This is a genomic window from Winogradskyella psychrotolerans (genome assembly GCF_018860565.1).
GTDB classification, from domain to species: Bacteria; Bacteroidota; Bacteroidia; order Flavobacteriales; family Flavobacteriaceae; genus Winogradskyella; species Winogradskyella damuponensis.
This window is the reverse complement of sequence record NZ_JAHKPS010000005.1, coordinates 1-102,051: the sequence shown is the minus strand read 5'-3', so window position 1 is coordinate 102,051 and position 102,051 is coordinate 1. Positions and strand designations below refer to the sequence as shown.

Here is a 102,051-nt window from a genome sequence, read left to right as displayed (position 1 = left end):
TATTTCAGGAAAGTTCATTGTGGTAATGAAGCACAACGTTATTGTATATGGTTTGTTGCGTGGTTAAGTACGTAATTTAGCAAATAAAAACCGAATAGAAAATCTGCGAGGATTTTCGTAAGTAGGCAAGAATTAGCAATAAATTATATACTGTGTTAGAAACAGGCTTTCCACGATTGTCTAATCATATTTTTTAATAAATCGATATAGTTCCAACCAATTTTTCTTGAAGCCAATAAAGTCAAACTATCTTGATTTTGTCTGTGAGGTCGTGATGGTCCAGTCATATTAGGTTTCATATTCAAATCGAACAAGAAATAATTCCCGTTTTCATCTGCTCTACAATCAATTCGTATTGGTGCTTTGATATTAAGCAATTCTCCCGCTTTTTCACATTGCCTACAGACATCAATAGTTTTTCGTGAACTTAGTTCGTCAATTCCTAGAACAGAACTATTCTCCGTTACAGCTACTAGTCCGTTATAAGGTGCAATTCCATTTTTATGATTGATTCTTTTAACCGCAGGTAGGCACCAAGGCTCTTTGTGTAAGACTTCTTGATTGTCAATTAAATAATTACCTGAAGGCATTACGGTTATAGTTATTTCTTGACCACTTAAATATTGCTCAAGATATACCATATTTCCATATTCATTATTCTTGAATATTTCGTTTAGTTTGTTATCTAATTCTTTTTGGTTTCTGACCAATGAAACACCTTGACTTCCTCTTCCTCTTAATGGTTTTAGGACTAATGGGAAATCAATATTTAATGAGTAATTAGTCAAATTTTCTATTGCAATTAAGGTTGTTTTAGGGATGGGAATTTTATTTTTTCTTAAAATCTCATTTGTAAAATATTTGTCGTCATAAATATCGACTTGGCTTGGTAATTGTCCAATTAATTCAATATCTCGATCAAAAAAGTTTACGATTTCGTGACTCTTGTATAAAACTGTATTTAACCAAAAAGTATTTGCTCCTTTGTCCAACGCATCTTGAATTCCTTTTTTAGTATCTGGAAATACCCAATCTAAATCAGTATTAATATTTGGATTATTTATTGGTGTAACTATTTGGATGCCGTTCGTTTTCAATTCGTAAGCAATGTCTGCTCCGCTGTCGGAATAACCTCCAAGTTTCATTGGTTTTTGAACACCATCTTTAATTGGTGGAAGTTTGGATTGATATAGAATTGCAATTGTTTTCACGATGTTTTTTTAGCTTGTTGCCAACTAGTTATATAACAATAAATATACACTTTATCCTTCATTGTTTTCGGGGTAAGGTATATTTTGTTCCAGATGATAAGCATCTATAAACCTTATTTTTATTCTTATATACCTTAAATAAAGGCTTTAACTAGACTTATGTTTTTTTTGTTATGAATAGGAATACTTTATTATAGGGTTTAACACATTTGTTACCCTATTTTGTATTAATGTCAAAATTCATTATAATTCTAAAAAGAAAGCCATTCTACAGTATTGTAAAATGGCTTTCAGACTTGGGGCAGGTTTCAACTAATTCCATCCACCACCTAAGGCTTGATAAATTTTTACATTAGCCAAGAATTGGTCTCTTTTCGTTTCTATAATTTCAATTTTAGAATCTAAGGCCTCTCTTTGTGTCAATAACACTTCTGTGTATTCTGCTCTAGCAGATTTGAAGAGTTGAATAGAAAGGTCAATAGCTTCTGTCATTGCCTGAACTTGCTGTTCCTTTAACTCATAATTTTCTTTTAAATTATTGATGTTAGAAAGCGTATTAGCGACTTCAATATAACCGTTTAAAATGGCTTTTTCATATTCAAAAACGGCTTGCAGTTGTCTACTATTGGCATTACTGTATTCCGCTTTAATAGCATTTCTATTGATTAATGGACTAACCACATCTCCAACTAGTGAGTATAAAAGTGATTCAGGTGTACTAGTAAGGTACTTTGTTTTAAAGGCTTGTAAGCCAATACCTGCTTTAATACCAATAGAAGGGTAGAAGTTAGCTTTGGCTATTTTAACATTTAATTTTGAAGCTTTTAATTCATATTCTGCTTGTTTAATATCAGGTCTATTGGCTAAAAGTTGCGCCGGGATACCGGCTTCAATTGCATCTATTGGACGATTGATAAAATCGTCTGCATCTCTGTCAATTTTTTGTGGATAACGGCCTAAAAGAAAATTAATCTTATTTTCAGTTTCTACAATTTGTTGACGAATTTCAAATTTATTACTTTGATTTTTAAAGACTTCGGCTTCAAAACGTCTTACGGCTAACTGAGTTGCTCTAGCTGCCTGTTTCTGTAATTTTACCATTTCTAAAGCATTTTCTTGAAGCTCTAAATTCTGCTCAATGATAGTTAACTGATTATCTAAAGCCAAAAGCTCGTAATACGAATTGGCTATTTCTGAAACAATAGAGGTGACCATAAAATTCTTCCCTTCAATAGTGCTCAGGTATTCTAAAACAGCCGCTTTTTTTCCATTGCGTAGTTTTTTCCAAACATCGAGTTCCCATGATACATCTAAGCCTACTGAAAAATCGGTTAAAGGTTCTGGGAATTCTTCGTTTTCACGAACATCTAGATGCTGTTCTACAGCTCCGTTTCTAGTGTATTCACCAACTTTTTCAACTTCTGCGCCTGCGTAAACATTTACAAAAGGTAAATATTCACCTTTTCTAACTTTTACTTCATTATTAGCCATAGCAATGTGCTGTAGCATAATATTAAGCTCTTGGTTATTGGCTAGCGCAGTATCAATCAATGCGACTAGCTTTGGGTCTGAAAAGAATGTTTTCCACTGTATGGTGGCACTATTTGCCGAATCTGTAGTTTTATCTTGGTAGTGCTTTGGTACTGCTACGTTTGCGTCTCTTACAGCCTTTTGCGTAGGTACACAAGCACATAGTAATAGTAAGGTGAGCACACCAATAAGCTGTGATTTTCTAATCGAATTTATCTTATTCATCGTTTTTATTTTTACGAAGTTTTTTCAATAGTTTTGTGAGTTTGCTGATTTTTTCAGCATTGGCTACACTTTGATTTTTAGTTTCACTAACGCGCATCATTTCTTCAGAAATAGGTTCACTAGCTTCATCTTTAATTAGACTTTTTCCGTCTGCCATTTTTGCAAAAACATAGTACAGTCCAGGAATAATTAAAACACCTCCAAGTGTACCGATAAGCATACCACCTAAAGCAGAGCCACCAATGGTTCTATTCCCAATAGCTCCAGCTCCAGAAGCAATAACTAACGGAATTAACCCGGCAATAAAGGCAAAGGATGTCATTAATATTGGTCTAAATCGCGCTCTAGATCCTTCTATAGCGGCTTCTAAAATAGTAGCACCTTGCCTGCGTTTTTGGACGGCAAATTCTACAATTAACACGGCATTTTTACCGAGTAACCCAACCAGCATAATGACTCCTATTTGTGCATAAACATCATTAGCTAATCCCATAGCTTTAAGTAAAATAAAGGAACCAAAAACACCCACTGGTAAGGATAGAATTACAGCAAAGGGTAAAAGGAAACTTTCGTATTGTGCAGCTAATACAAAGTAGACAAATATGAGTACGACTATAAAAATGTAAATAGATTCATTACCTCTTTGAGCCTCGTCAAAACTTAAGCCTTCCCAAGCAATATCATAACCCCTTGGTAATTGCGTGGCAGCAACTTCTTTAATCGCTTTAATGGCGTCATCACTAGTGAATCCTGCCGCAGGCAAGCCTCTAATGGATGCTGAATTGTAAAGGTTATAACGTGTAATTTCGTTAGGACCAAGTTTCTTTTCAATACTCATAAAAGCAGAATAAGGAACCATTTCGCCTTCTTCATTTTTTACAAATAATTTTTCGAGATCTGTAGGTAAGCGTCTGTATTCTGGTGCTGCTTGGGTGTACACTTTAAAGAAACGACCAAAACGAATGAAGCCTTGCTCATAAGTACTACCAATTAAAATGTTGAGGTTTTCCATGGCTGTGCCAATAGTCACTCCTTTTTGCATGGCAATTTTGTTATTGATTTTTAACTCATATTGCGGATAGTTGGCAGAGAAGAAGGTGAATAAACCTGTTAGTTCAGGGCGTTTAGATAAGGCCTCCATAAAGTCATTATTCACACGCTCAAAATGATGATAATCTGTAGAGTTTGTTTTGTCTAATAAACGCATCGCAAATCCACCTGAAGACCCAAAACCTGGCACTGCAGGAGGTTCAAAATATTCTATAATGGCTCCTAGATCTTTAGTTTCGGCCTCTAGTTCTTCCATAATTTCATGAACGGAGTGCTCACGTTCTGACCAAGGTTTTAGGTTAATTAAACAAGTACCTGCGTTAGATCCTCGACCTTCAGTCATAATTTCATAACCTGCTAAAGAGGATACGGATTCAACACCATCCATCTCCTCACAAATTTTCTGTAGATTTTTAGCTACTTCGTTGGTACGCTCTAAGGTTGCACCAGGAGGAGTTTGTATAATAGCGTAAATCATACCTTGGTCTTCATTTGGAATAAAGCCTGCAGGTAACACTTCATTGGTAAAGAAAATTCCGGTACAGAAGGCTGCTAAAATTCCGAAAGTAATCACGCGTCTGGCTACGATTTTATTTAAAATCTTTACATAGCCACCTGTGAGTTTTTCGAATCCTCCGTTAAACCAATCAATAAAGCGATCTAATGGAGAGGTTCGCTTTTTACCATGGTTATTTTTTAATAACATCGCACAAAGTACAGGAGTTAAAGTCAAGGCAACAATAGCAGAAATAACAATAGAACCTGCCATGGTAATAGAGAATTGTCGGTAGAATACACCAACAGGACCCGTCATAAAAGAAATAGGAATAAACACAGAAACCATTACTAAAGTTATCGCTACAATAGCACCACCAATTTCACCTAAAACTTCATAGGAGGCTTTGTAGGGAGTGAGATGTTCTTCGTGCATTTTTACATGGACGGCCTCTACGACGACAATGGCATTATCGACAACAATACCAATAGCAAGTACTAAGGCAAATAGTGTAATAAGGTTAATAGATAGCCCAAATAGTTGCATCACAAAAAAGGCTCCAATTAAAGAAACAGGAACAGCAATAATTGGAATTAAAGTTGAACGCCAATCTCCTAAAAATAAGAATACCACTATGGCAACTAAGATAAAAGCATCTCGCAGTGTATGAATAACTTGATCTATAGAAGCATCTAAGAAATTAGAAACGTCATAGCTGATTTGGAAATCAACTCCTGGCGGTAAATCTACTTCAAGCTCTGTTAATTTTTCTTTTACAGCGTCAATAACATCACTACCATTACTACCAAAAGTTTGTTTTAAGACAATAGAGGCTGATGGGTTTCCATCTAAATTGGAATAAATATCAAAAAATTCACTTCCAAGTTTTACGTCAGCAATATCAGCAAGGGTAACAATTTGGCCTTCTTTATTGGCTTTAACAATGATTTCTTCGTATTGTTCGGGTTCGTTGTAACGATTTTGGTAGGTGAGTACATATTCTAAGGATTGTGAGGTTTTGCCCGAACTTCGTCCCAAACGCCCAGGACGTGCCAAAATACTCTGGTCTTCCATAGCTTCTAAGACTTCTTCCGCAGAAATATTATAAGCACGCATACGATCTGGTTTTAACCATACACGCATAGCAAATTTTCGACTTCCTAAAATTTGAGCACTTGCAATACCTTTAATACGTTGTATCTCAGGGATTATTTTGGTGTAGGCATAATTGTAGAGAAACTTTTCGTCGTTAGCTTTATTCTCACTCGATAGGTTAACGTACATTAACATGCTGGGTTGTACGGGTGTAATAATAACTCCTTCACGTTGTACCAACTCTGGAAGTAACGGCATTACCTGATCGACTCTCGTTTTTACTCTAACAACGGCTTCATTGGGATCTGTACCAGGTTCAAAAATAACACGTAAGGTGCCTTCACCAGCACTTGTGGCATCAGAAGCGATATAACGCATATCTTGAACACCGTTAATTGCGGTTTCTAATGGGATTAATGTGGAATTTACCAAAACATCGGCACTTGAACCTGGATACGCAATAAAAATATTGACTGTGGTTGGTGCAATTTGCGGGAACTGAGATATAGGTAATTGCTTTATCGCTAAGCCACCTATAAATATAATGATCACCGAAATGACAATAGCCAAGACGGGTCTTTTAATAAATTTTTTAAACATGATGATGTGTGTAGATTAGTTAGAATTACTCTGCGTAAAGTTCTAGATTAGATAAAACGGTAACAGGATCTACAGTTTTTGTATGAATCTCTTCCTGATCTCTTACCATTTTTATACCTTCAAGTAGTATGGTTTCGTTTTCAGACACACCTTTTTCTACAATAAATAAGTGCGGTAATTCTGCACCAATAGTGATTTCTCTTTGGTGTACAACATGGTTTTTATCAACAACAAAAACATAGGTTTTGTCTAAGATTTCAAACGTGGCTTTTTGTGGTACAATAACAGCATCCTTGTAAGGAATTGTCATTAAAATGCTTCCTGTTTCACCATGTCTTAAAATTCCATCAGGATTAGGAAATGTTGCTCTAAACGCAATATTTCCGGTCTCGCTATCAAATTCACCTTCAATTGTTTCAACAATGCCTTTTTGATTAAAACGCTTATTGTTTGCCATTAAAAGCTCAACATTTGTGTTGTTCTTTTTAGCTTCACTGGTAATATAATCAAGGTATTCTGCTTCTGGCACATTAAAATACACCCACATTTGGCTGTTGTCAGATAGTGTTGTAAGTAGTTCTCCTTCATCTAAAAGGCTACCTTCTCTAGCTTCCAAATGGTTAATAATTCCATTAAAAGGAGCTTTTATACTGGTAAAACCTAAGTGAGTTTGTGCTAAAGAGACTTCGGCATTGGCTTTCTCTAAATTAGCTTTCGCCATGGCCAATTCATTAGGCGATACTACATTTCCATCGGCTAGTAATTGCGTGTTGGCGAGTTCTATTTGCGCAACTTTAGATTCGGCTTTAGCCTTGTTGAGTTCTGCTTGATAAATGTTAGGCATAATCTGAAATAAGGGTTGTCCTTTCTTTACGTGTTGCCCTTCATCTATAGAGATATGTTTTAAATAGCCCTTTTCTAAAGCTCTTAATTCGATATGTCTAATCGAGTGGATTTGACTCACATAATCTTTAATAAGCGTTGTGTCTTTTTTTATTGGAGTGGTTACGAGAAATGTTGATTCTTCGTGTTTTTCTTCTTTGTGTTTTTCACAGCTCGCTAGAAAAATAAGCATAAATAGGCCTGTGAAAATGGTTGTTTTTTTAATGGTGTTCACGTGTAAAATGATTTTATAAAATGATATAATTTATGGGTCAGACCCCTGGAAAAATGGGAATGACATTTTTAGAGTTGGGAACTCTACCTCCTTTAATAAGAAACAGACCAATAGCAATTGCGGGTCTGTTTTGAAGGAATTAAATTATAAAAACTTGGAATTGTACATGAAGCCTAAGACTAGATTCATGGATAACGTTTTGTGGACGATATATGTTTTTTTGAAGCAGTTTAGAAGACTGTTCAAACAATAGCGCATTAATAAAGGCTGTTTCTAAATAGTCTTTGTAATACTGTTTTTTAGTAGAAGCTTCTTCGTCTTCTACTTTATTGCTTTCAATGATTTCAACATTTCGTCTGTCGTCTGTACTCTTATGATGTGGAACAAAAGTTGCACCACTTGATTTCTTTGTGTAATTAAGAGAGACACTGCAATGGTGTGTAGTGAGTGTATTTATTGAATTAGCAACAGCTTCACTCGCATGTATCTTAGCGAATGTGCTTAGTAATAAAACAAATATTAAAGAAAGATATTTATTGAAAGTCTTTTTCATTTCAGGGCTCAAAACTATACCATAAGATTTACTTTACCAAAAAGTGACAGTTTAAATTTTAACATCATTATGATAAATATTTCTTAAAGAAATATAAATTTCAGTGTTCTGAATAAGATCTTTTGAATGTCTAATTGTTTCTACTTTAAATAAGGCACTTGGATTTAGTCTCATTGATTTTATCCTTTAGGCTTTTGTTTATTCGTAATTGTAATAAGTTGTTATATCATCATCCTCTAAATCCTTTACAACTAATTCTGTTTCTGAAATGCTTATAATTTCATCTGATAAAATTAAGCCATTATTTGTGCCTTCATCTGAAGGGAAATTTCGGTATAAAATATTGTTTTCTATAGACCAATTTCCATTTTCAGTATAGTGTTGGCAAGTATTTCCACCAGCCCAATATTTATATTCAATATCTCCATTACCTTTTAAATTATAGTAATTATTCTCACAAGAAACCCCTTGTTCAATATCAAAGTATTGTGTGCCTGTGTACCATTTTTTTGCAAATCTTTGGTCAAGTGAATTATTTTCGTCATCATTTGATGAGCAAGACTGAAAAGTGAAGCTAAAAACGATTGTTAGCACTAGAATTTTGAATATTATTTTCATTTTTTATTTGAAGTTGGTTTGATTTTTATGGGGATAATAATCTTGGCTGAATATGCCAAATGTAGTTTTAATTTGAAGTTGAATAAACGGATTCAAAAGTGTTGTTTTCGGTATTAAAAGTAACGGTTAATGTATTGTTGTCAATAGCACCTCCTGTTGAGGCTATTGATTCAGAATTAGTGACTTCGTAAGAAGAATTATTGTCTATGTTAGTTATTTTTACATAAGTGTCAGATAAATAATTACTTCCGCTATTTACTTTAAATGTTATACCAATTAAGTTCGAGATTTCAACTGTTTTTTCGTCTGCCAGTTCAGTGTAAGCTGCTGGGTTAATTAGTTGTGTTGTCTCACTTTGAGGTTGTCCATTTTCATCATTCCATAAAAATGTGATATCTAAATTTAAATCTGCATCTGAAAGTTGAGATGTGTATTCAATTTTATAAAATCCGGTATTTTCGTTGTCTTCTGAAGTTTTGTCATCATCACTACTACAACTTATTAAAATTATAGCAAAAAAAAGTAAAGTAAGTTTTTTCATAAATTTTGTTTATTCATATAACACAAATCGTACTTACATATGTACAGTTGGGCTTTAGAAGCGCCTAATTTAAGAAATAAAAGTAGCATAGCTAATAGATGGAGTAAAATTTAGAAGGAGTTTAGTAGGCCAGATAAATAAGGTATTAATAATTCTTGGTTTAATGCGAAACTACTTTTAGCCCAACAATTGAGATAATTAAGGTTGTGATAAAAAATAGGCGCCAAAATGTTGCTGGTTCTTTAAAAACCAAAATACCAACCAGAACAGTTCCTACAGCGCCAATACCTGTCCAAACGGCATACGCTGTTCCAATAGGTAAATGTTGCGTCACTTTTAAAAGAAGTCCCATACTTATGCCTAAACAAATAAGAAATCCGATATACCAATAGGTGGATTCAATTCCGGTAGCCTCTTTAGCTTTTCCTAGGCATGCGGCAAAGGCAACTTCAAATAGGCCTGCAATTATTAATAGTATCCAATTCATTTGTTGTTCAATTTTTGTATCAACAGTGAAGTTTTTATTTTGAAAATGCATTTAAAATTGCCATGGCTTTATCGGTGTCTTTTTTATCGACAAAAATATGGTCATGATAATAGGCTGCAACCACATTGCAACTAATACCATTTTCAGATAAAGCTTTAGAGAATGCGGCTGTTAAACCAACGGCTTCTAAAGAAGAATGTACGGTAAGTGTAATCCAAGATGCCACAAAAGCATAGTCTAAATTGAGTTGGTCTGCGACTTCTTTTTTAGTGACAAGGGTAATGCTTTCCTCTTCTTTAAAAGTCATTATAATTTGGTTCAAATTGATTTGTTCCAAATGTTCTGTTTTACAAAATACAAATTCGCCAACATTATGTTTTGGTTGCAATGATTTTAAAAGTGTCTCTAAATTTTTTTGTCCAGTCATTTATTTAGCACTTTTAGTTAGTCTTTGTAATTCATTTAAGGTGGCTTTTCCAACACTATGAGCTGATTGTGGGTTCTGACCTGTTACTAATCTTTGAGCTGTAACAACATGTTTTGTAAAAGGTGCAGATTTTTCAAAAATAGCACCACGTTCTTTTAATGTATCTTCAAGTAAAAAAGGAACCACATCTTCTAATTTTACTTTAATCTCTTCTTCATTGGTAAAGGCGTTTACTTTTTTGCCATCTACGAGATAGGATCCATTACTTAATTTAATGTTTACAAGACCTGCAGAGCCATGACAAACAGCACTAACAACGCCGTTGTTTTCATATATTTTAGCTGCAATCTCTGCTATTTCTGTGTTGTCTGCAAAATCCCACATAGCACCATGACCTCCAGCATAATGAATAGCTATATAATCATTGGGATTAATTTTATGAGGTTGTTTTGTGTGTTCAATTTTGTTGCGGTAGATGTCGTTATCCCAAAATTTCTTATTGATTGTATCTGTCATATCAAAGGCATCAACAGGTGCTTTTCCTCCTTTTGGACTTACAAAATCTATTTCGTAACCAGCAGTGTGTAATACGTCCCAAGGGTGTGAAACTTCTCCGAGATAGTAACCTGTTTTTTCACCTGTATTACCTTTTTCATTATGACTAGTAACCACAAACAATATCTTTTTTAAAGCTTTAGTTTCTGTTTTTACTGTTGATTTCTCTGTGTTGTTATTATTGTTGCAGCTCATAAAAAGAACCATAAACAAGAATAGAACAAGAGCTGTTTTAAATTTTATTGTATTTAACATATCTAAACTATTATTTTAAAATTAGGCTTTAAATTATTCCGATTTATTAAAAGGTGAAAAACAATTTTATAACCTTTAATAGCGAATAATGTTAGAGGACAAAATTCTTAAACATTTTAGAGAAACTATTTAACAAATGATAAAAACGACATTTATTTTATGTTTGCCCTAATTCTACTTAAGCTCACTTGAGTAATACCCAAATAAGAAGCAATATGAGAGAGTTGCACGCGTTGTATAATGCTAGGATGATTTTTGAGAAGTGCTAAATACCTTTCAGTTGCGGTATTAAATTGCAGAGAGATAAGTCGTTCTTCGGATTTAATGAGTTCTAATTCTGAAAATTTACGCCCCCAATTTGCAATTTGAATGTCTTCTAAAAAGAGTTTTTGAAGTTGTGCTATTTTTAACTCGTAGAGTTCGCAATCTTCTAATAGTTCTACATCTTCATACCCTTTTTGGTGATTCACATAACTTTGCATAGAAACAATAGGATCACCTTCTGTACCAAACCAAAATGTAATTTGATGATCCTCTGAATAGGCATACGCTCTTGCTATTCCTTTTTTGATAAAATAAATACTGGTTTCAATTTTATTGGCTTTAAATAAAATATGCCCTTTTGGAAATGTCGTTTCAGTTATTGACGCTTTAATTAAATTTTTGGATGGAGTGGTTAGTGGATATATGGTATCAATAATTTGGTTTATTTCCATTTATTTGTGGCTATTTCATTTTAGTTAAGAGTGGTAAGCGTTTTTAGCTTTTAATAATGTCTCTATATTCCTCAAAGAAGGCTTCAAACAAATCCATGTTTTTATTAAAAAACTCCATAACAGCTCTCCATGTATTTTTGTTATGGATGGATACCTTTTGTTCTAAAGGTAAATAAATTCTAGAAATTTCTTTTCCATTTTCGAGTATGTACTCTTCTTCAAAAATAACATCAGGTAGGAAATCGCTTTTTAAAATATTTTTTAAAGATTCTAGCGCTTGCCAGCAGTTAATTCGGTTTTCTAAATTGTCCTCTAAATCTAATGCGATCAAGGCCGATTTAGTATCGAAATGAAATTTAAATGAAACGCCTTTAATTTTGGTGTCGTATAAAAGCCATTTTCTTGGAAATGATTTTCCGAAACTGGTCCAAAATTCTTGTCGTAGTAGTCTTGATTCTTCTTTTGAAAACATTAAATAAAATAAGCTATTAAAATACCTAAACAAATAGCCACTAATTTAGATAAATTAAATTTATGACCTTCACTAGATTCAAATAAAATAGTTGTAGAAATATGTAAAAAGATACCAATTACAATGGCGTTAATGACATCTACATAGGTTGCCATAAAGGTTGAGTGGTTAGAAATAAAAGTCCCCAAAGGTGTCATTGTTGCAAAAAGGATCAAGAAACTCACTATCTGTAATTTGCTATAGTTAGATTGTAATAAAAAGGTTGTGACTAAAATAGCAATCGGAATTTTGTGAATTAGTACACCATACACCATATCGTTGTGTTGGTGAATAGGAAACCCTTCTAAAAAGCTATGAATACATAAACTAATAAAGAGTAACCAAGGAAAATCGGTGTCGTCTTTATGAACATGTAAATGGCCATGCTCTGCACCTTTAGAAGAGAATTCTAAAATAATTTGTAGCAAAATACCACACATTATATACAAACCTGTAAGCTTAGCATCAATATGATCATAGACTTCTGGTAACAAATCAAAAAGGGTTAATGCTAATAAAAAAGCTCCACTAAATGATAACAGTAATTTGGTGTAAATTGACTTTTGTTTTTTAGTTAATAAAGCAATAACAACACCTATAACGACGGCAAGTAATGGTAAAAAATAACTATTCATGTAGTTTACTTAAAAATCATGATTAAGCGTTCTGAGGTTTTAGAATGGTATTTTCGTAATTTATAATCCCCAAAAACATCTAATAAATGAACTCCTGCTTTTTCAAAAAGAGTTTCAAAATCTTCTAATGTAAATGCTTTTACGCGTTCTTGAAATTGAAACGCTTCTCCATCAGCATTGAAACTAATATCTTTAATGATATAACCATCTTTAACCGACCGTTTTTGCAGAAAATCAATTCCTTCAACTGTTTTTACATTTTCTTTTACTAGGTTTTCAATGATGTAGTTGGAGTTCATAAAATCTATGACACCAAATCCAAACGCATTCAATTCTGCTTTAATAGATTTTATGGTTTCTAGGTTGCAATTTTCATCTTCAAAATAACCAAAACTAGTAAAGAGGTTAAAAACGGCATCAAACGTATCTGGATATGGTTTACTCATATCGTGTACATTAAACTTTAGCGTTTCATTTTCAAATTGATTAGCGTAATTAATGCTTTGCTCAGATAAATCTACTCCTGTAACCTTATAGCCTAAAGAGTTGAGATACACTGAATGTCTACCTTTTCCGCAGGCTAAATCTAAAATTTTACCGTGTTCAGGAATGTTAAGATAGTTAGTGAGATTATCCATAAACCCTTGAGCTTCTGCATAATCTCTGTCTTTATATAAAATATGGTAGTAAGGTGTATCAAACCAAGATGCGTACCATTGTTTAGTTGATTTACTCATAACGTTAAATGTCCTACAAAAATACTGTATTTTTGCAATGAACTCATATTGACTTTTAGTTTTAAACCAAAAAGTTTGGCTTTTAGACTGTATTGAAGTTGTTTTTTCTTAACACAGCGTCACTACGTTTATAAAAAACGCAAAATTAGAATGTAAAATGGTAATTTTTACAAGTAAAAAGAAAAAGTTAATAAGAGTTTAAGCTATATGACGTAACACATGGAAGAAAATTACAAGATGCTAGCCAAAACCCTATTTGGCTTCGAAGATATTTTAGCAAAAGAACTCACACAACTTGGAGCCATGAAAGTGGAAAAAGGGGTGCGAAATGTGAGTTTTGAAGGTGATAAAGGCTTTATGTATAAAGCTAATCTTGGGTTGAGAACAGCTATAAAAATACTAAAACCTATTCATTCTTTTAGAGTCACAAGGGAGGAAGATCTTTACAAAAATGTAAAGAATATGAAATGGGAAACGTATTTGAAATCTACAGGTTCTTTGGCCGTTGATGCAACCGTTCATAACAGTGTGTTTACGCACTCGCAGTACACCGCGTTAAAAACTAAAGATGCTATTGTAGATCGTTTTAGAGATATTGATGGCACACGTCCAAATGTTGATTTACGTTTTCCGGATTTAAAAATTAATGTACATATAGACCGTCAGCGTTGTACAATTTCTTTAGATACTTCTGGAGAATCATTACACCGACGAGGTTATAAAACGGCAACGAATATTGCTCCAATAAATGAAGTTTTAGCAGCTGGCTTAATTATGATGAGTGGTTGGGATGGACAAACCGATTTTATGGATCCCATGTGTGGTAGTGGAACGATGCTTGCGGAAGCGGCCATGATTGCCTGCAATATTCCACCAAATCTAATGCGAAAAGAATTTGCTTTTGAACGTTGGGAAGATTGGGATGTAGAATTGTTTGAAAAAATTGAAGAATCTCTTTTAAAGAAAACACGCGATTTTCATCATAAAATAATGGGATACGACAAATCTCCTTCAGCAGTTGCAAAGGCGAAAGAGAATATAAAGAATGCACATTTAGATGAATTTGTACATATTCAGCATGAAGATTTCTTTAAAACCCAAAAATCTGGACATGAGAAATTACATATGGTATTTAATCCTCCGTATGGAGAGCGTTTAGAGAATTTGAATGTTGAAGAATTCTACGGAAATATTGGTTCAACATTAAAACATGGTTATCCAAATACCAATGCGTGGCTAATTACTTCTAATTTAGAAGCTTTAAAGTCGGTTGGATTACGACCATCTCGAAAAATAAAAGTTTTTAATGCTAAACTTGAAGCAAGGTTAGTGAAGTATGAAATGTATAAAGGTAGTAAGAAGGCTAAGAAACAAGATAACTAGTGTTCTAAGGCTTCTAATTGCAAATTATAATCATACTGCAAATCTTCGTGTAATACTTTAATCTTTTTCTTAATAGAAAGCACTTGGCGCTTATAAATATTACTTAATGTGGTATTTCTATGGATAGATGGTTGTAGTTCGTTCATTTTTTCGCAGAAATAGAGTAGAAGTTCTACCTCAGTAGTTTTCTTTAGAGAATAGCGACTATACACACGAATTTCTCTTAAGATTTTTCTAATCGTTTTCTTCATATAGAAGTAACTATCGGTATTAATGCCTTTAAAAAGTTCGTCTAAACTTGCTTTTACACTAGCGATATAACCATCTTCATCGTGAGATTCAAACAATAAATAGGTGAGTAGGGCTTTATTCTCTTTTTTAAATTTACCTAAGCGTAAACAAAGCTCTAAAAGCTCTTCTTGAGTAAGGTGTTTTAATTCCTTTTTTATGGTAACTATAGATTCAATTTTCATGATGTAAATTTAGAACTTTTAAAACAGAATCCTTGTAGGTCTGGCCAATAGGAATTGTATGTGTGTCTATCGTAATTTGATTGCCAGAAAGACGATTCATTTTATTCAAGTTAATGCAAAATGATTTATGAATACGCAGAAAATTATCAGGTAAGGAGCTCATAAATTTTGAGAATGTACTATGCGTAACAATTGTTTTTTCTCTAGTATGTACTTTAACGTAATCTCCAAAAGCTTCAATATATTGGATATCGGTATAAAAAACCTTGTGTAATACTTTGTTTTCTTTTAAGATCAGGAAATCATTGTCGGTAGTCATTTTCTTTTTAATAACCTTATTTATGGCCATTAAAAACCTTTCGTAAGCTATTGGTTTTAATAAGTAATCAATAGCATTAACTTCAAAACCATCTACAGCATATTGAGAGTAGGCCGTGGTAAAGATAACTTCAGGCGGATTCTTTAAAGATTTATAAAAGTCTAAACCCGTTTGCTTGGGCATATTAATATCCAAAAAGAGCAGATCTATAGTGCTATTTAGTTGTAAAAACTTAAAAGCTTCAGCGGTATTACTGCAGGTGGCTTTTAGGTCTAATACGGTAGTTTCATCTATAAAATATTTTAGAACACGTTGCGAAGAAGGTTCGTCGTCTACTATTATACAACTTATACGTGTTTTATTTTTCATTACTAATAGTTAATAGAACTTTAAAAACTTCGTTTTGTAATTTAGTTTGAAACTGATGCTTGTTTGGGTAGACTAAATTTAAGTTATTTTTTAAATTTTCTAAACCAACACCAGAATGTTTGTCTTCTAATTGATTGCTTGTGTCTAAATTAGTGTTTTCTATCGTAAATCTAAATTGGTGACCTTTTTGAGATAGTGCTATTTTTATAGGTGAGTTAATTTCTCCTGCTATAATTCCGTGTTTATAGCTGTTTTCTAGTAAAGGCAAAAGTAACATTGGGTATATTTTGAAATTTTCATCTTCAATATCAATATTTAACTGTGTAGAAACTGGTAATTCTATACGATGATTTTGAAATGAAATGTAGTTTTTCAGTAAAGCGATTTCGTCTTTTAAACTAACACGCTTAGTATCTGAATCGTAGATAACATAACGTAAAATATCTGAAAGCTGAACAATGGCCTCTGTTATACCATCTTTTTTTTCTAAAGCTAAAGCATAAATAACATTTAATGAATTAAATAGAAAATGTGGATTTAATTGGGCTCTTAAAGTTGAAAGTTGTGTTTCTATATGTTGATTTTTAATTTTAAGTAGTTGATTTTGGTTTTTGTTAAAGTAAAACCAATCTTCAGTAAGTTTAAGTAAGCTTGTGGCTACTAAAAAGATTATGAATACTAAATATATATTCTTGTGAGACACATAGGATATAAAAAAATAACTCGGAAATAGGACATCTAAAATAGGCTGTAAAAGCCATGAACTGAGAGTGGCAAAGACAACTAGGTTTATAATAAATGTAACACTGTAAATAAGGTATTTTTCTTGCTTGAGGTAATTGGGTATTAAAACGTAAAAATTAATTAAAACAGGTATTGCTAGTGCTGTTAAGAAAGTTAAAGTATAGGCAAAATCTACACGTATTGGTAGTTGGCCTTTTGAAAAAATAAACAGTAAGATTACAAATGCAAACAACCACAGTACACTATTAAAACGTAGTGGCCTATGGTAATTAGATTTTAATATGGTATTAAAGTTAAGGTTTTGCATTTGCTCTTGTTAGTGCTATTTGATCCGATTCTGTCCACTTATTTTCAATATCAGCGTTTAGATATTTTTTTAAAAAGCGATACAGTTCTTCAGAGGTCGCTGTAAGCAATAGTGTTTGTTCTGGACCAATACTTTCGTGCTTTAAACGTATTTTGTTTTCCTCGAAGATATCTTTTATACGTTCCTCACTAAGCCAAGAAAACATAACGTTTTTGTCCGTAGTAAAATCTAGTTTTGCTACAGAGTGTGTTTTTAGTAAGTGCTCTGCAGCTAAACTGTTTATTTCTTCGTCTTCAATGTTTATAGGTATAAAGTCTAAGAAATATTGGTTTTCAATTTTAAAAGGCATGGCTATAAAAACGGCTTCTTTTTCATTTTTGATGTAAGTAACGAGATAGCCATCTTTATAGGTGTTGTATGCTAATTTGTCGTCTTCAGAGAGTTTTATGCCTTCTTTTTGGTCTTCTTCAAATTTTGCTTGGAACGATTCTACGGTCCATTGTCCTTTTTTGTGATCTGTCCATTTACCTAATAAGTGTTGGTTATAGTGTAAACTGCTTGTAATGTAAAACGGTTGTAGCGATTTTACAATGCAAGAACTAAAAAGTAAAACACTTAAAATTAACAGTACTCCTTTTGTTTTCATAAGTTATAAATTTAAAAAGTTTTCTCTAAAGTCTTTAAATAATCAATTGTTTACAACAAAATTCGACAAACAATGTGCAACTCATGTCAAACAAATAGAAAAAAAAAGAGGGCAATTGCCCTCTCTTATATGGTTTGTAAAACCTAAGCTTTGATGTAAGTTTAGGTTTTTGAATTTTAGATAACTAAAAATTTAATTTGTGTATAAATTATCTCAATTTAGGATAATCAGCAGGACTTAACTCGTGCATTACATCATAAATAGCCTCAAAGATATCTTCTACAGATGGTTTTGAAAAATAATCGCCATCAGTACCATAAGCCGGTCGGTGTGGTTTTGCGGCTAGTGTCTTCGGTTTGCTGTCTAAATATTCGAAAGCATTTTGCTCATTTAATATTTGATCTAAAATATATGCCGAAGCACCACCTTTTACATCTTCGTCAATTACCATTACTCTATTCGTTTTGGCAATACTCTTTACAATATCATGGTTTAAATCGAATGGTAATAAAGATTGAACGTCAATAATTTCTGCATCAATACCAACTTCTTGTAGTTCTTTTGCGGCTTGTTCTACCAAACGTAACGTAGAGCCGTAAGATACTAAGGTAATATCTTCACCTTCTCTAATTGTTTCAACAACTCCTATTGGTGTTTTAAACTTGCCAATATTGTTAGGTAATTTTTCTTTTAATCTGTAGCCATTTAAACATTCAACGACTAAAGCAGGCTCATCACTATCTAGTAATGTATTATAAAAACCAGCGGCTTTAGTCATGTTTCTTGGTACCAAAACATGGATACCTCTAATAAGGTTTATAACACCTCCCATTTGTGAGCCAGAATGCCAAATACCTTCTAGTCTATGACCACGAGTTCTTACAATTAAAGGAGCTTTTTGGCGGCCTTTGGTTCTGTAATGTAAAGTAGCTAAATCATCGCTCATAATTTGAAGCGCATACATAATGTAATCTAAGTACTGAATTTCTGCAATAGGGCGTAAGCCACGCATTGCCATACCTATTCCTTGTCCTAATATTGTCGCTTCTCTAATGCCTGTATCAGAGACTCTTAGTTCTCCGTGTTTTTCTTGAAGTCCTTCTAGGCCTTGATTAACATCTCCAATATATCCTGCATCTTCTCCAAATATTAATGCTTCTGGGTAGTTGCTAAAAATCGCATCAAAATTTTCTCTTAAAACCACACGACCATCTACTTCTTCTGCATTAGCATCGTAGGTTGGAAGTATTTCAGATTGGTTTAAAGCATTAAGTTTGGATTCGCTATGTAAATGCGAACTGTATTTTTGTTGTACAGAATTGATATAATTGTTGATCCAGTTTTGAAGATTTGTTTTTGCAGGAGATGATTCTGCTACAACATAACGTAATGCTTTACGGGCTGCGGATAATAAATCTCTTCTTAACGGTTCGTCTATAGCTTCTAAATCGTTCTTTAGTTTCTTTATAAATACACCATTTGAACTTGTAGAAGCCAATTGGTCTAATAAACCAAGTACTTCTTTGCTTTCTGCATAAATAGGATTTATAAATGCAGACCAAGCGGCCTTTTTACCTTCTCTAACGGCTTTTTTAATCTCTCGTTCTAAGGCGGTTAACTCTTCGTCTGTAGCAATGTTATTAGCAATAATCCATTGACGCATTTGCACATTACAGTCGTATTCTGCTTCCCAAGCTAAACGTTCTTGGTTTTTGTAACGTTCATGAGAACCAGATGTAGAGTGCCCTTGTGGTTGTGTTAACTCTTGAACATGGATCATTACTGGAATATGTTCTTTTCTTGAAACTTTTGCAGCACGTTGGTACGTGTCCATTAACTCAGGATAATTCCAACCATTTACTCTAAAAATCTCGTATCCTTTTTCGTTTTCATTACGTTGAAAACCTTTTAGTATTTCAGAAATATTTTCTTTTGTAGTTTGGTGTCTTGCATGTACTGAAATGCCATAATTATCATCCCAAATGCTAATCACCATTGGTACTTGTAAAACACCTGCGGCATTTATAGTTTCAAAGAACAAGCCTTCACTTGTACTAGCGTTTCCAATGGTTCCCCAAGCAATTTCATTTCCTGATTTAGAAAAATTAGTCGCATCAATACCTTCAACTTGTCTGTATATTTTTGAGGCTTGTGCTAAGCCCAAAAGTCTAGGCATTTGTCCTGCTGTAGGAGAAATATCTGAACTTGAGTTTTTTTGTTCCGTTAGGTTTTTCCAATTGCCATTTTCATCTAAACTATGAGTGGCAAAATGGCCTCCCATTTGTCTACCTGCAGACATTGGTTCTTCTTTTAAATCTGTATTGGCATACAATCCAGCAAAGAATTGCTCAATAGTTAATTCGCCAATAGCCATCATAAAGGTTTGGTCTCTGTAATATCCAGATCTAAAATCTCCATTTTCGAAGGCTTTAGCCCAGGCAATTTGAGGAATTTCTTTTCCATCACCAAAGATGCCAAATTTAGCCTTACCAGTTAAAACTTCTCTACGACCAAGTAAACTACATTCTCTACTTGTTACGGCAAGTTTGTAATCGTTTAATACTTCTGCTTTAAAATCGTCAAAAGTTATTTCTGTTTTGGTGTTAGGTTTGGTCTTCATGAAGGTAAAAATTTATATAGCGAAAGTACAAAAATTAAAAATTTTATGCAACAGCATTTGACGTTATAATATTGCGATATTATTAGTAAAATATAAATATTGATAAGAATATTTTAAAATATTCAACAATTTTAACTTTTCAGTAAGAATTTGTTAATACCATTTTCGTCTAAACAGACCTAAAAGTACTTGAGGATCTATAGTGAACATAAAGCGGATACGTTCGTCGTAATTTTGTTCTGCGATTTCCCAACCCAAGTTAGAGTAAACTGGAAAATAGATTTCAAAATAGTCTTCTACAAGATTTAATCTAATACCAGAATCGTAAACAAATTTTGGAGAGTTGTATTTGTTTTTTACGAGGCCTGCATCACCATAGGCTTGAATATATCTCCAAATAGAGGTACTAAAATTAGCCGTTGTCATCCATTGGTTGGCAAATGGTGTCTCTAATTGCGATTTAAAACCACCTTCTGCAATTATAATTTGTTGGCTAAACAGACCAGAAGCTTCAGAGCGTCCTAAATAATTTAAATCAAATAGGTAATCTGTAGGTCTATCTAATGCGAAACTAAAATAGTTAGAGCTAGGATCAGAATTGTTTTCTAAAAAGAAACCTGCAAAAAATCTAAAGTTGATATTTCTATTGCTTTTTGTGAGTTGTCTAAATTCGTAATTAATTGAGAGTTTACTGAATTTGTCTGCTATTTGAAGATCGGTATTAAACTTAGAGTAATTAATAATGCCTGGATTAGATTGTGTATACCTCAAATTAAAGACTCCATAATCGGGTTCATCTAAAACAGCAATAGCATTCTCACCAAATTCTCGGTCAATACTTACATATCTGGCCATAATTTGGTCTATCTTATTGGATCTAAAATTAGAATCATCCCTAAATTGAAAAGTGATAATTGGACGAATTCTTGTAAAAAAAGCATCTTGACCTAAAGATTGGTAGCCTGCAGTAATACCATAAGTGATGTCAAAAAGATTTTTGTTCTCTATGTTATGAGTATAAAATATAGAGGTAGACCCTGTAAGTGCTCTAGATTTTGTAGCGTATTGAGGTGAGAAGCGATAATTTAATCGTTTTCTTAAAATAGTTTTATTATAAATCTTTGTGCCAAGTGTTAAACCATCATAAATGTTATTGAACTCAACTAAGGGCATAAAAAACACCTGATTGTAATTAGGGTCTTCAATATCTTTAAATAAGCGAAATTGTAATGGTTTATTATTTAAAAAATTACCTTTTAGAGTTTTATAATTATCGCGCTGATTGTATTCTGGAATAACATTGTCGTGATCTAATACAAATTTCTCAGTGCTGTCTTTAGGCAATGTGATGGTTTTAGTGTCTTTAATGTTTTCTACCCATAACTTACCTATAACAGAATCGTTTTTTAACTTAAACAACGATATAGGCATTGAGTTATCTCTCTTATTCTTTAAGGTTAATTTTATAGAGTCTTCAGTAGTTTTTATAGACTTAATTTTAAAATCAATTTTTTTTCTGGTATTAACGTAGTCTGTAAAAAACCAATCAATATCTTTTGATGTTTCAGCTGTAATGAAAGTTTCAAAATCGCTAATTGTAACTGGTTGTAGTTGGTTGTTTTTTAAAAACGATGTAATACTTTGAGATAAATCAATATCGTCAGTGAACTGATCTAAATAATTGAGGCCAATTCCGGCTTTGTATTTTCCTGCAATATTGGCATTAAATTTTGTTAAAGAGTCTTTTGAGGTTGTTAAGGGCTGATCTAGGTTTTTTCGTGCAATTTCCATAGAATACAGAAAGTACTGAAAGTTAAAATCTAAGTCCGAAGCATGAAAAGACTTAATACCCCAAAAATCGGCTAAAGTTCCTAATAGTTTTACATCAGGATAGTTGTCTTCAACATATTTAATTAAATAGTAGATTTGAAGCCCTTCACTTAACCAATGTTCTTTTCTTGGATTAAGTAATAGTGTATTGTTAATGTATTTTTTTAAAGCTGTTTTAACTAGTTTTAATTCATACTGAAAATCTTTAGGAAAAGGTCTAAAAAAAGCGGGTAATTGATTAAGACCATAGAGCGGGTTTTTTTGATAATCGATAGAAGATACTAATAATTGCTTATGAGGATATTCTCCAAGATGTTTAGTGAGGTACCGTGTAATCTTGTCTGTTAGTAATGCTTTGGCGTGATCTTGTAGTCCTTTTTCCTTAATGTTAGAAATTAAAATAAAGTCATCTGTTTGTACAAAGGTATATGGAGGAAACTTATGTAATGATAAATAGGTGTCAATACGATCTTTACCACTAAGTATGGTGGTTTGGGTTTTGTTATTCGTTTGGGTGGCATTAAAATCTAATTCTGAAGTGACCTTGTAATTCCTAGGATGTGTAATACTTAGTGTTATATCGGATTTAGGGATGAATAAATCGTCTAAGTTTTTATTGCTGTAATACTGCCATTCACCATTATAAACGGCAGGTGTGATATACCAATATTTTAAATCGAAATCTTTAGTTTTAGAAACACCATAGCCTGTAAAAGTAGCATCTGGTATTAAAAGCTGATAGTTAAGGTGTATCGTATAAGAATCATTAGGTTGTAAAGGGGTTTTAAGGACCACCTTAATGACATCTACATGATTTTTTAAGCGGTTATGTTCTAAGGAATTGTTCTTGTTGTCTCTAATAGCTGTTATTAAGGTAAAACCACGTTGCTCATTTTTTGCTAAGTGAAATTTTGTGCTAAACTCTTCTTCAAAGCGTTGGGCCAATGGTGTAGATTTACTAGAATAACTATGGTTCCAATCATTAAGATATATTTCTTTTAAAATAGTGTTAGATTCATTTTTATAAACAATAGTCTGAGATATCGTTATTGTTTTTGTTTCTACATCTACACTAGCATTAATATCCATAGCATTTTGAGCTGCAATACTGTAGCCAAATACTATTAATAAAGTCGTTATGATTAAGTTTTTGTTCAATTAGAAATAATAAATTTTATAGGGTTTGAATTACTGTTATCTATGTTTGCATAAAATAATCCGGTTTGTAAATCAGAAATATCGAAGTGTTGTTTAGCTTCTGAACTCATTTGGAATAGTTTTACTTTCTGACCTAAATTAGTATATATTACTAAACATTTATTGTATAACTCAATATTGGTGATATTAATTGTGAGACTATGATTTATAATTGTTGAGTCGAGGTTAAAACCAGGCGAAAATCTAAAATCTTCTACACTTAAAAAAGAAGCATCTGTTTCTAGTGATAAGGTAACAAGGAGGTGATCGCTAAAACTGTGTAATGCATTTCTTAATTCATACGAAAATTCAGAACCAGTGGTTTCACAATCTAATGAGTTTATAGATTTATTCCAGCAAGAAATTAATCCGTTATTACCATACGCCTGATAAGAACCTGGAACATACGTTATATTTGCTGTATTTATCATATTGTCTGAAGTTAGTATAAAATCAAAACGATCATCAAAACCACCTGTAGCTCCACCTAAACCAGTTTGTGTACGTGTAGATTGTGTAAATACATCAATATAATCGGTGTTATTGTGCCAACTACCAATGCGATTTACAGGATCTACAAATGTGATGGTATTACTTTCATTTAATAAGGTTTGAAACGCGGCTTCGCTAGAGGTATATAAATTTAAATCGCCGCCTAATAAGACATTAGTGTTAGCAGGTAAAGTCTCTAGATAACCTTCAAGATCTTCAATCATTTCGAAACGCTTTTGTGCATTATAGGCTCCGCTAGACGCTTTTAAATGACTAATAATAATATATATTTCTACAGGATCTGTAGTTTGATTTATTGTTTTTAATTGAATCCGATAGACATTAAAATCTCTTAGATAAGTGGGAACAATAATTTCTTCTTCAATAGTAAATTTTGAACTGTCGTAATATAAAAGATTCTGTAAATCATTTTGATTACCATCAGTATCATCAGAAGTGTTAGAAGTGAAGGTTGCCATTTCATAATTAGAGTTAATAGCAATCTTTGTTGTATTTAAGAGAACCATGGCTCCAGTGATATTGTTGAGCTCACAGACTAAAAATAAATCGGGTTGATAGTCAGATAAAATATAAGACAAATCATATATACGATTAGGAATCGTATTTTCTAAGGGATAATTTAATAAATTATAAAACATCACTTTAACTGTTTCTTGAGCAGAAACGGTTAAAGTGAATAAAGTAATTATAAAAAAACCTACGATTTTTTTTTTCATAGCAAAGAAGGGATTCTTCAAAAAAAAATAAGATTTTCTTAGAAATTAGGACTAAGGTCGTACTCTTTATAAAAGCTGTTTAATATTTCGATAACTTCATCTCCAGAGTCGACAAGGTGAATAAGGTCTAAATCTTTAGCACTGATATTTCCAGCGTCTAATAAGGTTGTTTTTACCCAATCCATTAAGCCGCCCCAAAAATCTTTTCCAACTAAAATAATAGGGAATGATTCAATTTTATGAGTTTGTATTAAGGTTATCGCTTCAAAAAGTTCGTCTAAAGTTCCAAATCCTCCTGGCATAACTACAAAGCCTTGTGAATATTTTACAAACATTACCTTACGTACAAAGAAGTAATCAAAGTCTAAGCTTTTATCATTGTCTATATAAGGATTGTCGTGTTGTTCAAAAGGTAATTCTATGTTTAAACCTACGGAAGTTCCACCAGCAATATGAGCACCTTTGTTACCCGCTTCCATAATACCTGGACCACCACCTGTAATAACTCCATAGCCTTGTTCTACAATCTTTTTAGCAACTTCTTCTGTGAGCTTATAGTATTTATGATCTGGCTTTGTTCTTGCAGACCCAAAAATTGAAACACATGGTCCTATTTTACTTAGTTTTTCATAACCATTAACAAACTCTCCCATGATTTTAAAAATTGCCCATGAGTCGTTTGTTTTTATTTCATTCCAGCCTTTATTTTTGTTTTCTGTTCGCATATTGTTTAAATAATTTATTATAGCATTATAAAAGCCATATAATTATATGGCTTTGTCTGATTTTTTGGAAGACCAAATTTAAGTTAAAATGAACGAATTATTTGGCTATTAACAAAAAAATAAGCGTATAAATGAAAAACTCATACGCTTAAAAGTTAAGATATTTAAGTAATTACAGTGGTTTTCGTCCTGAAATAATATTATACAATATAACTACTATAGCAATAACCAATAGTATATGGATAAGGCTGCTACTGCTCATTCCTGGAATAATATCGAGAAGTCCTAATAACCACACAACGATACAAATTACTGCTACAAGCCAAAGAATACTTTTCATAATTATAGATTTTAATTGTTAGTTAAATAAATTTATACAATTAAAATGCTAACGCTTGCAGTTTTAATCTAATGCGTTAAAAAAAATATGAAATACGTCAGAATTATGAAGAATTGTAAGAATTTACATTAGTTCTTTCTTCAAAAACGTTGCAGTGTAGCTCTTTTTATCTTTTATAATTTGCTCAGGTGTACCTTTGGCTACCACTTGTCCGCCAGCTTTTCCTCCTTCGTAGCCAATATCTATGATGTAATCTACTGTTTTTATCACATCTAAGTTGTGCTCAATAATTAAAACGGTATTGCCTTTATCTGCCAATTTATTAAGGACTTTCATTAAGACTCTAATGTCTTCAAAATGTAGGCCAGTGGTTGGTTCGTCTAAAATATAAAAGGTGTTTCCAGTGTCTCGTTTACTTAGTTCTGTAGCTAACTTAATACGTTGAGCTTCACCTCCGGAAAGTGTAGTGCTTTGTTGACCTAAGGTAATGTACCCCAAACCAACATCTTTAATGGTTTTAAGTTTTCTATGGATTTTAGGAATGTTTTCAAAAAAATCAACGGCTTCTTCAATCGTCATATTTAACACATCACTAATTGATTTTCCTTTGTAACGAATTTCCAATGTTTCTCTATTAAATCGTTTACCTTGGCATGTTTCACACTCGACATAGACGTCTGGTAGGAAATTCATTTCAATGACACGTAAACCACCACCTTGACATGTTTCGCAACGTCCGCCTTTAACATTAAAGCTAAAACGGCCTGGTTTGTATCCGCGAATCATCGCTTCGGGTATTTTAGCAAATAAACTTCTAATCTCATCAAAAGTCTTAGTGTAGGTTGCAGGATTACTTCTTGGAGTACGTCCAATTGGTGATTGGTTAATGTCAATGACTTTATCTAAATGTTCTAACCCTTTTATACTCTTATAAGGCATTGGTTTTTTTACTCCATTAAAGTAATGTGCATTTAGAATAGGGTAGAGGGTTTCGTTAATTAAGGTAGATTTTCCACTTCCTGACACTCCAGTAATACCAATCATTTTACCTAATGGTAGTTCTATGTCTACATTTTTTAAATTATTTCCGGTGCAGCCTTTTAATACCAATTTTTTACCATTGCCTTTTCTTCTGGTTTTTGGAATTTCAATTTCCTTTTCACCATTGAGATAAGCAGCGGTTAATGTGTTTTGTTTTAGTAATTCTTTTGGCGTGCCTTCACTTATAATTTTTCCACCATGTTTACCTGCAAAAGGACCAATGTCTATAACATGGTCTGCACGTTCTATCATATCCTTATCGTGTTCAACAACGATTACCGAATTTCCAACATCTCTAAGAGACACTAAAGAATTAATTAGTTTTTCGTTATCGCGTTGGTGTAAGCCAATACTTGGTTCATCTAAAATGTATAATACACCAACCAATTGCGAGCCAATTTGAGTGGCTAGTCTAATACGTTGTGCTTCTCCACCAGAAAGCGATTTTGAACTTCGGTTTAGTGATAAATAGGTAAGTCCGACATCTAATAAAAACTGAACTCTATTTCTAATTTCTTTTATGATTTCAGTTGAGATTTGTTGTTGTTTGCTTGATAAGCGTTCTGTTAAACCATCTAACCATTCGCCAAGTTCAACGACATCCATTTTTACTAATTCGGCAATGCTTTTACCATCAACTTTAAAATAAAGCGATTCTTTGCGTAAACGCGAACCTTCACAAACTGAACATTCTACTTTGTCCATGTATTCTTTTGCCCATCGTGTTAAGGATGTGGAATCTGAGTGGTATTGACTTTCAATAAAATTGGCAACACCTTCAAAATCTATTTTATAATCGCGTGTGACTCCTAAGAGTTTACTTTCTACTGTAAATTTATCTTTACCACCATGAAGTATAATTTTTTTAGCGTCTTCAGGGATGTCTTTCCAAGGGTCGCTTAATGAAAATTCAAAGCGTTGTGCTATAGTTTCAAATTGTTTGAAAATCCAGCTTTTCTTTTGAGGTCCATGTGGTGCTAAAGCTCCATTTTTAATGGATAAGGATTCGTCAGGAACTAGTTTATGATCGTTTACCACATATAATTCGCCAATACCATTACAGTTTTGGCAAGCTCCTTTTGGTGAGTTAAATGAAAAATTATTTGGTTCAGGGTTTGGATATGAAATACCAGAAGAAGGACACATTAAATTCCTACTAAAAAAGCGCGGTTCGTTGGTGTCTTGGTCAATAATCATTAATACATCTTCTCCATGATACATGGCTGTATTTATGGATTCCATCAAGCGTTTCTCGTTGTTTTCGTTATCGTCAATCTTTAGCCTATCAATAACAATTTCGATATCGTGGGTTTTGTAACGGTCTAGTTTCATACCCTTTTCAATATCTACAATGGCTCCATCTGTTCTTACTTTAACAAAACCTTGTTTGGCAATTTGCTCAAACAATTCGCGATAATGACCTTTACGAGAACGCACCACAGGCGATAATATATTAATACGTTTGCCTTTATACGATTCTAAAATAAGGTCTCTAATTTGCTCATCGTTATAGCTTACCATTTGTTCACCCGTTTCATAACTGTAAGCATCAGCAGCTCTAGCATAAAGTAAACGCAAAAAATCATAGATCTCTGTTATGGTGCCAACGGTAGAACGAGGTGATTTACTTGTGGTTTTTTGTTCAATAGCAATCACAGGAGATAGGCCATCAATTTTGTCTACATCAGGACGTTCTAAACTGCCTAGAAATTGACGTGCATAAGCAGAAAACGTTTCAATATAACGACGTTGTCCTTCTGCATATATGGTATCGAAAGCCAAAGATGATTTTCCACTACCAGACAAACCGGTTATGACCACTAGTTTATCTCTAGGGATAGTGACATCAATGTTCTTAAGGTTGTGAACTCGTGCACCTTTAACTTCAATAGAATCGTTGAATTGGCTCATAAATTATTTAAATCCTCCTGTTGTTTTTGCGAAGTTGCAAAGGTACAAATTATAGTTGTTAATTAAATGTAAAGGTTTAAGCTGTTAATAAGGTCGTGTGGTTTTGGTTATGGTAAAATTAGTGAACATTTAGAATCTACTTGGAGAGCAAAAAGAGTAGGTGAAGAAAATGTAGATATACTCAAGTCAGTTTGACTAGTGTCGTTGTTTTGACCTTAATCTTGTTGCCGTTTAATTAATCCGCATTTTGTACATTTACCATTACAAAACTAAAACCCAAAAACAATCATGAAAATCATAGGCATTGGTAAGAATTACGTCAACCAAACTTCAGAAATAAGTGCTAATAAAACTGGTGCGCAAACTATATTTACAAAGCCAGATTCTACTTTGGTTACAGGAAATAAAGATATTCCGTTTCCTAAAATTACAAATGAACTGGCTTATGAAGTAGAATTAGTTGCTAAAATAGGAACACAAGGTAAAGATATTACACTAGAAGATGCCACTTCTTACATTTCAGAAATAGCAGTTGGTATAGATTATACAGCAACAGATGTATTAGCGGCTAGCAGAGAAAATAAAGGACCTTGGGCTTTGGCTAAAGGGTTTGATGGTGCCTCTCCAATTTCAAGTTTTAAGTCTGTTTCCGAATTTTCCGATTTGAATGCTATTAATTTCGATTTGAAGATAAATGGAGAACAAAAACAAGTAGGGCATACCAGTCTAATGATTTATAGTTTTGCTGAAATTATTGCTTATGTATCCTCATTTATGACTTTAGAGGAAGGTGATCTTATTTTTACAGGAACACCAGCAATGGGGAAAGGTTTAAATCATAAAGGCGATCATGTGCAAGCGTCTATAGAAGGTGAGTTGCTATTAGATTTTAAATTGGTTTAATTGGGGATTGTTTTTGGAGCGAATCTGACTTTACACGTTTAATTTCCTGTTGCATTTTATTAATGGCATCTGCTGAATTTCCACTGCGAATAGCGTCTTTTTGCGTGGACAACCTGTTTAATTCTTCTTGAGAATAATTCGTTTCAGTAGTTGCTTCAGTATTAAGATCTTTTGATTTTTTACCAAGTTTTACATTAAAATCTTCGCTATTCCCTTCAATAACCACAGGAATGCCAATAATTCCTAATGGAGGTAAACCTATTCGCATTTTAAGGTTTAGGTCGCCATCAAAAGAGGTTTGGCCTTCTGCTCTTAGTCTAAAAGGGCTTACTTTAAACTTAAACGGTTCTATGTCTAGTATATTATTGTCTACAGTAGATATAATAGTGATTTCAGACACTTTTGGGTCATTTAAAGCACCAAAGCCAGATTTTTCGGATACTTTACCCATTAGCTTATAACCATCAAATTTAACACTATGTACTTTTAATGTGCCTTTGCCTTTAAGTGCGGGTAAAACGGGTAGCATTTCATCGTCTATGGTGCCTGTTAAACTGTAATCTATCGATACTATTCCAGAGGCTTGTGCAGCAGCAGGTGCTAATTCTTTAAATAAGGACATACTATTATATCCTTTTTCTATATTGAGTTGATTAGCTTTTAGATCCATAGAAAACAGTGCTTCTTTTGTGGTTAAAGCTTGATAGAACCCTTTGAGCTGTGCTGTACCATCAACCATTTCTAAAGTACTATTTTTTAAGAAAAGCCCTTGATTTTTTAACCCTAAATGGCCGGAGAATTCAGTGATATTTAAGCTGTTGTATTTTAGGCTGTCTATTTTAATTTGAATAGCTAAATCTAAGTTTTTAGGGATTTGCATTACACCTGTTACAACGGATTCTGTTGTATTTATATTGGCAGTACTGTTAGACTGCTGGATTAGTTGTTCTTCCTTTGGGAAAAATTCGGTAATATCAATTTTTGGTGATTTTAAATTTAGATCTCCCATTAATACTCCTTTAGATAATAGTGCATAATCTATATAATTCTGAAAATAGCCATCCATATCTACTTCAGAAGATTGGTGTTGAATAGCTAATTTAGAAAATGCCATTTTATCGTTTAGAAATAGAAATTGCCCTTCTTTAATCAAAACAGGATATTGAAGTATTGACGTTTTTATCTCAACATCTTTTAAATCTAATGTGCCGCTGTTACTATTCTCATTTTGTGAGTTATTAAGTTGTCCTTTTAAATTTAAATCGGCATTTAATTGACCATTTACGATTAAAAACGGTAATTCTACAACTTGATTTAGTGTTGTAAAGTCTATACGTCCTTTCGCTTTTATATCATATTCTGGTTGGTCAAAATTCTTAAAATAACCTTGACTTGTAAATGGGGTATCTAAAAAGCTAAAGTTTAGAGCATTTACTGTTAGTGAAGACTCTGCATATGATTGCCCTTCATTTAGGATTTTGGCATTAAGTTCAATATTTTTTATAGGCTCTGGATATCCGGATGTTAGCAAGTAACCATCAGTTAATTTAAAAACACCTTTGGTTTTGGGTAATTTAGATGTTTGTGGTTCATAAATTCCATCTACAGTAACATCTGCAGCTAATATGCCATTAAATTCTAAATCTGGTAAACTTAAAGTTTGATTAAGAATGTTGAGGTTAATATTAGATTGTATATTAGACTTTACATACATGGAATCTGTTCTGCCTTTTACAAACATTTGCCCCGTAGTAATTTCCTTATTGAGTGAAAAGTTAAGACTATCTAGGCTAAGGTTCATCCAGTTGTCTTTAAAATCTCCTTTAAAATTTGCATACAGGTTTTCTAGGGCTTGGTCTGCGTCCTTATGTTTTATATAACCGTCATAAATGTTAACTGTTAGGTCTGTACGATTTATTTTAGAAGTTTTAGGTACAGATCCCGTATAACCAGCAAGGTGTAGCTTTGCTGTCATATCTCCTTTAAGGCTTAAGTCTTTAGACCATTCTACATATTTTGGAGGTAATGCACTAATCACGTTTTTAAGAGTGCCGTTTTGTGTTTTAAAAAGTAAATTATAGGCAAAACCATTGTCAAAAACCTTTAAGTTACCGTTAAAATTTACTTCAAGATCATTTAACGAAATAGTGTTTTTATCTAAAGCAATAGATAGGTTTTTAGTATCGTAAATGGTAAACGATTTTGCTTTTAATTTTTTCCCTTTTAAGTATTCTGAGTTCTCAAAAACCACATCAACACTCGTGATGTCTAGTTTTGAACCTAATTTTAGTTCACCATCAATAATGCCGCCTTTTCCGTTGTAGTTAAGTCCATGAGAAAAAACACGAATACCCAAGTCGTTATCTGCATATTCAACTGTTGCATTTTCAATTTTAAGACGTTTAAGGTTTAGGTTTAAACCAGCAGAACTGCTATCATTTGCCACTGCTGTAGTGTCTGTTGCTCTTAAGATATCGTAGTTGTTGCGTTCAAATTTATCCTTAACCAGTTTTATATTACAATCGGTAAGATAGGTTTCATTAATTACGATTCTGTCTGAAAATAAGAGTTTAAATACATTGATACCAAATCCTAATTCTTTTGCGTTAATTAAAGTGTCTTTTTCAAAGGGTTTAGAACTTGATAAATTTACATTTTGAAACGAAAAGGTTAATGAAGGAAAATGTGTAAAGAACGAAATGTTAGAATCTTTAAATTGAAGTTCGGTTTCTAAATTTTGATTGATACCTTTTTTGATTTCTTCAGAAATGAGATCATTAAAAATGGAAGGTATAGCAAACAAACTAATGATAAGTAGTAAAAATAGGGCAGAAACCCACTTTAATAGTTTTCCAAACTTGTTTTTATTTGCCTTTTCCATTAGTGCTTATATTGCTAAAAATTATAAGCTGTCAAAAGTAGTATTTTTTTAAGTTTTAACTCGTTACAATGGGGAATTATAAGAGGTTTTCTCATTAAGAAATTGTAATATTTTTTTGTTTTAGCAGTTCAAATATTAAAAAAAAATAGTTTTATTTATGGCTTTTATTGCCTCAGCATAACATTATAAGTATTGATAACAAAGAGGCTTATAATACACTTACAAAATACCACTCATAAGGCTTACCAAGTTGAGTGCATCAGAAAGGCTTTGTTTTAGGTTTGATATTGTAAGGACGTTCCTTAATATATCAATAGCGTATTAGTCGTTTCTATCTATTTTGTTGTAGGCGCGAATTACTAAAACAGCCCAAACGATTACACAAATGGATACAAATAGCGAAAACGAAAAAATGATTTCATTGGCCTCCATTCAAAATCTGTTTTATAAAGATTACTAATCCAAGTATTGTTGGTGCCCAAAGCCCTACAAATATAGCATGAAGCTCATCTCCTCTTAAGAATAAATATTCGGCAACCACTATAATTAAAGCACATAAAGCTAGCATAAAGAGGTTTAAAGGCCCTATTTTTTTTATAAAACTCATCTTAGGTTCGTTATTTCGTTGCTTTAAATTTAATGAAAAAAATAGTCAATACCACTTCAAGTGGACTAAATATAAATGCATAAAACAAGCAGTCGTAATAGAACATCTACATCTTGAACTTAATGATGTTGGTATTATTGAATGTTATATGTCTTTTTTTTATCAGTATTAAGGCTTTAGCTATAGAGTGGGTTATGAATTAGATTAGTGGTGCGTTTTAGGGTGTTATTGCCTTTAGAATTTAACAAAAACTTCATTAAGTTTAACTCAATTATATCACATTGTTAAATTACTGCTAAATCTTTGATGTTTAGATGTTTTATGTCTCTAATTGTGATCCAAAAATGCTTTTAGTTTCGTATCTTTGATTATACCAAATGACCTGTTTTATGAAAGCACTACAAGACCTAAGAAATAGACTATTAAAGTCTAAGCCTAAACGGCTCAAAAACGATATAAATCGTAACGATATTGATGCGAGACGTGTGTTAACACGTTATTTCTCAAAGGACGATGACGACTTCTTATTTATATAATTAGTTCGGGTTATGGTAGGCCTCAAAATGCATCTAATTTAATGTGGCTCTAAGGCCATTTTGTTAGCTTATGTAAATCACCACTTTTTGATATGTAAGAGAGGTGAGAGTCATTGTTGAAGCTTCTAATTTTAACTCTAATTGAACGTGATATTTTATTAATAGTAAATCAGAAGATTAAAAAAAAAAGGAAAAAAGAAGCCGTACGCGCTTTCAGGTAAAAGAAAGTAGCAAAATTGGATAAAAGGCAAAGCATACCTAAAGTTATTAATAGACAATCATAAAAAAACCACTTCAATACGAGTGGTTTTTTGCTGTAAAGCGGTTATCTTTATACCAATAGAAAATACATGAAATACCAATGGATATAAAACTAGCAGTATTAATAGATGGAGATAACATTCCGTCTGCTTACATAAAAGAAATGATGGAAGAGGTGGCTAAATATGGCAATCCCACTATAAAACGTATTTATGGTGATTGGACCAAACCTAACTTAAACAAATGGAAAAACTTGTTGTTAGAAAATGCCATTACACCAATACAACAATATGGTTACACTACAGGTAAAAACGCTACAGATTCAGCTATGATTATTGACGCCATGGATATATTGTACTCTGAAAAGGTAGATGGCTTTTGTTTGGTTTCTAGCGATAGTGATTTTACACGCTTAGCAACGCGTTTGCGCGAAGCTGGTATGGCTGTTTATGGTATAGGTGAAAAGAAAACACCAAACCCATTTATTGTGGCTTGTGATAAGTTTATTTATATCGAGATTCTTAAAAATCAACGAGAAGAACGACCTTCAGAATCTAGTACAGCACCAACAGCCCCAAAAAATGACTACGATACTATCACACAAAAAGAGATTAATTTTATTGCGTCTACCATAGATGATGTTGCCGATGATGATGGCTGGGCGTTCTTAGGTGATGTAGGAAGTTTGCTGCAAAAGAAACAGCCTAACTTTGATTCTCGTAATTATGGGTTTCAGAAACTAACGCCTTTAATAAATTCAATTTCTGCATTTGAAATTGAACGCCGTGAAGATTCTAGAGGGCGTTCAAAGTTAATTTATGTAAAACTTAGTGAGGATAAATCTAAGCGAAAGAAGAAGTAGGCTGTGTTGTAAAATAGCCCTTATTAACCTATGGTCAATTGCAAAATAAAGATATAAAAAAACTTAGTCTAAATTACAGACTAAGTTTTTTTATATCCATTAATTAAGGGTGTCTTGTTATTTAGTTAAAACAAGTTCGCCAGAATTTATAGCTTTTGTGTAATTGGCTTTAACGGTATTTAAAAATCCAAAGAATTTTGAACCGTCTTTTTTCTTAAGTGTTACGGTTGTAGAACCGTTAGCTTCAGTTTCTATTTTATCAATAACAACGGTTTCATTATTTACTGACTTATAATTTGTTACAACACCTCGTTTTATCAAAATATTCGCTTTAGGAAAATCAACGTGATTAAAGCCTTGCGCTGTTGGCGTTTTTACGGTTAATATATCTCCTTCTTTTGGTGTGTTATTAGCAGAAGCTGTTAAAACGAAAGCGAAGCATAAAAGTGTAAAAATTACTTTTTTCATAGTGAATTGGTTTTAAATTGTGTTTGTAGTAAAAATAATAAGATTTTTTCATCGAATTTATAACTTTTAATAATTCTTAACATTTGTAAATACATTCTAAATTCAGATATTTTTTTTATTATTTTAGTTTTTTAATAACCCTAAAGCATATAAAAAACACGATGAAATTATTAGGAATAGGATCGAGAATAAACCACGCAGAATTTGGAAAAGGAGTTGTTACCAATGTCACTTCAAAACACTATTGGGTGACTTTTATTGATAACGGATTAGAAACTATAGATTTAGACTCTGAATTTGACGTCATAGAAGCTGCAGAAGACGATGTGGATACGGTTAGTTTTTATGAAGTTGAACGCAGTTTAAAATCCATATTAAAAAAATGGTCTGATGTGTCTGAAGTAGTTACAATTGCAGATAAGTGGAAAGGCGGAAAGCTAATTATGCAACCTGGAGATACAAACTTAAAGTCGAGTGAAATGCCTATAGATACATTCTTTCGTAAGATTACTATGGTTCGTGATCGCTTGCGTGTTATGGAACAGAAAATTAATTCAAGTAATCTTGAAGAACAAGAAAAGATAGATTTACAACAATATATCACAAGAAGTTATGGGAGCTTAACAAGTTTTAATGTGTTGTTTAAGTTAAAGAGTCAGCAGTTTGTAGGGCAGAGGAGTAAGTAGTTTTTTGGATTGCAGTATTGGGTTAGTGCTTTTTGAAGTTTAGTTCTTATTAGCGCTCTTCCAATTTCTATTTTATAAAAACAGTTTGGTGCTGCTTAAGATGAATTAAAAGCCCCTTTCAAAATGAAAGGGATTTTTTTTAAAATTTTATAGTATTTTATTTAGCGTGTCAATGTAACAGTACCGCTACAATTATTTCCTAATTCAACACAACCAGGTCCCGTTACTTCTTCTTGGTTACTTTCACTTGTTCCTGTAAATGTATCTGTTTCCAAATTATAAGTCAATTGAGAAGAATAATTAGCTATTTTAAAATCAACACCACCACAAGGTGGAGAGAAAAAATCTTGATATACTGCAGTTATAGTTAAAACATTATTCTCAAAAGTGAAATTATTAGTAATATAATTACCATTAGCATCATCTTCTTGAGTTACTGTATAATTGTCATTTAATGTAATAGGTCCAGTTCCATTATCTGAGGATGTATTCCCATTAGTAGAAACACAGTCAGAGTTTTCAGTGATTGTCCAAGTACTAAAAATATTAACATATGTCTCCACATATACATAGTCGCCATCGACTTCTTCTAAGACCATCTTGTTGGGTGATAATTCTAATACTGTAATTATTGACGATTCTCCTTCGGCAGTTTCAATAATTGTATTGTCGTTTATTTCATAATTACTAGTAGATTCATCAGCATTTTCACAGAAATCTCCATAATATTCTGTAGAAATTAACTGAGATGCATTAAACTGTACAATAATATTACAATCGTCAATACTAAAAGTATTTTCTCCATTTTCTGTTTCTCCAACTAAATACCAAGTGCCAATTAATAGCTCTGCATTTACTGGTTCAACTTCGCCTATTGTTGCAGACCCAAAAGCAACACAGCCATTGTTATCTACAACCATTAGGTAGTAATTGCCTTCTTCTGGGGCAATAATAGAATCACTTATTATACCTGTATCGGTTTCTCCTGTAGACCAATAAAAATCATAATCTTCAGTCTCTCCATTAACAATAGCAACCAAAAGATTGCCTGGATCTATACCAATAATAACTTCTAGGTTAGCATCATTACATTGATTTTCTATTAGTGTTGTATCAGGAGTATTTGGCGCATTAGGATTGGTAACATCAACAGGTGGTTCTGATGCGGAAGCAGCTCCAGCAAAAATAACAGCAGCCAGAACTCCTGCAAACGCAGTAGGAGCCGTAACTACTAATATTGCAGCGCCAGCAACTCCGGCACTAACACCTAGCCAACCACTTAGAGCAGTCCATTCTATGGTATTTGTACCTCTTAAAAGATTATAACCTGTAAAATCTTCTCCATCAACTTCGATAGTTGAAAAATTAACTACTGTATCTTCCATCGACGTCCAATCGCGATCATAAACAACATAGTTTACTAAACCGTCTTCAGGATATTCAAAACGGTGTATGATGTTATCTTTAATCCCATTAGTTTCAGAGTAAAGCAGTGAAACTCTTTGATTGGTATCTAAAATAATAAACTCTGTTTTGTTTGAATTTGCAATTCTGTAGGCGAAGCTTTTAACCTGCAAAGGGTTGCCAGATGCATCTGCATTTCCATAAACATAGGTCGTGGCATTATCACTATCGATATAGATTTCTGATAATAATTGACCTTCAGAATTAGGTGCATTTACATATTCTATAATGGAATTATTTGGGTTAACAGTATCTGTTGTCTCATCATCAGAACAAGAAAACACTACTGTAATTAAACAGAGTAATAAAAAAAAGCGGATAAAATTTTTCATGGTAAAATAGTTGATTAATAATGATTGAAAAATTAATGAATGATACTCAATTCAAAAATACCTAGTACTAGGTATTTTTGAATTGAGTAGATTATTAAAATAATCAACTAGAAGATGAGATGTGATGTAATGAGAAGCTGAGGTATTGCTTTGTTTTTTGGATAATAAAACAGTCTCTTTACTAATTTGTAAATCTGTAACTTAGCAACTAACTTACAAGCTAAGACCTTTCACATCACCCATTTCTATCCCAAGAAATAACAATTTATGGAATGTGGGTAATTCCGCTCCTGTTTCTGTAGTTACCCAATTTTCCCATGTGGCCTCTAAGCCATCAATAGGCAATATATCCACCCACATTTGAAAGCTTGTTGGTTTTCCATTAGCATCTAAATGCCATAAATATGAATCGCCTGGCGTAGAGCCTCCAGAAGTATAGGTTACTAAAAGGGCGTCTTTTTGGTCTTTTGTTTTTACCAATCTGCGTTCCGTGCCTTTATCAAATACTTTGTAGGGAGCAACCAACCAAAACGAATCGTTATTAAAATAGTTTTCAGCTTTAGTAATATAGTCTTGTTTCTCTATACCATTGTATTCTTGTTCTAAAACAAAAACTTTAGAATTATTAGGATTTTCAAAGTCTAAAAGCACTGTAAAATTGTCCCAGTATACTTCGCAGGTATGATTAGACTTATACCATTTGTAGTGTTGTTTACCTTTAAAGGTCCACTCTAAATAGTCGGTATTTAAATAGGCTGCTTCATCTAAGGCATCAAGCATTTTTGTGGCTAGTTGGTCTGCTTTAGCTCCTGGTTGCCCTTTTGGTAAGTCTTCATTGTATTTGAAATATATAAAGCCAAAAAGTAACAGTGAAGGTAAAGTGAAGAATACGATAACTCCACCTATTATTTTTAGTGCTTTTTTTAATTTGGATTGTTTTGCCATAATTGTAAGTCGTTTTAAACTTCAAGAATTAATACGGTTAGATAGTAATGCTTAAATCTGTTTTATGTTAAATTGCTTTTCAATCTCTATACGTTTGGTGTTACTAAATGTTTTAAGGTCTTCAAAGAATAAGGTGAAATCGGCTTCAAAAGCATCATAATGTACTTTAAGCTCTTTGGTTGCTAAGTTCATTTTAGAAAGCCCTTTTGTTCTGTGATTCATGCCATTTAAAACAGTTTGTATGCCTTCAATTGTGGCATAACTGAGTAACCAATTATCTTCAATCATAATTGGAGTGAGCTTTTTAAATCGCGGAGGTAAGAGTTCAATATGCGCTTTAAGACTTTTATAAAAATTATCAATATAATCTGCAAGCGGAATGTCTGAATAAGTGGTCCAGTTTTTGGCTAAAAAATGATCAAAAAAGATGTCTACAATAACGCCGCTGTAATGACCATAACCTTTATGTAAGCGTTTGGTGCATTGTCTAAAAAGAGGATGCGCGTCAGTAAAAGTATCAATATGGCGATGTAACTTAATGCCTGCTTGAATTTCTGTAGGGTATAATTTGTATTTATTACCTCTTACACCATCGCTAACAAAGTTTCCAATAGTAATGAGTTCGTTGTCTCCTGAAAGATAAATATGGGCGAGAAAATTCATGCATCGAATTTACAAATTCATAATAACAAAATAGTTAAAAACGGTATATCTATTTATATTTGCTAAAAATAGATGTATACATGACTTTAATAAAATCAATATCAGGAATTAGAGGGACTATAGGAGGACCAGTAGACGAAAACTTAACACCTATAGATACGGTTAAATTTGCAGCTGCTTACGGAACTTGGTTGAAGCAACAGCGTAATAAAGACAACTATGTCGTTGTTGTGGGTAGAGATGCTCGTATTTCTGGTGAAATGATTCAGAATTTGGTAATGAATACTTTAGTTGGTCTTGGAATTCATGTTATTGATTTAGGGTTGTCTACAACACCAACAGTAGAAATCGCTGTGCCATTAGAACATGCAGATGGTGGTATTATATTAACTGCAAGTCATAATCCTAAGCAATGGAACGCCTTAAAGCTTTTAAATGCTAAAGGTGAGTTTTTAAATGGAGCAGAAGGACAGAAAATATTAGAGATTGTAGATTCTAACACTATGAGTTTTGCTGAGGTTGATGATTTAGGGAAAATAACAATTAACGATGCGTATATTGATATTCACATCGATGAGGTCTTAGACCTTGACTTAGTGAATGTAAAAGCTATAAAAGAGGCTAATTTTAAAGTGGTTGTAGATGGTGTGAATTCTACAGGAGGTATTGCTATTCCTTTATTATTAGAACGTTTAGGTGTTGAGCCTGTAAAATTATATTGTGATCCAACAGGTCATTTTCCACATAATCCAGAACCATTAAAAGAACATTTAGGTGATTTAGCAAAAGCGGTTGTAAAAGAGCATGCAGATTTCGGAATCGTGGTAGATCCAGATGTTGATCGTTTAGCCTTTATGGATGAAACAGGAGAGATGTTTGGAGAAGAATACACTTTAGTAGCTTGTGCCGATTACGTATTGAGTAAAACGCCAGGAAACACAGTGAGTAATATGAGTTCTACACGTGCTTTACGTGATGTTACCGAAAAACATGGAGGAACTTATGAAGCGAGTGCAGTAGGAGAAGTAAACGTTGTTACTTTGATGAAGAAAAACAATGTAGTTATTGGTGGTGAAGGAAATGGCGGCATTATTTATCCAGATTCTCATTACGGACGTGACGCTTTGGTTGGTGTGGCATTATTTTTAAGTTTATTAGCTGAAAAGCAAATGAAAGTTAGTGAGCTTAGAGCTTCTTACCCAAACTATTTTATGAGTAAGAAGAAGATTCAATTAACTCCAGGATTGGATGTTGATGGCATTTTAAACGCTATGGAATCTAATTATAGCCATGAAAAATTAACGACTATTGATGGTGTAAAAATTGATTTCGCGGATAGTTGGGTACATTTACGTAAGAGTAACACAGAGCCAATTATTAGAATTTATACCGAAGCACCATCACAAGCAGCAGCAGATACTTTAGCAGATCGTTTTATTGAAGAAATAAAAGCGATTGCTAATATTTAATTCTAATATAAAGAAGCTGTAAATAACTAAGAGTCTCAAGTAAATAAAAGTATATTAAGACATGCGTTGATAGTCATTGTCTTAATTTGTAAAATGACAGAAGGATGATTTTAGAAACGAATTCTACAGAGGTAACTGAATTGGAAACCTATTTTAATCAATTTAGACAACATATCATTGGTCAGGATCAACGCTTTAAATCCCCTTATGGAGAACAAAGAATCATCTATACCGATTGGACAGCTTCAGGACGTTTATACAGACCTATAGAAGAGAAAATTAGTAATGAGTTTGGACCTTTTGTAGCCAATACACATACAGAGACTACAGTTTCTGGTACAGCAATGACCAAAGCGTATCATAAAGCTAAGCATATTATTAAGGATCACGTTAATGCTAATGATGATGATATTTTAATCTGCTCAGGAAACGGTATGACAGGTGTTATTAATAAGTTTCAGCGTATTTTAGGTTTAAAAGTTCCTGAGAATTTAAAGGAATTTACTTCTATTCCAGAGGAAATGCGCCCTGTTGTTTTTGTTTCGCATATGGAACATCATTCTAATCAAACGACCTGGTTAGAAACGATGGCTAAGGTTGAAGTTGTTCCGCCAGATGATGAAGGTTTATTTTGCTTAAAGAATTTAGAAACCTTATTACATAAATATAAAGATTGTACCATAAAAATTGCTTCTGTAGTAGGCGGTTCAAATGTTACAGGTATTCAGATTCCGCATCATGATGTTGCTAGGTTAATGCATAAACATGGTGGTGTTTGTTTTGTAGATTTTGCTTGTTCTGCGCCTTACGTAGATATGGATATGCACCCTAAAGATAAGGAGGCACAATTGGATGCTATTTTCTTTTCGCCTCACAAATTTTTAGGAGGCCCAGGAACTTCAGGTGTTTTGGTTTTTAATAAGAAACTGTATAAAAATATGGTGCCAGACTGTCCAGGAGGAGGTACTGTAAGTTGGACCAATCCTTGGGGCGAACACAAATATATAGATAATATAGAAGATAGAGAAGATGGTGGAACACCTGGTTTTCTTCAGGTTATAAAAACAGCTCTTTCTATAAAGTTAAAGGAACAAATGGGAGTGGATAAAATGTTGAAACGCGAGCACGAGTTGGTTGATATTATTTTTAAGCAGCTTGAAGGTATCTCCAATATCAACATTCTTGCAGGTCAGCATAAAGATAGACTAGGTGTTATTTCATTTTATATTGATGATTTGCATTTTAATTTAGCGGTGAAATTACTAAACGATAAATTTGGAATACAAACACGTGGTGGTTGCAGTTGTGCCGGTACTTATGGGCATTTCTTATTGCACGTAGATCAGCAAATGTCGCACGAGTTAACCAATGAGATTTCAATAGGAGAGCTAGTACGTAAGCCCGGTTGGATAAGGATGTCTATTCACCCAACAACAACGAATGCCGAAATTAATTATGTATGTGAGAGTATCATAGATTTAGCAAAACATCATGAAGTATGGGCTAAAGATTATGAATATTCTAAATGTAACAATGAGTTTGTACATAAAACTTTAGTTGGTAAGCCTTGTACGGCAACTAATGTAGATGCTTGGTTTGAGATGTAATAATTTGTGGTTTTGATATATGAACTAAGTGTGTTCATAATCTAAAATTGGCCGTAAGCTTGATCTTTGTTTTTAGAAGGAAATAGCCTAAAGAAATTTAGGAGGCACTTTGTCTCTATGTTTCCAACGTCTATGCGTCCAAAGGTAAAACTCTGGAGCTTCTAAAATTTGTTCTTCAACCAACTTAAAGAATAGGTCTGTAATTTCGTAATCCTTGTATGCTTTAGGAGTTTCTGTTATGGTTTTAAAAGTTGTTTCGTAATAGCCACGTTTAATGCGTTTTACACTAAAGAACACTACAGCCATATCTAATTTTTTGGCTAACATTTCTGCTCCAGTGTACATAGGAACTTTAATCCCCATAAATTCATTCCAATGAAAAGCTTTATTCACTTTAGGAGTTTGGTCAGATACAAAACCATTGATGGTTAATTCTCCTTTTTTCTTGCTTTCAAGGAGGACATTGTAGGTTTCTTTGGTCGTAATTAAATGCGAATTATACTTTGCTCTAATTCGTTTAACTAATTTGTCAAAATACTTATTGGCTAAACGTTTATAGACGGCATAACCTTTGTGTTTTACATGCTTTTGTAAAATAAAAATCCATTCCCAACTCCCATAATGTGCACACATTAAAATAATGCTTCGTTGTTTTTTCTCTAAATCATTGATTAATTCTACATTGGTAAATTTGAAGCGTTTGTTCATTTGAGCTTCAGTAATAGTCAATGATTTTATAGCTTCCACCATCATGTCACAAAAATGGTGATAGAATTTACTAGCTATAGATGAAATTTCTTTTTCTGATTTATCTGGGAAAACTAATCTTAAATTGTCTTTTACAACCGTTTTTCTATAGCCAAAAACGTTATACATAAAAAAGTAAATAACGTCAGAGAATCCATAAAGTAATCTAAATGGTAAAATTGAAATTAGCCAAAGAATAGGGTAAACTAAGATATAAGCAATAAGTTGCATTAATGTATGTTAGTATTAAAGCACAAATATATATTATATTTGATTTATAGTATTAGAGTTTATGGACAATTTAGGTATAAGTTTAGTTACCATTATAATTATTGCAGCCAACGTTATTATATCCTTTAAAGGATTTGATGATCGTGGCTTTTTTGAAAAATACAAGTTTAATGTTGGTAGTATAAAGCGCGGAGAACATGTTAGGATGTTGAGTTCTGGATTTTTACATGCAGATACCACGCATTTATTATTTAATATGTTTACGCTTTATTTTTTTGCAGATGCAGTGGTTGCAGGATTAGGCAATTTTCATTTTATTATTATTTACTTCGGCAGTTTAATTTTTGGAAATCTTCTATCATTGTATTTTCATCAAAATGAATATTGGTACAGTGCTATTGGTGCAAGTGGTGCTGTAACAGGGATTTTATATTCTGCTATTTTATTACAACCAGATATGAGTTTGTATATGTTTTTTATTCCAATCCCTATTCCAGGTTATGTGTTTGGTATAGGCTATTTATTATATTCCATTTATGGCATGAAAAATAAAATTGGTAACATTGGTCACGATGCCCATTTTGGTGGTGCTGTTGGTGGTTATGTAGTGACTTTACTCTTAATGCCAAGCTTATTTAAAACAAACTTAGGGTATGTTGGTTTATTAGCCATACCCATTATAATTCTGTTTGTACTCTATAAAACGGGTAAATTAAAATAGCAGAAGACCGTATTTTATTTTTGTAATAGTTCTTCTACCTTAAGTTTTAGAGCAGTACCTCTAAGGTTTTTAGCTGCTATTTTTCCGTCTTTATCTAAAACGTATGTTGCAGGAATAGAATTGATATTATACAGTTGTGCAACAGGATCATTAAAGTATTGTAAGTAAGATACCTGAGGCCAAGTTAATTTGTCTTTTTTAACAGCATCTAACCATGCTTTTTTAGGATCTTTTTGTCCACGAGACCCGTCTAAAGAGACCCCAATAATTTCTAATCCTTTACTATGGTATTCATTGTAAATTTTAACAACATTAGGATTTTCTCTTCGGCAAGGACCACACCAAGCTGCCCAAAAATCTATAATAGTTACTTTGCCTTTAAGATCGTTTAAAGCTACCATTTCGCCATCTGCATTAGGTGCTTCAAAATTAGGAGCAACTTTTCCAATTTCTAAAGTGGTAGTTTTTGTATAAGCCCTGTAAAGTTTTTCTAATCTTAACTTGGCAGCGACTCCGTCTCTAGATGTTTGTACTGTAGACGATAAATTATTAAAGGCCTCCATATATTTTTCGATATCTAGGTTAGGCTTTTTGAGTTCTTCGCCAATAATAAATAAACTAAAAAAATTGTCTTTATTACTATCAATAAAATCTAAGGTGTATTGTGTTTTTTTATTGTTTAAGACTTCTAATTGTTTTAAAATGGAATCTTGTTTTGCTGTGTTTTTTTGCAATCTTGCGTTTCGCATTGCAGTTCTTACAGGTAATATTTCCTTTTCAATATTGTTTAATCCCGTTTTATAGGTTTCAAATTTCTTTTGAGATTTAGAACCTGTTATTTCTGAGCTTAGTATTCTACCTTTATTAATATTAATGTTTATTTCACTGTTTTCTAACATAAAAGGTAGCTTTCCTGGAATACTATTTACGGTAATGTTATATAATGAAGGTGTTTGCATTTCGCCTTCAAAAGTGAATTGTTCATTTACAATCATTTGGGTTTTAACGCGTCTGTCCTTTCCTTTTTCATCTATACTATTTAGATGTACTCTAACACCATTATAAACCCCTTTTGCAGTTCCATTAATAATATAATTAGTTCTTTTAGGTTCTTCTTTACAACCCATTACTAGTAGGCTCGCAAATATGCATAGGAATAGATTTTTCATAATAATAAATTAGATGATAGTATTTTGAATAATTAACGTGTTACAAATATAAAAACAAAGTTGTAAAACTCGTAAAATAAGTAAAGTCTCTAATAAGTGAACGCTTTTAAGGAACGTTGGTCTAAAGAATCCCATAATTTACAATACTTTTGCAACAAAGACTTAGAATATGCATAACGATACCATTGTAGCTTTAGCAACACCCTCAGGAAGTGGTGCCATTGCAGTTATACGATTATCTGGACAGGACGCCATAAACATTGCTTCAAAATGTTTTAAATCTGTTTCTAATAAGGATTTAAACCAACAGGCGACACATACCATTCATTTAGGCCATATTATAGACGCACAGCGAACTATTGATGAGGTTTTGGTGTCTGTGTTTAAGGATCCTAATTCTTATACGGGTGAGAATGTGGTAGAGATATCGTGTCATGGGTCTTCTTATATTCAACAAGAAATTATTCAGTTGTTTTTACGCGAAGGTTGCAGGATGGCTACGGCTGGTGAATTTACCTTGCGTGCTTTTTTAAATGGTAAACTCGATTTGAGTCAGGCGGAAGCTGTTGCCGATTTAATTTCTAGTGATAATGAGGCGTCGCATCAGATTGCGATGCAGCAGATGCGTGGTGGTTTTTCTTCTGAAATAGCTAAGCTTCGTGAAGAGCTTTTGAATTTTGCTTCGTTAATAGAATTGGAATTGGACTTTGCTGAAGAAGATGTAGAGTTTGCAGACAGAACTCAGTTTAAGGCCTTAATAGAACGTATTAATTTTGTATTGAAACGTTTGATTGATTCTTTTGCTGTAGGTAATGTGATTAAAAATGGTATTCCTGTTGCCATTGTTGGGGAACCTAATGTAGGAAAGTCGACCTTATTGAATGCTTTATTAAATGAAGACCGTGCGATTGTTTCTGAAATCGCAGGTACCACAAGAGATACAATTGAAGATGAAATTTCTATTGGAGGTATAGGTTTTCGGTTTATAGATACGGCAGGTATTCGTGAGACTGAAGATGTGGTTGAAAGCATTGGAATAAAGAAAACCTTTGAAAAGATAGAGCAGGCCCAAGTGGTGATGTTTTTGGTGAGTAGTCCGCAGTTGGCTGTGGATAAAGAAGCTATTAAAACCATTACGATTGAGATTGAAAAGGTAAAAAATAAGTTTCCACAAAAGCAGTTATTGGTTATTTTAAATAAGATTGACCAGATTACAGATTCTGAATTGGCCACTATTAGAACGGCTTTAGATTCTAATGCCACTGAGGTTATTCCTATTTCGGCAAAGACTGGTTTTGGAGTGGAGCAATTGACGCAAACCCTTCTGGATTTAATTAATACGGGAGCGTTACGTAATAATGAAACCATTGTAACGAATTCACGTCATTACGATGCTTTATTGAAGGCTTTTGAAGAGGTTCAGAAGGTGAAAGACGGTTTAGAGACTGGCTTGTCTGGTGACTTGTTAGCCATTGATATTCGTCAGGCCTTGTATCACTTTGGAGAGATTACAGGGGAGATTACCAATGATGATTTGTTGGGTAATATCTTCGCAAACTTCTGTATCGGGAAGTAACTTACTTTCTTTTATTTGTTAATCCCTTGTTATTGTTGGCTTTATAGTGTTTTGTCTTCTTTTATTTGTTGTTTATTTGCTCTTTTTTGATTAAATTTGTTGTATATCTGTTGCCTGAAATATAGAATTGTTGCCCATTTCTGTTGGCTAAGATATTGGCGAAATGATGCACCATAACGCACCACGTTGCACCATTACGCTACATAACGCACCATTTATGAGCAGTAATTTATTCATTCCTAAAACTTGTAAGCATTGCGGTAATGCATTTACAGCACGTACAACAGTTACTAAATACTGTGGCGATACTTGTGCAAAAAGAGCTTATAAGGCACGCAAACGTCAAGAAAAAATTCAAGCTACTCTTACTGAAGATATGCAACAGCAAAAACAAGTTGTTGAAGTTCGCAATCCTAATGCTGTAAATAACAAAGATTTTTTAAGCGTAACAGAAGCCTCACAACTGATTGGCGTGAGTAGATGGACCATTCAAAGAATGATTCAACAAGGACGTTTAAAAGCAGTTCCTTTTGGTAGAAAGCGTATTGTGGCCAGATGGCAAATAGAAAACCTTTTTAATTAATTCCATTATGAAAGTAACATTAAGACAACGCAAGAAGAACGACAAAATAAGTCTGTATTTAGATTACTATCATAAAGGCAAACGTAAAACAGAATACTTACGCTTATACCTTACACCTAATCCTAAAACCAAAACTGAAAGAGAGGTTAATAAGAAAACCAAACAATTGGCTGAAACTATATGTGCACAGCGACAAATAGAAATTCAAAATGGTATTTATGGCTTTCAAGATATTGAAAAGCTAAAAGGTAGTTTTATTACTTATATCACAGCTTTAGCAGAAAAGAAAAATACAAGCTCTGGCAATTATGGTAATTGGAATAGTATGCTAAAACATTTAAAAAAGTTTTGTCCAACAGATGTTAGTTTTCAAGATATAGACAAATCGTTTGTTGAGCGTTTCAAAGAGTATTTAGATAAAGAAGCAATAGGTAGAGCAGGTAAGCAATTGTCTCAAAATTCAAAATATTCGTATTATGGTAAATTTTCAGCGGCATTAAAACAGGCGGTCAAGGATGGAATTTTAAAAGTAAATCCTGCAAATGGTGTAGAGTATTTTAAACAAGGAGAACCTCAACGAGAATTTTTAACGCTTGATGAATTACAAAAAGCAGTTAATACAGAATGTGAACTGCCTATCTTAAAGAATGCTTTTATTTTTTCAGCTTTAACCGGATTACGTTGGTCAGATATTGAAAAACTGATATGGTCAGAAATCCAGCACTCAAAAGAAATGGGATATTATATCCGATTTAGACAAAAGAAAACTAAAGGTGTTGAAACCTTACCAATATCAGACCAAGCAAGAAATCTATTAGGAGAAAAAGGTAATCCAGACGATAAAGTATTTGATGGCTTACATTATAGTGCCTGGTCTAATTTAAAATTACAACAATGGATGATGAAGGCAGGTATTACTAAAACTATTACGTTTCATTGTGCGCGTCATACCTACGCTACCTTACAATTAACTTTGGGTACAGACATATATACTGTATCAAAATTATTAGGTCATAAAGAGTTACGCACTACACAGATATATGCCAAAGTAATTGACGATAAAAAGAAAGAAGCTGCTAACCGTATTCAACTGGATTTATAATGAAAGGAAGTATATTTTCAAGTTTGGTTTCTATAACCAATGGCTTACATAGAGATAATAGACAGGAAAAGGATTTTAAATACTTATTGTCTGATTTTAAATTGAACCAAAAAGCTAATAACGCAGTTTTTAAAGTAAACTTTAAAAAGCCTTTAAATGCGAAAAAAGAATACTATCAAAAGCTAATAATTAATGAAACAGAAAATACAGTAGCATCATTTGTAAAGGAATTTCCGAAAAATGCAACTACACCAGAAAATAAATACAGCTATACCATTCTACTTAATAAATTTGATAAGTACTTAAATGACATTGCAACTTATATCAATAAAAGAGGTATAACAGCAGATTTCAACAATGATGACAATTATATCATAAACTACTTAAAAGTATCTGTAATAAGGTTGTATGCTGAACTACAAGAGCAATACGGTCAGTTTTCCGTAAACACAAAATTCTCAATTGCTGAAATTGCAGAAAAATACTTTAATGATGAAACTTTTGATGTTAGCTTAATAGAAAAGAACACCACTAAAAAAGTTGCTACCAAAAAAACATCAAAAACGAAAGCAACACCCAAGACTTCTTTTGGATATAAAAGTAATGACACCTCAACTTTGCTAACTGTACTTAAACAAGTAAATCTAAAAATCGATTTGTTAGATAACCGCACAACTGTTGAACAGTTGCACCAACTGTTATTAACAAAAGATTTTGCAAATACAGAATCGCAAATTTATCTTCAGTGCGAAACTACACAGTTTAGTTACCTTGTAACAAAACTAAAGCCATTTTTTAATGGTTTCAATCCTACGGCAATAGAACGTTCTGAAAAATTTGTTACTAAAACAGGTACGCTATTAAAAGCGAATAATCTTCACAAAAACAAAGTTCACAACCCAAAAGAAAAGGAAGAAATAGATAAAATCATCCAACAACTGCAATAAAAAACAGTAAGAATAGTAAGAAATCTTACTGTTGTCTTACCCTTGTTTTACACTCTTACTAAAAACGGGAAGCCAATTTTCAACCTTTGTCCTGTTCTTGAAAACCAAGAATGACATTTGGCCAGATGTCCTCATTTATTTAAAACAAAATAAACGATGGACACAAATATCATCGAAAAGTTAGACCGCATTGAAAAACTCTTGTTAGAGCAACAAGCAATGCAAAAGCAAGTATTAAACTTTAATGAAACTTGCAAGTATTTAGAATTATCCCAATCGCACTTGTATAAACTTACAAGTACGGGAACCATTCCACATTATAAACCGAATGGTAAAAAGATTTATTTCCAAAGAGAAGAGTTAGACCATTGGTTACTGCGTAACCGTATGGACTCAAGAGACGAAATCGAACAGCAAGCTGCCGATTACCTAATTAAGAAAGGAGCGGTGAAGTTATGACTGAAATAATCGATTTACTCTTAACGCTCTCGCAAGATGTTAAGCACTTAAAAGCACGTATCGAATTGTTACGACAATCGAGAGCAGAAGTATTAAAAGATACGTGGATAGACAATCAAGATGTATTGCAGACCTTACATATAAGTAAGCGAACGCTACAAACTTTAAGAACCAATGGCACTTTGCCTTACAGCAAAGTAAAAGGTAAATTTTACTATAAAGTTGCTGACATAGAGCAGTTGCTTCAAGACAACTACTACAACCATAATTTCAAGCGAGATGGAAATAAGTAGAGAAGCAATTTTAGACAAAACACATTATGGTTTAAAAATCTATGCCTATGTGTTGAGACAGTATTATCCTAATCAAACAGTCCTTTCTGTAAAAGGAAGGGACTGTGGGATAACTCGAAACCCTTTTAATGGTGGTAAAGAAACCTTACGGATTCATATTGATGGTATTATAGCAACACATAGAGATACAGAATTAGAAGCCTTTAAAGGTGATGTATTCGATTTTGCACAATATCATTTTAGAATAACCGATGAAGAAGATTTGTACCAGAAGATAAATCAAGAGCTACATCTAAATTTAGAAGTCAAGGAAAAAGACGAATTGGAATGGCTTAATGAACCAGACGATACGTGGTATGCCAACTGTAGCTTTTTTAAAGCACCTGTTCGCAATGTGTTTCCTTCGGAAACCTTGCGATTACATCAAGTATTTGCATTAATCACAAGTAATAAATACAAAAAGATTACTGAAGAATTAAGAGCAATTACCAATATAAAAGAAGCGCGTAAATTCAAAGCGAATCGCTTTGATTACGTAACACTTTCAGGAACATTTGAAAAACGAAGCGATAACAATTTGCTAAAGCATTCTAATTTATTAACCATTGATTTTGACCATTTAGAGAATCTACAAGAGTTAAGAACACAGCTCTTAAATGATGAATATTTTGAAACCGAAATGCTCTTTATTTCACCATCTGGTGATGGTTTAAAATGGATTATTAGAATAGATATTTCAGAAGTATCACATTCAGAATATTTCACAGCAGTAGCAAATTACATTAAACACAATTATAACATTGAGGTTGACCAGTCGGGTAAAGACGTTTCCAGAGCGTGTTTTTTACCATACGACCCAACGGCCTTTCTACATAAAAGACATCAAGCATTATGACTAAAATATTTAACCCAAAAGATTGGTTAGAAGTTCCTAAAGAGCCAACAAAACCAAAAAGCAACACAGCAACAACCAATGTTGTTGCAGTTGCTGATAACGACATTGAATCCTACATTTCAGCAATCGAGCAATCAGGTACAGACATAACAGGAAGTTATGCCACTTGGAGAGATTTAGGCTTTGCTTTAGCAGAAGAATACAGAGAAACAGGAAGAGATTATTTCCATCGTATAAGTAAAAATTATGCAGGTTACGATGCTAAAGAGTGTGATGCACAATTCGATAAATGCTTAAACGCAAAAGGACACGGAATTACAATTGCTACCTTTTATCACTATGCACATCAATCAGGTGTCAAACCGACTAAACTACAAAACAACAACGAAGTTGCAACAAAGGTTGCAACTGTAGTTGACACACCAAATGAATCTATGCCAACAATACCAGAAAAGGTATATGAGAATTTGCCACAGTTTTTACAACAAGTTGTAAACCCTGCTAATGGACAGGAAGAAAAAGACATTTTATTGTTAGGTGCATTAACAGCATTTAGTGCGTGTTTTCCTAAACTCTTCGGGATATATGACCAACGTAAAGTGTTTTGTAATTTATATCTATTTGTAACTGCACCTGCATCTGCAGGTAAAGGAAGGCTTAACCAAATTAAAAATTTGGTAGAGCCCGTTCACAAATTAAAAAGAGAACAAGCCAAAGTATTAAAGCAGCAATTTCAATCAGAAACCGCTACTTACAATATGAATAAAGGCAAAGATGAAAACTTAGAAAAACCGAGTAAACCGCCAGAGCGGATGCTGTTCATTCCTGCTAACAATAGTGTAACAGGCGTATATCAATTAATTTCTGATAATAAAGGCAGAGGGTTAATTTTTGAAACCGAAGGCGATACGTTAGCACAAGCCTTTAAAAGCGATTATGGTAATTATTCCGATGGTTTTCGTAAAGCCTTTCATCACGAAACTATAAGCTATTATCGCAGAACAGATAGAGAATATGTAGATATTGAAAAACCGTGTTTATCAACAGTATTATCAGGTACACCTAAACAAGTGGCGACTCTAATACCCAATGCAGAAAATGGCTTATTTAGTCGCTTTATGTTTTACTATATGAATATAAAACCAACTTGGAAAAACGTGTTTCAAAATAGCAATAAAGTAGGTTTAGATGATTACTATAACCAATTAGGTAGTGAGTTTTTAGAATTGTACAAAACGCTAAAAAACAATCCAGAGATTGAAATACGATTAACCACAACTCAACAACAGCAATTCAATACCTTTTTTGAATCCTTACAGACCAAATACATCAACCTACAACCTGAAGAGTACATCGCAACAATAAGGCGATTAGGCTTAATTGCGTTTAGGATAATGATGCTATTCACAGCTTTCCGCATTATGGAAGATGGTGATGTAAACGCAACTAAAGAATGTGAAGATATAGATTTTGAAAATGCACTAACTATTATTTCAATTTTAGTAAAACATAGTAGTAAAGTGTTTAACGACTTACCTATTGAGCAAAAAGCAACAAAACGTTTAAATAGAAAAGAACGCTTTTTAGAAAGTTTGCCAAAGCAATTTAGCAGGCAAGAGTATTTAGATTTAGCAACAAAGCAGAGCATCCCACACAAAACCGCAGAAGGCTATATTACCAAATTTGTAGAAGCAGGATTAATACACAGAGAAGCACACAATAACTATTCAAATCCTGCAAAGACGTAATTAAGGATTTTAAGGATTTAAGGAAATGATTAAACTGACTTCCTCAAATCCTTAATATCCTCATTACCTGTTAATAAGTGTTTATATCTTTTTATTTTCCTTTACTTACTTTTTCTTACATTAGACAAATATTGACAAGTCAAAATATCTCTAAAATGACATTTGGTAATTACATAAGGAAGTTAAGGGAAGAAAAGCAACTATTACTGCGTGAGGTTGCCTCTCAAATGAATATCGATACCGCCTTATTAAGTAAGATTGAACGTGGTACACGTATGGCCAGAAAGGAACAAGTAGAAGATTTAGCAAAGGCTTTAAACAAGAGTAAAAATGAGTTACTAAACTTTTGGATGGCTGATAAAATTGTCAATATGCTTAAAGATGAATCCAACATTACGGAAATCCTCAAAAAAGTAGAAGAAGAAATTAAGAACTTAACCAACAAAAAACAGCAGCTTTAAATGGCATTATTTCAAACATCAGTAATAAAAACATATCTGGCGCAACAAGATAATTCAGTAGTAGAGCGTGCCTATAAAAAATATACCAAGTATTTTCACAATGCTACCATTCAAGAGAATATTAAAAACTCTAAAGAAGAACAGTACCAGGCAAAGTTTCTGGATGAGCTGTTTGTCAATGTCTTGGGTTATACGCTAAATCCAAAGCCTGATTTTAATATCACTACCGAGTTTAAAAACCAAAAAGGCGCAGGTAAAGCAGATGGAGCTATTTTAAAGGAAGCTAAAGCAATTGGCGTAATTGAACTAAAGGGAACCAATACCAAAGATTTAGAAAGCATCCGTAAACAGGCGTTCGATTATAAAGCCAATCAAAAAGGCTGTGTGTATGTTATTACGTCCAATTTTGAGAAGTTGAGGTTTTACATCAACGATGCTACCGAGTTTTTAGAGTTTAATCTCTTTCAATTAGCGCCCGAAGAATTTGCTTTATTGTACCTATGCTTACAAAAAGACAACATTCTTAACAATCTACCGCTAACTATAAAAGAAGCATCTTTAGTAGAGGAAGACAAGATTACCAAACAGTTTTACAACGACTATTCCGTATTTAAACGCGAACTCTTTAGAGACCTCGTAAAACGAAATGCCAAACGCATTAAATCCGAAGCTGTCACATCGAGCACTACCGAAAAACTTAAAAATTTAAGTTTAGAAGGTACTGAAGCGAAGCTTTCCGAGATGTCTCAAGAAGCAGACGAACTAAAAGCACTCGAAAAAAACGTAAAACTATCCCTATTCAAAAAATCACAGAAACTCATAGACCGTTTTCTGTTTATTTTCTTTGCAGAAGATAGAGACCTATTGCCACCAAACTCAACCATCCAAATTTTGGACAAATGGAAAGCCGACATCGATTTTGGTGACGAACGCCCATTATACAACCTCTTTAAACAATACTTTCATTTTTTAGATGAAGGTAGAAAAGGCACAACTTCAAGAGCAGAAATATATGCCTATAATGGCGGATTGTTTAAACCGGATGCTATTTTAGATGGTCTTGAAATTGATGATGAATTGCTCTACAAACACACTTATAAACTCGCTAAATACGACTTTAGCTCTCAAGTAGATGTCAATATTTTAGGACACATCTTTGAAAATTCACTCAACGAGATTGAAAGCGTCAATGCCGAAATTGAAGGTGGCGAGTTCGATAAGCAAAAGAGTAAACGCAAAAAAGATGGCGTGTTCTACACACCAAAATACATTACCAAATACATTGTAGAAAATACCGTTGGTAAATTGTGCCAAGAGAAAAAAGACCAATTAGGTTTTAAAGAAGAAGCCTATTTCGAGATAAAAAAGGGAACACATCAAAACACCAAAAAACAACTATTAGAGGTTTTAGATAATTACAGAGCGTGGCTACTAAAAATAACCATTTGCGACCCTGCTTGTGGCTCTGGAGCATTTTTGAACCAAGCATTAGATTTTCTTATTAAAGAACACCGTTACATCGATGAGCTAAAAGCAAAAGTATTGGGTGGTGGCCTTATTTTAAGCGATATAGAAAACACCATTTTAGAAAACAATATTTACGGTGTGGACCTTAATGAAGAATCCGTAGAAATAGCCAAACTATCGCTTTGGTTACGTACAGCACAACCACGACGTAAACTCAACGATTTAAGCAACAATATTAAATGTGGTAACTCATTAATTGATAGCAAAACCGTAGCAGGAGATAAAGCCTTTAATTGGCAACAAGAATTTCCACAGATATTTGATAAAGGTGGTTTTGATGTAATTATTGGCAATCCGCCTTATGTAAGGCACGAGCTTATATCAGATTATAAGGAATTTTTATCTAAAAACTATTCCTCTTATCAAAGTACAGCAGACTTATATGTTTATTTTTTGGAAAAGGGAATGAAACTTTTAAGTCATAATGGACTACTTGGATATATTACCCCAAACAAATTTACAAATGTCACTTATGGTTTGAATATTAGAAAGATATTAGGTAATGATTATTCAATAGAAAAATTAATTGATTTTGGAGAATTACCTGTTTTTGCTGATGCAGCGACTTTTCCCTTCATTTCAATTATTAGAAACAGATTTGAAAAAGAGGATATTGATTTCGTAAAAATTAACACTTTAAAGAACCTTGATATTTCTACGTCAATTGAAAAAGATGGTATAAAAGTTAGTGCTAAATCCTTGTTTGGTAATGAATGGAATTTAATTTCCAAAAATGAAAACAAAGTACTATCAAAGATTTTATCAGTTGGAAAACCATTGAAAAAATATTTAGATGTCGAATTTTATCGAGGAATTTTGACAGGGTATAATGAGGCTTTCATAATTGATGAAACTATAAGAAAACAATTAATTGACGAAGACTATAATTCTATTGAAATTATAAAGCCATTTGTCGATGGTGATGATGTACGTTATTATCATTTGAGGACAAAAGGCAAATATATAATTTTCACAAGACGCGGAATAGATATTGAAAAATACCCTGCTATCAAGAAATACTTAAATCAATTTTATGATAGATTAAAACCTAAAGAGAGTAAATCAGACAAAATTGGTAGAAAAAAAGGTGATTATAAATGGTATGAAATTCAAGATTCAATTTCTTATTACAAGGAGTTCGATAAGCCAAAAATAATTTATCCAGAAATAGCAAAGGAATCCCGTTTTACCATCGATTTAAATAAAACATATTTAAATAAAACGATATTTTTCATACCCATTGAAGATTACTTTTTACTTGGAGTGTTAAATTCAAAATTAGTATGGTTTTTTCTTTGTAATACTTGCACTTCATTAGGTGACCCTAAAAATGGTGGAAGATTAAACATACAAAAAGTTTATCTTGAAAAAACACCAATTCCAACTGTTATAGAAGAAAGTAATAAAAATGAATTAGTGAGAAAATCAAAGCTGTTATTTGAAAATCAAAATGTTTTATATGATCAATCAAAAAGTTTTACTAACTATATAATGTCCTCTCAAAATATAGAAAAACTAACCCGAAAACTCGAAAGCTGGCACGAGTTAGACTTTGCAGACTTTATAAAAGAACTCAACAAAGCCATTAAAAAAGCAGGTGGCACACCGCTTACCAAAAAAGATGAGTTTGAGTGGTTAGAACTCTTTGAGGACAACAAGAAAAAAGCCCAAGAGTTACAAACCCAAATCACCCAAACAGAAAAAACCATTGATACTATGGTGTACGACCTCTATGGTCTTACACAAGAAGAACGAGACATTATAGAAAACAGTTAAGATATGGCAACAGAAGAAATGAAAGCAATGCGTTTGGAAGCATTCCTAAATAGAGCATATAATTTGGATAAAAGAATTAAAAGACCTTCAAAAGGTGAATACTATGCGCTTACAAGAGCAGAAGAAAAGGGTAATCCACAAAAAGAACTTAAAATTTTAAAAAGCAGAATAGAACAAGCTATTGAAGTGTTTTTTAAACAATCCATTGACTATAATACGGAAGAGAGTTTAAAAATTTTAGGCTCATTAAATGCACAATCCAATAACAGTAATGATATAAGTTTAGTTATTGAAAAAGGATTAAAAATAACAGAGCAATTCAAATAGATTTTATGTAAAACTGAAAATTACAATACCAATGCAAGAACACCTCAAAACCAACATACTCAACTTTAAATGGCCTAATAGTGCGCCTACCATTTATTTAACTTTAGAGGATATGGTAGGCAGTCATCCCATCCATAAATCTAAATTTTCAAGGCAGATTAAAGAGGTGTTTCCAGATGCAGACTTATCTAACACAGACCAAATATTTACAACATTTACAACAGAAATACCTAATGCACCAAGCATTAAGCTAAATTTAGTAGATGGTAGAGAATTAAGAATTTATAAGCAATTCCTTAAACATCAATTAAGAAGCTATTTTAAATCGAAAGACTATATAGTAGTAAAAAACTTTGTTGGTGATGTACAAGTGTGGATGCCTTCAAAAAAAGGGAATACAGCAGACTATAACCTCTACTATAAATTTTCATTTAAGATACAGTTTGCAAAACTCACAGACTTACCAGAGTTAATTGTATCATACGATGGTACTTCAAAAGTCCTTACAACGTCGGTTAAGGATATAGAGGATTCAGAGCTAATAAAGCGTTGTGTATATGGTCAAAAAACGTTCAATTACCAAATGGACCTCGATACAGAGGAAAAACAAGAATTTTACAATGCTATTCAGTTTGACCAAGCATACCCAATTTTTAATTTGTCATTAGCACGAGCATTAGATATACCTATTGAGGAACCTATAAGACCACTTAATAAATATCAAAAGTACGTAGCACTTATTAATAATTTTGCAACCAACTATCTGTTTAAAGAAGATTTTAAAGTCATATTTCCATTTAAAACTGATACGTTTATAGATGTGCCACTCAATCGTATCAACCATATCGACCCACAAGTAGGTTTATTGGAATTTGGTAAAGACCAATACGGTAACAAGAAAACCCATTTAGTGCCTAAAAAGGCAATGAATATCCTAAACCCTTATAGACGTCCAAACAATCAAAATATCAAGATATTTTTCATATGCCATACTTCTCATAAAGATTCGGTATTGTCTTTCTATCAAAATTTAAAGGAAGGTGTAAATACAGAAAAGAATTATTATAAAGGATTAGAAGCCTATGTGAACATTAAAGCATCATCATCCAAAGAACACTTCATTGAATTTACAAACGAAAACGACCCTTTACCAGACATCATCCAAAAGCTGGAAAACCTAAAATTTGACCACGACAATGTAAAGTATGCTGCTTTTTATTTAAGCCCATTCGATAAGTTTACACCAGATCCCGAAGACAGAGAAATTTATATTCAAATAAAGGAATTGTTTTTAAATGAAGGTATTATTACCCAAGTAGTGGATTATCATAAAATGATTGAAAATATTGAAAATCAATACAACTTTCAGTTTTCCTTACAAAATATGGCATTGGCAATACACGCTAAATTAGGTGGCGCACCTTGGAAGTTAGCAGTAACCGATAAAAAAGAATTAGTAATTGGAGTAGGAGCCTTTACCAATCAAGGCGAGAACAGACGTTACATAGCAAGTGCTTTTAGTTTTCAAAATAACGGTCTATTCAGAAATTTTGAATATTTCAATCAAAACCAAACCAAGTTATTAGCAGGAAGCATTTTAAAGGCTATTAGAGATTTTACTTCAGTAGCTCAAGCAGATAAAGTAGTCATTCATTTTTACAAAGAAATGAAATATGAAGAATTACAGCCTATTATTGAAGGAATGCATCAATTAGAATTAGGAGTACCATTATATATTCTTAATATCAACAAAACAGAATCTGAAGATATTATTGCTTACGACCTTAATTGGAACAAAAAGTTAATGCCTGTAAGTGGTACATACATACGTATTAGCGAAAATCAATTTTTGTTGTTTAATAATGCACGTTACCCTAATTCACAGCGGTATTCAGATACAGATGGTTATCCGTTCCCAATAAAAATTAAGGTAAGCAGTCCAGATGAAGATGCTTTTGAAGATGCAGATGTAGTGTTAGAATTATTAACACAAGTGTATCAGTTTAGCAGATTATATTGGAAATCGCTTCGACAACAAAATGTACCAATCACAATAAAATATCCAGAAATGGTAGCACAAATAGCACCACGTTTTAATAATGGCGTTCCAGACGATGCTAAAGATGCTCTATGGTTTTTGTAATTTTCCAATCAATTTATTTGCAACACCATTGCATTCAATAATTTGTATATTTGTATAAATTATATGAAAATATTTGTTTCCATATCAATGTCTATTTTATTCTTTTTTCAAGGGATAAGCATAGATATGGACTTTTGTGGTCCAATTAAAGAAATTTCAAATGTAATTACCCATTATCAAGACCATAAAGTTTATGGAGACTCTTTCTTTGAATATGTAGTTGAAGATTACATTGAGAGCGATGCTAAAAATGAAGAGCATCATCATAACCCAGATAAGGAGAATACACCAGTCCATTCCCATAATCAATGTTGTTACCCTTTGGTATTAATTATTGCGAACAATAATTTGGCTTTAACCAATCGATTAAAGTTTGAAGAGAAAAAACAATATAATTTACATAAAGTAAACTTCACTTCCAGATATTTGGAATCACTTTTCCAGCCACCTAAAGTATAATTCAGTTTTTTAATGGATAGCTATATCCAATTTTGAGCCTAAAGGGTTCATTTCATTTCGTGTAATTCTATTTTCTTATATCAGAATTGTATCGAATAGTTTAACTGAATTAATACATTTTCTATGATTAATAAAATCATTGATTTTTCAATCAATAACAAATTCATTATTGGTTTGCTTACGCTTACCATAATCGGAACAGGTATTTGGAGTATGACCAAAGTGCCAATAGATGCTGTTCCAGATATTACCAATAACCAAGTACAGGTTATAACACAATCCCCCAATTTAGGTACTGAAGATATTGAGCAAATTGTTACTTATCCAATTGAAGTGGCAATGAGCAATCTTCCTGATGTTCAGGAAATAAGGTCAATTTCTCGTTTTGGCTTATCTGTGGTTACTATTGTATTTGATGATGATATGGGAACATATCTACCTCGCCAATTAGTAGCCGAAAAACTAAACAAAGTCAAAGAGCAAATACCTACTGGATTTGGCGAACCTACAATGGGTCCTATTTCAACAGGTTTAGGAGAGATTTACCAATACACACTAAAAGTTGCACCAGAGTTTAAAGACAAATACAACATTGCAGATTTACGCTCAATGCAAGACTGGATTGTACAGCGTCAAATGGCAATGGTTCCTGGTGTGGTAGAAGTAAACGCTATTGGTGGAAAAATAAAACAATACGAAGTAGCGGTTGACCCAAACGATTTAAATGCTATTGGCCTTACCATTACAGATGTGTTTAATGCACTTGAAGCCAATAATCAAAATACAGGAGGTGCATATATTGAAAAGAACCATCAAGCCAATTTTATTCGTGGTGAAGGCTTGGTGAGAAGTTTAGAGGACATTAAAAAAATCACTGTCAAGAATATTAATAATATACCTGTCACTATTGGCGATATTGCTACGGTACAATTTGGCTCGGCAATTCGTTACGGTGCATTAACCCAAGATGGTGAAGGAGAAGTTGTAGGTGGATTGGTAATGATGCTAAAAGGAGCTAATTCCAATGATGTTATTGCCAATGTAAAAGAGCGAATGACTCAAATTGAAAAGTCGTTACCAGAAGGCGTAATTATTGAACCATTATTAGACCGAAGTAAATTAATTGGAGAAACAACTTCTACAGTTACAACGAATCTTATTGAAGGTGCATTAATCGTCATTTTTGTGTTGGTCTTTTTATTAGGTAATTGGCGAGGAGGTTTAATAGTTGCCTCTACTATTCCATTATCCTTATTATTTGCTTTTATTTTAATGAATGTTTTTGATGTTTGGGTAAACCTAATGAGTTTAGGAGCAATTGATTTCGGAATCATTGTAGATGGTGCTGTAATTATTGTTGAAAGCACTGTTTTTCTTATAGCATCACAAGTTTTGAAAAAGAAACAACTTACATCTAAAGAAAGAGATAAAGTGGCGTCTAATGCTTCAAAAAAGATGATGAATGCTGCCTTCTTCGGTCAGTTGATTATCCTTATCGTTTTTCTACCCATTTTAGCCTTACAAGGTATTGAAGGAAAGATGTTTAAACCAATGGCTTTGACCTTTATTTTTGCTATGATTGGTGCAATGGTACTTTGTTTAACCTATGTGCCAATGATGTCAGCTTTAATATTAAGAGCACCTAAAAACGATAAAAAATCTTATGGAGATAGATTTGTGCATTGGGTTGAAGATAAATACCAACCTTTATTGGTTAGAGCCTTGCGAAAAGGGAAATGGGTAATTGGTATTGCAGTTGTGTTGTTCGGAATAACCGTTTTTATGTTTTCAAGAATGGGTGGCGAGTTCATTCCGCAACTCGATGAAGGTGATATTGCATTTCACGCTATTTTAAAACCAGGTAGTTCACTTACAGAAACTATTGAAACTACTACCAAAATAGAACAAATAGTAAAAGCAAAATTTCCAGAAGTTGATAAAATTGTGAGTCGTATTGGTGTTGCCGAAATTCCAACCGACCCGATGCCTATGGATATTGCCGATGTTTTTGTAATTCTGAAACCTAAAAGTGAATGGACTACTATAGAATCAAAAGATGAATTGATTGAAGCAATGAAAGAAGCAGTTGAAATGGTTCCTGGTGTTAATTATGAGTTTACACAACCTATTGAAATGCGTTTTAACGAGTTATTAGAAGGTGTTCGTGAAGATATTGCTATAAAACTTTATGGTGAAGACATTGATATTCTATCTCAAAAAGCCGAAGAAATATCTAAAATTATCGCAGGTACTGAAGGTATTGGTGATATGAAAGCGGAAGCCACAATAGGTTTGCCACAAATGACAATCAATTACAACAGGAATAAATTGGCGCAATATGGTCTTCAAATAAATACGCTTAATCAAACCGTACAATCTGCATTTGCAGGTGGTACAGCAGGTGTAATTTTTGAAGGTGAAAAACGCTTCGATTTAGTAGTACGATTAAGCGATCAAAACCGTAAGGATATTTCAGATGTTCAAAACCTGTATATCAATTTACCTTCGGGTGCTCAAATTCCTTTACGTGAAATTGCAGATGTAAGCTATAAAGCAGGACCAATGCAAATCAGTAGAGATAATACCAATAGAAGAACCTATGTAGGTGTTAATGTTAGAGGACGTGATGTAAAATCGTTAGTAACTGAAATTAAATCAAAATTAGATGCACAATTAGAATTACCATCAGGTTATTTTATTCGTTATGGTGGTGCATTTGAAAATTTAGAACGTGCCAGCAACCGATTACAAACCGTTGTGCCTATTGCATTGTTACTCATATTTATACTAATATATTTTGCATTAAAATCTTTACCACAGACCTTAATGATTTACATAGCTATTCCAATGGCAACTATTGGTGGTGTTGTGGCGTTGTGGTTACGTGATATGCCATTTAGTATTTCGGCAGGTGTTGGTTTTATTGTGCTGTTTGGTGTTGCAGTTTTAAATGGTTTGGTAATGATAAGCGGACTCAACGAATTAAAAGAAGAAGGTGTAACCAATCTAAAGGATAGAATAGTTGAAGGTACTAAACGAAGAATCAGACCTATTATGCTAACTGCTTTTACAGATGTATTAGGCTTTCTACCAATGGCTATTTCATCATCAGCTGGTGCAGAAGTACAACGTCCATTGGCAACGGTTGTTATTGGTGGATTATTAACTTCAACTTTGCTTACCTTATTTGTTTTACCAATTTTATATCATTGGGTAGAAAACAAATCTTTTACGTTTAAGCCAAATAAAAAGTTAGTAACAGCAACAGCAGTTGTATTATTACTATTTGGCTTTTCACCACAAAGTAATGCACAAGAGTTGAATGATACAATTCCCGAAATTTCATTACAGGAAGCTGTTAAACTCGCAAAAAGTAATTATCCATTATTGAAGCAAAAGCAGTTGGAAATTACAAAACAAGAACAATTAAAATCGACTGCCTATGATTTCGGAACGACTCAAATTTTTACAGGTGGAGAAGAAATTGATAATGGAAATGGCATCTATACAACCATTGGTATTGGTCAATCAAATATCGATGTATTTGGCATTGGTTCTAAAAAGAAGCTACAAGAACAACGCATTCAATTGGCACAAAAAGCCTTTCAACTTTCCGAGTTGGAATTAGAATTGGAAGTTAAAAAAGCTTGGTCTAATTGCTATCAAATGAAACAAAACTATGATTTGTATAAGGAATTGGATTCCATTTATTCCAAATTCGAGCAAGCAGTAGCTTTAAATTATGAAGTCGAAGCTATTTCTAAATTAGAATATTCGGCAGCAAAAAATCAAGCGTTTCAAATTCAGAATAAAAAAGCGCAAGCCTATAGTAATTATCTTATTGCCTTACAGCAATTCAATTTGTGGTTGGTATCAGAAGAAATTTTTACAGTTTCAGATGAATTTGAGGTAGCGATAGATATTGATATGGAAACATTCAGTATTGAAAGTCATCCATTGTACAGTATGTCGCAGAACATTGTAGATGAAGCGGAAGCTAAATATAAAGCTGCAAAAGCAGATAATTTGCCAAAGTTCAATCTTCAAGGTGGTTTACAAAAAGTAAATGGCAATTCAGGATTTTACACCTATCAAGCAGGAATTTCAATTCCGTTTTTATCAGGTTCTAGCAAAGCACAAGTTAGAAGTGCCAGAATTGATAAAGAAATAGCGGAAACCAATGTAGCGTTCAAAAAACAGGAAGTACAATCAAGGTTTGTTCAGGCTAAAGAAAATTATATGAAATGGAAAACATCTTGGGAGTTTTACAAAGACCAAGTTTTACCATTAACAAAAGAGCAAAAAACAGGTGCATTACTGGCATATAGAGAAGGCGAAATTGATTATACTGCATTTACGCAGTTGATAAAAGAAGCAATTCAATCGGAACTGGAAGCACAGACTGCATTAGTAAACTATTTAGAAAGCACATTTCAATTACAATATTTTAATAAATAAGACAATGAAAAACAAAATATATAAAATCCTTACCGTAATGGTGTTAGCCATATTTGTTTCAGCTTGCGGAAATAAAGAAAATCATAACGAGAATGATGGTCATTCCCACGATGAGGAAGAAAAAACAGAAGTTAACGAAGAGCATCACGATGAAGACGAAGTAATGCTTTCACAACAGCAATTCGATGCATTGAAAATGAAAATAGATACGTTAGCATTACGTAATATGAGCGGCTATGTAGAAGCAAACGGAACGTTAGAAGTACCACCACAAAACGAAGCAGCTATTACTACTGTTGTTGGTGCAAATGTCGTTTCAATTGAAGTGATTGAAGGTGATAAGGTTAATAAAGGTCAAGTTGTGGCTTATCTATCGCACCCAAATATCATACAAGCGCAAACGGATTATTTAAACGCTTATAGCAATAGCGAGCTTGCAAAGAAAAATTATGAACGTCAACAAAAATTATACGATGCTGGTGTTGGTTCTGGTGCTAATTTCCAGAAAGCAGAAGCAGAATATCAAGCATCAAAAGCAATGGTTAATGGTTTAGAAGCGCAATTAAGAATACTCAACGTTAACACTACATCAGTTCGCAATGGAACAATTGCACAGCGCATAGCATTGCGAAGTCCAATAGAAGGTTTTGTGCAAAAAGTTGAAGTAAAAACAGGTCAATATGTAGAGCCACAAACCGAATTATTTGAAATTGTAAATACGCATCACGTTCACGCCGATTTAATGGTTTTTGAAAAAGATGTTTATAAAGTACAGAAAGGTCAGAAAGTTAACTTTACGGTACAATCCATACCAGATGCAGAGCTTATCGCAGAAATCTATTCCGTAAGCAAAACCTTTGAGGACAACCCAAAAGCAGTCCACGTTCACGCAGAAATAGAAAACAAAAAAGGTAACTTAATTCCTGGTATGTATATTCAAGGTAAAATTCAAGTAGATAATACCCAAACAAAAGCTTTACCAGAAAGTGCAATTATAAAAGAAGGCGAAAGATATTATGTGTTTTCAGTAGAAAAAGAAAATGACGATTGGAGCTTTAAACCTATCGAAGTTGTGTTAGGCACTAAAGATGGTGATTGGGTATCGGTTCAATTTACTGAAAACATAGAAAGTAATACAAAATTTGCTTATAACAATGCTTATTATCTTAACGCAGAAATGAAAAAAGGAGAAGCAGAACACGCACATTAATTATGGAAACAATAGAACAAGTATTAGAGTCAAAAAATATTCGTGTTACAGCAATGCGTTTGCTTATATATAAGTTTCTTGCAGAAAAAGAGGTCGCTGTTACTTTAAGTGATATTGAAAATGCTTTCTCAAAAGCAGACAGAACCACTTTATACAGAACTATTAAAACCTTTGAAGAAAAGGCTATTGTGCATCAAATAGACGATGGTACAGGGATTACAAAATATGCATTATGTGAAAAGGGATGTAATTGTGAAATTGAAACCGATTTGCACTTACATTTCCATTGTAATAATTGCAATGAAACCATTTGCTTAACAGAACATAAAATACCTCAAATAAAAGTGCCAGATGGTTTTGTGTCAGAGAATGTAAATTTGGTGGTAAAAGGTATTTGCGATAAGTGTAGTGTCTAATTATTGCACTTCCATTGCACTTATTATTAAAGTACATTTATCCAAAATTAGAGGATATGAAGTTTAATACTAAAATACCTAAACATCTAAAACAGGCGTATAACCAAGAATTAAAACAATACAGTTTCTGTTTAGAAAATAAACAATTTGGTGATGCTTGGTATCATTTAGAACGTAGTCATATAATAGGACAATCTTATCCTATAGAACATACCTATTCACATTGGCTTATGCTAAAGTTTGGATATAGACAAAAAGATACGAAAGAAGTAATAGGTCAAATAATTAGGTTGCTTGTGGGTGGCTGGAAATCATTTATTAATCACGTTCCACTTGGTAATACAGGTGGAGCAAACGTGCCATCATTAAAACGAATGCCTATTCCAAATGACATTGAAAAATTATTAGATATTAAATGAAAAAAAAGAAAGTCAATTTAAGAGATTTAAAACCAAATTCAGAAGAACAACATTCTCACGATGATGATCACGACCACGGCGATGGTAGTGCATTCAAAACATACATTCCTGCAATCTTAAGTTTTACAATGCTTATTGTGGGTATAGCGGTAGACTATTTTGATGCGATACCTCAATTTGAAGGATGGGTTCGAGTAGTTTGGTACACTTTAGCATATATTCCTGTTGGATTTCCAGTAATCAAAGAAGGATGGAAAAGCCTTGTAAAAGGCGATGTTTTTACCGAATTCTTTTTAATGTCTATTGCTACAATTGGTGCATTTGTCATTGGTGAATATCCAGAAGGTGTTGCTGTAATGCTATTCTATGCAGTAGGGGAATTATTTCAAAACGCAGCAGTCAACAGAGCAAAAGGAAATATAAAAGCATTATTAGATGTTAGACCTAAAGAAGCCAATGTATTTCGTGAGGGAGATTATAAGAGTGTTTCGCCAGAAGATGTAAACATTGGAGAGAAAATTCAAATTCGTGTTGGTGAAAAGATTCCATTGGATGGTATTTTATTATCTGAAAAAGCATCATTAAATACCGCAGCTTTAACAGGCGAGAGTAAACCAGATTCCATTCAAAAAGAAGCAAAGGTTTACGCAGGTAGTATTAATTTGGAAAGCGTTATTGAAGTTGAGGTAACCAATAAGTTTGAAGACAGTTCTATTGCGAGAATATTAGACTTGGTTCAAAATGCAACAGCACGTAAATCTAAAACAGAATTATTCATCAGACAGTTTGCTCGTATCTACACACCAATTGTAGTGTTTTTAGCTATTGGTGTTACTTTTATACCTTACTTTTTTGTAGATGATTATGTGTTTAGAGATTGGTTATACAGAGCATTAATTTTCTTGGTAATATCTTGTCCTTGTGCGTTAGTGATTTCAATTCCATTAGGATATTTCGGTGGATTGGGAGCAGCTTCAAAAAATGGAATATTGTTCAAAGGTGCTTCATTTTTAGATGCAATGACCAAGATGAATACATTGGTGATGGATAAAACAGGAACAGTTACCAAAGGTGTTTTCAAAATCAAAGAAGTAAAAGCAATTGATTGGAAAGAAACCGAATTTATGCAATACTTAATGGCGATGGAAGAACAATCCACGCATCCAATTGCTAAAGCCATTTTAGAGTACAAAGCAGAAGGAGAAGATTTTGAAGCTACTGAAGTGTCTGAAATTGCAGGTAAAGGTTTAAAAGGCGTTGTTAATGGTAAAACAGTTTTAGTAGGAAATAAAGCCTTAATGACTGTCAATAATATTGATGTTCCATCTGAAACGGAACCTATTGTAGAATCGATAGTATTAGTTGCAATCGATAATCAATTTGCAGGTTATGTAGTCATAGCAGATGAATTAAAGGAAGATGCAAAAGAAACTATTACAGCATTACACAAAGTAGGCATTAAAAATATTATGATGCTTTCCGGTGACAAAGATTCCATTACGCAACAAGTCGCAAAAGAATTGAATATTAAAAATGCTAAAGGTGGATTATTACCAGAAGATAAATTAAACGAAGTTGAAATTTTAAAGAAAAATCCAGCAAACAAAATAGCTTTTATAGGTGATGGTATTAATGACGCACCAGTTTTAGCAGCAAGTGATGTAGGGATCGCAATGGGTGGTTTAGGAAGTGATGTAGCTATTGAAACAGCAGATGTTATTATTCAAACAGACCAACCTTCAAAAGTGGTAAAGGCGATTAAAATAAGTCGTTCCACAAGAAAAATTGTTTGGCAAAATATTATTTTGGCATTTGGTGTCAAAGTAATTGTATTGATTTTAGGAGCAGGAGGTTTGGCAACAATGTGGGAAGCAGTTTTTGCAGATGTTGGTGTTGCACTTTTAGCAATATTAAATGCGGTTCGCTTGCAGAAAATGACTTGGGATTAAGCAGATTAGTCAATTAAACTTCTGTTAAACAAAATCAATAGTTGTTAAAATTTCGTAACTTCGCAATCAATATGAAGCAATTTTTCCATAAAATAATGTCTTTAACAATGGCTTTTGTAGTGTTATTCTCTACAATGTCATTTACTTTGAATATGCATTATTGTGGAGATACGTTAGTAGAAACTGCTATCTTTCAAAAAGCCAAAGGGTGCGGAATGGAAATGGAAAAGCCTTCAACCGAAGGATGTTCTATTACCAAGAAAAATTGTTGTGATGATGAACAATTAGCAATTGAAGGTCAAGACGAATTGCAATTGCAAGTTGACAAAATCTCATTTGAGCAACAGGTATTCATCGCTTCATTTGTTTACACTTACATTAACCTTTTTGAAGGTTTAGATAACAATGTATCTTCTTTTGAAGAATACGAACCACCACTCGTCATAAAGCAAATCTTCAAGATTGACGAGACTTATTTAATTTGATTTTTAAACAATAGACTCTTTTATCCTATGACAGCAATGTTGTAAGGATAATTTGCTGTATTCGGTGTTTTCTTAATACCGAATGAATTTTAAAATGATTGATAGTGAATTTGAATTATATTTTCTTTAGATGAAATAGAAAATATAAGCATAGCCAAAGTTACGGTTCTATTTTATATTGAAATATAAAGGAAATAGAACTGCGAAGCACATCACGAACACCTATTTATGCTATAGAATAGATGTGAGTAAACTAATTCAATCGATTATTTTGAAGTTTATCAGGTATTCTACCAATGTCTAACTGTTTAATAATCAAATTTTATGCTTAATAAAGCAATCAAATTTCTCATCGAGAATAAACTCGTTGCAGTACTACTTCTCGTCCTTTTCGTAGGATGGGGAACAGTAAATGCACCTTTTAATTGGGATACAGGATTTTTACCAAGTAACCCAGTTGCTGTAGATGCCATTCCAGATATAGGTGAAAACCAACAAATAGTATTTACTAAATGGGATGGTCGCTCACCACAAGATATAGAAGACCAAATCACCTATCCACTCACAACATCTTTACTCGGTATTCCAGGTGTAAAAACCATTCGTAGTTCCTCTATGTTCGGTTTTTCAAGTATCTATATCATTTTTGAAGAAAACATAGAATTTTACTGGAGTAGAAGTCGTATTCTCGAAAAACTTAATTCCTTACCAAGTGGTTTATTACCCGAAGGTGTTAATCCTGCTTTGGGTCCCGATGCCACAGGATTAGGACAAATATTTTGGTACACGCTTGAAGGACGTGACGACAACGGAAATGTAACTGGTGGTTGGGATTTGCAAGAGTTACGCAGTATTCAGGATTACTATGTAAAGTATGCGTTGTCCTCTGCAAGTGGTGTTTCAGAGGTTGCTTCTATTGGTGGCTATGTTCAGGAATATCAAGTGGACGTGAATCCAGAATTGATGCGTCAATACGACATTGGTTTAAACCAAGTTGTAAAAGCAGTTAAGGAAAGCAATAAAGACATTGGTGCACAAACATTGGAAATTAACCAAGCCGAATATTTAGTTCGTGGTTTGGGTTATGTGAAATCCATTTCAGACATCGAAAATGCAGTAGTCACTTCAGGAGATTATACTTCAATTAGGATAAAGGATATTGGTAAAGTTTCATTAGGTCCTGCAACAAGACGTGGATTATTAGATAAAGAAGGTGCAGAGGTTGTTGGTGCTGTTGTGGTGGCTCGTTATGGCGCAAACCCAATGGAAGTCATCAATAACGTAAAGGAAAAAATTAATGAATTAAGTGCAGGATTACCTTCAAAAGTATTATCGGATGGTAGAACCTCACAAGTAACCATAGTGCCTTTTTACGATAGAACAGAATTGATACAAGAAACATTAGGCACACTTAACGAAGCCTTAACTCTTGAAATATTGATTACCATTTTAGTAATAATTATTATGGTGTTTAATCTTCGAGCTTCCGTACTAATTTCTGGACTATTACCTGTTGCAGTTTTAATGGTATTTATTGCAATGAAACTCTTTGGTGTAGATGCCAACATTGTCGCATTATCTGGGATTGCAATTGCTATTGGTACAATGGTAGATGTTGGTGTTATCCTTTCAGAAAATATAATTCGACATTTAGACGAGAATCGTTCCCACGAAAGTGGGAATCTCATCCCAATTAACACAGTAGTCTATAACGCAACGGCTGAAGTGTCTGGCGCAATCGTGACCGCAGTTATGACAACTATTATCAGTTTCATTCCTGTATTTACAATGATTGGAGCGGAAGGAAAACTATTCAGACCATTAGCCTTCACAAAGACTTTTGCATTAACAGCTTCTATAATAGTAGCGTTGTTTTTAATTCCACCGTTTGCTGCATTTTTATTCAGAAAGAAAAACATCAAAAACACTTTTAAATATGTTTTAAATGGTGTTTTAATAGCGTTAGGTATCGCTGCAATTATCTATGGGTATTGGTTAGGGTTGATATTAATAGCTTTTGGAATTACCGCACTTCTCAATCTTCAAAATAAGATAACAGACAAGCAAGCTAACCTTATTAATATTATTATTTCAGCATCAGCAATAGTATTCTTGTTAGCAGAATATTGGAGACCATTAGGTGTTGATAAAAGCATTTTCTGGAATCTCATTTTCGTTAGTGTTATTTGCTTTGGTTTATTAGGTATTTTCTCATTATTCATCAAATATTACACACGTATTTTAAGGTGGTGTTTAGATAATAAATTGTTGTTTTTATCTGTACCAACGGCTATTGTAATTGCAGGTTTTTTCATTATGAAAAACACTGGTAAAGAGTTTATGCCATCATTAAATGAAGGCTCATTTTTGCTAATGCCAACCTCGATGCCTCATTCTGGCGTAGAAGAAAACAAACGTGTTTTACAGCAATTGGATATGGCTGTCGCCAGTATTCCAGAGATTGAAACCGTAGTTGGTAAGGCAGGAAGAACAGAATCAGCTTTAGACCCAGCACCTTTGTCGATGTATGAAAATATCATTCAGTACAAACCAGAATATATGCTGAATGAAAACAGAGAACGCCAACGTTATAAAGTGAATGATGATGGTGAATATGTGTTAAAAAACGGAATGTCATTGCGAGCGGAACAGAGTGAAGCGTGGCAATCTCTTAATGCAAAAGAACAACTCATTCCAGACGATGATGGCGAGTTCTACCGTAATTGGCGACCAGAAATACAATCACCAGACGATATTTGGAATGAAATCGTAAGAGTTACAAAGTTACCAGGTGTTACATCTGCACCAAAACTACAACCTATTGAAACCCGATTAGTGATGCTTCAAACAGGAATGCGAGCACCTATGGGAATTAAAGTAAAAGGTCAAGACTTAAAGCAGATTGAAGCGTTTGGTGTGCAATTAGAAAACATCATTAAGGAAGCTGAAGGTGTTAAAAAAGAAGCTGTTTTTGCAGACCGTATTGTTGGTAAACCCTATTTGTTAATTGATATTGATAGAGAGAAAATTGCACGTTATGGCATTTCGATACAAGATGTTCAAGATGTATTAAAAGTAGCAGTTGGTGGTGTGGTCTTAACCCAAACGGTAGAAGGTAGAGAGCGTTATGGTGTTCGTGTACGATACCCAAGAGAATTACGTGCAAACCCAACCGATTTAAAACAGATTTATGTGCCAGTTGAAAAAGGTAGTCCTGTGCCATTAAGCGAATTGGCAACTATAAGATACGAACAAGGTCCACAAGTCATTAAAAGTGAAGATACTTTTTTGGTAGGTTATGTCTTGTTTGATAAATTAGATGGCTTTGCAGAAATCAATGTCGTAGAAAATGCACAAGCCTTAATCCAAGAAAAGATAGATTCTGGTGAATTGATAGTTCCAAAAGGTATTAACTACCAATTTACAGGAACGTACGAAAATCAGTTAAGAGCAGAAAAAACTTTATCGGTTGTCGTTCCTTTAGCATTGGCAATAATTTTCTTGATTTTGTATTTCCAGTTTCGTTCAGTAGGGACATCATTAATGGTATTCACAGGTATTGCAGTAGCCTTTGCAGGAGGCTTTATTATGATATGGCTGTATGGTCAGGGATGGTTTTTAAACTTCAATTTCTTTGGCGAAAATCTACGTGACTTGTTCCAAATGCACCCAATTAATTTAAGTGTTGCTGTTTGGGTTGGGTTTATTGCACTATTCGGAATTGCAACCGATGACGGTGTGGTAATGGCAACCTATTTAACGCAAACTTTTGATAGAAATACACCAGAGAATAAAAAGGAAATTAGAGCATCCATAGTGGAAGCAGGAGAAAAACGAATCAGACCCTGTTTAATGACTACAGCTACAACCATTTTAGCATTATTACCAGTATTAACCTCTACAGGTCGAGGAAGCGATATAATGATACCTATGGCAATACCAAGTTTTGGTGGAATGCTTATAGCCTTAATAACCTTATTTGTAGTTCCAGTATTATATAGCTGGAAAGCCGAATTTCAACTTAAAAGAACTGTAAAATGAAACAGATAAAATCAGTCTTTATTCTTTGTTCGTTATTCTTTGTTCTCATTGGAAATGCACAACAATTAGAAATACTTATAGATGAAGCCTTAACAAACAATCCAGAAATTCAAAAGTTTGAATTACAATACAAAAGAGCTTCTGAAAAAGTAAACGAAGTCAATACCATTCCTAATACTGAATTTGGTGTAGGATATTTTGTAAGTGAACCAGAAACACGAACAGGAGCACAACGCTTTAAAGTATCTGCTAAACAAATGTTACCGTGGTTCGGAACCATTATATCAAGAGAAAACTATGTGAGTTCATTGGCAGATGCTAAATACGAGGACATTGTTATCGCAAAGCGAAAACTAATGGCTTCGGTATCACAATCCTATTATAATCTATACGCCAACAAAGCAAAGCAAAAGGTTTTAACTGAAAACATCAAACTATTAGAAACTTATGAGACGTTGGCATTAACTTCTGTTGAGGTTGGTAAAGCATCCGCAGTAGATGTGTTGCGATTGCAAATGCGTCAAAACGAAATGCAACAATTAAAAGATGTATTGCAACAACAATTTTTAGCAGAACAAACTAACTTCAATAATTTATTGAATAGAGATAATGATGTTAGCTTGAATGTGGTAGATAGTTTAATGATACCTTCAGATGACTTTGATATTAATTCTGAAAATTTAGCATTACATCCTGAATTGCTGAAATATGATAAACTTTATAAATCCATAGAGCAATCAGAATTATTAAATCAAAAAGAAAGCAGTCCAATGATTGGTTTTGGATTAGATTATATCAATGTTGCTGAAAGACCAAATATGGATTTCAGCGATAACGGAAAGGATATTGTAATGCCAATGGTTTCGGTATCTATCCCAATTTTCAATAAGAAATATAAATCACAGACCAAACAAAATGATTTGCAACAGCAGGAAATTACGGTCCAAAAACAGGAACGTTTAAATGCATTGGAAACGCTTTTAGACAAAGCAAATAATGAACGCATTTCTGCAAGAATAAGTTATGCTACTCAAACAAAAAACCTACAGCAAGCTAAAGATGCAGAAGATATTTTAATCAAAAGCTATGAAACAGGAACGATTGATTTTAATGATGTTTTGGATATTCAAGAACTACAACTAAAGTTTCAAATGAACCAAATAGAATCAATTAGAACTTATTATGTTCAATCAACGATTATTAATTATTTAACACAGCAATAATGAAACACACATATAAGATTGCGGGAATGACTTGCAATAACTGTAAGGCTTCCGTCGAGAAATATTTGAGTAAAATAGACCACGTATCAGAGGTGTCTGTTAATCTTGAAAAAGGTGAGGCAGAAGTGAAAATGAATAAACATATTTCAACTGATATACTACAAAAAGCATTACCAGAAAAGTATACTTTATCTGAAAAGAATGAGAAGAATGTGTTTGCATCTTCAAGTATGTCGGCAATGCCTATGGAAGAAGAAAAAAGCAAATTACAACAGCTAAAACCTTTATTGCTTATCATTTTTTATATAGCAACTGCAAGTGTATTATTACATTATAAAAATTGGAGATGGAACGCGTTTATGCTTGACTTTATGGGGTTATTTTACATCGTGTTTAGTTTTTTCAAGATGTTAGATTTAAAAGGCTTTCCTGAATCCTTCCGTATGTACGACCCTTTAGCTAAACGTGTCCCTTTTTATGGGAAAGTTTATCCTTTTATTGAAACAGCTTTAGGACTGATGTTTTTAATGCGGTTTGAAATCAATATAGCCTTAATAATTACACTAATAGTATTAGGGATAACAACTATTGGAGTAACAAAAACATTATTGGACAAAAAATCAATTCGATGTGCGTGTTTGGGTACTGCTTTAAAATTACCTATGACTGAAGCCACATTTATAGAGAATGCAATTATGATTGTTATGGCAAGTTTAATGTTAATCTTTTAAAATCAAAAATTATGGAAAATTCAAAAAAACACTCAAACAAAGGAAACTACAAAACCTTCTTTATAATGCTGGCTTGCTCATTTGTAGCAATGTACATCACAATGTATTTAAACACCTATTCCATAGACCACGTATGGTTTAGTTTAACACGATTCTATATGACGTGTTTAGGAATTTCAACAATGGCAGTAATAATGTGGTTTTTTATGCGAAAAATGTATAACGACAAAAAGAAGAATATCGCCATACTCGCAGGTAGTTTTATTCTGTTTGTAGGTGCATTAGGGTTGGTGAGAACACAAGCACCAATTATTGGTGATATCCTTTGGATGAAAGCAATGATACCACATCATTCTATCGCTATTTTAACAAGTGAAAGAGCAGATATTCAAGACCCAGAAGTTAAGAAATTAGCAGAAGACATTATAAAAGCACAACGTAAAGAAATAAAAGAAATGAAAGCAATGATAAAACGATTAGAGAATGAAAAATAATAAAATAGTCATATATATTGGCATACTCGTAGTAGGTGTGTTATTGGGTTGGTTGCTTTTTGGTGGCTCATCAAAAGAAGGAACAGACCATAATCACGATGCGGTTGCAGCAACCAATCAAATGTGGACGTGTTCTATGCATCCACAAATTATGCAACCAGAACCAGGCGATTGTCCTATTTGTGGTATGGATTTAATTCCTGCTGATGGTGGAAGTGATGGTTTATTAGCAGACCAATTCAAATTGACCGAAAATGCTATGGCTTTAGCTAATATTCAAACATCTATTGTTGGTAAAGGCAATGTTGAAGGCAATACTATCAAATTATCCGGTAAAATTGCTGAAAACGAAGAAGCCAATGCAGTACAGGTAAGTTATTTCGCTGGAAGAATTGAACGTTTGAATGTGAGTTTTACAGGCGAAGAAGTTCGTAAAGGTCAATTATTGGCAACCATTTATTCACCCGAATTGTATGCAGCACAACAAGAATTAATTACAGCAGCATCTTTAAAAGAATCACAACCTGCTTTATACAAAGCAGTCCGTAATAAACTGAAGTTATGGAAGCTCTCTGAAAATCAAATCAATCAGATTGAAGAAACAGGAAAAGTGAAAGAAAATTTTCCTGTTTATGCAACCTTTTCGGGTACTGTTACAGAAAAATTGGTAGAGCAAGGTGATTATATCAAACAAGGTCAACCCTTATTAAAAATCGCCAATCTCAACACAGTTTGGGGAAATTTTGATGTGTATGAAAATCAGATTGACCGCTTTAAAAAAGGACAGGAAGTGATGATAACAACCAATGCTTATCCTAATAAAGAGTTTAAAGGTAAAGTTGATTTCATTGACCCAGTTTTAAACACAAAAACAAGAACTGTAACCTTACGTGTTGTTTTAAGCAATAAGGACGATGTATTTAAACCTGGGATGTTTGTAACCGCAAATATTGAAGGCAGTACAGCTAAAAATGAAGACCTATTGACAATTCCTACATCTTCTGTGTTATGGACAGGTGAACGTTCTGTGGTGTACCTCAAAACAAATCCAGACCAACCTATTTTTGAAATGGTTGAAATTAAATTAGGCAATCAAATTGGTAATGAATATGAAGTTGTAGAAGGTATATTTGCTGGAAATGAAATAGTGACTAACGGAACATTTACGGTTGATGCAGCTGCACAATTACAAGGCAAAAAGTCTATGATGAATAAAGAAGGTGGTAAAGTAATGACGGGACACGAAGGTCATTTAGGTATGGATAACAATGCTTCTAACAAAGAAAGTGACCACACTAATATGAATGAGCGTTTGAAAGTGTCAGCGAAATTTCAAGAGCAGTTAAAAGCTGTTTTCAATGCGTATATCAATTTAAAAGATGCTTTAGTAAAAGAAGATTCAAAAAGTACTTCAGCAAACGCAACAACTTTATTAAATAAATTGAACAAAGTAGATATGAAATTGTTGTCAGATAATAAGGCGCATAACCATTGGATGTCATTAGAAGGCGAAATAAAATCTTCTGCAACCTCAATTTCTGAAACATCCGATATAAAATCACAAAGAGACCATTTTAAACATTTATCATCACATCTAATCAATGCTGTTCAACTATTTGGTATCAATGAAAAGGTCTATGTAGAATTTTGTCCAATGTCAGATAACAACAATGGTGCATATTGGTTGAGTAAAGAAGAAAAAGTAATCAATCCATACTTTGGCGAAGCAATGCTAACCTGTGGTGAAGTAAAACAAGTAATAGAATAAAAAATCAAGTAATAACAATTAAATTTGAAACAATGAATTTTTCAAAGAAAAATCACGAACACAAAAACAAAAATGTAATCGACGTGAGTAAAAAAGTAATTTTAAGTGTAGCTGTAATAGCAGCATTAGGTTTTACAAGTTGTAAAAACGAAACCAAAAAAGAAACAGAAACCACAACTACTGAAATGTCAAAAGATATGGCAATCACAGACCTGTCTTTTGGTGTAAGAGGAAATTGCGGAATGTGTAAAAACACTATCGAAGAAGCAGCTAACGGTGTTGAAGGCGTAGCAAGTGCTAATTGGGATGTCGATAAAAAGAAGATTGACGTGTCTTTTGATGATACAAAAACCGATGCAATGGCAATCCATAAAGCAATCGCAGCTTCAGGATATGATACCGAAAAAATTGCAGGTGATGAAGAAGCATATGATGGTTTACCAGGTTGCTGTAAATACGACCACGAAATGATGATGAATCAATCTGGTGAAGAAAAAAGTGATGACCATTCAAATCACGACCATTAAGCAATAATGAAAGAGTCTTTTTCGGAAGGCTCTTTTTTTATTCCCCACAACCCAAAACCCAGTTTTTTCGTACCTCAAAATCCTCTGTCTTTTGTGTTGTTCCGCACGCCAATACATAATTGGTTTTATGTCATAATACTTGTAGCCAGCGCTATAATAGCACATTTCTTTTTTTATTTAAAAGTATCCATTTTAATAAATTGGTACAATAAAAAAGCAAAGAGCTATTGCCAACGTTCAAAACAACTATTCCGCCACAAAACCAATCCCAAGCTATGTTACATAATAGAAGTTATAGGAGCAAAAATCCTTTCAGAGGTTGCCTACGGCGTGTTATTATATTTTCGTCGCTATAACTGCTATTATGTAAAATATCCACTCACCATCCGCACAAATCGGAACTAAAATTAAACTGTGGATATTCACGAGTACATTAATTTAAAATAAAAATGAAACGAGCTAAATATCCGCTATTCCAACGCTCACATCCGAACTTCTAACTACATTTTGAACAAACATTAAACAGTCGAACATTCAAAGGGTAACGTTAATTTATTATAATATTCGTTATCTCATTCATCTGCACAAAACCATCGTTAAGTCCAAGTATTCCTTACCTCAAGTCTTTGTTTGTTTCATTTCGTTAACAAATATTAAAGACCACTTTTCCCAACCACCCAAGTCAGCGGTTATAAAAAAATAGGTTTATAATATGTAGTATTACGCCATAGCACATTACTTTTTATCGTGCCTCAAAAAAGCAATAAGCTATTGTCTAAAAGTCCTGTATAAGTAGCTTGTTTAAATGCTGTTTTATCAAACAACTATTTAAAACGCTACCCATACAAACGCTTCATCCAACGCTCAAATACGAACTGAAACCTATTTTTTTAAGTGTTAATTCCCCAGAAAAGTTAAAAGTAAATTGAATCAAGTTTAAACCGATTTGAAATATTAAAATAAAAAAAAATGGCAAATATATGTGGCTACCTCTGCCAACCGCACAAGGCTATAAAGGTCAAGCCCTACGGGTTTTGAATAAAACTTTTTTCAATACCCTTTTTCTTTTGATTTAGACATTCAACTCAAAAAACTTTTATCCAAAAACCTTGACAGCCTTACCCACGCCACAACAACTATGGCTATCTTTTTTCTTTTCAAAAAAAATAATGGCGCGAAGCGTAGCGAAGCAATTTTAAATTGGATAGCTATGTCAACTTTTGAACTAAAAACACACCAAATCGGAAGAACCTACTCGAACCCTCATTTTTTCATTCTAAATAAAGGTCTAAACAGCGGAAAACCACTCTTAAAATCCTGTGCTAACTGTTTCGTTGTCACTACTACAACAGAAGAGGTAAAACACACACTTTTTCACTTATCTATGATGTTGCAAATAGGCGGTTTTTACGCTTACTATTTAAAAGGTAGTGTTATTCCGTTTATTTCAATAGATGATTGTAGGAACACTTTGAAAAACAGCTACAGCTCATTGTTTTATGATGCAATTCAGTTGCAAAAACATATTAATATTGTGTCAGCAATTAATAAAAAGGAAAAGGAGCTTCATAAAATCATTTCAAAAATGGCAGATTTGAAAGTATCATATATCCAAAGTTTATTTTCTAAAATGCAAAAAGAAGCAATCTAAAGCAACAAAATCCATATCAAAAGAATAGCATAAAACTTGCCATATATTTCAGCGGAAGGTACAACTTCGTGTTAAGTCCGTACCAAGTCCGAAGAAAATTATGTTTCATTTAAATTATTTATGTTATGGGTAAAATTGCTCAAGGTATTTTAGGAGGTCTTTCAGGTAAGGTTGGTAACGTTATCGGTGGAAGCTGGAAAGGAATTGATTACATTAGAATTAAACCTTCAAGTGTAGCCAATCCAAGAACTACAGGTCAGGTAAACCAAAGAAATAAGTTTACGGTGACTTTAGAATTTATTCAAGCTGTTAAACCTTTTATTCAAAAAGGATATAAGTTTTTAGCAGTTAAGAAAACAGCATTCAATGCTGCAATGTCTTACGTGTTAAATAACGCTATTGGTGGTATTGAGCCGAACTTCAATGTGGATTATGCTAACGCATTGGTAAGTAGAGGAGGTTTATCAACAGCATTAAACCCAACTACTGATCTTGCAACTGCTGGAGAAGTAACTTTTAACTGGGATGATAACTCTGCGGAAGGGAATGCGAACACTACTGACAAAGCAATGTTATTGGTTTACAATCCATCAAAAAAAGAATCTATTTCTTTAACTGATGGAGCAGACAGAACAGTTGGCAGTCAAATTGTTGCAATTCCGACAACCTATGCAGGAGACACAGTAGAGTTATTTATGGCATTTATTACTGCTGATGGTAGTCAAGTATCAAACAGTACTTATTTAGGCTCTGGAACAGCTAATTAATACTTGTTGTCTTTATTTTAAAACCGCTCAATTCGAGCGGTTTTTTTATGCTATATTTGTTTTTAAGACGATGAATTACTTGTTAATATTTATCGCTAATATTCCCTTATTTACTGTTTTTTGTATCCTATTTGTTGCCCAAATGTGGTAACACCAATGGATTCAGGGTTAGTTATATATTGTATTGGAAAATAGACGCTGTGCTTACCCTTTTGTTATGTTAGTGTTTAGATTTTAAATTATAAGGATTTAAAAAACAGTTGTATTTCTTCCTTAAAGACTTCTAAAGGAATGCGATGTGCTAGCTGGTTATGGATGTGTATTTTGTATTCTGGATGGTCTATGAGCGTCTCAGATAGAAACTTAAGGGTTTGTTTAGGGTTTACGACATCATCTTGTGTGCCTAAAACGATTTGCTTAAAACGGCTTGTGTTGTTTTTTATTTCGGGGATGGTTTGAGGAACTGATCTCAGGGCTAAGGCGGGATTAAATAGTAGGGCAGGGCATTGCATTATGTTTGAGACGTAATAGCCTGTAAAGCCGCCCATACTACTTCCTATGACGATATTAATTCCTTTTGCTTTAAAAGCTGTGCTTATACTCGCAATAGCGTGTGTGTCTGATTGGTAATCTATGGTTGGGGCAAACACCTCTCCATAAGGTTCTAGTAGCGCTTTTTTTTCGGGGCTCAAACTTCCATTTAAACCATGTATGTATAGGATTTTCATTGTGCTGTTGGGTCTTTAACTTTTAAATAACGCTGTATAAAGATACAACAATTAGCAGTTGTAAATGGCATGTGTTATTGGAATATTTCTAGGGTTATTGGCAGTAATTGTCACTGGTTTTATTGGTGTCATCCCTAAGTCTGTTTCTTTTGCCATGCTATAAGCTTGTTTTAAGCCTGTTATAAGCACGGCATAACCACGCTATAACCTGTATTGTGAAATTTTGTATACTTATGTTTTTTAGGTGTTTAGCTTAAAATTAGATGTTGTGGCACAACAGAGCGGCATTATCCCTTTAATAGGGACGTTGAACGGTATTAATTTTTATTATTTGAATGGTAAGCCGATTGCCCGAAAAGCGGGTGGTGGATTTACAAGAAAAGCAATAAAGAGCAAGGCTAGTATGCAGCATGTGCTTGAAAACGCTAGTGAGTTTGGGCATTGTTCTGCGGTTAATAAAGCGTTTAGATTGGCTTTAGGTCCATTTTATAGAGGACACAAGTTTACGCATTTTCATAGTCGTTTGATGGGCTTGTTTATGCGGTTGAAAGTTTTGTGTCCGACGCATAAACGTGGGGAACGCCGTGTTGTGAATGGGGTAGGGCATGCTTATGGTCCTCAATTGTTAACCGCGTTTAACTATACTCCAGCTTGTGTTGTACGGCAGGTTTTACCTTTTTCGATGAAGATTTCTAACGTTGGTATGGCTTTAACTATTACTGATTTTGATATGGCGGAGGTGGGCTTTGTGGCTGGTGCTACCCATATTGAGCTGACGTATGGTGTGTTGGATTTTGATTTTGATGGTTTGGATTATGTGCTACATTTGGCTCCTCCTTTGGTTTTGAATGGTTCTTCTACGGTTTCTACAGTGGTTTTAGAACCGGATTCTTTACCTAGTGGTCTTGGCACTCAGCTTTGTGTGCTTGGTGTGCGGTTTTATCAAGCGGTAGATGGGCTTTGTATGTTTTAAATGCTAAAGATAGTGGTGGGTATTGCAGTTTTGAAATGTATATAGGTAGTAGCAGTACCTTGTTTGTTTTTACCATAGTTCTTTGTTGGCTACAGTTTATATATTCATTTCCATTTCATATTGATTAACAGTATTCGATAATCCAATTGAACTGATGAAATTTATTTTCTCCTTTAATCTTGTATCAACATTTATTATTTTTATTGAGTTTGATACTTCTTTTATCCCTTTAAATAATCTATTCCAACAGCCATCACTTTCTTTTAAAATCTCAAATTGTGCTAAATATTCATTTTTGGTGTTTATAACAAAAAAAGACTCAATAAAATTATCCTTTGTAATTTGATAGTAATCGTAATCTCCGTTTTTAATTACTTCTAAGTTAAAATCCCAAGAATATAAATTTTGATTAGGTAATTTTCCCCAATCAAAAGTATTATAGTCAACTTTATTCATCTCAATTTTAGCATTTGAGATTAATTTAATTTCTCCACTGAAGCAATTAAATGTTTTACAAATTTCGAATCCAATACTTTGATAAGATTTTATTGCTTTAGTATTTTCAATGATTACCTCTAATGAACATTTTGTAACTCCATTTATTTTTAAATCTGGTATAGCAAAATCGTAAATCGATTTAACGATTCTTCTCCCTCTATATTCTGGAAGTACACCTGTTCCGGTATTAAAGGCTATTTTTTCTCCATTTCGTTTATCTATGGCGTTAATTATAAATCCAACTAATTTTTCGTCATCAAACATTCCATAGGACAAGGCATAATCAACTTTTGCTAATCTCCATCTATTTTTATAATAGTTTTTGTCTGTTGGTAGCTTAACATAATAATTTTCAAAAGACTTTAAAAAGCAATCAACAATTATATCAAATTCAATTTTCTCTAAATTTTTTACTATCAAAATTTTGTCAGTTATTCGTTCTTAAATTGCAGCCAACGTGATTGTGTCTGGTTAGTTGCGTGTTTAAGCACCTAATTTAGCAAACATTTACGAACCCGTTAAAATTCTGCAGGAATTTTAACAAGTAGGGAAGAAGACCGCAATTAAATATTCACGGTGTTGTGAGTAGTTGTTTTAATTCGTATATTTTTTTATTAATTCTTCTTCTATCTCAATAAGTTCGGTTCTCGTATTTCCAACAGGTTCGTTTTCCAATTTTTGTCTCAATTCAATAAATCTATTTGCAAAGTCATAAAACTTTTTGCTGGTAGTAAAACTCTCTAGCCATTTTCCGAAATCCATCAAATATTCTTGATTTATAGTATAATTAAAGTATTCAATTAGTTGTTCTAGCTGCCAATTTGAGGATTCAGATTTTTCGAATTGAAGAGATTCTTTTTGAAGAAATTTGTCGAAAATATAAGTATTAGATACAAAAGTTTGAATTGCTTTCTTTTCGGCTTGCTCAATTCTTTTCGTTTTAAAAAGAGTAATTGTCCATTCAAAAAGGAAGATTGGATGACCAATGTCTTCAGGGAAATTTTTTGTGAACCAATTGAAGTATCGTAAAGCACCAGTGAAATCCTCTAATTTTAAGTATAATTCGGGTGGTAAATATCTTAATCCTCTACCATCGTGATAAAATCCGCCCCAATGTTTTTTGTCAGCTTGAAGGTCTCGTTTAATTTTCTTGATTTTATTTTTTATTCTTTCTTTCTGTTTAGGCGTCATCAATTTTTTTTTAATTAGAGTCAAGGTTGTTCTGTATGATTTACTTCGACTGTTCGCTGCGCTTTGGTGTGGCGTGGTTAAGCGAGTAAGTTAACAAATAAAAACCGAATATAAATTCTGTAAGGATTTTTTTAAGAAGGCGAGCGTCAGTTAATTATACGTGTTGTTTTTACACTGGCTTTAGTTTAAAATATAAATTAATGAAAAAAAGGAAATAAAAACCCACAAAGTCAGCGCTAATACAATGGGTTTCATTCCTGTGGATTTCAAATCTTTTATAGATATGGTTGAGCCTACTAAAAACAATGTTATTATTAATAAACGTTTAGCCATTAATACAATTAAGCTAGTAGTTGTTTCAGGTAACATATGGTAGCTATTAATTAGTATTGCAATAACAAATAATACAATAAAGTAAGGGATTTTTATTCTTTCGCCTTTTGTTTTGAATAAAAACATTGAAAAAATGGATAAAGGGATGATCCACAAAGTTCTAGATAGTTTTACTGTTGTTGCAATTCTCAATGCTTCGTCTCCATAGCCTAGTGCAGCTCCAACCACAGAACTTGTATCGTGTATTGCAATTGCACACCATAAACCGAATTGTTCTTGTGTTAAACTTAAAAAATGTCCAATTGCAGGAAACAGGAATAAGGCAATAGAATTTAATAGAAAAACAATACCTAAAGCAATACTTATTGTTTTACTTTTAGCTTTAATAACTGGAGAAATTGCAGCAATAGCACTACCGCCACAAATTGCTGTTCCAGATGTGATTAAGTGACCTAGTTTTAAATCTAACTTTAGAAGTTTTGTTAATAGCAAACCTAGAGTGACAGTTAAAAGTATTGAATAAATGGTTAAACTCAATCCTTCTTTACTTGTTTCTAAAGTTTCTTTAATAAACATTCCAAACCCTAATCCAACAACCGAAATTTTTAAAAAATAATGAATTGCTTTATGACTGTATTCTTTAAACGGATTATTGAAAATAACGGTATATACAAAACCAAGTAACAAAGCCGTTGGGCTGTTTAATACACCTAAAAGCGCAAGGGTAATTATAAGGACGTAAACTGTTTTTGAAAATATATCTTTCATATCATTTAGTGTTATTTGATACAAAAGTAGATTGAATGAATAGCCTGTAAGCAAATTAATTTGCTATTTGAGATAACTAAAAGTTATGATTGAGTCGAATAAACTTTTCGAATTTTTCTAAAGAATTTGAAAGGTAACCTGTTCTTTTAACAAAATAAAACCATCTTTCAATACTCAAGCCTTTTATGTCTATTATCTTGAGGTTATTATGTATTAAATCATCATTAATAGCATTGATTGAAAGAAGTGCATAATCGTTAGAGTTGTATAAATAATTTTTAATAGCTTCGGTACTGTTCAATGTTACTACACAATTGAGTTTTGAGATGTTATTTTTAACTAAAAAACGGTCTATTATTTCTCTAGTTCCAGAGCCTTTTTCTCGTTCAATTATTGGGATTTTTTGTAGCGCTTTTATATCAATACTTCCTTTTTTAAATGAAGAATTATTAACATTGGTTACAAGAACAATTTCGTCTTTTATAAATTTTTTAAAGTGCATTTTTGGGTTAGAAAAATTCCCTTCTGTAATTCCAAAATCGATTTCCTCATTTAAAATTAAATTTTCAATATTTTCTGAATTATCACTAACTATATCAAATTTTGTTTTAGGGAATTGCATTCTAAACTTCGCAATTACTTTTGGGATGACATAATTGGATAACGTTGTACTTACCCCAAAATTTATAAACTCAGGAAAGGTTTCATTTTTATGTAGAAATTGCTCATCCATTTCAGAATAGATAGCTAATATTTTATTTACATATATAAGGAATGATTTTCCTTCTATTGTTATTTCAATAGAGTTCCTTTTTCTAACAAAAAATGTTGTTTTATATTCTTGTTCTAAATTCTTAATTGCTTTGGATATGGCCGGTTGTGAAATATATAATTGCTCGGCAGCTTTTGTAAAACTTAAATGTTTAGCAACAGTCTTGAATATATGTAACTTTGTTTTCATTAACTTGTGTAGAACGGTCTTGTATAAGAATAGTAGCGGTTTTATAAACGCTTATTTTTAAGTTAAATACAGACCTTTTTTATTTTTACTTACTTTGGTTTTAGTGATTAAACCGTTATTATTTTATACATTGTTGGCAATAGTACTATTTTATTTTAAGTGAGGTCTTATAAATTTTACTTAAGCCATTGTTACTTTCATTAATATATTTTCTAAATTCTGAAATAGTATCAAAATTTCTTGGATGTATATTATTTCTTTTGCTTGTAAAATATAAAATTTGGTTTTGCTCATCATAAAATGGGCAATATTCCATATACTTTGTGTTCACCGGAATTCCTAGATTTACAGCCTTTTTCCAGTTTCCTTTTGTATCCTTCTTCGAAATATATAAATCCCCACTTCCTTGACCATCTTTTTCTTTATATTTTGAATAGATTATGAAATCTTCTTTTTCTGAAATAAAGGCATTAAACTCATAGCCGGCACTGTTAATGTTTTCATCTAATAAAATAGGGTTTGAATAGCTGTCACCTTTCCATTCACAATAATAAATATCATCTTTTCCAAAACCGTCAGGCGATACCATTGTAAAATATATATTTCCATTTTTACTGACAGAAGGATAAAACTCATCTAATTCTGAATTAATTGGTTTACCAACGTTTTTAGGTTTTGACCACACCTTATCTTTGTTATCTCTTTCAACATACCAAATATCAAAATCCTTTTTTTTATTAATAGAATCATTTAAAGGTCTATTAGAGACAAAAAATAGTCGCTTATTATCAAATGATAAAAAAGGCTCTAAATACATATATGAATCACAAAAAGGTAATAATTCTGGTTTTGACCATCCCTTTTTTTTCTTTTTAATATAAGCAAGTTGTGAGATTTCTTGATTAGGGCTTTGTACAGTAAAGAATGCTTCATTCCCATCTTTTGAAATACAAAAATCTCTTACATTAATAAATTGATTTAGTGCTTTATCAAATTGAGTAATATCAGATTCATTCTGAGCAGATAATAAATTTGAAATAAGAATTAACGAAATTACTAATCTGATCTTTTTCATTATTGAAGTTCTTTTAAAGGTGCTATTTTCAGCGGTTTAGTGTATGACTTACTTCGTCTGTTCGCTGCGTTTTAGTGTGGCGTGTTTAAGCAACTAAGTTAACAAATAAAAACCGAATAGACAGGAGCAAAGCGAACTGGACTTAGCAATTCTCGTAAGTAGGCTTGCACTAGCCATTAATTTTATACGGTGTTGGCAAATCGTTTTTATTTTTTAAACCATTCTGTTGTTTGTGGTGGTGGAGGTGGTGGTGGAACGAGTTTGTATTCATCTGCCCACTTTTTCCGTTGAAACTTTGGTTTATTATAACTGTCCATTAATGATTGCCACCATTTTTTTAAATCTGAATTTTGGTCTAATATACTTCTCTGAGTGACTCTTAGTTCATTATTCGAGTTGTTATGCTCGATAATTAATTCAACAATATATAAGTAGTCATTCAGTCCCCAATCAGATTCTGTTTTAATCCATTTAGAGCTGTAAATCGTATACACATATTTATTTATGTCAGGATTAAAATAGATATCGGAACTTAACTTATATTCTCCACTCTTTGCTTTTTCGCTTTGGATTAATGAAATTAGAGTATTTAATTTAGCAGTTTGTCCAAAATCAGATTTTAGTTCTGAAAATTTATTTTGTTCAATTAGTTTTTTTGTTTTCTCACCAAGACTATAACTTGCTCTTATTTCTTTCAGCTTTGCATCTTGACAATTTCCAGTTAGAGAGATAAATAAAAGGATAAAGATTAATGTGTAGTTTCTCATTTTAAATGTTTGCCAACGTCTAGTTTAAGAATAGTAGCGGATTTTATGCACTAACTTTTCGGTTAAATACAGACCTTTTTTATATTTATTTACTTTTGTTTAAGCGATTAAACTGCTATTGTTTTTATACATTGCTAACCATCTGGCATTTCTTTCACGTTGTATTTGATTTCCTTAATCTTTAATTTTAACCAAGTCCATTTACCACTCTTCAATTTCCAACTTGCTTCGCATTCGATAGGTATTTTTATTTCATTTCGTTCTTCTGTTTTTGTCGCAATAACAGTCCATTCGGTTGGTTGTTCTGAATTTGAATCTTGATAACGCATTGCTACAAATCTTTTAAAGTTTCCTTCTTCATCAAAGTGGAATTCTCCTGTACCTTTTGTTCCGTTATAATCCATAGTTGCTTTGGCGGAATATTCGTCCAAAGTGTTCCACTTTATGTATGGACTTAAAGCCGCTGAAGGAAACCAAACTATTTCTGCTAAATACCTTTGTAAGGTTGCTTGGTCAACTTTACTGCTGTTTTTGGCATTTGCTACAGAAATGAGCGATAACAGCTTTATTATCATTTCTCCATTTCCACTCTCAAATTTATCTCGACCAACTACGCTAAAAATTGAATTCATTTTTGTATCAATGTTCCAATTAAATGCTGGCGGATTTGTCGTAAAATACTGTTCGGCTTTTCCATTGTTCCAATTTTCTTGGTCAGGACTTAATTTAAGTTGTAGTTCTTGAGTCAAATGCACATTAGAAATCGGACGTTTACTGATTGTTCCACTATTAATCATCCATTTTTGTACAATAGAAGGTAATTCCGAAATAGTCTCTTTGGTAATTACTTCTTCACTAACAGTCTGTGAGTTTTCAAACAGTTTTTTCCGTTCTTCAGTAATCTTATTTTTAAAGCTAAAATTTGAATAAGCTATTATTGCTGATACGAGAATTATTAGGTTTGCTATTGTACCAAATTTTGCGTCAGACCAATAAGTTAAAATTAAAATCTGTGAAGCAATTACAGCTAAAAATCCAATTAACCACCAATAATTGGACTGAAATATTAATAAAACGATTGCAAGTACAAAAAGAAGAAATGTCAATAGCCAAACTAATCCAAAAGTTTTAGGAATTGGTTGTGAAATAGTCGTAAATTCAGATATGCCAAATGCTTTAAGAAATCCGAATAAATGGATAATTCCGTGTATTCCAATTAATAAGATTAAAGCTATTCGCATCGTTTTTTTTTGCTTGTGGCTAACGTGATTGTGTATGGTTAGTGGCGTGTTTAAGTAACTAATTTAGCAAATAAAAACCGAATAGACACGAGCGAAGCGAACTGTGCGTAGCAAAAATCCGCGAGGATTTTCGTAAGTAGGCTAGAAACAGTTTTTATTATTCAGATTACAGTATGTCGTTTAAATCTTGTCTTCCGACAATTGCCATTATTTCAACAACGTCATTATTTATTTTATAGTAAATACTATCTATTCCGCAAACACATCTTCTGTAGTCTTTTTTTATATAATCAACTGACTCGAATGAAAAAGGCCTTTGGGAAATAATTTCAAAATATTTAAAGAATGATTCAAAATATTTATCCGCTTGAGTCATTCCAAATTTTTTAACTCCATAGTGATGGATTCGGATTAAGTCATTTTTAGCTTCGTTACTTAATCGATATTTAGCCATTCAGTAAAGTTTTTGATTGAGCTAAAATTTCATTTTTTGATTCGCTTGTAAATCCGCTATTTTCAGCTTTTTCCAATTTAGTTCGAACCCAATCAATTTCGATTTGTTGTTTTCTAGCTTGTCTAATTAAATCGTTTACTAATTCGCTTTTGCTTGAATATTCTTTTCCATTGACTTGTGCTTTCAGCCATTCGTCGTTAGGTTCTGTAAATGATATACTTTGTCTTGACATAATTCAATTATTTGGTGTAAATATACATCAATTTCGAATCATCTCCAAATTGTTGCCAACGGTTTGGCTATGAGCAGTAGCGTCCCGCAGGGCGCTATTGCTTATAGGTTTTGTTGGGCATAGTTATTTGTCAATTAATATTATTTCTTCACCAACTGTTTTCAATATTCTATTTCTACATTGTAATTTGAATTCTGAGTCTTCAGGATTTTCAAAAATGTATTTAACAGCTCTATATATTTCGTAAGTAGTAAGTAGTCCAAAACTTTTCTTCTTCGCAACAATATGAACCTTTTCTGTAAATGGTTCTTTTCTGTTTTCGGGATTTGTAAGACGATAATGATTACCAATTAGAATTCCTTGTGGATATTTACCTCTTAATTCAAAATCTTCATCTACTGCTCGATTGAGTTGGTCTAATTTAGAAATATGGACAGCATCATTGTCTTTTCCTTCTATTTCTGCGAGTCCTTTACCTTCTGGTGATTCAAAGACCACATCGTGTTCTAAGTCATCAAACTTTCTATTTTCTGCCTCAAAACCCATTTTTTGGAATGACTTTATAACAAGTTCTTCAAGTTCATTACCTTGTTCAAAAAGTAGCCCTTTAAATTGAGTTACTTCATTTTTCTCTTCTTCAATTTCAATTTTTTCCTTCTGTAATTCTTCAATTTTTTGTTGAATATCGTTTGCCTTAGAGTCAAGTTCAGCTTCACCAAGTAGTTTAAAATCTTTAACCCAAGGTGGTGGCGGTGTTTGAATGTTTTTTGTCAAAAATTGTTTTGCACAACTTCTTATTACACCAATCAGTTTGCTATTATTTCTGTCATACTCTATTGATGGTAATAATACAACAAGACCTTCAAATACTGGTAAAACAACTCCAATGCCCTTATTAGCCTTATTAAGAATAAAATACTCAGGTTTTTCCGAAGCATCTAGGTCAAAATAAGATGTATATGCGATTTCACTTTTAAATGCACCAAAAAATTGATTAAAGGGAGATTTACTTTTGTTCAGTTTTAATGAACCATTTATACTACTTGTACCAGATTTAAGTCGACCTAGAAAAAAGTCCTGTCTTAGTGGAAGAAAATCATAATTAGAAACAATATCATATTTGCTTTGATTTCCTATTTCTCCTTTAAAACCTGAAGTCGGATGAAGAAAGGATATTATAACTTTACCGTTTTCAAGAAGTGTTTCTACTTCGTTTCTTCTCGAACTAAAAGTGTTTCTAATTTGGTCAGATTCTGGCGAGTATAGGCGTCTAACATTATCATTACCTCTTTTGGCATTTTCCCATAAACTTGAAAATTCAGAAGGATCGAAAATTACAATATCCGCATCTAATAAAGTTTCACCTCCATCAATTGAGGTATTAATAATTCCATCTCCATTTAATGGATAATTTACTGTAATTATATTTATCATATTCTAATTATGCCCAACGTGTTTGTATATGGTTAGTTGCGTGGTTTAGCGCTTAGCTTTGCAAGTACACACCAAACTGAAAATCCGTGAGGATTTTCAGAAGTAGGCGAGAACAAGCAATTACTTATAGCCATTGTTGTGCGCAGTTATTTTGTTTTAATTTTTTCTGTTAGTGACTTAATTATATCAATAAGGTTTTCTGAAAATTTTGGGTCATAACTATCTGAATTTAGTTCGTAGAAAGAAGATGACTTGTCAATATTCCAATTTTGGAAGATTTCATTTATTTCATTGTATGACGAAATTTTGTCTCCGTAGGCTTTAATAAAAAACTCTCCAAAAGAAATAGCGTGTAGTCTGTCAGCATTTCTCAAAGCTTCGTGCATAAACGATTTTCCCAAAGTAAAAGTGTATTTAGAACAAGCCAATAATAAACCAATTATTATGACACTTTTTAGAAGTAGAGTAATAATCGTTATCCAGACAATGTTTGGCGTAACCTCAATAGTTTCTGTAACCTCTGAAATTGATTTTAGTCCATTAACTGCAAAGAATATACCTGCAACTAGTGTTATAAATCCGATACCGTAGCATAAGTAAGCGACAGCTTTATTTTGGTTCTCTCTCTTTTTTAAAGCGTCAGTGGCTATATTTATATAATCAGCTGCTTTTCGTTCTATAAATTCTCTTTTTTCTGAAGCTTTTTCCTCAACAGCTTCTTTTTTTCCGATGAAACTAGAAATAGAAGAATCTATTCTATTTATCGATTCCTCATAATTGTCATCTGAAAGTCGTATACAATACAAATCCTTAATAAAATCAGGGATTTCTATGTCTCCGTAAATTACTGGAATTAAAAACTTTTTGTTTTCATTTTCGTCAATAAATGCTCTAGTTGTGCCTATTTCACTAATAACATATTTCGAGTTTAAACTGTTTTTAGTAATTAATACAAGTAGTCCGTCAGAACTTTTTAATTCATTCAGTAGCTCTTTTCTCCAATCCACACCAACTTTCATAATGGTTTCGTCCATTATTATTGAATGTCCTCGGCTTTTTAAATCTTCACCAATTTTCTTGATTAGTTCAATGTCTTGATGTTGATAAGAAAGGTAAATTTTTGCCATATTTTTGTTTTAATTGCGCACAACGTGTTTGTATATGGTTTGTTGCGTGTTTTAAGCACCTAATTTAGCAAATAAAAACCGAATAGAAAATCCGCGAGGATTTTCGTAAGTAGGCTAGAACTAGCAATAAATTATATACGGTGTTGCCAGTAGTTATTTATTCACTTTTCTTCCATAAACCGATATTTTAATCGGAAAAATTTGAAGTTCAATTCCTTCTCCAAGGCTAAATGAAAATGTTTTAGTTTTCTTTAGTATTCCTTTTGAAGTATATGAATTTCCAGTTAAATTATTATAGGCTTGCACACCATTTGAATGAAAGGCACTTCCAGTCAAATTGTTGTAAGCTTGAATTCCGTTTGAATGAAAAGCACTTCCAGTCAGATTGTTATAAGCCTGAACTCCATTAGAATGAAAAGCACTTCCAGTCAAATTGTTGTAGGCTTGAACTCCATTAGAATGAAAAGCACTTCCAGTTAAATTGTTGTAAGCTTGAACTCCGTTTGGATGAAAAGCACTACCAGTTAAATCATTCCATTTATATACTCCGTTTGGGTGTTTTGAACTAGCCATATTTTTTACTTGAATTTAGTTATTATGTAAAAACCATTCATAAAGTAATGGTTTCATTGATTTTTCTTCTTTAGTTTCTTGTTCGTAATTTAAGACAAATTCTCTCGGAATTTCAATTCCATAATAGGTGTGTGGTAAACTATCGTTCTCCTCGTTAAAAGGATCTTCAGCATCCTCAATTCTGGCTAGGTCAATTATATTCCCATCTACAGTATTAAAACTATGTGTAATAATCGGATAAGGGAAAGTATTGCGAGTTACAAATCCTGTATAGTATGTAAAATTACAATCGGCAATTGTTGAAGCTTTTGCCGAATAGTGACATTGATAGTGAATATGTTCATATCCAAGGTCAGTAATTCGATTTAATATTTCATTACTTGGAACTACGTCATTATAAGATTCTATTGTATTAATTTCTTGTAAATTATCTCTAATCCATTGATTAAAAATATCCTTTTCAAGTCCATAGATTTCATTATAAAAAATTCCGCCTTCGTCAAGGCATAGTTCGTAAAAATCTACTTGGTTGACATTCATTGATTTTTAGGTTTTAATAGATTATGCTGGTTTTCTTTAATTACTGGCAACTTGTTATATCAACTCAATCATGTGCTATATCCTTTTTGTTTTTCCGGATAAAGTATGTTTTAACACGTGACTGTGAGGTTATAAAGTTATAACATATTTTAGATATTTCTATACGTGACTTTACGTAGTGTTATGAATATTACTTTTAATGCCCTAATTTATAAAAGAGAGCTAAATTGAGCATCTGTAAGGATTTTGCTAAGGCTAGTTTGCTGCGTTTGTATTGTTAGTAGGCGAGAATCAAGTCATAAATAATATGCGGTGATGGACATTGTTTTTTAACATCCATTATTGGAAATTATTTTGATGTCAGTTTTTGATTTTTTGATACTTTCAAATTTCCATAATTTTCCTCTCCAAAAAAGTTGTTTTATTCCTATGCTTTTTTCTATTATTAGACTGTCTGAGGATATTTGGTTTAAGTCAAGTTCTTTTTGATTTTGTGTAGCTTTTACATTTATGTCTTTCCCATTTCTACTTATAAATCTTCTACTTCCCATACAACTATTAGGATTTATAAAATTATTGAAATCAATTTTAATTGTGTCTCTTTTTTGGGTAAGGTAAATCACAATTCCATCTTCACAACATCCACATTTCATATTTCTGTTGTAGCTTTTAGTATTGCGAACATTATATGTGCTCACGATATATTCTTGAATAGAATCAGAATGTTTAAAAGTTAAAATATCTCCTTCATTATAGGGAAACCATTCAGAATAAGATTTGTTAAACTCAGGACATTTAATGATATCCTTATTCATATATGACTTTAAACAATAAAGCAGAATAAAAAGACAAATAAAAATTCCAATTAGCCAATATCTTTTTTTCATTAATTATTGAGTTTGAGTTCAACGGTTTTGGGTATTTATTTGTGTGGTTTTGCAACTAAGCTAGCAAATAAAAACTAAATAGAAAATCTGTGAGGATTTTCAGAAGTAGGCGAGCATTAGCAATAAATTATATACGGTATTGTACTTTACTTATTCAATTCAAAATTTATTAATTTTAAAATTGTATCAATTTCTTTGCTTAAAGGCCCATAGATTTATCTGGCGGTTATTTCTGATGCCGATTTAAATACGATTAGATGGTTTAATAGCTTTATCGAATTAAACAATGATTTATTTTTTACAGAATCTAAAGATGTTTCCCAATTAAAATCCGGACTTCCTAATTCTGTAATTATTTTTTTGAAACTACCTGATTTTAGGATTTGAGTTGTAATGTCTTTTCTAAATTGGTTAACTTCATTCTCCTGTTGCTCATTTCGTTCTATCCAACTTCCAAAACCAGCAAGATGATGTTTTAATTCGATATTTTGAATAAGTTTTAATTCTCCTGAACTTAACATTTCAGAAAGCACACCAGAACTTTGAACAAAGTTTATTTCTCTAGAAAGGGCTTCAGATAAATTAATTGCAATTGTTTGTTCAGAAATCGTATCTAGAGTGCTAACTTTAAATGTTTGAATCAATTTTTTTGTATTTCTTATGTTCTATTTTCTTTTGCTCTAAAATCGCATAAAATTTTCGCGGCGAGATTTTCAAGTCTTTTGTTATTTCGCTCACTTTTTTCTTTCCTTTTTTATAGAGCTTTAAATTTTCGTTTACTTTTTTTTCAAAGTAATGTTTTTGCAGTCTATCAACTATTTGCAATTCAGTCAAATTTGAGTCATTCGCATATTTTTCAATTTCGGATTTAATGTCTTTTAAATTACTCATAATTATGATTTTTAACGGTTGAATGCCAACGGTTTTGTGTATGATTTTGTTGTGTGTTTAAGCTCTAAAGTTAGCAAATAAATCACAGATAGAATATGCTGTTGAAAATTAAAGTATTAGCCTTTAATTTCACATGATGTCGCTCATTATACTTTAGTCGTTAGGATGTCCTTAAAAATATTTTTTCCGAAAATCTAAGGGGGTCATACCTGTTTTAGATTTAAAAAACTTTGAGAAATAAGCATAGTCAGAAAATTGGAGGGTATAGGCTATATTGGCCAAATTGTCTTTAGAATGTACAATCAATCGTTTTGCTTCTAGAATAATTCTTTCAGAAATTAATTGGCTTGTGGTTTTATGGATAGTTTTATTTACGACTCTATTAAGGTGTTTAGTGGTAATGTTTAGTTTGTCTGCATAAAACTTAGGTAGTTTTTCATTGTAAAAATGAGTGTTAATTAGGGTTTCTAGCTTTTCGAGGATGTTGGTATAGTGTGGTGAATTGAGTTTTTCTAAATTGGTATTAACTGTATATGCTCTTGTTAATTCGATATAAATATGACTTATTAAATTTACAATTTTCAACTCTCTTAATAGGTTGGTTTGTTGATATTCGGTATGAGCTTCTTGAAAATTAAGCTGTAATTGTTCCCGTTTTTTAGGTGTTAATTCTAGTACAGGTGGATTTTGATACGAATAAAAAAAAGGAAATGTATGAAGCTTGTGTTCTAAAAACTTTAATTCGTAAAATTCTTGGGAATGAAAAAAGATGACCCCTTCTGGAGGGGTTTCAAATTTCCAGAAATGTGTTTGTCCAGGTTTTAAAAAGAACACTTTTCCAGGTGTTATACGATAAGAATTAAAATCAATTTCGTGGGTTCCTGTACCTTCAGTAAAGAGCACACATAGGTAAAAATTATGACTGTGTGGTTTGTTTATTAAATGCTTATTGAGCTGTATATGATTTGAAAACGAATTGATGTACACGTCATTGAGTGCTGCCGATTCTTTAAACTGACTTATATTGAGGACTGGTATTTTCATAATAAATGTCCTAAAAGTACAAAAAATGGTGTATATACTATATGTGTAAAAACGATTAATGATTTTAATTTTGCTGATGAATAAACACGATGTGATGAGTAAAGTTATAGATGCTTTGAATTGTAAATGTCCGAATTGTAAAGACGGCAAGATTTTTAGAGACAGTGGAAATATCTTCTTATTGAAGATTCCTAAAATGAACGATAGATGCCTTGTCTGTGATTATAAATTTGAACGAGAAACAGGTTTCTTTTTTGGTGCTATGTTTGTGAGTTATGCGCTTGCTGCAGCAGAAATGATTGCTTGTCTTGTGGTGTTTTGGAGTCTTATTGATTTTTCGCCTTTACGCGTTTTCTTCATTATAGTAGCAATGGCATTTTTATTGAGTACGCTTAATTTTAAATTGTCAAGGTCTATTTGGCTCTATTTGTTTTATAAAGCGAAGGCTTGAAGTCTGGTGTTGGTATATGTCTTGCTCTGGAATATAGCTAGAATTAAAGGTTGAGTTTGTACTGTTATATGGTATAAACGAATCTTGATTTTTTAGGAGTGTTACTTTTAATTGATAAAAAAATATTAGTTTAGCAAGAAACATAAAAAAATATGAAACAAATTTACATCCTATTTATTCTTTTTGCTCAAGTAAGTATGGCTCAAATCAGTATTGGGCAGATTAGTACTTTTACTGATGCTGGTGATTTTGAAGGTTGGAATAATTTAAATTCTGGGTTTACGCCAGTTACAGTGGCTGATGGGGTTTTAACAGCAAGTGGTACCGCTTCGTTGGTTCCTGGAGTTTTGCCTGATAATCTTTTAATAATTGATAATATTTTATTTTGGGGTGGGGATTATACAAGTGTAGGTGTTGGAGGAATTAGATTTAAGGCTAGAAATTTATCTGGAGTAGATATGGATCTTGTTGTCTTTTTGTTTGATAATGAACAAGGCGATAATGTTACTAGCGCTGAAACAACAAGTATTACAATACCTGCTTCTGCAACAAGTTTTGAAACATATACTATTTCTGTACTACCTTCTAATTTAACGGTTGCTGGTCCAAAGAGCACTAGCGAATTACTTATGGATGTTTTTGGTATTTCAATAGCTAGAATAGATGATAATGGCGATGCTACTGAAAGTCTAGATTTTGATGATATTGAGGCTATTTCTGCTGATGGGTTATCTGTAGATGATTATTCGGCAAATACATCTGTTAAGGTGTTTTTAGATAGTGATATTTTAAATGTTATTACTCATAATACAATTAAAACACTTCGTATTTATGACGTAACTGGTAAATTGATTTACAATACATCAGGACCTAAAGCAGATGTTAGTGCGTTGAGTAGTGGAGTATATGTTGCCGTTATTCAAGATAATGATAATCAAACACGGTCTGTAAAATTTATTAAATAGGTTTTCTAAATCGCATTAACAAAATAAGTTCATTGCTTTTTTTTGAACTGTTTGGTGTGTGTTAAGATTCGAATTGTAATCAAGCTATTATGATTAGCTCATAAATTGTGATTAGAATGATAGTATAAGTAGTAATGTGTATTTTATATGTTGCAATTTTTATATTTTATGATCAGATTTTAGATTTTATTCTACTCAAAGTTTCTTGTGATATATTAATATAAGACGCTACTATTTTGTTGGGGAGGCGTCTCACAATATTGGGATTTATTTTGAATAATTGTTTGTAGCGTTCTGATGCATCTAGCGTAGTAAATGATAGTAATCTTTTAGAATTATTTACATAGGCTTTTTCTAAATAGATGCTGTAAAAATCTTTCCATTTAGGAACGATTTTCATAAGATGTCTAAAGTCATCGTGCGTGATGTATAAGAGCTCACTGTTTTCAATGACTTGAATTGTTTCTTGTGCAGGTTCATTAGTTATAAAACTAACCAATTCTGTAGCAAATTGATTTTCAAAGGCAATATAACGTGTAACGTCTTTTCCTTCTTCATCTATATAAAACAGTCTTAGGCACCCTTTTTTTACAAAATAACTAACCTGACTATTTTTTCCATTAGAAAGTAAAATGTCGTTTTTACTTTTTTTTATTGTTTTAAAATAAGATAATACAATTTTTAAATCTTCATCTTCAATAGTAATATTCTTTTTTATGAAGTTAGTGAGTTCAATATAGTCTGTCATTTAGTTAAAATCTCTAACAAATTTACGATAATGAATAATATCTTGTATCGATAGGACCATTAAATTATGCGTCTCTGCAAATTCTATAATTGTATCTTTTTTTGCCATGGTGCCATCGTCATTCATTAATTCGCAAAGTACAGCTTCGGGTTTTAAGCCGGCCAATTTCATTAGATCTACGCTTCCTTCTGTATGCCCTTTTCTTTCAAGCACACCATTATTTTTGGCTCTTAGTGGAAAGACATGACCTGGTTTTGCTAAATCGCTGCTTTTGGCATTTTCGCGGCAAGCCACTTGAATTGTTTTTAATCTGTCTTTAGCCGAAACTCCTGTCGTTACACCTTCTTTTGCTTCTATAGAAATTGTAAAAGGGGTTTGAAAACTACTGGTGTTTTCTTTCACCATATAGGGTAAGTGTAATGCGTCTGCTTTTTCATTTGTTAAACAAAGACAAACAATACCACTGCATTTTCTAATCATCAATGCCATGTGGTTATTTGTCATGTTATGCGCAGAGAAAATTAAATCTCCTTCATTTTCCCTGTCTTCATCATCCATTAATAGTATTCCATTTCCATTTTGAAGATGTTTTAAAGCTTTTTCGATTCGTTCTTTACTGTTGTGACCAAATAGTTGTAATGTATCTAATTCTGTAAGTACCATTATTAATTTTTATTATTTTAAATGCAAAACTAATGTGGTCTCAAATCAAATTATTTGATGTAAGTCAATAAATTTATTTAAAAAACAATAACAGGTTTTTGAGTTCTTGCGGTGAATTGAGAATTTAAAGAACACTAGCAATTTGTTATGGGTGATATTTTTTGGTTAAGTACTGCCTTTAGTCATTTCGAGTAGATTTGGATGTAGCCAAATCTGCCGTAATTACGGTTATACATTGTTGACTGTAGTATATTTTTAATCCCATATGTTTGGTCTATTAATATTCATTGCTCTTAAATACGACAGGAATTGTCCTGCGTGAACAGCTTCGTGATATCCAATTCGTAATAAATATTTTACAAGGATTTTCTTGTCTCCATTTCCAGGGTGAACGATTTCCGTTTCGTTTAATTCCTTATCCGAAAATTGTTGAATGCTTTCTAAAAATGTTTTTCTAAAAGGCTTAGCAAATTCAAGTTCATCTTTTAGGTTTCTGAATGGTCGGTTGTTCCAGGGTGTTTTATAATTTGTTATATCGTCTTGATTAATAATAATATTCCAACCATAATCAGCCTCCAAAACGTGTCTTATCATTTCTGATGCACTCATTGCTTTTGTGTCAGGTTTCCAATTATAATATTTCTCAGGTAGGCCATTCCAAAGTTTTATACTTCTTCTCCTTATTTCTTTGAAATTTAAAATTATGAGTTCAGATTGAGTCATTTTCTTTGTTTTCGGAAATGTCGTTTTACATTGCAGCCTATAGACATTGTTGTGCATTGACTTCGTCGAATCTTCGATTTCGTTATTTTTTTTCTTTCAGTTCAGATTCAACCAAATTTAATATCTCATTTGAATAATCTAACATTTTAACATACAAGTTTAATCTATTAGTTTCAACACCTGTTTTCATAGCGAGTGGGTGTAAAATATTTGGATTTTGATATAAATTTGAAATTATTTTATTCTGCAACTCACCATCTTCTTTAACCTTGCTTAAGCCAACAAATTGTCGAGTTCTATTATCTAAAAATAATGTTCCAATGGATTTAAATTCATTGTGTAGTGTATTTAGTAAATTCATTGATAATGTTTCATCTTCAAATCCTTGATTTATTTCTGCAGAAAATAAAGCTAATTTTGATTTAAGAGTTTCGCTTTTCAATATTTTTAAATCTCCACTTCCAACCATAGCTTCATAACTTCCTAAGATAGGTTCGGCTCTATAATAATTAAAAGCTCCATAGTAGATAAATCCACCAATAGAATCTCTCTTGTATTCTAAATTTTTTCTTTCAAAACATTCAATAAGTGATTTACAATTATCAATAACAAAGGTCTGTTTATCGACGATGTCTGAATATATTTTTTTGTTCTCTGTAAAGTCTTTTTGTAGCGTTTTAAGTATTAATATTTCACTCTTTTCTTCTTTACGATTGTCATTCCAATTATTGATTTGTAGCGCAATCAAAATACCAATAACCACCAGTATAATTTCGCTAATGGCGTATTTAAAATACTTTCCCGTTTTTCCTTCTGAAAGGAAATTTTCTCTAATTTTTCTGAAGAATTTTATCATTGGTTTAGTTGTTGGTCTTAATGAAGGTTAACGGTCTCGCATAACCGTAAGTTAAGGATTGAAGTTAGACAATCTTAGGGCAGAGACCGACGGTAGCAATTCTGGGTGGATTCGGGCGTGGTCGAATCTGTCCGGAATTGTAGTTATACATTGTTATGCAATTTTTTATTTATCGGCCATTGCTTTGTAATCCCTCGTTCCATCTTCTAACAAATTCATCAGACCACGCATCCCATCCTACTGTAGCCAATGTCCAGATAGTAATTCCAACTATTATTAAATTTAGTATTAAGCCGATAATGGCAATAATCTTTCCTTTTTTTATTTTCTTAATATTAGAATATGCACTAGGATTTTGTTTATATATTTTTTCAGATTTTTTAGCGAGTATATATGAAATAAGCGCAAATAAAATAGCAATTCCTCCGAAGCAAAATAGTGTGCAACTCAATATTGCCAATACATATATTAATTTCCCATTTGGTAATGTCGTTTTCTCCATATTCAAATTTAAAGTTTTAGTGTTTAAAATTATATAGCCTTTATTCAGGACGGGTCAGAGGTTTGCTTTATGAAGAAAACTTTGTGTCTAAATTAGTTAAATATTGTTTGTTTACTCAGTTGTTTGTTAGCTGTAGTTTTTATTCCGCTAACAATTTTTTTACTTCTGTCGCTAACTTATCAACATTGCCATCTGAATTTCCAATTGAAATATATTTTATAATTCCATTCTTATCAATTAAAAAACTTTTTGGAATAGCGCCAGTAGCATATTTATCCCAAATTTCTTTTTCTGGGTCAATCCCTACATTGAAATCGACTCCATATTTTTTCATTTTATCCATTTTAAGTTCCACTTTTTCTTTAGTTTCCCCAATAGATATTGCAATTAACATGAATTTTTCATTTTTAAATGGTTCAAGTATTTTTTTTGGAAATTCAGCAAATTCCATTAGGCAAGGTGCACACCAGGTAGCCCAATAATTTACAAGAACTACCTGACCTTTTAAATCTGATAGATTAATTTTTTTTCCATCAATCATTTCGACGGTAAACTCACTTGCAGAATCGTTTATGTTTAAGATTAATTCATCATTCCGATTCTTTTCTTTAGTTATCTTTTTATCACTTGACGCTGTTTGGTTTTTACGTTCTTTTTTTTCTTTTTCGGTTAATAAATCAATTATGATTATAAATTCCCTGTCTCCAATTTTATCGCCAAATTTTGTTGCAAGTTTATTTCGTTCGTCTTCGGTTACTCCTTTATTCATTGCTTTGATTAAGCCTTGTTGCCCTAATTCTCCAACTTGTTCTTTGGTTATAATTTCGTTGTTAGCAATTATTACATATTCTGGTTTTTTTATCTCTTTTCCTTGTGCTAAAAGTGTAAAACCATATAAAGAGACGATTAAAAAAAATATTGTTTTCATAGTTATATTGTCATTTTTTAAATTGTGGCTAATGGTTTTAGCTATGAGTAGTTGCGTGGTTTAAGCACTAAAGTTAACAAATAAATCACAGATATAAAGTTTCAGCAGAATTTCTGTAAGCAAGCCTAAAAAAAGCAATGAATTATACACGTCTTAAGTTTGTAATTCATTAAATTTAATTAATAATCAGAAAGCACAAAAGAGAGCATTAGACTTCGGCAACATTGATAATCCTCTCTCTTTTACTACTTAAACTTCGTTCAGTTCTGTGAGACCTAGATCTCGTTTTTAAGTTGTTGAAATATGAGTAGCGTTGTTCTTTCCAAATTTCAAGTTGTTATGACTAAAGATAGAAAAATTTACGGTATTGACATTAGTAAATCAGTGTTTGGTATTTACAATCAAGATACAGGACATTTTCAATTAAAGAATGATGAAAAGGGTTTTAAAAAACTACTAAAAAGTTTATCAAAAGAAGCTTTGGTAGTTATGGAAGCTACGGGATATTATCATTACAGATTAGCTCAGTTTTTATATAAAAAAGGGGTATTAGTATCTGTTGTAAACCCATTATCAGTAAAACGTTTTATTCAAATGAAACTAGCCAAAGTAAAGACAGATAAGAGTGATGCTAAATCTATTTGTGAGTATGGTATCTTTAATGAAGTTCCGTTGTACAATGCTCTAACAGATGTACAGGCAGAATGCTTACAGCTCTTTAGGTTATTGGATAGTTACGTAAAAAAGAGTACAGCTACAAAAAATAAGCTTCATGGCGAAGAAACACTGGGGATTCCATCAAAAACGGTTTATCGTTCCTTAAAACGAGACTTAAACCATTTAAAGAAAGAGATTTTAATACTAGAGAAACGCTTATTAGAATTAGTAAAACAAGACCAACAAGAGCAATTAACTTTATTGCAAACTATACCAGGAATAGGTTTAAAAACAGCTTTGTTTTTAATCGTAGTAACGGATGGATTTAAAAAGTTTGAAACTGCATCACAGCTATGTAGTT

General features: G+C 32.7%; 95 protein-coding genes. 39 read left to right on the top strand and 56 right to left on the bottom strand.

Features of this window, described 5'->3' with window-relative positions; genetic code table 11:
* Nucleotides 1-155 precede the first annotated feature (155 nt).
* The 14 genes from KO504_RS02090 to KO504_RS02025 form a co-directional block, all read right to left on the bottom strand.
* Complete coding sequence (locus KO504_RS02090; protein ID WP_354667374.1) at nt 156-1,211, bottom strand: ATP-grasp domain-containing protein; 1,056 nt, start codon at nt 1,209-1,211, stop codon at nt 156-158.
* Nucleotides 1,212-1,523: 312 nt separating this feature from the next.
* Entirely contained in the window at nt 1,524-2,966 is a 1,443-nt protein-coding gene (locus KO504_RS02085) for a TolC family protein (protein WP_215924670.1), read from the bottom strand.
* Nucleotides 2,959-6,207 carry an efflux RND transporter permease subunit gene (locus tag KO504_RS02080; RefSeq protein WP_215924669.1) on the bottom strand — a complete coding sequence of 1,083 codons (3,249 nt, stop codon included), beginning with the start codon at nt 6,205-6,207 and terminating at the stop codon, nt 2,959-2,961. The genes KO504_RS02085 and KO504_RS02080 overlap by 8 nt, the downstream gene beginning before the upstream one ends.
* Before the next feature lie 25 nt (nt 6,208-6,232).
* A complete protein-coding gene (locus KO504_RS02075; protein ID WP_354667375.1) occupies nt 6,233-7,315 on the bottom strand; it encodes an efflux RND transporter periplasmic adaptor subunit in 1,083 nt (360 codons plus the stop codon).
* A 148-nt stretch (nt 7,316-7,463) separates the two neighbouring features.
* Nucleotides 7,464-7,877 (bottom strand): hypothetical protein, encoded by a 414-nt coding sequence (locus KO504_RS02070; RefSeq protein ID WP_215924668.1) that lies wholly within the window; start codon nt 7,875-7,877, stop codon nt 7,464-7,466.
* Nucleotides 7,878-8,075: 198 nt separating this feature from the next.
* Nucleotides 8,076-8,495, bottom strand: coding sequence for a hypothetical protein (locus tag KO504_RS02065; protein WP_215924667.1), 420 nt, complete (start codon nt 8,493-8,495; stop codon nt 8,076-8,078).
* Nucleotides 8,496-8,562: 67 nt separating this feature from the next.
* Nucleotides 8,563-9,036, bottom strand: a complete 474-nt coding sequence (locus tag KO504_RS02060; protein ID WP_215924666.1) for a hypothetical protein — start codon at nt 9,034-9,036, stop codon at nt 8,563-8,565.
* Between the two features lie 160 nt (nt 9,037-9,196).
* Nucleotides 9,197-9,523, bottom strand: coding sequence for a DMT family transporter (locus tag KO504_RS02055; RefSeq protein ID WP_215924665.1), 327 nt, complete (start codon nt 9,521-9,523; stop codon nt 9,197-9,199).
* Nucleotides 9,524-9,557: 34 nt separating this feature from the next.
* Complete coding sequence (locus tag KO504_RS02050; protein WP_215924664.1) at nt 9,558-9,950, bottom strand: ACT domain-containing protein; 393 nt, start codon at nt 9,948-9,950, stop codon at nt 9,558-9,560.
* Nucleotides 9,951-10,700, bottom strand: a complete 750-nt coding sequence (locus KO504_RS02045; protein ID WP_252723598.1) for a type 1 glutamine amidotransferase domain-containing protein — start codon at nt 10,698-10,700, stop codon at nt 9,951-9,953.
* A gap of 212 nt (nt 10,701-10,912) precedes the next feature.
* Entirely contained in the window at nt 10,913-11,476 is a 564-nt protein-coding gene (locus KO504_RS02040) for a Crp/Fnr family transcriptional regulator (RefSeq protein WP_215924663.1), read from the bottom strand.
* A gap of 43 nt (nt 11,477-11,519) precedes the next feature.
* Nucleotides 11,520-11,948 carry a DUF4268 domain-containing protein gene (locus tag KO504_RS02035; protein WP_215924662.1) on the bottom strand — a complete coding sequence of 143 codons (429 nt, stop codon included), beginning with the start codon at nt 11,946-11,948 and terminating at the stop codon, nt 11,520-11,522.
* Nucleotides 11,948-12,622: a ZIP family metal transporter gene (locus tag KO504_RS02030; RefSeq protein ID WP_215924661.1), complete on the bottom strand. Its 675-nt coding sequence runs from the start codon at nt 12,620-12,622 to the stop codon at nt 11,948-11,950. The genes KO504_RS02035 and KO504_RS02030 overlap by 1 nt, the downstream gene beginning before the upstream one ends.
* Before the next feature lie 5 nt (nt 12,623-12,627).
* On the bottom strand, nt 12,628-13,359 hold the full coding sequence (locus KO504_RS02025; protein ID WP_215924660.1) for a class I SAM-dependent methyltransferase: 732 nt from the start codon (nt 13,357-13,359) through the stop codon (nt 12,628-12,630).
* 219 nt (nt 13,360-13,578) lie between these two features.
* Between KO504_RS02025 and KO504_RS02020 the strand changes: the two genes are divergently transcribed.
* The gene (locus tag KO504_RS02020; protein ID WP_215924659.1) at nt 13,579-14,742 is read left to right on the top strand and encodes a THUMP domain-containing class I SAM-dependent RNA methyltransferase; all 1,164 of its coding nucleotides are present in this window, start codon (nt 13,579-13,581) and stop codon (nt 14,740-14,742) included.
* On the opposite strand, the gene KO504_RS02015 is transcribed toward KO504_RS02020, so the two are convergent.
* The 10 genes from KO504_RS02015 to uvrA form a co-directional block, all read right to left on the bottom strand.
* On the bottom strand, nt 14,739-15,215 hold the full coding sequence (locus tag KO504_RS02015; RefSeq protein ID WP_215924658.1) for a hypothetical protein: 477 nt from the start codon (nt 15,213-15,215) through the stop codon (nt 14,739-14,741). The two genes, KO504_RS02020 and KO504_RS02015, sit on opposite strands and share 4 nt — an antisense overlap.
* Complete coding sequence (locus tag KO504_RS02010; protein WP_215924657.1) at nt 15,205-15,903, bottom strand: LytR/AlgR family response regulator transcription factor; 699 nt, start codon at nt 15,901-15,903, stop codon at nt 15,205-15,207. The genes KO504_RS02015 and KO504_RS02010 overlap by 11 nt, the downstream gene beginning before the upstream one ends.
* Nucleotides 15,893-16,954 (bottom strand): sensor histidine kinase, encoded by a 1,062-nt coding sequence (locus tag KO504_RS02005; RefSeq protein WP_215924656.1) that lies wholly within the window; start codon nt 16,952-16,954, stop codon nt 15,893-15,895. Before KO504_RS02005 ends, KO504_RS02010 begins: the two co-directional genes overlap by 11 nt.
* A complete protein-coding gene (locus KO504_RS02000; protein ID WP_215924655.1) occupies nt 16,941-17,600 on the bottom strand; it encodes a hypothetical protein in 660 nt (219 codons plus the stop codon). The genes KO504_RS02005 and KO504_RS02000 overlap by 14 nt, the downstream gene beginning before the upstream one ends.
* Before the next feature lie 208 nt (nt 17,601-17,808).
* A complete protein-coding gene (locus KO504_RS01995; RefSeq protein WP_215924654.1) occupies nt 17,809-20,220 on the bottom strand; it encodes an alpha-ketoacid dehydrogenase subunit alpha/beta in 2,412 nt (803 codons plus the stop codon).
* Between the two features lie 153 nt (nt 20,221-20,373).
* Complete coding sequence (locus tag KO504_RS01990) at nt 20,374-23,208, bottom strand: metalloprotease (RefSeq protein WP_215924653.1); 2,835 nt, start codon at nt 23,206-23,208, stop codon at nt 20,374-20,376.
* Nucleotides 23,205-24,476 (bottom strand): hypothetical protein, encoded by a 1,272-nt coding sequence (locus KO504_RS01985; protein WP_215924652.1) that lies wholly within the window; start codon nt 24,474-24,476, stop codon nt 23,205-23,207. The genes KO504_RS01990 and KO504_RS01985 overlap by 4 nt, the downstream gene beginning before the upstream one ends.
* 38 nt (nt 24,477-24,514) lie before the next feature.
* Entirely contained in the window at nt 24,515-25,201 is a 687-nt protein-coding gene (locus KO504_RS01980; RefSeq protein WP_215924651.1) for a TIGR00730 family Rossman fold protein, read from the bottom strand.
* A gap of 172 nt (nt 25,202-25,373) precedes the next feature.
* Nucleotides 25,374-25,541 carry a lmo0937 family membrane protein gene (locus KO504_RS01975; RefSeq protein ID WP_115839263.1) on the bottom strand — a complete coding sequence of 56 codons (168 nt, stop codon included), beginning with the start codon at nt 25,539-25,541 and terminating at the stop codon, nt 25,374-25,376.
* 123 nt (nt 25,542-25,664) lie between these two features.
* On the bottom strand, nt 25,665-28,493 hold the full coding sequence (gene uvrA / locus KO504_RS01970; RefSeq protein WP_215924650.1) for an excinuclease ABC subunit UvrA: 2,829 nt from the start codon (nt 28,491-28,493) through the stop codon (nt 25,665-25,667).
* Nucleotides 28,494-28,781: 288 nt separating this feature from the next.
* Here uvrA and KO504_RS01965 point away from each other — a divergent pair, with 288 nt between their 5' ends.
* Nucleotides 28,782-29,396 (top strand): fumarylacetoacetate hydrolase family protein, encoded by a 615-nt coding sequence (locus KO504_RS01965; protein ID WP_215924649.1) that lies wholly within the window; start codon nt 28,782-28,784, stop codon nt 29,394-29,396.
* Here KO504_RS01965 and KO504_RS01960 read toward each other — a convergent pair.
* Both KO504_RS01960 and KO504_RS01955 read right to left on the bottom strand, forming a co-directional pair.
* Nucleotides 29,383-32,277 (bottom strand): AsmA-like C-terminal region-containing protein, encoded by a 2,895-nt coding sequence (locus tag KO504_RS01960; RefSeq protein WP_215924648.1) that lies wholly within the window; start codon nt 32,275-32,277, stop codon nt 29,383-29,385. The genes KO504_RS01965 and KO504_RS01960 overlap by 14 nt on opposite strands.
* A gap of 418 nt (nt 32,278-32,695) precedes the next feature.
* Complete coding sequence (locus KO504_RS01955; protein WP_215924647.1) at nt 32,696-32,884, bottom strand: hypothetical protein; 189 nt, start codon at nt 32,882-32,884, stop codon at nt 32,696-32,698.
* Nucleotides 32,885-33,273: 389 nt separating this feature from the next.
* Between KO504_RS01955 and KO504_RS01950 the strand changes: the two genes are divergently transcribed.
* Both KO504_RS01950 and KO504_RS01945 read left to right on the top strand, forming a co-directional pair.
* Nucleotides 33,274-33,420: a hypothetical protein gene (locus tag KO504_RS01950; protein WP_215924646.1), complete on the top strand. Its 147-nt coding sequence runs from the start codon at nt 33,274-33,276 to the stop codon at nt 33,418-33,420.
* Between the two features lie 361 nt (nt 33,421-33,781).
* Nucleotides 33,782-34,543, top strand: a complete 762-nt coding sequence (locus tag KO504_RS01945) for an NYN domain-containing protein (RefSeq protein WP_215924645.1) — start codon at nt 33,782-33,784, stop codon at nt 34,541-34,543.
* Nucleotides 34,544-34,660: 117 nt separating this feature from the next.
* Here KO504_RS01945 and KO504_RS01940 read toward each other — a convergent pair whose 3' ends face one another.
* Entirely contained in the window at nt 34,661-35,011 is a 351-nt protein-coding gene (locus tag KO504_RS01940; RefSeq protein ID WP_215924644.1) for a hypothetical protein, read from the bottom strand.
* 161 nt (nt 35,012-35,172) lie between these two features.
* Here KO504_RS01940 and KO504_RS01935 point away from each other — a divergent pair, with 161 nt between their 5' ends.
* Nucleotides 35,173-35,697, top strand: coding sequence for a hypothetical protein (locus KO504_RS01935; protein ID WP_215924643.1), 525 nt, complete (start codon nt 35,173-35,175; stop codon nt 35,695-35,697).
* A 161-nt stretch (nt 35,698-35,858) separates the two neighbouring features.
* Here KO504_RS01935 and KO504_RS01930 read toward each other — a convergent pair whose 3' ends face one another.
* The 3 genes from KO504_RS01930 to KO504_RS01920 all read right to left on the bottom strand — a co-directional run bounded on the left by KO504_RS01930 (nt 35,859) and on the right by KO504_RS01920 (nt 39,101).
* The gene (locus KO504_RS01930) at nt 35,859-37,493 is read right to left on the bottom strand and encodes a lipocalin family protein (RefSeq protein ID WP_215924642.1); all 1,635 of its coding nucleotides are present in this window, start codon (nt 37,491-37,493) and stop codon (nt 35,859-35,861) included.
* A gap of 213 nt (nt 37,494-37,706) precedes the next feature.
* Nucleotides 37,707-38,438, bottom strand: a complete 732-nt coding sequence (locus tag KO504_RS01925) for a hypothetical protein (protein ID WP_215924641.1) — start codon at nt 38,436-38,438, stop codon at nt 37,707-37,709.
* Between the two features lie 51 nt (nt 38,439-38,489).
* Nucleotides 38,490-39,101 carry an ACP phosphodiesterase gene (locus KO504_RS01920; protein WP_215924640.1) on the bottom strand — a complete coding sequence of 204 codons (612 nt, stop codon included), beginning with the start codon at nt 39,099-39,101 and terminating at the stop codon, nt 38,490-38,492.
* An 80-nt stretch (nt 39,102-39,181) separates the two neighbouring features.
* Here KO504_RS01920 and glmM point away from each other — a divergent pair, with 80 nt between their 5' ends.
* Together glmM and KO504_RS01910 are read left to right on the top strand one after the other, a co-directional pair.
* Entirely contained in the window at nt 39,182-40,570 is a 1,389-nt protein-coding gene (glmM, locus tag KO504_RS01915) for a phosphoglucosamine mutase (RefSeq protein WP_215924639.1), read from the top strand.
* 104 nt (nt 40,571-40,674) lie between these two features.
* Nucleotides 40,675-42,177, top strand: coding sequence for an aminotransferase class V-fold PLP-dependent enzyme (locus KO504_RS01910; RefSeq protein ID WP_215924638.1), 1,503 nt, complete (start codon nt 40,675-40,677; stop codon nt 42,175-42,177).
* Between the two features lie 87 nt (nt 42,178-42,264).
* Here KO504_RS01910 and KO504_RS01905 read toward each other — a convergent pair whose 3' ends face one another.
* Complete coding sequence (locus KO504_RS01905) at nt 42,265-43,155, bottom strand: lysophospholipid acyltransferase family protein (protein WP_215924637.1); 891 nt, start codon at nt 43,153-43,155, stop codon at nt 42,265-42,267.
* Between the two features lie 61 nt (nt 43,156-43,216).
* On the opposite strand from KO504_RS01905, the gene KO504_RS01900 reads away from it, so the two are divergent.
* Complete coding sequence (locus KO504_RS01900; protein WP_215924636.1) at nt 43,217-43,876, top strand: rhomboid family intramembrane serine protease; 660 nt, start codon at nt 43,217-43,219, stop codon at nt 43,874-43,876.
* Between the two features lie 14 nt (nt 43,877-43,890).
* Here KO504_RS01900 and KO504_RS01895 read toward each other — a convergent pair whose 3' ends face one another.
* Entirely contained in the window at nt 43,891-45,045 is a 1,155-nt protein-coding gene (locus KO504_RS01895) for a TlpA disulfide reductase family protein (RefSeq protein WP_252723597.1), read from the bottom strand.
* A gap of 169 nt (nt 45,046-45,214) precedes the next feature.
* On the opposite strand from KO504_RS01895, the gene mnmE reads away from it, so the two are divergent.
* The 27 genes from mnmE to KO504_RS01760 all read left to right on the top strand — a co-directional run bounded on the left by mnmE (nt 45,215) and on the right by KO504_RS01760 (nt 79,480).
* Complete coding sequence (gene mnmE, locus KO504_RS01890) at nt 45,215-46,621, top strand: tRNA uridine-5-carboxymethylaminomethyl(34) synthesis GTPase MnmE (RefSeq protein WP_215924635.1); 1,407 nt, start codon at nt 45,215-45,217, stop codon at nt 46,619-46,621.
* 163 nt (nt 46,622-46,784) lie between these two features.
* Nucleotides 46,785-47,204 carry a helix-turn-helix domain-containing protein gene (locus KO504_RS01885; RefSeq protein ID WP_245738299.1) on the top strand — a complete coding sequence of 140 codons (420 nt, stop codon included), beginning with the start codon at nt 46,785-46,787 and terminating at the stop codon, nt 47,202-47,204.
* Between the two features lie 7 nt (nt 47,205-47,211).
* Nucleotides 47,212-48,306 carry a site-specific integrase gene (locus KO504_RS01880; protein ID WP_013622768.1) on the top strand — a complete coding sequence of 365 codons (1,095 nt, stop codon included), beginning with the start codon at nt 47,212-47,214 and terminating at the stop codon, nt 48,304-48,306.
* On the top strand, nt 48,306-49,253 hold the full coding sequence (locus KO504_RS01875) for a DUF6617 family protein (RefSeq protein WP_215924634.1): 948 nt from the start codon (nt 48,306-48,308) through the stop codon (nt 49,251-49,253). The genes KO504_RS01880 and KO504_RS01875 overlap by 1 nt, the downstream gene beginning before the upstream one ends.
* 156 nt (nt 49,254-49,409) lie before the next feature.
* Nucleotides 49,410-49,712 carry a helix-turn-helix domain-containing protein gene (locus KO504_RS01870; RefSeq protein ID WP_215924633.1) on the top strand — a complete coding sequence of 101 codons (303 nt, stop codon included), beginning with the start codon at nt 49,410-49,412 and terminating at the stop codon, nt 49,710-49,712.
* Entirely contained in the window at nt 49,709-50,005 is a 297-nt protein-coding gene (locus KO504_RS01865) for a helix-turn-helix domain-containing protein (protein WP_183477845.1), read from the top strand. The genes KO504_RS01870 and KO504_RS01865 overlap by 4 nt, the downstream gene beginning before the upstream one ends.
* Nucleotides 49,992-50,900 carry a BT4734/BF3469 family protein gene (locus tag KO504_RS01860; protein ID WP_215924632.1) on the top strand — a complete coding sequence of 303 codons (909 nt, stop codon included), beginning with the start codon at nt 49,992-49,994 and terminating at the stop codon, nt 50,898-50,900. Before KO504_RS01865 ends, KO504_RS01860 begins: the two co-directional genes overlap by 14 nt.
* Complete coding sequence (locus KO504_RS01855) at nt 50,897-52,648, top strand: DUF3987 domain-containing protein (protein WP_215924631.1); 1,752 nt, start codon at nt 50,897-50,899, stop codon at nt 52,646-52,648. Before KO504_RS01860 ends, KO504_RS01855 begins: the two co-directional genes overlap by 4 nt.
* 155 nt (nt 52,649-52,803) lie before the next feature.
* Entirely contained in the window at nt 52,804-53,109 is a 306-nt protein-coding gene (locus KO504_RS01850; RefSeq protein ID WP_157362171.1) for a helix-turn-helix domain-containing protein, read from the top strand.
* The gene (locus KO504_RS01845; protein ID WP_215924630.1) at nt 53,110-56,412 is read left to right on the top strand and encodes an Eco57I restriction-modification methylase domain-containing protein; all 3,303 of its coding nucleotides are present in this window, start codon (nt 53,110-53,112) and stop codon (nt 56,410-56,412) included.
* A gap of 3 nt (nt 56,413-56,415) precedes the next feature.
* Entirely contained in the window at nt 56,416-56,739 is a 324-nt protein-coding gene (locus KO504_RS01840; protein WP_215924629.1) for a hypothetical protein, read from the top strand.
* 31 nt (nt 56,740-56,770) lie between these two features.
* On the top strand, nt 56,771-58,882 hold the full coding sequence (locus KO504_RS01835; protein WP_215924628.1) for a Piwi domain-containing protein: 2,112 nt from the start codon (nt 56,771-56,773) through the stop codon (nt 58,880-58,882).
* Nucleotides 58,883-59,008: 126 nt separating this feature from the next.
* The gene (locus tag KO504_RS01830; protein ID WP_252723596.1) at nt 59,009-59,341 is read left to right on the top strand and encodes a hypothetical protein; all 333 of its coding nucleotides are present in this window, start codon (nt 59,009-59,011) and stop codon (nt 59,339-59,341) included.
* 123 nt (nt 59,342-59,464) lie between these two features.
* A complete protein-coding gene (locus KO504_RS01825) occupies nt 59,465-63,799 on the top strand; it encodes a CusA/CzcA family heavy metal efflux RND transporter (RefSeq protein ID WP_215924627.1) in 4,335 nt (1,444 codons plus the stop codon).
* Between the two features lie 4 nt (nt 63,800-63,803).
* Nucleotides 63,804-65,009: an efflux RND transporter periplasmic adaptor subunit gene (locus KO504_RS01820; protein WP_013622779.1), complete on the top strand. Its 1,206-nt coding sequence runs from the start codon at nt 63,804-63,806 to the stop codon at nt 65,007-65,009.
* Between the two features lie 2 nt (nt 65,010-65,011).
* A complete protein-coding gene (locus tag KO504_RS01815; protein ID WP_013622780.1) occupies nt 65,012-65,425 on the top strand; it encodes a Fur family transcriptional regulator in 414 nt (137 codons plus the stop codon).
* Between the two features lie 56 nt (nt 65,426-65,481).
* Nucleotides 65,482-65,844 (top strand): DUF3703 domain-containing protein, encoded by a 363-nt coding sequence (locus KO504_RS01810; protein ID WP_215924626.1) that lies wholly within the window; start codon nt 65,482-65,484, stop codon nt 65,842-65,844.
* Nucleotides 65,841-67,793, top strand: a complete 1,953-nt coding sequence (locus tag KO504_RS01805; protein ID WP_215924625.1) for a heavy metal translocating P-type ATPase — start codon at nt 65,841-65,843, stop codon at nt 67,791-67,793. Before KO504_RS01810 ends, KO504_RS01805 begins: the two co-directional genes overlap by 4 nt.
* Before the next feature lie 71 nt (nt 67,794-67,864).
* Entirely contained in the window at nt 67,865-68,278 is a 414-nt protein-coding gene (locus KO504_RS01800) for an HYC_CC_PP family protein (RefSeq protein WP_252723595.1), read from the top strand.
* Nucleotides 68,279-68,602: 324 nt separating this feature from the next.
* Nucleotides 68,603-72,319 carry an efflux RND transporter permease subunit gene (locus KO504_RS01795; protein WP_215924624.1) on the top strand — a complete coding sequence of 1,239 codons (3,717 nt, stop codon included), beginning with the start codon at nt 68,603-68,605 and terminating at the stop codon, nt 72,317-72,319.
* On the top strand, nt 72,316-73,542 hold the full coding sequence (locus KO504_RS01790) for a TolC family protein (protein WP_215924623.1): 1,227 nt from the start codon (nt 72,316-72,318) through the stop codon (nt 73,540-73,542). The genes KO504_RS01795 and KO504_RS01790 overlap by 4 nt, the downstream gene beginning before the upstream one ends.
* On the top strand, nt 73,542-74,273 hold the full coding sequence (locus KO504_RS01785) for a heavy metal translocating P-type ATPase (RefSeq protein ID WP_215924622.1): 732 nt from the start codon (nt 73,542-73,544) through the stop codon (nt 74,271-74,273). The genes KO504_RS01790 and KO504_RS01785 overlap by 1 nt, the downstream gene beginning before the upstream one ends.
* Nucleotides 74,274-74,284: 11 nt before the next feature.
* Complete coding sequence (locus tag KO504_RS01780; protein ID WP_215924621.1) at nt 74,285-74,767, top strand: DUF305 domain-containing protein; 483 nt, start codon at nt 74,285-74,287, stop codon at nt 74,765-74,767.
* On the top strand, nt 74,757-76,535 hold the full coding sequence (locus KO504_RS01775; protein ID WP_215924620.1) for an efflux RND transporter periplasmic adaptor subunit: 1,779 nt from the start codon (nt 74,757-74,759) through the stop codon (nt 76,533-76,535). Before KO504_RS01780 ends, KO504_RS01775 begins: the two co-directional genes overlap by 11 nt.
* A 32-nt stretch (nt 76,536-76,567) precedes the next feature.
* The gene (locus tag KO504_RS01770) at nt 76,568-77,062 is read left to right on the top strand and encodes a heavy-metal-associated domain-containing protein (protein ID WP_215924619.1); all 495 of its coding nucleotides are present in this window, start codon (nt 76,568-76,570) and stop codon (nt 77,060-77,062) included.
* 1,210 nt (nt 77,063-78,272) lie between these two features.
* Nucleotides 78,273-78,713 carry a DUF6943 family protein gene (locus KO504_RS01765; protein WP_179319604.1) on the top strand — a complete coding sequence of 147 codons (441 nt, stop codon included), beginning with the start codon at nt 78,273-78,275 and terminating at the stop codon, nt 78,711-78,713.
* A gap of 125 nt (nt 78,714-78,838) precedes the next feature.
* Nucleotides 78,839-79,480, top strand: coding sequence for a DUF6266 family protein (locus KO504_RS01760; protein ID WP_215924618.1), 642 nt, complete (start codon nt 78,839-78,841; stop codon nt 79,478-79,480).
* A 239-nt stretch (nt 79,481-79,719) separates the two neighbouring features.
* Here KO504_RS01760 and KO504_RS01755 read toward each other — a convergent pair whose 3' ends face one another.
* Nucleotides 79,720-80,208 carry a YqiA/YcfP family alpha/beta fold hydrolase gene (locus tag KO504_RS01755; RefSeq protein ID WP_215924617.1) on the bottom strand — a complete coding sequence of 163 codons (489 nt, stop codon included), beginning with the start codon at nt 80,206-80,208 and terminating at the stop codon, nt 79,720-79,722.
* A gap of 268 nt (nt 80,209-80,476) precedes the next feature.
* Here KO504_RS01755 and KO504_RS01750 point away from each other — a divergent pair, with 268 nt between their 5' ends.
* A complete protein-coding gene (locus KO504_RS01750) occupies nt 80,477-81,181 on the top strand; it encodes a hypothetical protein (protein WP_215924616.1) in 705 nt (234 codons plus the stop codon).
* A gap of 96 nt (nt 81,182-81,277) precedes the next feature.
* Here the strand turns inward: KO504_RS01750 and KO504_RS01745 are convergent, their stop codons facing one another.
* From KO504_RS01745 to KO504_RS01665, 17 genes are all read right to left on the bottom strand, one after another.
* The gene (locus KO504_RS01745) at nt 81,278-82,099 is read right to left on the bottom strand and encodes a GNAT family N-acetyltransferase (protein ID WP_215924615.1); all 822 of its coding nucleotides are present in this window, start codon (nt 82,097-82,099) and stop codon (nt 81,278-81,280) included.
* 174 nt (nt 82,100-82,273) lie between these two features.
* On the bottom strand, nt 82,274-82,870 hold the full coding sequence (locus KO504_RS01740) for a hypothetical protein (protein WP_215924614.1): 597 nt from the start codon (nt 82,868-82,870) through the stop codon (nt 82,274-82,276).
* Between the two features lie 180 nt (nt 82,871-83,050).
* Entirely contained in the window at nt 83,051-83,971 is a 921-nt protein-coding gene (locus KO504_RS01735; RefSeq protein ID WP_215924613.1) for a YeiH family protein, read from the bottom strand.
* Nucleotides 83,972-84,047: 76 nt separating this feature from the next.
* A complete protein-coding gene (locus KO504_RS01730; RefSeq protein ID WP_215924612.1) occupies nt 84,048-84,932 on the bottom strand; it encodes a LysR family transcriptional regulator in 885 nt (294 codons plus the stop codon).
* Nucleotides 84,933-85,077: 145 nt separating this feature from the next.
* The gene (locus KO504_RS01725) at nt 85,078-86,007 is read right to left on the bottom strand and encodes a hypothetical protein (RefSeq protein WP_215924611.1); all 930 of its coding nucleotides are present in this window, start codon (nt 86,005-86,007) and stop codon (nt 85,078-85,080) included.
* Between the two features lie 206 nt (nt 86,008-86,213).
* A complete protein-coding gene (locus KO504_RS01720; RefSeq protein WP_215924610.1) occupies nt 86,214-86,774 on the bottom strand; it encodes a hypothetical protein in 561 nt (186 codons plus the stop codon).
* Between the two features lie 134 nt (nt 86,775-86,908).
* Nucleotides 86,909-88,015 carry a DUF6920 family protein gene (locus KO504_RS01715; protein ID WP_215924609.1) on the bottom strand — a complete coding sequence of 369 codons (1,107 nt, stop codon included), beginning with the start codon at nt 88,013-88,015 and terminating at the stop codon, nt 86,909-86,911.
* A 166-nt stretch (nt 88,016-88,181) separates the two neighbouring features.
* Entirely contained in the window at nt 88,182-88,469 is a 288-nt protein-coding gene (locus tag KO504_RS01710; protein WP_179340053.1) for a type II toxin-antitoxin system RelE/ParE family toxin, read from the bottom strand.
* Nucleotides 88,462-88,701, bottom strand: a complete 240-nt coding sequence (locus KO504_RS01705) for a ribbon-helix-helix domain-containing protein (RefSeq protein ID WP_179354776.1) — start codon at nt 88,699-88,701, stop codon at nt 88,462-88,464. The genes KO504_RS01710 and KO504_RS01705 overlap by 8 nt, the downstream gene beginning before the upstream one ends.
* Nucleotides 88,702-88,824: 123 nt before the next feature.
* Nucleotides 88,825-90,135 carry a hypothetical protein gene (locus KO504_RS01700; RefSeq protein WP_215924608.1) on the bottom strand — a complete coding sequence of 437 codons (1,311 nt, stop codon included), beginning with the start codon at nt 90,133-90,135 and terminating at the stop codon, nt 88,825-88,827.
* Nucleotides 90,136-90,281: 146 nt separating this feature from the next.
* The gene (locus KO504_RS01695; RefSeq protein ID WP_215924607.1) at nt 90,282-91,262 is read right to left on the bottom strand and encodes a toll/interleukin-1 receptor domain-containing protein; all 981 of its coding nucleotides are present in this window, start codon (nt 91,260-91,262) and stop codon (nt 90,282-90,284) included.
* Between the two features lie 153 nt (nt 91,263-91,415).
* Entirely contained in the window at nt 91,416-91,835 is a 420-nt protein-coding gene (locus tag KO504_RS01690; protein WP_036828090.1) for a hypothetical protein, read from the bottom strand.
* Nucleotides 91,836-91,850: 15 nt separating this feature from the next.
* A complete protein-coding gene (locus KO504_RS01685; protein WP_215924606.1) occupies nt 91,851-92,375 on the bottom strand; it encodes a hypothetical protein in 525 nt (174 codons plus the stop codon).
* A 329-nt stretch (nt 92,376-92,704) separates the two neighbouring features.
* The gene (locus KO504_RS01680; protein WP_215924605.1) at nt 92,705-93,190 is read right to left on the bottom strand and encodes a hypothetical protein; all 486 of its coding nucleotides are present in this window, start codon (nt 93,188-93,190) and stop codon (nt 92,705-92,707) included.
* A gap of 287 nt (nt 93,191-93,477) precedes the next feature.
* Nucleotides 93,478-93,906: a hypothetical protein gene (locus KO504_RS01675; protein ID WP_215924604.1), complete on the bottom strand. Its 429-nt coding sequence runs from the start codon at nt 93,904-93,906 to the stop codon at nt 93,478-93,480.
* On the bottom strand, nt 93,890-94,153 hold the full coding sequence (locus KO504_RS01670; RefSeq protein ID WP_215924603.1) for a hypothetical protein: 264 nt from the start codon (nt 94,151-94,153) through the stop codon (nt 93,890-93,892). Before KO504_RS01670 ends, KO504_RS01675 begins: the two co-directional genes overlap by 17 nt.
* A gap of 171 nt (nt 94,154-94,324) precedes the next feature.
* On the bottom strand, nt 94,325-95,197 hold the full coding sequence (locus KO504_RS01665) for an AraC family transcriptional regulator (RefSeq protein WP_215924602.1): 873 nt from the start codon (nt 95,195-95,197) through the stop codon (nt 94,325-94,327).
* A 94-nt stretch (nt 95,198-95,291) separates the two neighbouring features.
* Here KO504_RS01665 and KO504_RS01660 point away from each other — a divergent pair, with 94 nt between their 5' ends.
* Together KO504_RS01660 and KO504_RS01655 are read left to right on the top strand one after the other, a co-directional pair.
* Nucleotides 95,292-95,648, top strand: coding sequence for a DUF983 domain-containing protein (locus KO504_RS01660; protein WP_215924601.1), 357 nt, complete (start codon nt 95,292-95,294; stop codon nt 95,646-95,648).
* Nucleotides 95,649-95,800: 152 nt separating this feature from the next.
* A complete protein-coding gene (locus tag KO504_RS01655; protein ID WP_215924600.1) occupies nt 95,801-96,613 on the top strand; it encodes a T9SS type A sorting domain-containing protein in 813 nt (270 codons plus the stop codon).
* Nucleotides 96,614-96,785: 172 nt separating this feature from the next.
* Here the strand turns inward: KO504_RS01655 and KO504_RS01650 are convergent, their stop codons facing one another.
* The 6 genes from KO504_RS01650 to KO504_RS01625 all read right to left on the bottom strand — a co-directional run bounded on the left by KO504_RS01650 (nt 96,786) and on the right by KO504_RS01625 (nt 101,033).
* Nucleotides 96,786-97,361: a Crp/Fnr family transcriptional regulator gene (locus KO504_RS01650; RefSeq protein WP_215924599.1), complete on the bottom strand. Its 576-nt coding sequence runs from the start codon at nt 97,359-97,361 to the stop codon at nt 96,786-96,788.
* Entirely contained in the window at nt 97,362-98,024 is a 663-nt protein-coding gene (gene ribB, locus KO504_RS01645; RefSeq protein ID WP_215924598.1) for a 3,4-dihydroxy-2-butanone-4-phosphate synthase, read from the bottom strand.
* A gap of 255 nt (nt 98,025-98,279) precedes the next feature.
* Nucleotides 98,280-98,747: a DinB family protein gene (locus tag KO504_RS01640; protein ID WP_215924597.1), complete on the bottom strand. Its 468-nt coding sequence runs from the start codon at nt 98,745-98,747 to the stop codon at nt 98,280-98,282.
* A gap of 82 nt (nt 98,748-98,829) precedes the next feature.
* Entirely contained in the window at nt 98,830-99,603 is a 774-nt protein-coding gene (locus KO504_RS01635) for a DUF6090 family protein (protein WP_215924677.1), read from the bottom strand.
* A gap of 169 nt (nt 99,604-99,772) precedes the next feature.
* Nucleotides 99,773-100,105, bottom strand: a complete 333-nt coding sequence (locus KO504_RS01630) for a CCC motif membrane protein (RefSeq protein ID WP_215924596.1) — start codon at nt 100,103-100,105, stop codon at nt 99,773-99,775.
* Between the two features lie 139 nt (nt 100,106-100,244).
* Nucleotides 100,245-101,033: a TlpA family protein disulfide reductase gene (locus KO504_RS01625; protein ID WP_215924595.1), complete on the bottom strand. Its 789-nt coding sequence runs from the start codon at nt 101,031-101,033 to the stop codon at nt 100,245-100,247.
* Between the two features lie 339 nt (nt 101,034-101,372).
* Here KO504_RS01625 and KO504_RS01620 point away from each other — a divergent pair.
* The coding region (locus tag KO504_RS01620; protein WP_215924594.1) for an IS110 family transposase at nt 101,373-102,051 on the top strand (679 nt) is incomplete at its 3' end.

Coding starts and splice junctions, on each gene's coding strand:
- KO504_RS02055 (WP_215924665.1), bottom strand. CDS start 9,523: ATGAATTGGATACTATTAATAATTGCAGGCCTATTTGAAGTTGCCTTT.
- KO504_RS01790 (WP_215924623.1), top strand. CDS start 72,316: ATGAAACAGATAAAATCAGTCTTTATTCTTTGTTCGTTATTCTTTGTT.
- uvrA (WP_215924650.1), bottom strand. CDS start 28,493: ATGAGCCAATTCAACGATTCTATTGAAGTTAAAGGTGCACGAGTTCAC.
- KO504_RS01800 (WP_252723595.1), top strand. CDS start 67,865: ATGAAGCAATTTTTCCATAAAATAATGTCTTTAACAATGGCTTTTGTA.
- KO504_RS01715 (WP_215924609.1), bottom strand. CDS start 88,015: ATGCGAATAGCTTTAATCTTATTAATTGGAATACACGGAATTATCCAT.
- KO504_RS01705 (WP_179354776.1), bottom strand. CDS start 88,701: ATGTCAAGACAAAGTATATCATTTACAGAACCTAACGACGAATGGCTG.
- KO504_RS02030 (WP_215924661.1), bottom strand. CDS start 12,622: ATGAATAGTTATTTTTTACCATTACTTGCCGTCGTTATAGGTGTTGTT.
- KO504_RS01815 (WP_013622780.1), top strand. CDS start 65,012: ATGGAAACAATAGAACAAGTATTAGAGTCAAAAAATATTCGTGTTACA.
- KO504_RS01700 (WP_215924608.1), bottom strand. CDS start 90,135: ATGATAAATATAATTACAGTAAATTATCCATTAAATGGAGATGGAATT.
- KO504_RS01895 (WP_252723597.1), bottom strand. CDS start 45,045: ATGAAAAATCTATTCCTATGCATATTTGCGAGCCTACTAGTAATGGGT.
- KO504_RS02050 (WP_215924664.1), bottom strand. CDS start 9,950: ATGACTGGACAAAAAAATTTAGAGACACTTTTAAAATCATTGCAACCA.
- KO504_RS01635 (WP_215924677.1), bottom strand. CDS start 99,603: ATGATAAAATTCTTCAGAAAAATTAGAGAAAATTTCCTTTCAGAAGGA.
- KO504_RS02065 (WP_215924667.1), bottom strand. CDS start 8,495: ATGAAAATAATATTCAAAATTCTAGTGCTAACAATCGTTTTTAGCTTC.
- KO504_RS01785 (WP_215924622.1), top strand. CDS start 73,542: ATGAAACACACATATAAGATTGCGGGAATGACTTGCAATAACTGTAAG.
- KO504_RS01670 (WP_215924603.1), bottom strand. CDS start 94,153: ATGAGTAATTTAAAAGACATTAAATCCGAAATTGAAAAATATGCGAAT.
- KO504_RS02020 (WP_215924659.1), top strand. CDS start 13,579: ATGGAAGAAAATTACAAGATGCTAGCCAAAACCCTATTTGGCTTCGAA.
- KO504_RS01845 (WP_215924630.1), top strand. CDS start 53,110: ATGGCATTATTTCAAACATCAGTAATAAAAACATATCTGGCGCAACAA.
- KO504_RS01650 (WP_215924599.1), bottom strand. CDS start 97,361: ATGACAGACTATATTGAACTCACTAACTTCATAAAAAAGAATATTACT.
- KO504_RS01935 (WP_215924643.1), top strand. CDS start 35,173: ATGAAATTATTAGGAATAGGATCGAGAATAAACCACGCAGAATTTGGA.
- KO504_RS01770 (WP_215924619.1), top strand. CDS start 76,568: ATGAATTTTTCAAAGAAAAATCACGAACACAAAAACAAAAATGTAATC.
- KO504_RS01710 (WP_179340053.1), bottom strand. CDS start 88,469: ATGGCTAAATATCGATTAAGTAACGAAGCTAAAAATGACTTAATCCGA.
- KO504_RS01900 (WP_215924636.1), top strand. CDS start 43,217: ATGGACAATTTAGGTATAAGTTTAGTTACCATTATAATTATTGCAGCC.
- KO504_RS01880 (WP_013622768.1), top strand. CDS start 47,212: ATGAAAGTAACATTAAGACAACGCAAGAAGAACGACAAAATAAGTCTG.
- KO504_RS02085 (WP_215924670.1), bottom strand. CDS start 2,966: ATGAATAAGATAAATTCGATTAGAAAATCACAGCTTATTGGTGTGCTC.
- KO504_RS01685 (WP_215924606.1), bottom strand. CDS start 92,375: ATGAATGTCAACCAAGTAGATTTTTACGAACTATGCCTTGACGAAGGC.
- KO504_RS01980 (WP_215924651.1), bottom strand. CDS start 25,201: ATGCGAACAGAAAACAAAAATAAAGGCTGGAATGAAATAAAAACAAAC.
- KO504_RS01720 (WP_215924610.1), bottom strand. CDS start 86,774: ATGAGAAACTACACATTAATCTTTATCCTTTTATTTATCTCTCTAACT.
- KO504_RS01925 (WP_215924641.1), bottom strand. CDS start 38,438: ATGGCAAAACAATCCAAATTAAAAAAAGCACTAAAAATAATAGGTGGA.
- KO504_RS01975 (WP_115839263.1), bottom strand. CDS start 25,541: ATGAAAAGTATTCTTTGGCTTGTAGCAGTAATTTGTATCGTTGTGTGG.
- KO504_RS01725 (WP_215924611.1), bottom strand. CDS start 86,007: ATGAAAAAGATCAGATTAGTAATTTCGTTAATTCTTATTTCAAATTTA.
- KO504_RS01760 (WP_215924618.1), top strand. CDS start 78,839: ATGGGTAAAATTGCTCAAGGTATTTTAGGAGGTCTTTCAGGTAAGGTT.
- KO504_RS01640 (WP_215924597.1), bottom strand. CDS start 98,747: ATGACTCAATCTGAACTCATAATTTTAAATTTCAAAGAAATAAGGAGA.
- KO504_RS01775 (WP_215924620.1), top strand. CDS start 74,757: ATGAAAAATAATAAAATAGTCATATATATTGGCATACTCGTAGTAGGT.
- KO504_RS01695 (WP_215924607.1), bottom strand. CDS start 91,262: ATGGCAAAAATTTACCTTTCTTATCAACATCAAGACATTGAACTAATC.
- KO504_RS01960 (WP_215924648.1), bottom strand. CDS start 32,277: ATGGAAAAGGCAAATAAAAACAAGTTTGGAAAACTATTAAAGTGGGTT.
- KO504_RS02010 (WP_215924657.1), bottom strand. CDS start 15,903: ATGAAAAATAAAACACGTATAAGTTGTATAATAGTAGACGACGAACCT.
- KO504_RS02045 (WP_252723598.1), bottom strand. CDS start 10,700: ATGAGCTGCAACAATAATAACAACACAGAGAAATCAACAGTAAAAACA.
- KO504_RS01950 (WP_215924646.1), top strand. CDS start 33,274: ATGAAAGCACTACAAGACCTAAGAAATAGACTATTAAAGTCTAAGCCT.
- KO504_RS02070 (WP_215924668.1), bottom strand. CDS start 7,877: ATGAAAAAGACTTTCAATAAATATCTTTCTTTAATATTTGTTTTATTA.
- KO504_RS01830 (WP_252723596.1), top strand. CDS start 59,009: ATGGACTTTTGTGGTCCAATTAAAGAAATTTCAAATGTAATTACCCAT.
- KO504_RS01680 (WP_215924605.1), bottom strand. CDS start 93,190: ATGAATAAGGATATCATTAAATGTCCTGAGTTTAACAAATCTTATTCT.
- KO504_RS02035 (WP_215924662.1), bottom strand. CDS start 11,948: ATGTTTTCAAAAGAAGAATCAAGACTACTACGACAAGAATTTTGGACC.
- KO504_RS02080 (WP_215924669.1), bottom strand. CDS start 6,207: ATGTTTAAAAAATTTATTAAAAGACCCGTCTTGGCTATTGTCATTTCG.
- KO504_RS01920 (WP_215924640.1), bottom strand. CDS start 39,101: ATGAATTTTCTCGCCCATATTTATCTTTCAGGAGACAACGAACTCATT.
- KO504_RS01865 (WP_183477845.1), top strand. CDS start 49,709: ATGACTGAAATAATCGATTTACTCTTAACGCTCTCGCAAGATGTTAAG.
- KO504_RS01820 (WP_013622779.1), top strand. CDS start 63,804: ATGAAAAACAAAATATATAAAATCCTTACCGTAATGGTGTTAGCCATA.
- KO504_RS01860 (WP_215924632.1), top strand. CDS start 49,992: ATGGAAATAAGTAGAGAAGCAATTTTAGACAAAACACATTATGGTTTA.
- KO504_RS01735 (WP_215924613.1), bottom strand. CDS start 83,971: ATGAAAGATATATTTTCAAAAACAGTTTACGTCCTTATAATTACCCTT.
- glmM (WP_215924639.1), top strand. CDS start 39,182: ATGACTTTAATAAAATCAATATCAGGAATTAGAGGGACTATAGGAGGA.
- KO504_RS01625 (WP_215924595.1), bottom strand. CDS start 101,033: ATGAAAACAATATTTTTTTTAATCGTCTCTTTATATGGTTTTACACTT.
- KO504_RS01855 (WP_215924631.1), top strand. CDS start 50,897: ATGACTAAAATATTTAACCCAAAAGATTGGTTAGAAGTTCCTAAAGAG.
- KO504_RS02025 (WP_215924660.1), bottom strand. CDS start 13,359: ATGAGTAAATCAACTAAACAATGGTACGCATCTTGGTTTGATACACCT.
- KO504_RS01805 (WP_215924625.1), top strand. CDS start 65,841: ATGAAAAAAAAGAAAGTCAATTTAAGAGATTTAAAACCAAATTCAGAA.
- KO504_RS01870 (WP_215924633.1), top strand. CDS start 49,410: ATGGACACAAATATCATCGAAAAGTTAGACCGCATTGAAAAACTCTTG.
- KO504_RS01755 (WP_215924617.1), bottom strand. CDS start 80,208: ATGAAAATCCTATACATACATGGTTTAAATGGAAGTTTGAGCCCCGAA.
- KO504_RS01910 (WP_215924638.1), top strand. CDS start 40,675: ATGATTTTAGAAACGAATTCTACAGAGGTAACTGAATTGGAAACCTAT.
- KO504_RS01835 (WP_215924628.1), top strand. CDS start 56,771: ATGCAAGAACACCTCAAAACCAACATACTCAACTTTAAATGGCCTAAT.
- KO504_RS02060 (WP_215924666.1), bottom strand. CDS start 9,036: ATGAAAAAACTTACTTTACTTTTTTTTGCTATAATTTTAATAAGTTGT.
- KO504_RS01995 (WP_215924654.1), bottom strand. CDS start 20,220: ATGAAGACCAAACCTAACACCAAAACAGAAATAACTTTTGACGATTTT.
- KO504_RS01840 (WP_215924629.1), top strand. CDS start 56,416: ATGGCAACAGAAGAAATGAAAGCAATGCGTTTGGAAGCATTCCTAAAT.
- KO504_RS01825 (WP_215924627.1), top strand. CDS start 59,465: ATGATTAATAAAATCATTGATTTTTCAATCAATAACAAATTCATTATT.
- KO504_RS02005 (WP_215924656.1), bottom strand. CDS start 16,954: ATGCAAAACCTTAACTTTAATACCATATTAAAATCTAATTACCATAGG.
- KO504_RS01965 (WP_215924649.1), top strand. CDS start 28,782: ATGAAAATCATAGGCATTGGTAAGAATTACGTCAACCAAACTTCAGAA.
- KO504_RS01850 (WP_157362171.1), top strand. CDS start 52,804: ATGACATTTGGTAATTACATAAGGAAGTTAAGGGAAGAAAAGCAACTA.
- KO504_RS01630 (WP_215924596.1), bottom strand. CDS start 100,105: ATGGAGAAAACGACATTACCAAATGGGAAATTAATATATGTATTGGCA.
- KO504_RS01905 (WP_215924637.1), bottom strand. CDS start 43,155: ATGCAACTTATTGCTTATATCTTAGTTTACCCTATTCTTTGGCTAATT.
- KO504_RS01780 (WP_215924621.1), top strand. CDS start 74,285: ATGGAAAATTCAAAAAAACACTCAAACAAAGGAAACTACAAAACCTTC.
- KO504_RS01690 (WP_036828090.1), bottom strand. CDS start 91,835: ATGGCTAGTTCAAAACACCCAAACGGAGTATATAAATGGAATGATTTA.
- KO504_RS01885 (WP_245738299.1), top strand. CDS start 46,785: ATGATGCACCATAACGCACCACGTTGCACCATTACGCTACATAACGCA.
- KO504_RS01655 (WP_215924600.1), top strand. CDS start 95,801: ATGAAACAAATTTACATCCTATTTATTCTTTTTGCTCAAGTAAGTATG.
- KO504_RS02040 (WP_215924663.1), bottom strand. CDS start 11,476: ATGGAAATAAACCAAATTATTGATACCATATATCCACTAACCACTCCA.
- KO504_RS01660 (WP_215924601.1), top strand. CDS start 95,292: ATGAGTAAAGTTATAGATGCTTTGAATTGTAAATGTCCGAATTGTAAA.
- KO504_RS01665 (WP_215924602.1), bottom strand. CDS start 95,197: ATGAAAATACCAGTCCTCAATATAAGTCAGTTTAAAGAATCGGCAGCA.
- KO504_RS01940 (WP_215924644.1), bottom strand. CDS start 35,011: ATGAAAAAAGTAATTTTTACACTTTTATGCTTCGCTTTCGTTTTAACA.
- mnmE (WP_215924635.1), top strand. CDS start 45,215: ATGCATAACGATACCATTGTAGCTTTAGCAACACCCTCAGGAAGTGGT.
- ribB (WP_215924598.1), bottom strand. CDS start 98,024: ATGGTACTTACAGAATTAGATACATTACAACTATTTGGTCACAACAGT.
- KO504_RS01810 (WP_215924626.1), top strand. CDS start 65,482: ATGAAGTTTAATACTAAAATACCTAAACATCTAAAACAGGCGTATAAC.
- KO504_RS02015 (WP_215924658.1), bottom strand. CDS start 15,215: ATGAAAATTGAATCTATAGTTACCATAAAAAAGGAATTAAAACACCTT.
- KO504_RS01765 (WP_179319604.1), top strand. CDS start 78,273: ATGTCAACTTTTGAACTAAAAACACACCAAATCGGAAGAACCTACTCG.
- KO504_RS01930 (WP_215924642.1), bottom strand. CDS start 37,493: ATGAAAAATTTTATCCGCTTTTTTTTATTACTCTGTTTAATTACAGTA.
- KO504_RS01985 (WP_215924652.1), bottom strand. CDS start 24,476: ATGAAAAAAAAAATCGTAGGTTTTTTTATAATTACTTTATTCACTTTA.
- KO504_RS02000 (WP_215924655.1), bottom strand. CDS start 17,600: ATGAAAACAAAAGGAGTACTGTTAATTTTAAGTGTTTTACTTTTTAGT.
- KO504_RS01945 (WP_215924645.1), top strand. CDS start 33,782: ATGGATATAAAACTAGCAGTATTAATAGATGGAGATAACATTCCGTCT.
- KO504_RS01740 (WP_215924614.1), bottom strand. CDS start 82,870: ATGACGCCTAAACAGAAAGAAAGAATAAAAAATAAAATCAAGAAAATT.
- KO504_RS01795 (WP_215924624.1), top strand. CDS start 68,603: ATGCTTAATAAAGCAATCAAATTTCTCATCGAGAATAAACTCGTTGCA.
- KO504_RS01730 (WP_215924612.1), bottom strand. CDS start 84,932: ATGAAAACAAAGTTACATATATTCAAGACTGTTGCTAAACATTTAAGT.
- KO504_RS01955 (WP_215924647.1), bottom strand. CDS start 32,884: ATGAGTTTTATAAAAAAAATAGGGCCTTTAAACCTCTTTATGCTAGCT.
- KO504_RS01875 (WP_215924634.1), top strand. CDS start 48,306: ATGAAAGGAAGTATATTTTCAAGTTTGGTTTCTATAACCAATGGCTTA.